Annotated in this window: 103 protein-coding genes and 2 pseudogenes (1 of these 105 running past the window's edge); 82 read left to right on the top strand and 23 right to left on the bottom strand. The window is 67.3% G+C overall.

Annotated elements, in window-relative coordinates; translation table 11 throughout:
- The 3 genes from HGB39_RS14525 to HGB39_RS14515 form a co-directional block, all read left to right on the top strand.
- Positions 1 to 21,771: the 3' portion of a non-ribosomal peptide synthetase gene (locus tag HGB39_RS14525; RefSeq protein WP_064079817.1), read on the top strand. Its footprint begins 11,982 nt before the window's first position; only the last 21,771 of its 33,753 coding nucleotides appear in the window; its start codon lies off the left edge, out of view; it ends in the stop codon at positions 21,769 to 21,771.
- Between the two features lie 244 nt (positions 21,772 to 22,015).
- A complete protein-coding gene (locus HGB39_RS14520) occupies positions 22,016 to 22,843 on the top strand; it encodes a glycosyltransferase (RefSeq protein WP_155755945.1) in 828 nt (275 codons plus the stop codon).
- 283 nt (positions 22,844 to 23,126) lie between these two features.
- Positions 23,127 to 23,909: a glycosyltransferase family 2 protein gene (locus HGB39_RS14515; protein ID WP_081276424.1), complete on the top strand. Its 783-nt coding sequence runs from the start codon at positions 23,127 to 23,129 to the stop codon at positions 23,907 to 23,909.
- Between the two features lie 114 nt (positions 23,910 to 24,023).
- Here the strand turns inward: HGB39_RS14515 and HGB39_RS14510 are convergent, their stop codons facing one another.
- The 4 genes from HGB39_RS14510 to HGB39_RS14495 are packed head-to-tail and all read right to left on the bottom strand — an operon-like array spanning position 24,024 to position 28,418.
- Positions 24,024 to 24,983: an AurF N-oxygenase family protein gene (locus HGB39_RS14510; RefSeq protein WP_005564976.1), complete on the bottom strand. Its 960-nt coding sequence runs from the start codon at positions 24,981 to 24,983 to the stop codon at positions 24,024 to 24,026.
- A complete protein-coding gene (locus tag HGB39_RS14505) occupies positions 24,980 to 25,912 on the bottom strand; it encodes a prephenate dehydrogenase/arogenate dehydrogenase family protein (protein WP_005564975.1) in 933 nt (310 codons plus the stop codon). The genes HGB39_RS14510 and HGB39_RS14505 overlap by 4 nt, the downstream gene beginning before the upstream one ends.
- Entirely contained in the window at positions 25,909 to 27,981 is a 2,073-nt protein-coding gene (gene pabB, locus HGB39_RS14500) for an aminodeoxychorismate synthase component I (RefSeq protein ID WP_005564974.1), read from the bottom strand. The genes HGB39_RS14505 and pabB overlap by 4 nt, the downstream gene beginning before the upstream one ends.
- Positions 27,981 to 28,418 carry a chorismate mutase family protein gene (locus tag HGB39_RS14495; RefSeq protein WP_005564972.1) on the bottom strand — a complete coding sequence of 146 codons (438 nt, stop codon included), beginning with the start codon at positions 28,416 to 28,418 and terminating at the stop codon, positions 27,981 to 27,983. The genes pabB and HGB39_RS14495 overlap by 1 nt, the downstream gene beginning before the upstream one ends.
- 230 nt (positions 28,419 to 28,648) lie before the next feature.
- Between HGB39_RS14495 and HGB39_RS14490 the strand changes: the two genes are divergently transcribed.
- Positions 28,649 to 29,584: an esterase/lipase family protein gene (locus HGB39_RS14490; protein WP_005564970.1), complete on the top strand. Its 936-nt coding sequence runs from the start codon at positions 28,649 to 28,651 to the stop codon at positions 29,582 to 29,584.
- Positions 29,585 to 29,612: 28 nt separating this feature from the next.
- Here HGB39_RS14490 and HGB39_RS14485 read toward each other — a convergent pair whose 3' ends face one another.
- Together HGB39_RS14485 and HGB39_RS14480 are read right to left on the bottom strand one after the other, a co-directional pair.
- Positions 29,613 to 30,308: a GntR family transcriptional regulator gene (locus tag HGB39_RS14485; RefSeq protein ID WP_005253834.1), complete on the bottom strand. Its 696-nt coding sequence runs from the start codon at positions 30,306 to 30,308 to the stop codon at positions 29,613 to 29,615.
- Positions 30,309 to 30,355: 47 nt separating this feature from the next.
- Entirely contained in the window at positions 30,356 to 31,498 is a 1,143-nt protein-coding gene (locus tag HGB39_RS14480) for an acyl-CoA dehydrogenase family protein (RefSeq protein ID WP_005564968.1), read from the bottom strand.
- Between the two features lie 154 nt (positions 31,499 to 31,652).
- Here HGB39_RS14480 and HGB39_RS14475 point away from each other — a divergent pair, with 154 nt between their 5' ends.
- Together HGB39_RS14475 and HGB39_RS14470 are read left to right on the top strand one after the other, a co-directional pair.
- Positions 31,653 to 33,185 carry an aldehyde dehydrogenase family protein gene (locus tag HGB39_RS14475; protein ID WP_005564966.1) on the top strand — a complete coding sequence of 511 codons (1,533 nt, stop codon included), beginning with the start codon at positions 31,653 to 31,655 and terminating at the stop codon, positions 33,183 to 33,185.
- Positions 33,186 to 33,208: 23 nt separating this feature from the next.
- Entirely contained in the window at positions 33,209 to 34,141 is a 933-nt protein-coding gene (locus tag HGB39_RS14470) for an oxygenase MpaB family protein (RefSeq protein WP_005564964.1), read from the top strand.
- 38 nt (positions 34,142 to 34,179) lie between these two features.
- On the opposite strand, the gene HGB39_RS14465 is transcribed toward HGB39_RS14470, so the two are convergent.
- Positions 34,180 to 35,424, bottom strand: coding sequence for a TetR/AcrR family transcriptional regulator (locus tag HGB39_RS14465; RefSeq protein ID WP_005253838.1), 1,245 nt, complete (start codon positions 35,422 to 35,424; stop codon positions 34,180 to 34,182).
- 265 nt (positions 35,425 to 35,689) lie between these two features.
- Here HGB39_RS14465 and HGB39_RS14460 point away from each other — a divergent pair, with 265 nt between their 5' ends.
- The 14 genes and pseudogenes from HGB39_RS14460 (at position 35,690) to HGB39_RS14395 (ending at position 51,179) form a co-directional block, all read left to right on the top strand.
- The gene (locus tag HGB39_RS14460) at positions 35,690 to 36,925 is read left to right on the top strand and encodes an acetyl-CoA C-acetyltransferase (protein ID WP_005564960.1); all 1,236 of its coding nucleotides are present in this window, start codon (positions 35,690 to 35,692) and stop codon (positions 36,923 to 36,925) included.
- Between the two features lie 20 nt (positions 36,926 to 36,945).
- Positions 36,946 to 39,121: pseudogene (locus HGB39_RS14455) on the top strand (3-hydroxyacyl-CoA dehydrogenase NAD-binding domain-containing protein).
- On the top strand, positions 39,122 to 40,111 hold the full coding sequence (locus HGB39_RS14450) for an NAD(P)H-dependent flavin oxidoreductase (RefSeq protein ID WP_005564959.1): 990 nt from the start codon (positions 39,122 to 39,124) through the stop codon (positions 40,109 to 40,111).
- On the top strand, positions 40,108 to 40,899 hold the full coding sequence (locus HGB39_RS14445; RefSeq protein WP_005564958.1) for an enoyl-CoA hydratase: 792 nt from the start codon (positions 40,108 to 40,110) through the stop codon (positions 40,897 to 40,899). Before HGB39_RS14450 ends, HGB39_RS14445 begins: the two co-directional genes overlap by 4 nt.
- 126 nt (positions 40,900 to 41,025) lie before the next feature.
- Positions 41,026 to 42,618 carry a fatty-acid--CoA ligase FadD5 gene (gene fadD5 / locus HGB39_RS14440; RefSeq protein ID WP_005564957.1) on the top strand — a complete coding sequence of 531 codons (1,593 nt, stop codon included), beginning with the start codon at positions 41,026 to 41,028 and terminating at the stop codon, positions 42,616 to 42,618.
- A gap of 63 nt (positions 42,619 to 42,681) precedes the next feature.
- Entirely contained in the window at positions 42,682 to 43,491 is an 810-nt protein-coding gene (locus tag HGB39_RS14435) for an MlaE family ABC transporter permease (protein ID WP_005239607.1), read from the top strand.
- Positions 43,491 to 44,351 (top strand): MlaE family ABC transporter permease, encoded by an 861-nt coding sequence (locus HGB39_RS14430; RefSeq protein ID WP_005564955.1) that lies wholly within the window; start codon positions 43,491 to 43,493, stop codon positions 44,349 to 44,351. Before HGB39_RS14435 ends, HGB39_RS14430 begins: the two co-directional genes overlap by 1 nt.
- The gene (locus tag HGB39_RS14425; protein ID WP_005564954.1) at positions 44,351 to 45,403 is read left to right on the top strand and encodes an MCE family protein; all 1,053 of its coding nucleotides are present in this window, start codon (positions 44,351 to 44,353) and stop codon (positions 45,401 to 45,403) included. Before HGB39_RS14430 ends, HGB39_RS14425 begins: the two co-directional genes overlap by 1 nt.
- Positions 45,400 to 46,416 carry an MCE family protein gene (locus HGB39_RS14420; protein ID WP_005564953.1) on the top strand — a complete coding sequence of 339 codons (1,017 nt, stop codon included), beginning with the start codon at positions 45,400 to 45,402 and terminating at the stop codon, positions 46,414 to 46,416. The genes HGB39_RS14425 and HGB39_RS14420 overlap by 4 nt, the downstream gene beginning before the upstream one ends.
- A complete protein-coding gene (locus tag HGB39_RS14415) occupies positions 46,413 to 47,453 on the top strand; it encodes an MCE family protein (protein WP_005564952.1) in 1,041 nt (346 codons plus the stop codon). The genes HGB39_RS14420 and HGB39_RS14415 overlap by 4 nt, the downstream gene beginning before the upstream one ends.
- A complete protein-coding gene (locus HGB39_RS14410; RefSeq protein WP_043788885.1) occupies positions 47,450 to 48,541 on the top strand; it encodes an MCE family protein in 1,092 nt (363 codons plus the stop codon). Before HGB39_RS14415 ends, HGB39_RS14410 begins: the two co-directional genes overlap by 4 nt.
- Positions 48,538 to 49,587 carry an MCE family protein gene (locus HGB39_RS14405; RefSeq protein WP_005564950.1) on the top strand — a complete coding sequence of 350 codons (1,050 nt, stop codon included), beginning with the start codon at positions 48,538 to 48,540 and terminating at the stop codon, positions 49,585 to 49,587. Before HGB39_RS14410 ends, HGB39_RS14405 begins: the two co-directional genes overlap by 4 nt.
- Positions 49,584 to 50,771 (top strand): MlaD family protein, encoded by a 1,188-nt coding sequence (locus HGB39_RS14400; RefSeq protein ID WP_005564949.1) that lies wholly within the window; start codon positions 49,584 to 49,586, stop codon positions 50,769 to 50,771. The genes HGB39_RS14405 and HGB39_RS14400 overlap by 4 nt, the downstream gene beginning before the upstream one ends.
- Positions 50,772 to 50,801: 30 nt before the next feature.
- Positions 50,802 to 51,179 (top strand): hypothetical protein, encoded by a 378-nt coding sequence (locus tag HGB39_RS14395; RefSeq protein WP_005564948.1) that lies wholly within the window; start codon positions 50,802 to 50,804, stop codon positions 51,177 to 51,179.
- A 19-nt stretch (positions 51,180 to 51,198) separates the two neighbouring features.
- Here the strand turns inward: HGB39_RS14395 and HGB39_RS14390 are convergent, their stop codons facing one another.
- The 4 genes from HGB39_RS14390 to HGB39_RS14375 form a co-directional block, all read right to left on the bottom strand.
- Positions 51,199 to 52,047 carry an ABC transporter permease gene (locus tag HGB39_RS14390; RefSeq protein ID WP_005253852.1) on the bottom strand — a complete coding sequence of 283 codons (849 nt, stop codon included), beginning with the start codon at positions 52,045 to 52,047 and terminating at the stop codon, positions 51,199 to 51,201.
- Complete coding sequence (locus tag HGB39_RS14385) at positions 52,044 to 52,859, bottom strand: ABC transporter permease (protein ID WP_005564947.1); 816 nt, start codon at positions 52,857 to 52,859, stop codon at positions 52,044 to 52,046. The genes HGB39_RS14390 and HGB39_RS14385 overlap by 4 nt, the downstream gene beginning before the upstream one ends.
- The gene (locus HGB39_RS14380; protein ID WP_005253854.1) at positions 52,856 to 53,824 is read right to left on the bottom strand and encodes an efflux ABC transporter ATPase subunit, DrrA-related; all 969 of its coding nucleotides are present in this window, start codon (positions 53,822 to 53,824) and stop codon (positions 52,856 to 52,858) included. Before HGB39_RS14380 ends, HGB39_RS14385 begins: the two co-directional genes overlap by 4 nt.
- 287 nt (positions 53,825 to 54,111) lie before the next feature.
- Positions 54,112 to 54,588, bottom strand: coding sequence for a hotdog fold domain-containing protein (locus HGB39_RS14375; protein WP_054245373.1), 477 nt, complete (start codon positions 54,586 to 54,588; stop codon positions 54,112 to 54,114).
- Positions 54,589 to 55,054: 466 nt separating this feature from the next.
- On the opposite strand from HGB39_RS14375, the gene rpsJ reads away from it, so the two are divergent.
- The 24 genes from rpsJ to map all read left to right on the top strand — a co-directional run bounded on the left by rpsJ (position 55,055) and on the right by map (position 67,628).
- Positions 55,055 to 55,360, top strand: coding sequence for a 30S ribosomal protein S10 (gene rpsJ, locus HGB39_RS14370; protein ID WP_003938093.1), 306 nt, complete (start codon positions 55,055 to 55,057; stop codon positions 55,358 to 55,360).
- Positions 55,361 to 55,380: 20 nt separating this feature from the next.
- The gene (gene rplC, locus HGB39_RS14365; RefSeq protein WP_005239628.1) at positions 55,381 to 56,037 is read left to right on the top strand and encodes a 50S ribosomal protein L3; all 657 of its coding nucleotides are present in this window, start codon (positions 55,381 to 55,383) and stop codon (positions 56,035 to 56,037) included.
- Entirely contained in the window at positions 56,034 to 56,723 is a 690-nt protein-coding gene (gene rplD, locus HGB39_RS14360) for a 50S ribosomal protein L4 (protein WP_005239630.1), read from the top strand. Before rplC ends, rplD begins: the two co-directional genes overlap by 4 nt.
- The gene (gene rplW, locus HGB39_RS14355; RefSeq protein ID WP_005239632.1) at positions 56,720 to 57,025 is read left to right on the top strand and encodes a 50S ribosomal protein L23; all 306 of its coding nucleotides are present in this window, start codon (positions 56,720 to 56,722) and stop codon (positions 57,023 to 57,025) included. Before rplD ends, rplW begins: the two co-directional genes overlap by 4 nt.
- 40 nt (positions 57,026 to 57,065) lie before the next feature.
- Positions 57,066 to 57,902: a 50S ribosomal protein L2 gene (gene rplB, locus HGB39_RS14350; protein WP_005239633.1), complete on the top strand. Its 837-nt coding sequence runs from the start codon at positions 57,066 to 57,068 to the stop codon at positions 57,900 to 57,902.
- A 13-nt stretch (positions 57,903 to 57,915) separates the two neighbouring features.
- Positions 57,916 to 58,197 carry a 30S ribosomal protein S19 gene (rpsS, locus tag HGB39_RS14345; protein WP_003940820.1) on the top strand — a complete coding sequence of 94 codons (282 nt, stop codon included), beginning with the start codon at positions 57,916 to 57,918 and terminating at the stop codon, positions 58,195 to 58,197.
- Positions 58,194 to 58,598 carry a 50S ribosomal protein L22 gene (gene rplV / locus HGB39_RS14340; protein ID WP_005239634.1) on the top strand — a complete coding sequence of 135 codons (405 nt, stop codon included), beginning with the start codon at positions 58,194 to 58,196 and terminating at the stop codon, positions 58,596 to 58,598. Before rpsS ends, rplV begins: the two co-directional genes overlap by 4 nt.
- The gene (gene rpsC, locus HGB39_RS14335; protein ID WP_005239635.1) at positions 58,598 to 59,404 is read left to right on the top strand and encodes a 30S ribosomal protein S3; all 807 of its coding nucleotides are present in this window, start codon (positions 58,598 to 58,600) and stop codon (positions 59,402 to 59,404) included. Before rplV ends, rpsC begins: the two co-directional genes overlap by 1 nt.
- Positions 59,405 to 59,407: 3 nt before the next feature.
- Positions 59,408 to 59,824, top strand: a complete 417-nt coding sequence (gene rplP / locus HGB39_RS14330; protein ID WP_005239636.1) for a 50S ribosomal protein L16 — start codon at positions 59,408 to 59,410, stop codon at positions 59,822 to 59,824.
- On the top strand, positions 59,824 to 60,060 hold the full coding sequence (rpmC, locus tag HGB39_RS14325; protein WP_005239637.1) for a 50S ribosomal protein L29: 237 nt from the start codon (positions 59,824 to 59,826) through the stop codon (positions 60,058 to 60,060). Before rplP ends, rpmC begins: the two co-directional genes overlap by 1 nt.
- Positions 60,057 to 60,338, top strand: a complete 282-nt coding sequence (rpsQ, locus tag HGB39_RS14320) for a 30S ribosomal protein S17 (protein ID WP_005239638.1) — start codon at positions 60,057 to 60,059, stop codon at positions 60,336 to 60,338. The genes rpmC and rpsQ overlap by 4 nt, the downstream gene beginning before the upstream one ends.
- Before the next feature lie 169 nt (positions 60,339 to 60,507).
- Complete coding sequence (gene rplN / locus HGB39_RS14315; RefSeq protein WP_005239639.1) at positions 60,508 to 60,876, top strand: 50S ribosomal protein L14; 369 nt, start codon at positions 60,508 to 60,510, stop codon at positions 60,874 to 60,876.
- Positions 60,876 to 61,193 carry a 50S ribosomal protein L24 gene (gene rplX, locus HGB39_RS14310; RefSeq protein ID WP_005239640.1) on the top strand — a complete coding sequence of 106 codons (318 nt, stop codon included), beginning with the start codon at positions 60,876 to 60,878 and terminating at the stop codon, positions 61,191 to 61,193. The genes rplN and rplX overlap by 1 nt, the downstream gene beginning before the upstream one ends.
- Position 61,194: 1 nt before the next feature.
- On the top strand, positions 61,195 to 61,761 hold the full coding sequence (rplE, locus tag HGB39_RS14305; protein ID WP_005239642.1) for a 50S ribosomal protein L5: 567 nt from the start codon (positions 61,195 to 61,197) through the stop codon (positions 61,759 to 61,761).
- A gap of 4 nt (positions 61,762 to 61,765) precedes the next feature.
- On the top strand, positions 61,766 to 61,951 hold the full coding sequence (locus tag HGB39_RS14300) for a type Z 30S ribosomal protein S14 (protein WP_005239644.1): 186 nt from the start codon (positions 61,766 to 61,768) through the stop codon (positions 61,949 to 61,951).
- 153 nt (positions 61,952 to 62,104) lie between these two features.
- Positions 62,105 to 62,503, top strand: a complete 399-nt coding sequence (rpsH, locus tag HGB39_RS14295; protein ID WP_005239657.1) for a 30S ribosomal protein S8 — start codon at positions 62,105 to 62,107, stop codon at positions 62,501 to 62,503.
- A gap of 14 nt (positions 62,504 to 62,517) precedes the next feature.
- Complete coding sequence (rplF, locus tag HGB39_RS14290) at positions 62,518 to 63,057, top strand: 50S ribosomal protein L6 (protein ID WP_005239658.1); 540 nt, start codon at positions 62,518 to 62,520, stop codon at positions 63,055 to 63,057.
- A 1-nt stretch (position 63,058) separates the two neighbouring features.
- Positions 63,059 to 63,466: a 50S ribosomal protein L18 gene (gene rplR, locus HGB39_RS14285; protein WP_005239660.1), complete on the top strand. Its 408-nt coding sequence runs from the start codon at positions 63,059 to 63,061 to the stop codon at positions 63,464 to 63,466.
- 37 nt (positions 63,467 to 63,503) lie between these two features.
- On the top strand, positions 63,504 to 64,160 hold the full coding sequence (gene rpsE, locus HGB39_RS14280; RefSeq protein ID WP_005239662.1) for a 30S ribosomal protein S5: 657 nt from the start codon (positions 63,504 to 63,506) through the stop codon (positions 64,158 to 64,160).
- Entirely contained in the window at positions 64,160 to 64,339 is a 180-nt protein-coding gene (rpmD, locus tag HGB39_RS14275) for a 50S ribosomal protein L30 (RefSeq protein ID WP_005239665.1), read from the top strand. The genes rpsE and rpmD overlap by 1 nt, the downstream gene beginning before the upstream one ends.
- 2 nt (positions 64,340 to 64,341) lie before the next feature.
- Positions 64,342 to 64,785 carry a 50S ribosomal protein L15 gene (gene rplO / locus HGB39_RS14270; protein ID WP_005239667.1) on the top strand — a complete coding sequence of 148 codons (444 nt, stop codon included), beginning with the start codon at positions 64,342 to 64,344 and terminating at the stop codon, positions 64,783 to 64,785.
- A gap of 190 nt (positions 64,786 to 64,975) precedes the next feature.
- Positions 64,976 to 66,289: a preprotein translocase subunit SecY gene (secY, locus tag HGB39_RS14265; protein WP_005239668.1), complete on the top strand. Its 1,314-nt coding sequence runs from the start codon at positions 64,976 to 64,978 to the stop codon at positions 66,287 to 66,289.
- Entirely contained in the window at positions 66,286 to 66,831 is a 546-nt protein-coding gene (locus tag HGB39_RS14260; RefSeq protein WP_005253860.1) for an adenylate kinase, read from the top strand. Before secY ends, HGB39_RS14260 begins: the two co-directional genes overlap by 4 nt.
- On the top strand, positions 66,831 to 67,628 hold the full coding sequence (gene map / locus HGB39_RS14255; protein ID WP_005564943.1) for a type I methionyl aminopeptidase: 798 nt from the start codon (positions 66,831 to 66,833) through the stop codon (positions 67,626 to 67,628). Before HGB39_RS14260 ends, map begins: the two co-directional genes overlap by 1 nt.
- Before the next feature lie 21 nt (positions 67,629 to 67,649).
- Here the strand turns inward: map and dtd are convergent, their stop codons facing one another.
- The gene (gene dtd / locus HGB39_RS14250; protein ID WP_054245432.1) at positions 67,650 to 68,087 is read right to left on the bottom strand and encodes a D-aminoacyl-tRNA deacylase; all 438 of its coding nucleotides are present in this window, start codon (positions 68,085 to 68,087) and stop codon (positions 67,650 to 67,652) included.
- A 265-nt stretch (positions 68,088 to 68,352) separates the two neighbouring features.
- On the opposite strand from dtd, the gene infA reads away from it, so the two are divergent.
- From infA to HGB39_RS14205, 9 genes are all read left to right on the top strand, one after another.
- Positions 68,353 to 68,574 (top strand): translation initiation factor IF-1, encoded by a 222-nt coding sequence (gene infA, locus HGB39_RS14245; RefSeq protein WP_003418601.1) that lies wholly within the window; start codon positions 68,353 to 68,355, stop codon positions 68,572 to 68,574.
- A gap of 86 nt (positions 68,575 to 68,660) precedes the next feature.
- The gene (gene rpmJ, locus HGB39_RS14240) at positions 68,661 to 68,774 is read left to right on the top strand and encodes a 50S ribosomal protein L36 (protein WP_003938068.1); all 114 of its coding nucleotides are present in this window, start codon (positions 68,661 to 68,663) and stop codon (positions 68,772 to 68,774) included.
- Positions 68,775 to 68,994: 220 nt separating this feature from the next.
- Positions 68,995 to 69,369: a 30S ribosomal protein S13 gene (gene rpsM / locus HGB39_RS14235; RefSeq protein WP_005239677.1), complete on the top strand. Its 375-nt coding sequence runs from the start codon at positions 68,995 to 68,997 to the stop codon at positions 69,367 to 69,369.
- Positions 69,369 to 69,782 carry a 30S ribosomal protein S11 gene (gene rpsK / locus HGB39_RS14230; RefSeq protein WP_005239680.1) on the top strand — a complete coding sequence of 138 codons (414 nt, stop codon included), beginning with the start codon at positions 69,369 to 69,371 and terminating at the stop codon, positions 69,780 to 69,782. Before rpsM ends, rpsK begins: the two co-directional genes overlap by 1 nt.
- 22 nt (positions 69,783 to 69,804) lie before the next feature.
- Entirely contained in the window at positions 69,805 to 70,410 is a 606-nt protein-coding gene (rpsD, locus tag HGB39_RS14225; protein WP_005239683.1) for a 30S ribosomal protein S4, read from the top strand.
- A gap of 116 nt (positions 70,411 to 70,526) precedes the next feature.
- The gene (locus HGB39_RS14220; RefSeq protein WP_005239684.1) at positions 70,527 to 71,588 is read left to right on the top strand and encodes a DNA-directed RNA polymerase subunit alpha; all 1,062 of its coding nucleotides are present in this window, start codon (positions 70,527 to 70,529) and stop codon (positions 71,586 to 71,588) included.
- Between the two features lie 27 nt (positions 71,589 to 71,615).
- Entirely contained in the window at positions 71,616 to 72,185 is a 570-nt protein-coding gene (gene rplQ, locus HGB39_RS14215; protein ID WP_005239685.1) for a 50S ribosomal protein L17, read from the top strand.
- A gap of 5 nt (positions 72,186 to 72,190) precedes the next feature.
- A complete protein-coding gene (gene truA, locus HGB39_RS14210) occupies positions 72,191 to 73,084 on the top strand; it encodes a tRNA pseudouridine(38-40) synthase TruA (protein WP_205627323.1) in 894 nt (297 codons plus the stop codon).
- 82 nt (positions 73,085 to 73,166) lie between these two features.
- On the top strand, positions 73,167 to 73,733 hold the full coding sequence (locus tag HGB39_RS14205) for an NADPH-dependent FMN reductase (protein ID WP_005560715.1): 567 nt from the start codon (positions 73,167 to 73,169) through the stop codon (positions 73,731 to 73,733).
- Here HGB39_RS14205 and eccE read toward each other — a convergent pair.
- Positions 73,730 to 75,379 (bottom strand): type VII secretion protein EccE, encoded by a 1,650-nt coding sequence (gene eccE, locus HGB39_RS14200; RefSeq protein WP_043786917.1) that lies wholly within the window; start codon positions 75,377 to 75,379, stop codon positions 73,730 to 73,732. The two genes, HGB39_RS14205 and eccE, sit on opposite strands and share 4 nt — an antisense overlap.
- Before the next feature lie 112 nt (positions 75,380 to 75,491).
- Here eccE and eccB point away from each other — a divergent pair, with 112 nt between their 5' ends.
- Complete coding sequence (gene eccB / locus HGB39_RS14195; RefSeq protein ID WP_043786916.1) at positions 75,492 to 76,970, top strand: type VII secretion protein EccB; 1,479 nt, start codon at positions 75,492 to 75,494, stop codon at positions 76,968 to 76,970.
- Between the two features lie 10 nt (positions 76,971 to 76,980).
- Here eccB and mycP read toward each other — a convergent pair whose 3' ends face one another.
- Together mycP and eccD are read right to left on the bottom strand one after the other, a co-directional pair.
- Positions 76,981 to 78,372, bottom strand: coding sequence for a type VII secretion-associated serine protease mycosin (mycP, locus tag HGB39_RS14190; protein ID WP_005560709.1), 1,392 nt, complete (start codon positions 78,370 to 78,372; stop codon positions 76,981 to 76,983).
- Positions 78,369 to 79,841 carry a type VII secretion integral membrane protein EccD gene (eccD, locus tag HGB39_RS14185; protein WP_043786919.1) on the bottom strand — a complete coding sequence of 491 codons (1,473 nt, stop codon included), beginning with the start codon at positions 79,839 to 79,841 and terminating at the stop codon, positions 78,369 to 78,371. Before eccD ends, mycP begins: the two co-directional genes overlap by 4 nt.
- A 284-nt stretch (positions 79,842 to 80,125) precedes the next feature.
- Between eccD and HGB39_RS14180 the strand changes: the two genes are divergently transcribed.
- The 4 genes from HGB39_RS14180 (at position 80,126) to HGB39_RS14165 (ending at position 86,301) form a co-directional block, all read left to right on the top strand.
- The gene (locus tag HGB39_RS14180; protein ID WP_043786914.1) at positions 80,126 to 84,127 is read left to right on the top strand and encodes a type VII secretion protein EccC; all 4,002 of its coding nucleotides are present in this window, start codon (positions 80,126 to 80,128) and stop codon (positions 84,125 to 84,127) included.
- Between the two features lie 56 nt (positions 84,128 to 84,183).
- On the top strand, positions 84,184 to 85,521 hold the full coding sequence (locus HGB39_RS14175; protein ID WP_248949545.1) for a type VII secretion-associated protein: 1,338 nt from the start codon (positions 84,184 to 84,186) through the stop codon (positions 85,519 to 85,521).
- A 131-nt stretch (positions 85,522 to 85,652) separates the two neighbouring features.
- Complete coding sequence (locus HGB39_RS14170) at positions 85,653 to 85,970, top strand: WXG100 family type VII secretion target (protein WP_005253872.1); 318 nt, start codon at positions 85,653 to 85,655, stop codon at positions 85,968 to 85,970.
- 43 nt (positions 85,971 to 86,013) lie between these two features.
- Positions 86,014 to 86,301, top strand: coding sequence for a WXG100 family type VII secretion target (locus HGB39_RS14165; protein ID WP_005253873.1), 288 nt, complete (start codon positions 86,014 to 86,016; stop codon positions 86,299 to 86,301).
- 78 nt (positions 86,302 to 86,379) lie between these two features.
- On the opposite strand, the gene HGB39_RS14160 is transcribed toward HGB39_RS14165, so the two are convergent.
- The gene (locus HGB39_RS14160) at positions 86,380 to 86,832 is read right to left on the bottom strand and encodes an Lrp/AsnC family transcriptional regulator (RefSeq protein WP_005560697.1); all 453 of its coding nucleotides are present in this window, start codon (positions 86,830 to 86,832) and stop codon (positions 86,380 to 86,382) included.
- A gap of 81 nt (positions 86,833 to 86,913) precedes the next feature.
- On the opposite strand from HGB39_RS14160, the gene ddaH reads away from it, so the two are divergent.
- The 8 genes from ddaH to HGB39_RS14120 all read left to right on the top strand — a co-directional run bounded on the left by ddaH (position 86,914) and on the right by HGB39_RS14120 (position 94,396).
- Entirely contained in the window at positions 86,914 to 87,831 is a 918-nt protein-coding gene (gene ddaH, locus HGB39_RS38645) for a dimethylargininase (RefSeq protein ID WP_081276425.1), read from the top strand.
- A gap of 6 nt (positions 87,832 to 87,837) precedes the next feature.
- On the top strand, positions 87,838 to 89,064 hold the full coding sequence (rocD, locus tag HGB39_RS38640; RefSeq protein ID WP_005560695.1) for an ornithine--oxo-acid transaminase: 1,227 nt from the start codon (positions 87,838 to 87,840) through the stop codon (positions 89,062 to 89,064).
- A 168-nt stretch (positions 89,065 to 89,232) separates the two neighbouring features.
- Positions 89,233 to 89,676: a 50S ribosomal protein L13 gene (gene rplM / locus HGB39_RS14145; RefSeq protein ID WP_005239728.1), complete on the top strand. Its 444-nt coding sequence runs from the start codon at positions 89,233 to 89,235 to the stop codon at positions 89,674 to 89,676.
- On the top strand, positions 89,673 to 90,209 hold the full coding sequence (gene rpsI, locus HGB39_RS38635) for a 30S ribosomal protein S9 (protein ID WP_005239729.1): 537 nt from the start codon (positions 89,673 to 89,675) through the stop codon (positions 90,207 to 90,209). Before rplM ends, rpsI begins: the two co-directional genes overlap by 4 nt.
- A gap of 137 nt (positions 90,210 to 90,346) precedes the next feature.
- Positions 90,347 to 91,684, top strand: coding sequence for a phosphoglucosamine mutase (gene glmM, locus HGB39_RS14135; RefSeq protein ID WP_005253877.1), 1,338 nt, complete (start codon positions 90,347 to 90,349; stop codon positions 91,682 to 91,684).
- A gap of 86 nt (positions 91,685 to 91,770) precedes the next feature.
- Complete coding sequence (locus HGB39_RS14130) at positions 91,771 to 92,079, top strand: hypothetical protein (RefSeq protein WP_005560693.1); 309 nt, start codon at positions 91,771 to 91,773, stop codon at positions 92,077 to 92,079.
- Positions 92,076 to 94,175 carry a hypothetical protein gene (locus HGB39_RS14125; RefSeq protein WP_248949542.1) on the top strand — a complete coding sequence of 700 codons (2,100 nt, stop codon included), beginning with the start codon at positions 92,076 to 92,078 and terminating at the stop codon, positions 94,173 to 94,175. Before HGB39_RS14130 ends, HGB39_RS14125 begins: the two co-directional genes overlap by 4 nt.
- A gap of 38 nt (positions 94,176 to 94,213) precedes the next feature.
- The gene (locus HGB39_RS14120) at positions 94,214 to 94,396 is read left to right on the top strand and encodes a hypothetical protein (RefSeq protein WP_005562362.1); all 183 of its coding nucleotides are present in this window, start codon (positions 94,214 to 94,216) and stop codon (positions 94,394 to 94,396) included.
- Positions 94,397 to 94,407: 11 nt separating this feature from the next.
- Here HGB39_RS14120 and HGB39_RS14115 read toward each other — a convergent pair whose 3' ends face one another.
- Positions 94,408 to 95,244 (bottom strand): dienelactone hydrolase family protein, encoded by an 837-nt coding sequence (locus HGB39_RS14115; RefSeq protein WP_005562364.1) that lies wholly within the window; start codon positions 95,242 to 95,244, stop codon positions 94,408 to 94,410.
- A gap of 97 nt (positions 95,245 to 95,341) precedes the next feature.
- On the opposite strand from HGB39_RS14115, the gene glmS reads away from it, so the two are divergent.
- Positions 95,342 to 97,204, top strand: coding sequence for a glutamine--fructose-6-phosphate transaminase (isomerizing) (glmS, locus tag HGB39_RS14110; protein ID WP_005562366.1), 1,863 nt, complete (start codon positions 95,342 to 95,344; stop codon positions 97,202 to 97,204).
- Between the two features lie 33 nt (positions 97,205 to 97,237).
- Here glmS and HGB39_RS14105 read toward each other — a convergent pair whose 3' ends face one another.
- A complete protein-coding gene (locus HGB39_RS14105; RefSeq protein WP_064079814.1) occupies positions 97,238 to 97,612 on the bottom strand; it encodes a cupredoxin domain-containing protein in 375 nt (124 codons plus the stop codon).
- Positions 97,613 to 97,664: 52 nt separating this feature from the next.
- On the opposite strand from HGB39_RS14105, the gene HGB39_RS14100 reads away from it, so the two are divergent.
- Genes HGB39_RS14100 through tsaD form a run of 7 tightly spaced genes read left to right on the top strand, consistent with a single transcriptional unit; the run spans position 97,665 to position 104,137 of the window.
- Positions 97,665 to 99,149 (top strand): bifunctional ADP-dependent NAD(P)H-hydrate dehydratase/NAD(P)H-hydrate epimerase, encoded by a 1,485-nt coding sequence (locus HGB39_RS14100; protein WP_064079813.1) that lies wholly within the window; start codon positions 97,665 to 97,667, stop codon positions 99,147 to 99,149.
- A 17-nt stretch (positions 99,150 to 99,166) separates the two neighbouring features.
- Positions 99,167 to 100,372: an alanine racemase gene (alr, locus tag HGB39_RS14095; protein ID WP_005569289.1), complete on the top strand. Its 1,206-nt coding sequence runs from the start codon at positions 99,167 to 99,169 to the stop codon at positions 100,370 to 100,372.
- A gap of 3 nt (positions 100,373 to 100,375) precedes the next feature.
- On the top strand, positions 100,376 to 101,440 hold the full coding sequence (locus HGB39_RS14090) for an alpha/beta fold hydrolase (RefSeq protein WP_005569290.1): 1,065 nt from the start codon (positions 100,376 to 100,378) through the stop codon (positions 101,438 to 101,440).
- Positions 101,430 to 101,918, top strand: a complete 489-nt coding sequence (tsaE, locus tag HGB39_RS14085; RefSeq protein WP_005569292.1) for a tRNA (adenosine(37)-N6)-threonylcarbamoyltransferase complex ATPase subunit type 1 TsaE — start codon at positions 101,430 to 101,432, stop codon at positions 101,916 to 101,918. The genes HGB39_RS14090 and tsaE overlap by 11 nt, the downstream gene beginning before the upstream one ends.
- A 49-nt stretch (positions 101,919 to 101,967) precedes the next feature.
- Complete coding sequence (gene tsaB, locus HGB39_RS14080) at positions 101,968 to 102,627, top strand: tRNA (adenosine(37)-N6)-threonylcarbamoyltransferase complex dimerization subunit type 1 TsaB (RefSeq protein ID WP_007301252.1); 660 nt, start codon at positions 101,968 to 101,970, stop codon at positions 102,625 to 102,627.
- The gene (gene rimI / locus HGB39_RS14075; protein ID WP_005566598.1) at positions 102,624 to 103,103 is read left to right on the top strand and encodes a ribosomal protein S18-alanine N-acetyltransferase; all 480 of its coding nucleotides are present in this window, start codon (positions 102,624 to 102,626) and stop codon (positions 103,101 to 103,103) included. The genes tsaB and rimI overlap by 4 nt, the downstream gene beginning before the upstream one ends.
- Positions 103,100 to 104,137 (top strand): tRNA (adenosine(37)-N6)-threonylcarbamoyltransferase complex transferase subunit TsaD, encoded by a 1,038-nt coding sequence (gene tsaD, locus HGB39_RS14070; RefSeq protein ID WP_005566597.1) that lies wholly within the window; start codon positions 103,100 to 103,102, stop codon positions 104,135 to 104,137. Before rimI ends, tsaD begins: the two co-directional genes overlap by 4 nt.
- Here the strand turns inward: tsaD and HGB39_RS14065 are convergent.
- The gene (locus tag HGB39_RS14065) at positions 104,130 to 105,734 is read right to left on the bottom strand and encodes a DUF7159 family protein (protein ID WP_005566596.1); all 1,605 of its coding nucleotides are present in this window, start codon (positions 105,732 to 105,734) and stop codon (positions 104,130 to 104,132) included. The two genes, tsaD and HGB39_RS14065, sit on opposite strands and share 8 nt — an antisense overlap.
- Positions 105,735 to 105,941: 207 nt before the next feature.
- Here HGB39_RS14065 and HGB39_RS14060 point away from each other — a divergent pair, with 207 nt between their 5' ends.
- Complete coding sequence (locus HGB39_RS14060; RefSeq protein WP_005566595.1) at positions 105,942 to 106,478, top strand: potassium channel family protein; 537 nt, start codon at positions 105,942 to 105,944, stop codon at positions 106,476 to 106,478.
- Here HGB39_RS14060 and HGB39_RS14055 read toward each other — a convergent pair.
- Positions 106,475 to 108,193, bottom strand: a complete 1,719-nt coding sequence (locus HGB39_RS14055; RefSeq protein WP_043789831.1) for a TIGR03767 family metallophosphoesterase — start codon at positions 108,191 to 108,193, stop codon at positions 106,475 to 106,477. The two genes, HGB39_RS14060 and HGB39_RS14055, sit on opposite strands and share 4 nt — an antisense overlap.
- Positions 108,194 to 108,423: 230 nt before the next feature.
- Between HGB39_RS14055 and groES the strand changes: the two genes are divergently transcribed.
- Positions 108,424 to 108,723 (top strand): co-chaperone GroES, encoded by a 300-nt coding sequence (groES, locus tag HGB39_RS14050; RefSeq protein WP_003940763.1) that lies wholly within the window; start codon positions 108,424 to 108,426, stop codon positions 108,721 to 108,723.
- 92 nt (positions 108,724 to 108,815) lie between these two features.
- Positions 108,816 to 110,429 carry a chaperonin GroEL gene (groL, locus tag HGB39_RS14045; protein WP_005253893.1) on the top strand — a complete coding sequence of 538 codons (1,614 nt, stop codon included), beginning with the start codon at positions 108,816 to 108,818 and terminating at the stop codon, positions 110,427 to 110,429.
- A 97-nt stretch (positions 110,430 to 110,526) separates the two neighbouring features.
- On the opposite strand, the gene HGB39_RS14040 is transcribed toward groL, so the two are convergent.
- From HGB39_RS14040 to HGB39_RS14030, 3 genes are all read right to left on the bottom strand, one after another.
- A complete protein-coding gene (locus tag HGB39_RS14040) occupies positions 110,527 to 111,246 on the bottom strand; it encodes an anti-sigma factor (RefSeq protein WP_054248328.1) in 720 nt (239 codons plus the stop codon).
- Between the two features lies 1 nt (position 111,247).
- Positions 111,248 to 111,880 (bottom strand): sigma-70 family RNA polymerase sigma factor, encoded by a 633-nt coding sequence (locus HGB39_RS14035; RefSeq protein ID WP_081276679.1) that lies wholly within the window; start codon positions 111,878 to 111,880, stop codon positions 111,248 to 111,250.
- 165 nt (positions 111,881 to 112,045) lie between these two features.
- On the bottom strand, positions 112,046 to 112,339 hold the full coding sequence (locus HGB39_RS14030) for a WhiB family transcriptional regulator (RefSeq protein WP_005239766.1): 294 nt from the start codon (positions 112,337 to 112,339) through the stop codon (positions 112,046 to 112,048).
- A gap of 197 nt (positions 112,340 to 112,536) precedes the next feature.
- Between HGB39_RS14030 and HGB39_RS39850 the strand changes: the two are divergent.
- From HGB39_RS39850 to HGB39_RS14010, 5 genes and pseudogenes are all read left to right on the top strand, one after another.
- A pseudogene (locus HGB39_RS39850) lies at positions 112,537 to 112,836 on the top strand (MerR family transcriptional regulator); the annotation flags it as partial.
- 96 nt (positions 112,837 to 112,932) lie between these two features.
- Complete coding sequence (locus HGB39_RS14025; protein ID WP_054248329.1) at positions 112,933 to 113,604, top strand: hypothetical protein; 672 nt, start codon at positions 112,933 to 112,935, stop codon at positions 113,602 to 113,604.
- Between the two features lie 34 nt (positions 113,605 to 113,638).
- A complete protein-coding gene (locus HGB39_RS14020; protein WP_005571001.1) occupies positions 113,639 to 114,472 on the top strand; it encodes a hypothetical protein in 834 nt (277 codons plus the stop codon).
- Between the two features lie 159 nt (positions 114,473 to 114,631).
- On the top strand, positions 114,632 to 115,210 hold the full coding sequence (locus HGB39_RS14015; RefSeq protein ID WP_005239770.1) for a sigma-70 family RNA polymerase sigma factor: 579 nt from the start codon (positions 114,632 to 114,634) through the stop codon (positions 115,208 to 115,210).
- Positions 115,194 to 115,343: anti-sigma-D factor RsdA (locus HGB39_RS14010; protein WP_312029803.1), on the top strand; the 150-nt coding region annotated here is incomplete at its 3' end. The genes HGB39_RS14015 and HGB39_RS14010, both read left to right, overlap by 17 nt.

Here is a 115,343-nt window from a genome sequence, read left to right as displayed (position 1 = left end):
TGGTCGAAGACCCTCGCGGGTGTGCCCGACGTCCTGGCCCTCCCCACCGACCGGCCCCGCCCGACGGTGCGGTCGATGGCAGGTGCTTCCGTCGGCTTCTCCGTCGACGAGGACATCCACCGTCGTCTCGGTGAGGTCGCGCGCGCACACAACGTGTCGCTGTTCATGGTGCTGCACGCGTCGCTGTCCGTGCTTCTGGCACGGCTCAGTTCGAGCACCGACATCGCCATCGGAACCGCTGTGGCGGGGCGCGGTGACCAGGCGCTCGAGAACCTCGTCGGCATGTTCGTCAACACGCTGGTGCTGCGGACCGAGGTCGAGCCCGGCACGTCCTTCGCCGAACTGCTCGAGCAGGTCCGCACCCAGGACCTCGCCGCGTTCAGTAATCAGGACGTCCCCTTCGAGCAGTTGGTGGACGCCCTGAAGCCGACCCGGTCGACGGCGTACTCGCCGCTGTTCCAGGTCGTGCTGACCCATCAGGTCAACGGCATCCCGTCGCTCGAGTTCGCCGGACTCGAAGCGACACCCGGTGCCGTGGACGTCGAGTTCAGCAAGTTCGACCTCACCGTCGACCTGCGCGAACTGTGGTCGGACGAGGGTGCGCCCACCGGGATCACCGGCGTCCTCGGGTTCGCCACCGAGATCTTCGACGCGGAGACCGTGCAGGGCTTCGCGGACCGTTTCGTGCGGATCCTCGCCGCCGTCGCAGGCGGCGGAACCGACGTCGCGGTCGGGGACATCCCCATCCTCGACGCCGAGGAGACCCAGGAACTGACACCGGTCCGCGGTATCGAGGGCACGTCGCCCACGACTCTCGTCGAACTGCTGTCCGCGGCCGTCGCCGCGAATCCCGACGGTGACGCGGTCGTCTCGGGCGGCGAGAGCATCACCTACCGCGAGCTGGACGAGCGCTCGAACCGTCTGGCGCGCATCCTGATCGAGCGCGGAGTCGGCGCGGAGACGTTCGTCGGGCTCGGTACCACCCGCTCGATCGCGTCGATCGTCGGCATCTGGGCCGTCGCCAAGAGCGGCGGCGCATACGTGCCGATCGACCCCCGGTACCCGGACGAGCGCATCGCGCACATGGTCACCGATTCCGGTGTGTCGCTCGGGCTTTCCGTGAGCTCCGAGGTCGGCCGGCTTCCGGCGGACGTCGACTGGCTGGTCCTCGACAGCGAAGACTTCGAGAACGCCGCCGCGCGGTACTCCACGGCTCCCGTCGCGGAGGCAGAGCGTCGCACGGCGGTGACACCGGCCAACAGCGCCTACGTGATCTACACGTCCGGCACCACCGGGCAGCCCAAGGGCGTCGTCGTGACCCACCGGGGTCTCGCCAACTTCGCGGCCGAACAGCGTGAGCGTTACCAGGTGACGACGGACTCTCGGACGCTGCACTTCGCGTCGCCGAGTTTCGACGCGTCCGTCCTCGAGCTGCTGCTCGCGGTCGGCGCCGGCGCCACCATGGTGATCGCTCCCACCGACGTGTACGGCGGACCCGAGTTCGCGCAGTTCCTGCGCGAGCACCGCGTCACGCACGGCTTCGTCACGCCTTCGGCGTTGGCGTCCGTGGATCCGTCCGGGCTCGACGACTTCCAGTTCGTCGTCGCCGGCGGCGAGGCCGTCCCGGCGGAACTCGCGGCGCGCTGGGCACCCGGACGCTCGCTGTTCAACGGATACGGTCCCACCGAGACCACGATCATGACCAACATCAGCGACCCGATGGCCGCCGACGGTCCGGTCACGATCGGTGGTCCCATCCGCGGCACCAGCGCACTGGTCCTCGACGATCGGCTCCGCCCCGTTCCGGTCGGTATCGCAGGTGACCTCTATCTGTCGGGTCTCGGACTCGCCCGTGGTTACCATCGGCGCACGCCGCTGACCGCGGGACGCTTCGTCGCGAACCCGTACGGTGAGCCGGGCGACCGGATGTACCGCACCGGGGACGTCGTGCGCTGGACGAAGGACGCGGACGGCGCGCTGACCGTCGACTACGTCGGCCGCTCGGACCAGCAGGTGAAGGTCCGCGGATTCCGCATCGAACTCGGCGAGATCGACGCGGTGCTCGCCAAGCACCCCGCCGTCGACTTCGCCACGACGTCCGTCCTGCCCGGACCGTCCGGGGATTCGGTCCTCGTGTCGTACGTGCTCCCGGTGCCGGGCGCCGAGGTGGACGTCACCCGGATGCTGGATTTCGTGGGCGAGTTCGTGCCCACATATATGGTGCCGTCGACGATCGTGACCCTCGACGCCATCCCGCTCACCCCGGTGGGCAAGCTCGACCGCCGCGCCCTGCCCGAGCCCGAGTTCCTGACGGCGGGAAGGGAATACCTGGCTCCCGAGACAGACGTCGAGCGCACCGTGGCGGATATCTTCGTCGACGTGCTCGGTGTGGAGCGGGTCGGACTGGACGACTCGTTCTTCGATCTGGGCGGCAACTCGCTCGTCGCGACTCGCGTTGTGTCGCGGCTGAACACGGCGCTCAGCACCGACCTCGGCGTTCGTGAACTTTTCGAGGCACCGACCGTCGCCGGTCTCGCCCGGCGCGTGGCCGAACACGGCGCCGGTACTGCCGCCCGCCCCGCGCTCGTTCCGCGTCCGCGCCCCGACCGCATCCCGCTGTCTCTCGCACAGCAGCGGATGTGGTTCGCCAACCGGTACGACCCGGCTTCAGCGGCGTACAACATCCCACTCGCGCTACGGCTCACGGGATCGCTCGACGTCGCGGCGTTGCAGACCGCGTTGCGGGACGTCGTGGTACGGCACGAATCGCTGCGGACGCTGTTCCCTTCCTCGCCGGAGGGACCGTACCAGGTCGTGCGCACCCCGGACGAGGTAGGAATCGACCTCGCGGTCGCGCCTGTCGCCGACGACACCGATCTGCACCGGCAGGTGTTCGCCCTCGCAACGACCGGTTTCGACGTCGCGAAGGCCGTCCCGGTTCGCGCCGCGCTCTACCGGGTAGGCGGCGAGAGCAGTACCGAACACGTGCTCGTCGTAGTGATCCACCACATTTCCGCGGACGGCGGCTCCATGGCGCCGCTCGCGCGCGACCTGCTCGTCGCGTACAGCGCCCGGGCACAGGGCGACGCCCCCGCATGGGTGCCGCTGCCGGTACAGTTCGCCGACTTCGCGCTGTGGCAGCGGGACGTGCTCGGGTCCGAAGACGACCCGGAGTCCGAGTCCGCGCGTCAGCTGGCGTACTGGAAGGACACTCTCGCCGGTGTCCCCGACCTGCTCGATCTGCCTCTCGACCGGCCCCGCACACCGAACCGGTCGGCTGCGGGAGCCCGGGTCGAGTTCGAGATCGACGCCGACCTGAGGGCGGCACTCGCCGAACTCGCCGGACGTCACTCGGCCACCCCGTTCATGGTGGTCCACGCCGCGTTCGCAGTGCTGTTGTCCCGCATGAGCGGATCGGACGAAGTCGTCGTGGGCACGCCGGTCGCCGGTCGCGGTGATGCCGCACTCGACGACCTGGTCGGTATGTTCGTCAACACCCTCGCGCTGCGTACCGGTGTCTCCCAGTCGGCGACGTTCGCCGAGGTGCTCGGGGGTGCCCGGGAAACCGATCTGGGTGCGTTCGGGAACACCGACACACCGTTCGAACGCCTCGTGGAGGTGCTTGCCCCGGGCCGGGCCGCCGGCTACGCCCCACTGGTGCAGGTGATGCTGACCTTCCAGAACAACGAGACCGCGCGGCTCGAACTACCCGGCCTCACCGTGACCGCGCTCGACACCGAGTCGACGCTCGCGAAGTTCGACCTCACCCTCGGTATCGACGAGCAGGGCTCGGACGCGAACGGTGCCACACGTGCAGTGTTCGACTACGCCACCGACATCTTCGACGAGGCGACGATCGCGGGGTACCGGGACCGGTTCCTGCGGATTCTCCGTGCCGTGACGGCCGACAGCGAGGTGATCGTGGGCGACATCGACATCCTGTCGGCCGACGAGCACGCCGATTTGGCAGACGGCGCCGACGACGGCGCCGTCGAGTCGCTCGGATCGCACACTGTGGCGGAGGAACTCGCCAACCGTCCGCTGCCGGAACTCCTCGACGCCGCGGCGTCGATCAATCCCGACGGAATCGCACTGTCGCACAACGGCACCGACGTTACCTACGGTCAGTGGCACGAGAAGTCCGGTGAACTCGCTCGCACCCTGGCGAGTGTGGGCGTCGGGCCGGAGGCCGCGGTGACCGTCGCACTGTCCACCCTGTTGCCGGGGATCCTTGACGGTGCATCCGGCGAAGGGTTCGCGGATCGATTCGCGGGCATGCTCGCCGGGGTCATCGCCGAGACGACCACCGCCTCCGACCCCTCGGCTCCGCTCGCGGGCGTCCTCATGTCCTGGGTGGGGCACGTTCAGGCCGACCCCGACGCGTTCGCGCTGGACGCCGACGGTGTCCGTCTTTCCCGCCGCGAGCTGAACTGCCGGGCGAACCAGCTCGCGCGGGAACTCGAGTCCCGCGGCGTCGGTGCGGACGACGTGGTCGCCCTCGTCGTACCGCGGTCCGTCGAGTGGGTCGTCGGCATGCTCGCCGCATGGAAGGTCGGGGCCGCGTACGCCCCGGTCGACCCGGCCTACCCGGTCGAACGCATCGCGGCGATGATCGAAGACAGCCGGGCGCGTGCCGTGGTCGCTACGACCGCATGGCCCGATACCGACGCCGTCGCCGCCGAGGTCCTCGTCCTCGACGACCCCGGCGTGGCACGGGCACTCGCAGCGCACGACGACTCCGATCCGGCAGACCGCTGGACGGAGCCCGGCGCCGACGGCCGGCTGGCGTACGTGATCTCGACGTCCGGGTCCACCGGGCGGCCGAAACCGACACTCGTCCCGATGGCTGGCTTCGTGAACATGCTGGACTGGTACCGGCGGGAGACGGGCCTGTCATCAGGTGACGGCGTGCTCGTCACCTCCGCGCCCGGCTTCGACCTCACCCAGAAGAACGTGTGGGGCGCACTGTCGTCCGGCGCCGGTGTGTACCTCGCAGTGGACGGCTTCGAGCCGCAGTCGATCTTGCGCACGATCGCCGACAACGACGTCCATGTCGTGAACATGGCTCCGAGCGCGTTCGAGGTGCTCGTCGACCTCGACGACGACAACGCGCTGTCGTCGCTGCGGATGATCTTCCTCGGCGGTGAATCCGTCAATATCGTGCCGCTGAAGCCGCTGCTCGCGGAAGGCGTCCGTATCGTCAACAGCTACGGTCCGACCGAGGCCTCGGACGTGGTGGCCCGCTACGAGATCACGGCGAACGACGCCGCGGCCGGACAACTCCGCGTGCCCACGGGCACTGCGCTCGCGAACGTCTCCCTGCACGTGCTCGACGCGCGGTTGCGGCGAGTCCCGGACGGTGTCACGGGTGAGCTGTACGTCGGTGGGATCGCGGTCGGCCGCGGATACGGTGGGCTGCGGGGCCTGACCGCCTCGCGGTTCGTCGCCGATCCGTTCGGCGCACCCGGGACGCGTCTGTACCGCACCGGCGACCTCGTCCGCCGACGCCCGGACAAGAACCTGGAGTTCCTGGGCCGCACCGACTTCCAGGTGAAGATCCGCGGGCTCCGCATCGAGCTGGGCGAGATCGAGTCGGCGCTGCTCGCGCAGCCGTCGATCTACCAGGCGGTCGTCGTCGTCCACGACAGCGACCAGGGCCAGCGGCTGGTCGGCTACGTCGTCCTGTCGGCACAGTCGGGAGACGCACCGGACGCGGCGGCCGTGCTCGCGGCCGTCGGCGAGAACCTGGCGCCGCACATGGTGCCCGACGCACTCGTCGTTCTCGACGAGATGCCGCTGAACAACAACGGCAAGGTCGACCGAAAGCAGCTGCCGGAGCCGGACTTCGAGGTGCACGCAGGGGAGTTCGTCGCCCCGCGCACGCCGATGGAAGAGATCGTCGCCGGGGCGTTCACCGAGGTCCTCGGCGTGGAGCACGTCGGCGCGACCGATTCGTTCTTCGACCTCGGTGGCAACTCACTGAGTGCCGCCCGGGTCGTTGCGCGCCTCGACGTGGCGCTCGGCGCCGAACTCACGGTCCGCGAGGTGTTCGAGAACCCGACGGTCGAGGGTGTCAGCGCGTTGCTCGAACGCATCGGAACGTCCGGTCGGGAGCGCATCCCGCTCGTCCCCGCAGACCGGCCCGCCCGCGTGCCGCTGTCCCTCGCGCAATCGCGGATGTGGTTCGTCAACCAGTTCGACACCACGTCGCCGGCGTACCACCTGCCCCTCGCGGTTCGCATGAGCGGGGCCGTGGACCTGGACGCGCTGTCACGCGGCTGGGCGGACGTCCTCGAGCGGCACGAGTCGCTGCGCACCGTCTTCCCCGTGCACGGCGACACCCCGCACCAGATGGTCCTCCCGACCGCCGACGTCGTGTCAGACCTGAGGGTGACGCTCGTCGCCGACGAGCAGGACCTCTACGCCCGGATGGCCGCCCTCGCTGCCACCGGGTTCGACGTGACCGACACGGTGCCCGTCCGCGTCGCGTGCTTTGAGATCGGCGAGAACGACCACGTCCTGATGGTCGTCATCCACCACATCTCCGCAGACGGAGCGTCGCTCGCTCCGCTTTTCGCGGACGTGATGACCGCCTACGCCGCCCGCACGGCCGGCACCGCGCCCGCGTGGGAGCCGCTTCCCGTGCAGTACGCCGACTTCGCTCTCTGGCAGCGCGACGTTCTCGGCGACGAGTCCGACCCTGAGTCGGTCATGACCCGTCAGCTCGCGTACTGGCAGGAGTCGCTCGCCGGGCTCCCCGAGGTACTCGAACTTCCGGCCGACCGCCCCCGTCCGGCGGTGCAGTCGATGCGGGGGGCGACGGCGCACTTCTCGATCGACGCGCAGACGCACCGGGCGCTGCTGTCCGTGGCGCGCGCATCGAACTCGACCCTCTTCATGGTCGTGCACGCGGCACTCGCGGTGCTGCTCGAACGCCTGTCGAACCAGACGGACGTCGCGATCGGCACGCCGGTCGCGGGTCGCGGCGACCCTGCACTCGACCGCCTCGTGGGCATGTTCGTCAACACACTCGTACTGCGGGCGTCGGTCCGTCCCGACGACACCTTCGCCGACCTGCTCGCGCAGGTGCGGTCGACCGATCTGAACGCGCTGGGCCACAGCGACGTTCCGTTCGAGCGTCTCGTCGAGGTACTCGACGTCCCGCGGTCGACGGCGCATCAGCCGCTGTTCCAGGTGGCGCTGTCGTTCGACAACAACGAATCGGTCCGGATGGAGTTCCCGGGTCTCGAGATCTCCGCGCTCGACGCCCCGCTGGAGGTCGCCAAGTTCGACCTCCAGCTCAGCGTCGGCGAGCGCTACGCCGACGGGGCCGCCGCGGGCATCGCCGCGACGTTCAACTACTCGACCGACATCTTCGACGAGCAGACCGTTCTGGCCTTCGCGGACCGGTTCGGCCGGATCCTCCGTGCCGTGTCGGCCGACCGCGACGTGGTCCTCGGCGACATCGAGATCCTCGACGCCGCGGAGAAGGCCGCGATCGCCCCGGTCCGCGGGCCACAGTCGATCGAACCGCGCACACTGCCCGAACTGCTGCGTTCGGGTGTCGAGATCTCGCCGGAGTCGGTCGCGGTGTCCTTCGAGGGACGCGAGGTCACGTACCGGGAACTCGACGAGCGGTCGAATCAGCTGGCGCGTGTCCTGATCGATCGGGGCGTGGGGCCGGAGAACTATGTCGCACTGGCGATCACGCGTTCCGTCGAATCCATCCTCGGGATCTGGTCGATTGCCAAGGCCGGCGGCGCCTACCTGCCCCTCGACCCGAAGCTTCCGTTCGAGCGGGTCGGCGAGATGCTGTCCGATTCGGCGGCGGTCCTCGGACTGACGGTCGCACGCCATCACGACGACCTTCCCGGCACGGTGCCGTGGATCGTCCTCGACGAGGCGGCGGCGGCCGAGGAGATCGGTGCGCGCAGTGCGGGCGCGGTGGAGGACGCCGATCTGCGCCGCGCGCTGACGGTCGACCACCCGGCGTATCTCATCTACACCTCGGGTTCGACGGGTAAGCCGAAGGGTGTGGTGGTCACCCACCGCGGTCTGGCGAACCTCACCCGCGAGGTGCGCGAGCACTACGTCGTGTCGCCGAACTCCCGATTCCTGCACGTGGCGTCCCCGAGCTTCGACACGTCGGTCGGGGAGATGCTCGCCGCATTCAGCGCGGGCGCCACCCTGGTGATCTCGCCCGCGGACGTCTACGGCGGCGACGAACTCGCCGACCTGATCCGCCGCGAACGGGTCAACAACGTGGTGATGACACCGACCGCGCTGATGACCGTCGACCCCGACGGGCTCGACTCCGTCACGTCCGTCGTGGTCGGTGGCGACACCTGCACACCGGAACTCGTGGCACGGTGGGCTCCCGGCCGCGAGATGCGCAACGCCTACGGTCCCACCGAGACCACGGTCATCGTCACCATCACCGAACCGATGGTGGCGGGTGAGCGCGTGACGATCGGTTCGCCGCTGCGTGGCGTCGAATCCCTCATCCTCGATTCGCGGTTGCGTCCGGTGCCGGAGGGAGTGCCCGGGGAGCTCTACATCTGCGGCCCGTCGGTGACCCGCGGCTACCACAACCGTCCGTCGGTCACGGCGGAGCGGTTCGTGGCCAACCCGTTCGGTGAACCCGGCGCGCGCATGTACCGCACCGGCGACGTCGTGCGCTGGGCGGACGGACATCGGGTGGAGTACGTCGGCCGGTCCGACTTCCAGGTGAAGGTCCGCGGGTTCCGCGTCGAACTCGGTGAGATCGACGCCGCACTCGCCGCGCAGTCGAACGTCGAGTTCGCGGTGACCGTGGGTCGCGAGAACCCGGCCGGGCTGACGACCCTCATGTCGTACGTCCTGCCCGCCGACGGCGCGACGGTCGATCCGGAATCGCTGAAGTCGGTTGTCGGCGAGACGCTTCCGCCGTACATGGTGCCGTCCGTCGTGATCCTCCTCGACGAGATCCCGCTGACAGGCATCGGCAAGCTGGATCGCGCGCGGCTGCCCGAGCCCGAGTTCGTTACCGCGGGGGCGGAGTTCCGTGCCCCGACGACGCCGGCGGAAGAGACGATCGCAGGCATCTTCGCCGACGTGCTCGGACTCGAGCAGGTCAGCGTGGACGACAGCTTCTTCGACCTCGGCGGAAACTCGCTGAGCGCCACCCGTGTCGTCTCGCGGGCCGGACAGGTCTTCGGTCGTCGCATCGGAGTGCGGGAACTGTTCGAGGCGCCGACGGTCGCGGGCCTCGCCGCCCGCATCGGCACCCCCGACGAGAACATCCGACAGCGACCCGTCCTCGCACCGCGGGAGAGGTCTGCCTTCGTCCCGTTGTCGCTGGCACAGTCACGGATGTGGTTCATCAACCGCTTCGACCCGGACTCGCCCGCCTACAACATCCCGCTCGCGGTCCGGTTGACCGGTGCACTCGACGTGGACGCGCTGCAATCCGCCGTGTTCGACGTGCTCGACCGGCACGAGTCGTTGCGCACGATCTACCCGGACTCGCCGGAGGGCCCGCACCAGGTGATCCTCCCCGCCGACCAGGTCCGGCTGGACCTGACGCCCGCCGCGGTGTCGGACGACGAACTGCGCGAGCAGTTGGTGGAGATGGTCACCGCCGGATTCGACGTCACCGCCGACGTCCCGCCGATCCGGACGCGACTGTTCGAGGTCGGCCCGCAGGACTACGTGCTGGCACTCGTCGTGCACCACGTGTCCACCGACGGCGAGTCCACGGCGCCGTTCGTGCGCGACGTCATGGTGGCGTACGCGTCGCGGGCGGCCGGCGGGGAACCCGGTTTCGCGCCGCTGCCGGTGCAGTACGCGGACTACGCGATCTGGCAGCGTGAACTCCTCGGCAGCGAGGACGACCCCGACAGCCTGATCGCCGCCCAGCTGGCCTTCTGGAAGAAGACGCTGGCCGGCGTGCCCGACCTCCTCGAGCTGCCGGTGGACCGGCCGCGACCGCCCGTGCAGTCCCTGCGCGGGTCGCGGATCGACTTCACCATCGACGCCGAGGTGCACCGCGGTCTGGCAGCACTGGCCCGCAGGCACAACGCCAGCGTGTTCATGGCCGTGCACGCCGCGTTCGCGGTGCTGCTCAGCCGTCTGTCCGGCACCGAGGACATCTCGGTGGGCACCCCGATCGCAGGCCGCGGTGAGCGCGAACTCGACGACGTCGTCGGCATGTTCGTCAACACCCTCGCACTGCGTGTACAGGTCGACGGGCAGCAGACGTTCGACGAGATCCTCGACCGTGCCCGGGAGGCAGACCTCGAGGCGTTCTCGCACGCCGACGTCCCGTTCGAGCGCCTCGTCGAGGTCCTGAACCCGGCACGATCGATGGCCCACCACCCGATCTTCCAGGTGGGCTACTCGTTCCAGAACACGACGAAGGCCGAGCTGGAACTGCCCGACCTCACCGTCACACCGCTCGAGGTCGAGGGCGACACCGCGCAGTTCGACCTGCATCTGATCCTGGGGGACAGCCCCGAGGGGGAGCAGATGTCGGGCGTGTTCACGTTCGCCACCGACCTGTTCGACGCCGCCACCGTCAAGCGTTTCGCGGACATGTTCCGCCGCGTCCTGGCCGCCGCGGTGGATTCGCCGCGGACCGCGGTCGGCGACCTGCCCCTCGCAGGCAGCGACGAGCGCGCGCTCGTGGTGTCCGGATGGAACGACACCGAGCGGGCGCTGCCGGAGACGACGCTCGCGGACATGTTCGCGTCCGCCGCCGCGGAGAACCCGGACGTCACCGCTCTCGTGTTCGAGGGCGAGTCGCTGACGTACGCCGATTTCTCGGCGAGGGTCAACCGGTTGGCCCGGCACCTCGTCGGCCGCGGGGTCGGCCCGGAAACCGTGGTCGGCCTGGCGATTCCGCGCTCGGTGGAACTGCTGGTCGGCATGTACGCGATCGCCGCGGCCGGCGGCGCTTACCTGCCGATCGACCCGGACCATCCGGCCGAGCGCACCGCGTACGTGCTGGAGAGCGCGCAACCCGTCTGCGTCCTGGCGACCCGCGCCGTCGTCGGGGGACTGCCGGGCGGGGTCGACTACCTCCTCCTCGACGAACTGGATCTGGGTGGAATGGACCCGGCCCCGCTGACCGATTCGGAGCGGATCGCACCGCTGCGGCCGGAGAACGCCGCGTACGTGATCTACACGTCCGGCTCGACCGGTCGCCCGAAGGGTGTGGCGATCGCGCACCGTGCGATCGCGAACCAGTTGCGGTGGAAGCAGTCGGAATACCCGCTCACCGCGGAGGATTCGGTGCTGCTCAAGACGGCGGCGACATTCGACCTGTCGGTGTGGGAGTTCTGGTGGGCGCTGACCGCGGGTGCACGTCTGGTCGTCGCCACACCGGACGGCCACCGCGACCCGTCGTACCTGGCCGCACTCGTTGCGGAGCAGCAGGTCTCGACCGTGCACTTCGTGCCTTCGCTGCTGTCGGCGTTCGTCGCGGTGGCGGAGCCTGCCCAGCTGGTGTTGTTGACACGGGTGCTCTGCATCGGTGAGGCACTGCCCGCCGACACGATGCTCCGCTTCCGCGACGTCTCGAACGCGGAGATCTTCAACCTGTACGGCCCCACCGAGGCCGCCGTCAGCGTCACCCACTACCGGTGCGGCGACGAGCGCGACGGTTCGGTCCCGATCGGCAGGCCCGAATGGAACACGCAGACCTACGTTCTCGATTCGCGTCTGCACCCCGTTCCCGCCGGAGTCACAGGTGAGCTCTATCTCGCGGGCGAGCAGTTGGCGCGCGGCTACTTCGGCCGCCACGACCTCACCGCGGAACGGTTCGTCGCCAACCCGTTCGGCGACGCCGGACACCGGATGTACCGCACCGGTGACCTGGTGCGATGGAACCGCGACGGCAACCTCGACTACGTCGGCCGGAGCGACTTCCAGGTCAAGGTCCGCGGTTTCCGGATCGAACTCGGCGAGATCGAGCGGGCGCTCGTGGCGCATCCGTCGGTGGCGCAGGCCGTCGTCGTGGTCCACCACGACCGTCACACCGGGGACCGGCTCGTCGGCTACGTGGTGCCGGAGCAAGGCAACTCCGTCGACGACACCGACGTTCTCACGTTCGCCGGCCGGTCGGTGCCGGGGTACATGGTGCCGTCCGCGCTGATCGCCCTCGATGCGCTGCCGCTGAACATCAACGGCAAGCTCGATCGCAAGGCGCTCCCCGAACCCGAGTTCGGTGGCGCCGCGGACCATTACAAGGGTCCGCGCACCCCCGTCGAGGAGATCGTCGCCGGAGTCTTCGCGGACGTGCTCGGTCACGAGCGGGTCAGCGTGGACACGAGCTTCTTCGACCTCGGCGGCAACTCGCTGGTCGCGACGCGCGTGGTCGCCCGCGTCAATGCCGCGCTCGACACGTCGATCGGTGTGCGCGAACTGTTCGAGGCTCCGACGGTGATCGCGCTGTCGGCACGCGCCGAGCAGTCCGATTCGGCGGGCGCGAACCGCCCGGCGCTGGTGCCCCAGCCGCGTCCGGCCCGGATTCCGCTGTCCCCGGCGCAGTCCCGCATGTGGTTCATCAACCAGTTCGACACGGCGTCGGCGGCGTACAACATTCCGCTGGCGATCAAGCTGACGGGCCACCTCGACGTCGCGGCGCTCGAACAGGCACTCGGCGACGTCGTCGAACGGCACGAGACGCTGCGCACGACGTACCCCGACACCGGCGCCGGTCCGGGCCAGGTCGTGTTGTCGCGGGCCCGGAGTTTCACCTCACTGGACGTGGAGAACGTCGCCGACGAGAACACCCTGCGTGAGCGCGTGATCTCCCTCGTCACCGCCGGTTTCGACGTCGCGAAGGCCGTCCCGGTCCGCGCGCGTCTCCTGCGGATCGACGCCGAGCAGCACGTACTGGTCATCGTCGTCCACCACATCTCGTCCGACGGCGCCTCGACGGCACCGCTGGCACGCGACGTGGTGATCGCCTACAGCGCCCGCGCCGCCGGTTCCGAACCCGCCTGGGCTCCGCTCGACGTCCAGTACGCGGACTTCTCGCTCTGGCAGCACGAGTTGCTGGGCGACGAGAACGCGTCGGATTCGCTGGCCACCAAGCAGATCGACTACTGGCGGACCACGCTCAGCGGTCTGCCGGACGTGCTGCCGTTGCCGACGGACCGGCCGCGGCCGCCCGCGCAGTCGATGCGCGGCGCGAACTTCGACTTCGAGATCGACGCGGAACTGCGCGGTCGGCTCGGGGCGCTGGCGCGCGAGCACAACGCGTCGCTGTTCATGGTCGCGCACGCGGCACTGTCGGTGCTGCTCGCTCGGCTGAGCGCCACGGACGACATCGCGGTGGGTACTGCCATCGAGGGCCGCGGCGAGGCCGCGCTCGACGATCTGGTCGGCATGTTCGTCAACACGCTCGTGTTGCGCGCGCAGGTCGACGTCGACGCGACGTTCTCCGACCTCCTCGCGCAGGTGCGTCAGCACGACCTCGGTGCGTTCACGCACACCGAGGTGCCGTTCGAGCGGCTGGTCGAGATCCTCCAGCCGGAACGTTCGACGGCGTTCTCGCCGCTCTTCCAGGTGGCTCTGGCGTTCCAGAACATCGAGCAGGCGCACCTGGAGCTGCCCGGCCTGACGGTCGAGGGACTCGACGGTGGCATCAGCGCCGCGAAGTTCGATCTGCAGCTCACGCTCGCGGACGCAGCCGACGCGGACGGGGACGCGCCGATGCGGGGCGTCTTCACCTACGCGACGGATCTGTTCGACGAACGCACCATCGCGTCGTTCGCGTTCCGTTTCCAGCGCATCCTCGAGGCGATCACCGCCGACGCGTCCGTGCTGATCGGGGACATCGACGTCCTGAGCGAGAACGAGCACGAGGTGCTGGCACCCGTCCGCGGCGCCGACAGTGCCGCACCCGAGCTCCTGTCGAGCATCCTGGCCGCCGCCGCGGCGGTCGACCCCGACGCCGTCGCCGTCGTGTGCAGCGACGAGCAGGTCACCTACCGTGAGCTCGACGAGCGCTCGAACCGTCTCGCCCGCGTCCTGATCGGCAGGGGCATCGGGGCCGACGACTTCGTCGCGCTGGCGCTGACGCGTTCCGTCGAATCCATCCTCTCCATCTGGGCGGTCGCGAAGACCGGCGCGGCGTTCGTGCCCGTCGATCCGAGCTACCCGTTCGACCGGATCCTGCACATGGTCACGGACTCTCGCGTGGAGGTCGGTCTCACCACCGGCGCCCACGTCGGCGAGCTGCCCGACACCGTGCGGTGGCTGGTGCTCGGTGAGGACGAGATGGACGGCGACTGCGCGTCCGTGTCCTCCGAGGCCGTCACCGACGCCGACCGCATCCGTCCGACACGGGTCGACGACGCGGCGTACGTCATCTACACGTCGGGGTCGACTGGTCTGCCCAAGGGCGTCGTCGTCACCCACACCGGGTTGGCGAACGTCACGACCGAACAGGTCGAGCGGCTCCGGCTCACCCCGCAGTCGCGGGTGCTGCACTTCGCCTCGCCGAGCTTCGATGCGTCCGTGTTCGAGTTGCTGCACGCCGTCGCCGCCGCGTCGACGATGGTCATCGCGTCCGGCGTCGTCTACGGCGGCGACGAACTCGCCCGGTTGCTGAAGAAGCAGAAGGTCACGCACGCGTTCATCACGCCCGCGGCCCTCACCACGGTCGACCCGGCCGGGCTGGAAGGCATCGAGGTGCTGTCGGTGGCCGGCGAGGCCTGCCCGCCGGAACTCATGCAGAAGTGGGCACCGGGCCGGCGCATGTTCAACCTGTACGGCCCGTCCGAGGCGACGATCTGGAGCACGTCGAGCAACCCGATGAAGGCGGATCGGCCCGTCACCATCGGTGGTCCCACCCGGGGCGTCGACGTGGTCGTGCTCGACTCCCGGCTCACGCCCGTCCCGGTGGGGGTCGCGGGTGAGCTGTACGTGGCGGGTCCGAGCGTGGCACGCGGCTATCACAACCGGTTCGCCCTGACGGCGGAGCGTTTCGTCGCCAACCCGTTCGGCGGTCCCGGTGAACGGCTCTACCGCACCGGCGACGTCGTCCGCTGGGTGCACGACGGGGAGACCGGCGACCTCGTCCTCGACTACGTCGGCCGGTCCGACTTCCAGGTGAAGGTCCGCGGGTTCCGCATCGAACTCGGCGAGATCGACGCCGAACTCGGCAGCCACCCGAGCGTGGACTTCGCGGTCACGCTGGGCCATCACCGCGAGCAGACCGGTCAGACCGTCCTGGTGTCGTACGTGATGCCGGCTCCGGGCGCGTCGATCGACGTCGCGGAGCTGTCGGCGTTCGTGTCGGAGACCCTGCCCGGGTACATGGTGCCGTCGTCGATCATGGCGATCGACTCGGTGCCGCTGACGCCCGCCGGAAAGCTCGACCGCAAGGCGCTTCCCGAGCCGCAGTTCGTGTCGGCAGCCAGTGAGTACTGCGCGCCGTCGACGCCGATGGAGAAGGCCATCGCCGACGTCTTCGCGCAGGTGCTCGGTGTGGACCACGTCAGCGTCGACGACTCGTTCTTCGCCCTCGGCGGCGACAGCATCGTGTCCATCCAGCTCACGACCCGCGCGAAGAACGCCGGGGTGCTGTTCACGGCGCGGGACGTCTTCGAGCGCAAGACCGTCTCGGCGCTGGCCGACGTGGCCGACTGGGCCACCGACGTCGAGTCGGTGAAGCTCGAGGAGCTGCCGGGCGGCGGCGTCGGTTCGATTCCGCTCACGCCTATCGCGCACTGGCTGGTGGAGACGGCAGGGACCTTCGAGAAGTTCTCGCAGGCGGTTCTGCTGACCACCCCGCCCGCGGTCACGCGGGATCAACTGGTGGCCACGGTGGATGCTGTCCTGGAACGCCACGACATCCTCCGATCCCGGCTCACCCGGACCGGGGACGACTGGGCGTTCGAGACTCTCCCGACCGAAGCCGCATTCGGTGCGGACGACCTGATCGAGCAGATCGAGTTCACCGACAAGCCGGGAACGGACGGATTCGAGAGACTGGCACGCGCGGCTCTCGACCGTGCGGCGGAACGGCTGGATCCGGCGTCGGGCCGGATGACGCAGTTCGTGTGGTTCGCTCCCGCGGCCTCGTTGCCGGGGCAGAGCGGCCGCCTCCTGGTGCTCGCGCATCACCTCGTCGTCGACGGTGTGTCCTGGCGAGTGCTGTTGCCGGACTTCGCGACCGCGGGTTCGCAGATCACGGCGGGACAGCCGGCGCAGCTCGAACCGGTCGGCTCCTCGGTCCGTGCGTGGGCGCACGGTCTGGTCGAGGAGGCGAAGTCGCCGCACCGCGTGGCGGAACTCGACTTCTGGCGCGGGATGCTCGCGGACACGGATCCGCTGATCGGAAAGCGTGCGTTCGATCCCGCACGCGACGTGATCGCCCGGACCGACCGCCTGAGCATGACGTTCTCGACGCAGGTGACGCAGGCGCTGCTCACCACGATCCCGCAGTCCGTGAACGGAGGTGTCAACGACGGCCTGCTCGCGGCTCTCGCTCTCGCGGTCGCGCGCTGGCGTGGACTCCGCAACGGGACCGAGGATCGCTCGGTGCTGATCAACCTCGAGGGACACGGCAGGGAAGAGGCGACCGTGCCCGGTGCCGACCTCTCCCGTACGGTGGGCTGGTTCACGAGCCTGTACCCGGTGCGGCTGGACGTCTCCCGGGCCGATCTCGACGACGCGTTCGACGGCGGGACGTCGACAGGCGCGGCGCTGAAGGCGGTCAAGGAACAGCTGCTTGCCGTGCCCGACAAGGGCATCGGCTACGGGCTGCTTCGCTACCTGAACGAGGAGACCGCTCCGGCCCTGGCATCGTTGCCGACTCCGCAGATCGGGTTCAACTACCTCGGTCGCGCGGGCTCGGTGGATCTGCCCGCCGAGATCCGGGATCTCGGCTGGATCCCCGACAGCGATTCGGGTGAGTTCGGCGGTGCCATGGACGACGACATGGTGGCACCGGCGGTGCTCAGCATCAACGCGGTGACGTCGGAGACGGCGTCCGGTCCACAGATCGAGGCCAAGATCGCGTTCGCCACCGAGATTCTCGACGAGGCGGACGTCTGGGAGCTCGCCGAACTGTGGCACGCCGCGGCGACCGCACTGGCCGAGCGCGCCTCCGCGCCGAACGGCGGCGGTCTCACACCGTCCGACGTTCCGCTGGTGTCCGTGACGCAGGACGACCTCGAGGCGCTCGAGCGGCGCTACCCCGACGCCACCGACGTGTGGCCGCTCGCCCCGCTGCAGTCCGGAATGTTCTTCCATTCCGTTCTCGCCGAGGACGCGGTGGACGTCTACACCGCCCAGGTGGTGCTGGACTTCCAGGGCATCGTCGACACCAGCCGGCTCCGCGGCGCGGCGGAGGCGTTGATCGCACGTCACGCGAACCTGCGCACGGCGTTCGTCCCCGACGATTCGGGGACCGCGGTCCAGGTGGTCGTCGACCGTGTCGCACTGCCGTGGGAAGAGCTCGACCTCTCCCGTCTGTCCGAGGCCGAACGCGCGGAGCGGATGAGTTCCGTTCTGAGCGAACATCGTTCGGCGCGGTTCGACATGAGTCGTCCGCCCCTGATGCGGTTCCTGCTGATCCGCACGGGTGAGAACAGCTACCGGTTCTCCATCAGCAACCACCACATCCTGCTCGACGGATGGTCGATGCCGTTGCTGATGAAGGACCTGCTGGTGCTGTACGCCACCCGCGGAGACGGTTCGGTGCTGCCGCGCGTGCGTGGCTACCGCGACTTCCTCGGCTGGCTGTCCGAACGCGACACCGACGCATCGCGCAGCGCGTGGGCGCACGCACTGGCGGGACTGGACGGTCCGACCGTGCTGGCCCCGGCGCCGAGCAGCGAGGACCGTCCCGAACCGGCCGAGTTCGCGCTGCACCTCGGCGAGGTGGTGAGCGAGAACCTGGCGCGCATCGCCCGGGACCGTGGCCTGACGATGAACACGATCGTCCAGGCGGCGTGGGGTCTGCTGCTGGCCCGCATGACGGCCTCGGACGACGTCGTCTTCGGCGCCACCGTGTCGGGTCGCCCGCCGGAGGTCGCAGGCATCGAGTCGATGGTGGGCCTGTTCATCAACACCATCCCGATTCGCGTGCGTATCGATCCCCGTGAGTCGCTCCTCGGACTGCTCGAGCGGCTGCAGGCGGAACAGTCGACGTTGTTCGACCACCATCACATCGGTCTTCCGGAGATCCAGCAGATCGCCGGAATCGGTGGGCTGTTCGACACTTTGACGGTGTTCGAGTCGTACCCGGTGGACCGCGCAGGTCTCACCGAGGACAGCGACATCGACGGGCTCCGGGTCGCCGGGGTGCAGATCAGCGACGCCTCGCACTACCCGCTGAGCCTGCTGGCCCAGTCGGACAGCGAGCTACAGCTGGTCCTGAAGTACCTCCCGGACGTATTCGGCGCCGACACCGTCGAGCGGCTCGGGTCCCGGCTGAACCGGATCCTGCAGACCATCGCGGCCGGCAGTTCCACGCTGGTGGGAGATCTCGATCTGCTGACCGGCGACGAACGCGAACTCGTCCTGTCCGGGTGGAACGACTCGGGGCACGACGTCACCGACGAATCCGTGGTGTCGATGTTCGGCGCCCAGGTCGCTCGCACGCCGGATCGAACGGCCGTGGTGGCGGACCACGTGCGCCTCACCTACGCCGAGTTCGACGCGCGCGTGAATCGTCTGGCGCGGCACCTGATGTCGATGGGTGTGGGGCCGGACTCGGTGGTGGGCATCGCGATGCGACGCTCGCTCGACATGGTGATCAGCCTCTACGCCGTCCACACGGCGGGCGGCGCGTACGTGCCGATCGACCCGGAGCACCCCGCGGACCGCACCTCGTACGTCGTGGACAGTGCCATGCCGACCTGTGTGCTGAGCCTGGCCGACGACATCGCGAATCTCGACGTGGACGTGCCGGTGTACCTGGTCGAGGACTTCGACCTGTCCGAGTACGCGGACGGCCCGGTCGAGGATTCCGAGCGGCTCGCCGAGTTGCGCCCGGACAACCTGGCCTACGCGCTGTACACGTCGGGTTCGACGGGACGTCCGAAGGGCGTGGCGATTCCGCACTCGGCGCTGGCCAACCAGCTGGCGTGGATGCGGGACGTCTACGGCATCGGCGCGCAGGACGTGGTGCTGCAGAAGACACCGTTCACGTTCGACGCCTCGGTGTGGGAGCTGTTCCTGCCGTTGGTGGTCGGTGGCACTCTCGTGATCGCGTCGCCGGACGGTCACCGCGACCCCGAGTACATGGCAGCGACCGTGGGTACGGAAGCGGTGACGGTGATCCAGTTCGTCCCGTCCGTGCTGACCATGTTCCTCGACGCTGCGACGGCCGACCGGTGCGGTTCGCTGCGCCTGGTCTTCGCGGGCGGTGAGCCGCTGCCGCAGTCGGCGGCCGACCGGGTTTCCGGTCTCGGTTCCGCGGAATTGGTGAACCTGTACGGCCCGACCGAGGTGACCATCAACTCGACGGCCCACGTGGTGGAGCCGTCGGGCACGGCGACGATCGCGCCGATCGGTTCGCCGGCCTGGAACACCCGCGTGTACGTGCTCGACGCTCATCTGAACCCGGCGCCGATCGGTGTTCCCGGTGAGCTGTACCTCGACGGCGCGCAACTCGCTCGCGGATACGTCAATAGTTCCGCACTGAGTGCAGAACGGTTCGTCGCGAACCCGTTCGGCGATTCGGGTGCGCGAATGTACCGCACCGGCGACCTCGTCCGGTGGAACGAGAACGGCGTCCTCGAGTTCGTGGGCCGCACCGACTTCCAAGTGAAGGTGCGCGGACTGCGTATCGAGCTCGGCGAGGTCGAGGAGGCGTTCGTCCGGTATCGCGACGTGGCGCAGGCCGCCGTCATCGTCCACAACAGCGAGGTGGGTGCGCGGCTCGTCGCCTACGTCGTGCCGAAGCCGGACGCGGTTCTCGACCCGGCAGCGCTGAATGGGTTCGTCGCGGAATCGTTGCCCGAGTATATGATTCCGGATTCTGTGATGGTTCTCGCCGAACTTCCGCTGGGCACCAGCGGCAAGCTCGACCGGCGCGCGCTGCCGGTGCCGGACTTCGCGTCGGCGGCCGACTTCCGGGCGCCGCGCACCGACACCGAGCGTGCACTCGCGACCGTGTTCGGTGAACTGCTCGGCCGGGAGAGCGTCGGAATCGACGATTCCTTCTTCGAGCTCGGCGGCGACAGCATCGTGTCCATCCAGCTGGTGGCGCGGGCGCGTTCGGCCGGTATCCACTTCACCGCGCGAGATGTGTTCGAGCGGCGCACGGTTGCCGAGCTGGCCGCGGTGGCGGATTCGGGCGAGTCCGCGGCGGCCGTACTGCAGGAGTACGAGGGTGGTGGCGTCGGAACTGTGCCGCTCACCCCGGTCGCCCGCAAGATGGTCGAGCGCGGCGGCGACTTCGACCGGTTCGTCATGCCGTTGATGCTGACGTTGCCCGCCGGGATCGAACGCGAGCAGGTGACCGCGACGATCGCCGCCGTGGTCGACAAGCACGACGTGCTGCGGTCGACCCTGGTCACGTCCGGTGTAGAGGACGCGCTCGAGATCGCACCCGCGGGTAGCGTCGACATCGACGCCACCGTGCATCGGGTGGAGATCGCGGCCGGCGACGAGCCCGGTTCGCCGGAGTTCGACGCGGTGGCGGGTGCGGCCTTCGACGCGGCGCTGGATCGCCTGGATCCGCGCACCGGGTCGATGCTCCAGTTCGTCTGGTTCGACCCCGCCGAGTCGGATCGGCGCGGACGGCTCCTCGTGGTGCCGCACCACCTCGTCATCGACTCCGTGTCGTGGCGGATCCTGGTGCCGGACTTCGCGACCGCGGGCGCGCAGATCGCCGCCGGCACGTCGCCGTCACTCGAGCCGGTCGGAACGTCGCTGCGGCGCTGGACCGACGGTCTGCTCGAGGCGGCGGTCGAGCCGGAGCGGGTGGCCGAACTCGAGGTGTGGGAACACATGCTGACCGGCCCGGATCCGCTGCTCGGATCCCGTGAGCTGGACCTGGAAACCGACCTGGTCAGCACGCTGGAGCGGACCCGGGTGGATGTTCCCGCACCGGTCACCGAGGCATTGCTGGGTGGCACGCCGGGTGCGCTCGACGGTGAGATCGGCGACGTTCTCGCGGCAGCCGTCGCGTTGGCGGTGGCCGCATGGCGACGCGACCGCGGAGTCGAGGCTTCGTCGACGGTCGTCACCCTCGAGGGCCACGGACGTGAAGAGTCCACGGTGCCGGGTGCTGATCTGTCGCGGACGGTCGGCTGGTTCACCACGATGTACCCGGCACGTCTCGACCTCGCCGGGGTCGACATCGCCGATGCACTGCGGGGTGGCGCGGGCGCGGCGGACGCCGTACAAGCGGTCCGGGATCAGCTGAGCGCGATCCCGGACCGGGGAATCGGATACGGGCTGCTCCGGTATCTGAACCCCGACACGTCGGCGGTCATGAGGAACTGGCCGGAACCGCAGATCGTGTTCAACTACATCGGACGCGTCAGCGCGGCCGAGGTTCCCGAGGCGGTACGTGGACTCGACTGGCTGCCCGATTTCGAATCGCCCGTCACGGGTGGATTCGAGAAGAGCGCGATGCCCGCCCAGGCCGTCCTCGACATCCAGTCGGTGATCTCGGAAACCGCGGAGGGCCTGCAGTTGTCGGCCTTCATGTCCTTCCCGCCCGGCATCCTCTCGACGCCGGAAGTGGACCGGTTCGGAGAGTTCTGGGTGGCCGCGCTCACTGCGCTCGTGGCTCAGGCCGAGGAGCGATCCGGGCGCTGATCTCCGCGGCCCGTGGGGGGAAGGTTCCGAGCCTCCTTCCCAGCACGGGCCCTGTCGGTTCCGCTGTTCAATACGCATCAAAACTCTTGCAGGAGAGGAGATTGGAAGTTGGTGGCGGCGAAAGAACGGTCGGACTCGTGCCGATGACGCTCGATGGTGATATACCTTTTCATACAGATCACGGATTTCGTGGTGTGCGCGAGTCCGTCCGTTGCAATACCCGATTCCGAAGGAATTCTGCACGATGACGCAATCCCAGCAGCCAATCGCCGACCAAACCGTCTCACAGCAACAACCTGCTCGGAGCCGGGTTGCTGGCAAGCTGCTGGTGGCGGTACCTGTATATGGTCAAGTTGCCTACACGCATGCCCTGGTGGCAGATCTGTCTGCCCAGGGGCGCGATGCTGACTTCGTCATCATTGATAACAAAGGCGACTACGTTCGGATCGCAGATGAGAGAGTCGTGACGCCTGGACGAAATTTGGGTTGGGCTGAAGGTTCGAATCTGGGGTTCCGCCTTGCCTTCAGCGAAGGCTACGAGTATGCAATGACTCTCAACAACGATACGCGTCTTTCCCCGCAATTCTTCGACGGACTTTTAGACTCGAGACTTCCGGAGGATGCGGGAGTAATCGTGCCCGCGTACGACGATGTGAATCCGCACCAGAAATCGGCGTATACAGGGCCAGCAGCGTCGTATGAACCGATCGACATTTACCGAAAGGCTCCGTTCGTCGATGGCACGGCCCTAGTGATAACTCGCGACGCGTGGGTTCGAGCAGGCGGACTTGATGCGAGAACGTTCGGGAAGTTCGCATGGGGGGCAGACATGGATCTCTGCTTTCGAGTCGGGCGCGCGGGATTCGGTGTTTACGTGACGGAGCGCTCATACATCAACCACCTAGGGCAAAAAACAGCGCGGGCGAACCGGAGTCGATTGTCCTATGAAGGACAATCGTGGCTCGCGTGGGCTCGCGGCATAAGGAGGACGTACGGTCAGCGCGAGTGGTCAACGCTGGCGAAAGTGCCCGTTACGAAACATAGCTTGGTTGACCATTCTGCTGTGGAGTAGCGGTCGAGCGGGAATCCTTACCACGCTTGCGTGGTACTGCAAGGTGAGCTCCGTTTGACGTATCTACCTCGGCTACCTTCATCTCCATCGGTGTGCCGGCCTTGATCGGAGGTGTCCCTCGGTGCGCAAGTGTGAGATTCCGGTCGTCGATAGGATCTTCGATCTGCTATAAAAGAGGTATGCCGGGACCGACTCTCTCCGTAGTAATTCCAGCGTTCAGTGAGGCTGACTCAATTTTGGGGTGTCTGGAATCCCTTCTATCTCAGGCTGATGATATCGTTGAATAATCGTTGTTGACAACAATTCGAGCGATGACACGGCTGCGATTGTCGCACAGTTGGCCAACGCCGAGCCAAAGATCCGGCTAGTGCGTGAACTTAAGCAGGGGTGTGCCCCCGCGCGCACCGCGGGCATGGACGTTGCGTCCGGGGATGTGATCGCGAGAATCGATGTGGATACGGCGGTCGATCGCGGTTGGGCCGCGTCGATAAGAAGATTTTTTGAGGAGCACGGAGACGCTTACGGCGCGGCGACCGGAACGTGCTCGATATATGATCTACCCTTTCAGAAGTCGTTCAGGAAAGCGCATCAGAAATTGAATGCCCGAAAGCGCAACAAGCTTGAACGCGGAGAGGGGATTGATTCGCCGGGGGTTTTCGGCTCAAATATGGCAATAGCCCGGGGAGTGTGGGCCGATTTAAAGCCGCTATTGCATGATGGCGCTGATATTCACGAAGACACCGATATTACGTTGTCATTAAAAGAGAAGGGGTATCGTATTGCACTGTTGCCGGGAATGAGTGCGCAAATATCCGGACGTCGATACCTCACGTCGCCCGCCGCCTATTGGAGCTATGCGAAACGTGGCCCGATGGCTTTCGCAGTGCACGGACACCGCGTCCAGGCGGCAGTGAATCTCGTGCTGGTTGCGGTCTTCGCAATGCCGTTCTACTTCTTGACCTGGATGCCGTTCCGCGCGTGGAATCCAGAAACTGCGACGTTCTCCTTCCGCAGGATTTTTCTGCCAGTCGAGAAACGTTCGCAGCCTCGCGCGCATCTTGAGTGAGACCGCGAACCTTGAGCGCTATCAACTTCCTCCGCTCCACAGTTGATCGTGGTTCTGGCTTTCAACCGGCGAAGCAGACGAGGCGACGAGAGCCACGGGTTCGCGATGGCGGGGTTAGGCCCACTCGAAGGACATCTCGCCCGCGACGCCGAGGTGCTTGCACAGCTTGTGGATGCCACCGAAATCCTGGACCAGTGCGGATCGGCGGGTGTCGTGTTCGGCGTCGTCGATCATCGCCTGACCGCCGCCCAGGTCCATGAGTCCGACGATGGTGTGCCACGTCGAGTAGTCGTTGCTGCTGAAAGCGGTCATCGCGTCGACGAGCCCGTCCAGGAAGTGGCGGCGGTCGTCGGGGCTCAGCGTGTCGTAGACGACGCCGGCGATGTCGTCGGCGATCGAGGCGTGGCAATACTCGTCGCGATTGTGCAGCCTCACCGTCGCCCGGTTGACCGGCTGGATGACGTCGTTCTCGGAGATCAGGTCGAGGTAGGAGCTGATCGAGATCTCCGCCACCGTCATGAAGGCGAACGTCGTGATCGCCCGCTTCCTCGGGTCGGCGGCCTCGGCCGTCGCCGCGCGTTGTCGGCGCAACGTCAGGACGTCGGGAAGGGCGTTGTTCGGCATCGCCCAACCGCGTTGCCTGCGCGTGACCGCGCTCGCGTTCAGGTGCATGAGGGTGTGGTACTGCTCGTCGACCATCGCCTGGTGGACGGCCACGGCGAACGTGTCTCCGAGCCCGGTGTCCAGGGCATCGTGCGCGACGAGGTCGAACCCGGGATTGACCACGTACTGCTCGATGTCCATGACGTTCTTGTTGAATGCGATCCAGGCCCACGCCCGGAGCTGGTTCCGGTGCTCCTCGGTCATTCCGAGGAACCGATCGTGATCGGCGAAGGGCAGCAACTCGTTCGGGTAGTCCTGCTTGTCGACGTCGAACAGCGCGTCGAGGTCCGGTTCCGGCTTCTTCACGGTCGCCCGCTGTCCCCAGTTCCGGGCGAGCCGGGACACGACGGCGCTCTCCACCGGATCCGCCGGGTCATACTCCGGGAGCGAGGGAGTCTTCTGGGGCGTCATGACGAATCTCCGTTCTTGTCACACAACTGCGGCTGCCTGCGAACGAGATCGGCGAAGAGGTCGGCGCACAGCCGGGCGAGGGGTTCGCTCCGGTCGCCGAGCGCCGACGTCGAGCGGGACATGAGCGAAGCGAAATCGTCCTCCGAGCCCCGCTCGACGGTTTCGGTGAGAGTGGTCAGCGCCGCGGCGAGCGCGCGGCGGGCCTCGCCCGCGAAGGGATTGCCCGCCTGGATGTCCCGGTAGACCTCCGGGACGCCTCCGCCGACCCGCGCGAGGAGCGCGAGCGACACGAGGTGGGGAGGGGTCGCCACCGCGGTGAGTTCGGCGCCGTCGACACCGAGGTCCGCCAGCGCGAGGCCGAACGCGAGGACGCCGGCGTGTGTCAGCGCCTGGGTCGCTGCGGTGAGCCGGTCGTGGTGTTCGGCGTCCAGGCGGACCACCGACGACCCCCAGCCGGACAGCACCGACAGGAACCACTCGACCTCACCACTTTCCCGGTAGGTCACCGCCGCGACGGGGCGGCCCTCCGGTCCGAGGGAAGGCGCGAACATCGGGTTGATGCCCACCGCACCGGTGTGCAGCGCACTGTCGCGCAGGGCGGCGTCGAATCGGGACTTCACCGACAGCGTGTCGACCAGCAGGGCGTGTTCGGCCAACTCCGCGACGACGAACGGAATCGCCTCCAGCGCGATGCTTTCGGGGATCGCCAGGATCACCGCATCGGCCGCGTTCACCACCGCTCGCAGCTCCGGCGACGGGTCGGTGACGTCGCCCTTCACCTGATCCGGGTCGGATCGATCGGTGAATCGGATGTCGATGGTGCGCACCGTGTTTCCGTCGGCACGCAGCCGAGCCGCCAGCATCCGGCCGACATCGCCGGAACCGCCGATCAGCGCGACGGTCCGGGCGGATGCGGCCGGGACGTTCACGGCCCGATCTCGTTCGGCCGGTCTGCCGTCACGGTTAGTGCCCGCAACATGGTGGCGGCCTTGACCATCGCCTCGTCGAACTCCTCCTCCGGGTCGGAGAGTGCCGTGATCGCCCCACCGATACCGAACGTCACCTCGGTGTCCGTGGCGACTATCGTCCGGATGACGATCGACAGGTCGGCCGTCCCCGTCAGTGAGAAGTAGCCGATCGAACCGGAATACACACCGCGCGGCCCGGACTCGAGCCGGTCGATGATCTCCATGGTCCGGATTTTCGGGGCGCCCGTCATCGATCCGCCCGGGAAGGCGGCGCGAACACACTCGACGACGGAGGCATCCGCGCTGAGGGTCCCGCGCACGGTCGACACGAGTTGATGCACGGCCGCGTACGTCTCGACGTCGAAGAGCTTGGGAACGTGCACAGATCCGGGAACGCACACCCGAGCCAGATCGTTGCGCGTCAGATCGACGATCATCAGGTTCTCGGCGCGGTCCTTCTCGCTGTCGAGCAGGTCCTGCCGAAGCGCCGCGTCCTTGGCGGGGGTCGCGCCGCGCGGCCGCGTCCCCTTGATGGGTTTGGACTCCACCACCCGGTCCGCGCCGATCCTCAGGAACCGTTCGGGGGAGGCGCTGAGAACCGACAGTCCGGCGAACTGGAGGTACGCGCTGTACGGGGTGGGGCTGATGGAGCGCAGCAACTCGAACGTGTGCAGGGGATCGATCGACTGGTCCACTGTCGCCATGTTGGTCAGGCACACCTCGTAGGACTCACCGGTCCGGATCTCACCGAGCGAGGTCGCGATGTGTTCGAGGTACTTGTCGTGCTCGTGGCGCAGGGCGAGTTCGGCGGACTCCGGCTTCCGGATCGGCGACACCGCGGTCGGCGGGTTGTCCGGCTCGGCCAGCCGATGCAGTGCCACCTCCATCTCGTCGAGCCAGCGGCGCAACTCCGGATCGTCCTGATGATCACTCAGGCACAGCGCGTAGGTCCGCTCGCCCGAATGGTCGATGACGACGGCGCGGTCGGCGAACACCAGCGCGGCATCGGGGGTGGGCGACTTGTGGGCCGCCGTGCCGCCGGTCTCGGCCTTCAGTTCGTAGCCGAGGTACCCCACGTAGCCGAGGCCGAACGGCACACCCGGGAGACCGGGCACCGACCGGGCCTGCAGTTGCCGCTCGAGGTAGTCGAAGAACGGTGCGTGCACCTGTTCGACCGGCAACCCCTCGCGGGTGATCCGGACGATCGCTTCGCTGACGTCGTACGTGATGTACTCGGCGCGCGGGCCGGAACAATTGCCCATGATGGTGAATCGCGAAGTCGGTTCCGAGGCCGACGTCCCGTCCAGCCAGAACGCGTTGGGCCCGGACGCGAAGAGATCCTCGAACGTGGTGCGGGGATCGACTTCGTGATCGACGCGCACCTGCTGGACCACGTACGGCGCGTGGGGAATCGGGATTCTCAGCATGGACCCGTGCGTGGGTGTCCCGGAATGCGTCTGCGTGAGATCGCGGAAGTTCGCGAGCAGTTCGTGACCGAAGGCGGTGCTGATCGATTCGGGGTGGAACTGGACGCCCCACAGCGGACGAGTCCGGTGGCGGACACCCATCAGCAGGCCGTCGGCGGTCCAGGCGGTGGCCTCGAGGTCGTCGGGGAGATCCTCGACGATCAGCGAGTGGTAGCGGACCGTCGGGAACGGTGACGGAATGCCGGCGAAGAGTTCGGAACCGTCATGTTCGACGAGCGACACGCGGCCGTGCATCGGTTCGGGTGCGAGAACTACGCTGCCCCCGAACAGCTGGCACAGTCCCTGATGACCGAGGCACACGCCGAGGACGGGTAGTTCGGTCTCCGTGATGATGCGCGCACTGATCCCGAAGTCTCGTCGCCGCTCCGGGCGTCCGGGGCCGGGGGAGATGACGATGTTGTCGAAGTCGGACCAGGGGATCGAATCCCACTCCACGTCGTTGTGCACGACCGTGGGGGGTTCACCGTTCACCTCGGCCAGCAGGGTGAACAGGTTGTAGGTGAACGAATCGTAGTTGTCGACCAACAGCGTCCGGGTACTCATCACGACTCGACATTCGCAGATGGCGCGGAACTGTGACGAACGTGGTGGTTGTCGCAGTGGTCGTGGTGTCCGTTGTGGTGGGGGGCCTCGTCGGCGGGCTCCGCGTTGATCACGAGGTCCTCGAGCCTGCAGGTCTCGGCGATGAGAAGGTCGTAGATCGAGTCGAAGAACGCCGGGGACAGTGCGTGGCTCTCCGCGTACTGTCGCGCCCGCTCGTGGACGATGTGGATCCGGCCTGGCTGCATCATGACGATGTGCTCGCGTCGCTTCAGTTCGCCGATGCGCAGGCACACCTCCAAGCGCTGCCGGACCGCTTCGAGCAGGGTCGCGTCGACTGCGTCGAGTTCCGCGCGCAGACCCTCGAGTGCCTGCTGCGCCGAAGCGTCAGAATGCTCTCCGGAATCGTCGCCGTTCCGCTGTCCTATGGAGAAGTACATAGTCGCCCCACTCACTCGATCGGCAGTAGCTTTCTCATCCCGACTATCGTGTGTCGTTGGTGGTTCGTTTCCATGAGCCTTCCGGATGGCCGGGAGGGCTGTCCGTGATCAGCCGAATACGAACCGTGTGGGTTATCACCCCCAGAGTCTCGATCTCAAGTTGAGACTTTGATGGACAGTTGGGTAACGTAACCTGAAGTCTATTTCCGTCAACTCAGGATACGAGGAATATGCGTATATCGTCGGCCGGTAGGGCCCTGTTGTTCGCGCTGGCAGGCATCGTGATGCTCTGTAGCGTGGCACCAGCGGCAGCGGATCCCGCGATCGCGGAACCCGCGCCCGCGGCCGACCCGTCGGTGCTGTCGGGGGCGAACGACTGGAGCTGTAAGCCATCCTCGGCGCATCCGCGGCCCGTCGTGCTGGTGCACGGTACTTGGGTCGGCATGTCGGCCACCTGGAAGGACCTGGCTCCGGCACTGGCTTCCGAGGGCTACTGCGTCTTCGCCCTCAACTACGGCCAGGTGGCCGGTATGTCCGAGGGCAACTTGATGCGCATGTTCGGTGGCGCCGACATCGCGGAGTCCGCTCGGCAGCTCGCCGGTTTCGTCGACCAGGTCCGCGCCGCTACCGGTGCGCCCCAGGTCGACATCGTCGGGCACTCGCTCGGTGGCACGGTGTCCCGCCAGTACCTGCGGTTCGACGGCGGCGCCGACCGGACGAACCCCGCGCTGAACAAAGTGCACTCGCTCGTCACGCTCGGCGCCACCAACCACGGCACCAGCTTCGGGGACGTCCAGGCGCTCGGTGCGATCGCGCAGGCACTGGGTGTGCCGGTCACGACGCTCGCCGGTGTCGCGGTCGGACCGTCCTACATCCAGCAGATGGTGGGCTCACCCTTCCTGCAAGTCCTCAACGCCGGCGGTGACACCGACCCGGGCATCGAGTACACGGTGGTCGCCAGCCGCCGGGACACCGTGTCGACACCGCCGGAGAACACGTTCCTGACGGCCGGCCCGGGGGCCACCGTGAACAATGTCTGGCTGCAGGACGGATGCGATGAGAACGCCGCAGACCACAACGCGCTGACCACCGATCCGCGGGCCGTGTACATCATCCAGCGGGCGCTGGACCCGACCTATGGAGAGCGCAACCCCGCACCGTGCTGACCCCGGCGCCGGGCACCGGTGGTGCCGGTCAGTCCCAGATGCCGACCTCGTCGAGATGTGCGACCAGTCGCTGGGCGCCGTCGATGAAGTGGGCCTTGTTCTCCGCACCCACCACGTCGGCCTTCCCGTCGGCGAGCCCGGCGATGAGACGGCGATGGCTCTCGACCGCCGACTCACCCCAGGCCGGATCGGACGAATAGAACTGGACCGGGGTGTACCGGGTGGCGCTGAGCAGGAACCACGACAGCTTGCTCGCGTCCGCGAGACGGTTGATGACCCGGTGGAACGAGAACTCGAGATCCTCGATGCGGTCGGCGTCGCCGTCCTGGACGGCGCGTCGCAGCTTCTCGTTGATCGCGGTCAGCTCCTCGACGGCCTCCGGGGTGGCCGACCGACTCGCGCGGACCGCGAGTTCCTCGGCGATCTGCCCCTGCAGCCAGAAGAGGTCGTGGATGTCGTCCCGGCTGAGCGGTGCGACCACGTACCCGCGGTGGGGGACCAGTTCGACGAGTCCCTCGCCGCGCAGGGTCAGGAGCGCCTCACGGACAGGTGTGACGCTGACCCCCAGGTCTGCCGCGGTCTCGTCGAGGCGGATGAAGTCACCCGGGCGAACGCCCCCGGACATGATCAGGTTGCGGACGTGCACGGCGACGTCGTCCGACAGCTGGGGTCGGCGGCGCAGGGTGCGGCCCGCTGGGGATCGTGACACGGAGGGCGATGCCATGGAGAACTCCTTCGATGCGGCAAACCAGCATAAACCGCGGGTGGTGATTACAAGCCGTAGGTCTTGCCGATGATGTCGCGCTGAATCTCGTTGGTACCGCCGTAGATGCTCGACACGATGGTGGAGCGGACGTGCTTCTCCATGTCGAACTCGGTGGCGTAGCCGTACCCTCCCATCATCTGCATGCCCTCGAGTGCGACCTTCTTCGCCGTCTCCGTGACCTTCAGTTTGGCCATCGACGCCTCGCGGGCCAGCATCTTGTCCGGGTTCGCGTCGACGTCCTTGGCGACGCTGTAGACGAGCAGTTTGCAGCACTCGATCTCGGTCGCGAGATCGGCGATGCGGTGGCGCAGCGCCTGGAACGATCCGACGGGCCGCCCGAACTGCTTGCGCTGGGTGACGAAGTCGAGGGTGTCGGCGAACGCGCGCTGCGCGGTGCCGAGCATCATGGCGGCGAGGATCAGGCGTTCGAAGTTCAGGCCGGTCATCAGCTGGCGCCAGCCGTTGCCGACCTCGCCCACCACCGCGTCCTCGGGTAGGACGCAATCGGTGAAGTAGAGATCGTTGACCTCCTTGCCGCCCATCGTGTCGATGCCGCTGATCTTCAGCCCGGTGGTATCGGCGGGGACGTGGAACATCGTGAGGCCTTCGTGCTTGCCGTCGCCGCGCCCGGTGCGGGCCACGAGCAGGATGTTGTCGGCGAAGTGCGCGTTGGAGCACCACGTCTTCTGACCGTTGATCACCCAGCCGTCGGCGGTCTTCTCCGCGCGGGTGCTGAGGTTGCCGACGTCGGAACCGGCTTCCGGCTCGGACATCGAGATGGACTGTGATCGGCCGGCCACGATGCCGCGCAGCACGATGTCCTTCTGTGCGTCGGTTCCGAACTTCGCGTAGGCGCCGCCCGTGATCAGGGTGGGACCGATGCCGCCGATGGGGGCCATCCCCTTGGCGGCCTCCTCGAGCAGGATGCACATGTCGACGTGGCTGGCGGCCGAGCCGTCGTACTCCTCGGGAATGGTGATGCCCAGCCAGCCCAGCTTGGCCATCTTCTCGTAGACGTCCTGATTGTGGTTGTGCTCGCCGTGATTCGTCAGCCTGTCGCGCTGCTCGCGGGTGCCGCTCTCGCGCTTGCAGAAATCGGCGATCGCCGCCGCGAAGTCCTTCTGTTCACTGGTGAATTCGACGCTCATGTCCGGGGGACTCCTCATGGTTGATCGGGCCGGCGAATCGGTTGGCCGGAGGTGACTGTGGGGCTTGCCGCGATGGGGTCTGCCGCATACTGTGATGTCCACTACATTACATCACATCACATATATTTGATGTGATCTCGAGGGAGGACAGACCATGCCACAGCAGGCGGAGACGACCGAGACGACGGCCGGCGAGCAGCCCGCAGCCCGGACGGAGCCGGCGCCGGAGACGTTCGCGTCCCTGGACCCGCGCAACGGCAACGTCCTGGCCGAGTACCCGATCCAAGGGGAGCGGGAGGTGCGCGACGCCGTCGACGCGGCCCGCGCCGCCGCGCAATGGTGGAACGCTCTCGGGTTCGACGGCCGCAAACAATGGCTCCTCGACTGGAAGAAGTCGATGGCCCGGGACGGCGAGCAGCTGGCCGCGCTCGTCGCCGCGGAAACCGGCAAGCCGTACGACGACGCGCTCCTCGAAGTGATGCTCGCCATCGAACACCTCGACTGGGCCGCGAAGAACGCGGGCAAGGTTCTGAAGCGGCGGAAGGTGCCATCGGGACTGGTCAGCGCGAACCAGGCCAGCAGCGTCGGATACGAGCCGATGGGTGTGGTCGGTGTCATCGGGCCGTGGAACTACCCCGTGTACACGCCGATGGGGTCGATCTCCTATGCGCTGGCGGCGGGCAACACCGTCGTCTTCAAGCCCAGCGAGCTGACCCCCGGGGTCGCGGTGTGGCTCGCCGACAAGTGGAAGGCGCTCGTCCCCAACCAACCTGTACTGCAGGTGGTCACCGGAGACGGGTCGACCGGCGCTGCTCTCGTCTCGGCCGGGGTCGACAAGATTGCCTTCACCGGATCTGCCGCCACCGGCAAGCGCGTCATGGCCGCGTGTGCCGAAACGCTGACCCCCCTCGTCGTCGAGGCGGGCGGCAAGGACGCCATGCTCGTCGACGCCGACGCGAACCTGGACGAGGCCGCCGGCTTCGCGGTGTTCGGGGCGATGGGCAACGCTGGACAGACGTGCGCCGGCGTCGAGCGCATCTACGTCGTCGACTCGGTCTACGACGAGTTCGTCCGGCTGGTCGCCGAGAAGTCGAAGGTCCTGCGCCCCGGCCCCCGGGACGCCGCATACGGTCCGATGACGATGGCCAGCCAGTCCGACGTCGTCCGCGGCCACGTCCAGGATGCACTCGACAAGGGCGGATCCGCTGTGGTCGGCGGACTGGAATCCATCAAGGACGGCTACGTCGGACCGATCGTGCTGACCGGCGTTCCCGAGGACAGCACCGCGATCCGCGAGGAGACGTTCGGCCCCACGGTCGTCATCAACAGGGTCGCCAGCCTCGACGAGGCGGTCACGAAGGCCAACGGCACCACGTTCGGGCTCGGCGCGTCCATCTTCACCAGGGATGCGACGAAGGCGATGCAGGCTGCCGAAAAACTCAGGGCCGGAGTGGTGACGATCGGTTCGGTGCTCGGGTTCGCCGGCGTGGCGGCGCTGCCGTTCGGCGGTGTCGGAGACTCGGGCTTCGGCCGGATCCACGGAGCGGACGGTCTGCGTGAATTCAGCCGGGTCAAATCCATCGCCCGGCAGAGATTCGCGGCTCCGCTGAACCTGCTCACCATGCAGCGCAAGTCGCGGGACATGAAGATCTCGGCCTGGATGTTGAAGAACCGGCACGGACGCTGATCACGCGGCAGGAGGGTATTCACATGCTGATGAAGAGCAAGCGCGCCGACTCCGGCGCGCCGGGCGGGGTTCCGCGGGGCAGGCACGGCTGGCAGCGGCGGATCGAGGAACTCGACCCGGTCCGGGATCACCAGGAGATCCATCGCATCACGGCCGGCTACGAGTTTCCGTGGGACTACCAGCGGTCGCTCGAGTTCGCGCTGTTCCGGACATACTGTGTCCCCACCATTTCGGAACTGCTGCAGCGCACCGGTGAGTTCGAGAAACGGCCGCAGAAGAGGTACGACGACACCGCACTGCTGATGGCCGAACTCGTCGAACACGGCTACGACTCCGAGCGCGGCATCGAATCACTGCGCGTCGTGAACCGAATGCACGGCAAGTACGACATCGACAACGGCGACATGCTGTACGTGCTGACCACCTTCATCTACGAGCCGATCGACTGGATCGACCGCTTCGGATGGCGGCGGCTGACTCCGAACGAGCGTCTCGCGTGTTTCCACTTCTACCGTCAGGTGGGAATCCGAATGGGAATCAAGAACATTCCCGAGAGTTTCGAGGACTTCTACCGGTTCAAAGTCGACTACGAGCGGAAGTATTTCCGGTACACCGACGACAACCATCGCGTCGGCACCTACACGCTGAAGCTGTTCTGTTCCTGGTTTCCGGCGCCACTCCGGCCCCTCGTCGCGCAGGGGGTCTACGCGCTCCTCGACCCGATGATGCTGGCAGCGTTCGGGTTTCCCGCCGCCCCGATCTGGCTGCAGAACGCGTCCCGCCGTGCGCTGGGGGTCCGTGCGAGGTTCGTGCGCTTCCTACCGCCACGTCGGGAGTCCAAGGCCGCACGGGATCGGCACAACCGGAGCTACCCCGGATACCCGGTGGGCTACCGTCCCCGTGATCTGGGCGCGGACAGCGACAATCACCGCGGATTCCGTCGACGCGCCGCGTGACGGCTGTGTCCCTGGGCGACTCGTCCAGGGACACGGCCTCAGTGGCCCAGTAGGACCGCCGTCATCAGGGTGTGGAGACGCGCACGCGACTCCTCGCGGGTGTCGAAGTGGACCAGTCGGCCGATGTCGAGCACCAGCCCCAGCGCTGCGTGTACCAGGAACCGTGCCTCCGGAGCCGAGAGTTCGGTGCGCACGGTGGTCACCAGGTGGACCCACTCCTCGACGTGCAGGCGCTGCACGTTGCGGAGATTGGTCCGCTCGTTCTTCGGGAGGTTCCCGATTTCCGCGAAGTACACCGACAGCACTTCCGGGTTCCCGAACGAGAGTTCCAGGTAGGACTCGGCGAGTTTGCGGAGCGCATCCTCGGGGCCGGTGGCGGTGGACAGCGCCGCCGAGGTGGCCACGGCCAGCCGGTCGGACGCGCGGTAGAACACCGCTGCGAGAAGGTCGGCCTTACTGGGGAAGTGGCGGTACACGCTCGACGCGTTGATGCCGGCCGCGGCGCCGATTTCTTCGATGCTCGAGTCGTGGTAGCCGTGCCGGTCGAAGATCTTGACGGCCTCGTTGATCAGCAACTCACGCTTGGACGTCACCGCCAGGCCGCGTACCGCACCTGTGCCCGTGTTCCTTCCTTCGGTCGGGACGGCGGGAGGCAGTGTCGCGCGCAGGATCGATTCGCACGCCGACTTCAGAAGCGCGTCGAGCCGGCGCGTCGCGAGAGTGGTGCGGTGTGCGCTGATGCTCCCCATCACGCTCAGCGTCGACGCCCCCAGCGTCGTGGCGTCGACGGACGTGAGTTCGGGTCGCAGTTCCCGCAGGGGGTCTGCCACGCATCGGGTGACGTGAACGAAGACGTCGCGGATGCGCGTGCGATCCTCGGCCTCGAGGTACCGGCCCTCCCAGCGGTAGAGCCCGGCGACCTTGCGGTTCTCGATGGTGTTCGCGACGAGCGCGGAGATCAGATGGTCGAGTCGGTCGCCGGGCTCGCGCTCGGCCATGCCGTCGAGGGCGCCGTCCGCTGCCGCCTGCAGTGCGTCGGCTGTCGTGGTGGCGGCGTGTACGAGCAGGGCGTACTTGTTGGGGTAGTGCCGGTAGAGGGCGGGGCCGGAGATCCCGATGGTGGCCGCGATCTCGTCGACGCCGACCGCGTGGTAGCCGCGCTCGCTGAAGGCCTCGGCCGCGACGTTCGCGATCTGGGCCTTGCGATTCTTCGGGCGACGGCGGATCGGCCGCTCGGTGGCGGCACCGGCCGCCGTGCTGGTCCGGGCCACGGTCACCTCCATCGATCGGCAGTCTTCTGCCAGTTTAACTGTCGATGATCTTAACCGAGACTTTCGCATCGTCGGGTCGGCTGAGGGTCGCGTGCGGAGAAATTGTGACCCCACATTCTCGGAACATGCCGGTGAATCTGGCTGCGGAGTTGCCGTAGAGCTATTGACACGTGAGGAACGCGCAGAATAAGTTAACGACAATTCGCATGTGTCCGCGGTCTCCTGACGGTCGTGCGCTCCTGGATGTCACATTTCGAACTATCGGAGGTACTGGATCATGGGTGCAACCCGGCAGAGCGGGCAGGCATTGATCTTCGACGCGATCAGAACCCCTCGCGGACGGGGTAAGAGCAACGGTGCCCTCCACGGCACCAAGCCCATCGACCTGGCGGTCGGGTTGATCGAGGAGATCCAGGTCCGGAATCCGAGTCTGGACCCGGCACTGATCGACGACATCGTGCTCGGAATCGTGTCGCCGCTGGGTGAACAGGGCGGCGTGCTTCCGCGTGTCGCGGCGCTGGCTGCCGGACTGCCCGAGACCGTCGCGGGTGTCCAGATCAACCGCTTCTGTGCCTCCGGTCTCGAGGCCGTCAACCTCGCCGCGCAGAAAGTGGCCTCCGGCTGGGAAGACTTCGTTCTCGCGGGCGGCGTCGAGTCCATGTCGAAGGTGCCCATGGGATCGGACGGCGGTGCATGGGGACTCGATCCGGCGACGAACTACGACACCTACATGGTCCCGCAGGGGATCGGCGCCGATCTCATCGCGACCATCGAGGGATTCGGTCGCAGCCAGGTCGACGAGTTCGCAGTTCGCTCACAGGAACTGGCGGCCGACGCCTGGGCCGACGGACGGTTCGATCGCTCGGTCGTCCCGGTGCGGGACCGCAACGGTGTCGTCGTCCTCGACCGGGACGAGCACATGCGGCCCGGCGCCACCGTCGAGGGCCTGTCGGCGTTGACGCCGTCGTTCGCCGCTCTCGGGGAGCAGGGCGGATTCTCCGCGGTGGCACTGCAGAAATACCACTGGGTGGAGCGCATCGACCATGTCCACCACGCCGGCAACTCGTCCGGAATCGTGGACGGTGCCTCCCTGGTGCTCATCGGCAGCGCAGAAGCAGGTGAACGCGCCGGCCTCGCGCCGCGCGGCGGAATCGTGTCCACGGCAGTCATCGGCTCCGAGTCGACGATCATGCTCACCGGTCCCGCGCCCTCGGCGCGCAAAGCACTGGCGAAGGCCGGGCTCGACGTCTCCGACATCGATCTGTTCGAGATCAACGAGGCCTTCGCCTCCGTGGCGCTGAAGTTCGCCAAGGACCTCGAGATCCCGCTCGACAAGGTGAACGTGAACGGTGGCGCCATCGCGATGGGCCACCCCCTGGGCGCCACCGGCGCAATGATCCTCGGCACGCTGCTCGACGAACTCGAACGCCGGGGCAAGCGTTACGGCCTGGCCACCCTGTGCGTCGGCGCGGGCATGGGCATCGCGACGGTCGTCGAACGCATCCAGCACTGACCACAGGAGAAGCGAACAGCATGACTGACAGCACAATTCGGTACGAGAAGGACGCCGATGGAATCGTCACCCTCGTTCTCGACGACCCCGCCCAGTCCGCGAACACGATGAACGAGGGGTTCATCGTGTCCCTGGGCGAGGTCGTCGACCGCTTGACCGCCGAGCGCGACACCATCGCCGGGGTGGTGGTCACCTCCGCGAAGAAGACCTTCTTCGCCGGCGGCGACCTCAACGACATCCTGAAGTCCCGCGCGGGACAGGCCGAGGCGGTGATGGCGAACGTCGACCGCATCAAGGAACCACTCCGCAGGTTGGAGACGCTGGGCAGGCCCGTCGTCGCGGCCATCGGCGGCGCCGCCCTGGGCGGCGGACTCGAGATCGCACTCGCCACCCACCATCGGATCGCGCTGAATGCCGCAGGCGTGCAGATCGGACTCCCCGAGGTGACGCTCGGTCTCCTTCCCGGCGGGGGCGGCGTGGTCCGGACGGTGCGCCTGCTCGGAATCGTCCCCGCTCTCACCCAGGTTCTCCTGCAGGGGCAGCGTCACACCGCGGAGAAGGCGCACGGTCTCGGCCTGATCGACGAACTCGTGGACGACGTCGATCACCTGGTGCCCGCGGCGAAGAAGTGGATCGCCGACAACCCCGACGCAGTGCAGCCGTGGGATGTGAAGGGGTACCGGCTTCCCGGTGGAACTCCCGCGTCCCCGGCGCTGGCCGCGAACCTTCCCGCATTCCCTGCCAACCTGCGGAAACAGCTCAAAGGCGCGCCCTATCCGGCTCCGATTGCGATCATGAGCGCTGCCGTCGAAGGCGCGCTCGTCGACTTCGACACGGCTCAGAAGATCGAGAACCGCTACTTCGCCGGGCTGGCCACGGGACAGATCTCGAAGAACATGATCCGCGCGTTCTTCTTCGACCTCCAGAAGGCCAACAGTCTGGTCGAGCAGTACGACGGAGCAGGCCGCGTACCCGTCGGCACGGTCGCGGTGCTCGGCGCCGGGATGATGGGCGCCGAGCACAGCGTACGTGTGTGCCAAGTCGGGCATGAACGTGGTGCTGAAGGACGTGAGCCTGGCCGCGGCCGAGAAGGGCAAGGGCTACTCGAAGACTCTTCTGGACAAGGCGGTCGCCAAGGGCCGGACGTCCCCCGAGAAGGCCGAATCGATCCTCGCGCGGATCCTCCCCACCGACAGGCCCGACGACACTGCGGGCGCCCAGCTGGTCATCGAGGCCGTGTTCGAGGACCCGGCCGTGAAGAACACGGTGTTCGCCGAGATCGACGGCTTCATCGCGCCCGACGCACTGCTCTGCTCCAACACGTCGACATTGCCGATCACCCTCCTCGGCGAAAACGTCTCGCGCACCGAGGACTTCATCGGCCTGCACTTCTTCTCGCCGGTCGACAAGATGCCCCTTGTCGAGATCATCAAGGGGGAGAAGACGAGCGACGACGCGCTCGGACGCGCGCTCGCCGTGGTCCGGCAGATCGGCAAGACTCCGATCGTCGTCAACGACAGCCGCGGGTTCTTCACGAGCCGCGTCATCGGTACGTTCACCAACGAAGGTATCGCGATGCTCGGCGAGGGCGTCTCCCCGGTGTCGATCGAGCAGGCGGCGTCGCAGGCCGGATACCCCGCTCCTGTCCTCGCGCTGATGGACGAACTGACGCTCACGCTGCCCCGCAAGATCCGCGAGGAGACGAAGGCCGCGATACTCGCCGAGGGGAAATCCTGGGAGCCACATCCGGCGGATGCCGTCGTCGATCGCATGATCGACGAGTTCGGCCGCAGGGGTCGCTCCACGGGCGCCGGCTTCTACGAATACGCGGACGGTAAGCGCGTCGGATTGTGGTCCGGGCTCGAGACGTTCCGGCGCGACGGTGCGCGCACCGAGATTCCGTTCGAGGACATCAAGGAGCGGATGCTCTTCATCGAAGCCGTCGAGACGGTCCGCTGCCTGGAAGAGGGGGTGCTCGAATCGACCACCGACGCCAACGTCGGTTCCATTCTGGGCATCGGCTACCCCGGCTGGACGGGCGGCGTGGCCCGCTACATCGACCAGTACCCGGGCGGGATCCAGGGATTCGTCTCCCGGGCGCAGCTTCTCGCCGCGCGGTACGGGGACCGATTCCTCCCACCCCAACTACTGCTGGACAAGGCCGCCACCGGCGGCACGTTCGAAGAGGTGAACTGAATGAGGACGAAATTCACCGAGGCCTTCGGTGTCGAGCACCCGATCGTCCAGGGTGGCATGATGTGGGTCGGCCGTGCCGAACTCGTAGCGGCCGTGGCCGATTCGGGAGCGCTCGGATTTCTCACCGCGCTCACCCAGCCGACCCCCGAACATCTCGTCGCGGAGATCGCCCGCACACGGGAGCTCACCGACAAACCGTTCGGCGTGAATCTCACCATCCTCCCGTCGATCAACCCGCCGCCGTACGCCGAGTACCGCCAGGCGATCATCGATTCCGGAATCGGCATCGTCGAGACCGCCGGCTCCAATCCGGTGGACCACCTCCCGCACCTCAAGGACGCGGGGATCAAGGTGATCCACAAGTGCACGAGCGTGCGGCACGCGGTGAAGGCGGAACAGGTCGGTGTCGACGCGGTCAGCATCGACGGCTTCGAATGTGCAGGCCACCCCGGTGAGGACGACGTCGCGGGCCTGATCCTGATCCCGGCCGCCACCCGAAAGCTCACGATCCCCGTGATCGCGTCCGGCGGTATCGCGGACGCGCGCGGTCTCGTCGCCGCGCTCGCACTCGGCGCCGACGGCGTGAACATGGGCACCCGATTCATGTGCACGGTCGAATCCCCGGTGGCACACGCCGTCAAGGAACAGATCGTCGCCAACACCGAATGCGACACCGAACTCATCTTCCGATCCCTTCGCAACACCGCCCGCGTCGCGAGCAACGCGATCAGTGCCGAGGTGGTCGACATCGAGTCCCGTGGCTGCGAATTCGCCGACATCCAGCATCTCGTCGCCGGAGCCCGGGGACGCACGGTGTTCGAAGTGGGCGATCTCGACGCCGGAATCTGGACCGCGGGACAGAGTCAGGGCCTGATCGACGACATCCCGACCGTGCGCGAACTCGTGACCCGGATGGTCGCGGAGGCGGAATCGATCATCACCGGGCGGCTCGCGCGCACGGTCGACTCGCGCATCGGAGCGGTGTCGTGACCGCGCCGGCGGTCGACGGGCTGCGCGTCGTCAACGAGGCCGGGGTCCTCCGGATCACGATCGACCGCCCCGACCGGATGAATGCCCTCGACCTGGCACACATGACGGCGCTGGGCGACGTGCTCACCGCAGCCGCCACGGACTCCTCGGTTCGCGTCGTGATCATCGCGGGGGCGGGCAAGGCGTTCAGCACGGGCGCGGACCTCGCGGCGGCCGCCGCGGCCGGAGGCCGGGAAGCCACCGCGGAGGTGGTGATGGACTCCGCCAACAGGGTGGTTCGTGCCATCGTCGAGTTGCCGGTCCCGGTCATCGCTCAGGTGAACGGGGCGGCCGCGGGCGTCGGGGCGTCCATCGCTCTGACGGCCGACCTGACATATGCCTCCGAGAATGCCTATCTACTCCTCGCGTTCGTCAACATCGGGTTGATGCCCGACGGCGGTTCCAGCGCGCTGATCGCGGCGTCCATCGGCCGGGCACGGGCTACCCGGATGGCTCTCCTCGGAGAGCGCTTACCCGCCGCACAGGCGGAGCGGGACGGACTGATCGCCGGCGTCCTTCCTCCGGACGAACTCGCCGCGCATGTCGATGCCGTGGCGGCCCGGCTCGCTCGTGGTCCGAGGCGGGCCATCGAACTCACCAAGCGGGCACTCACCGCAGCGACGCTCACAGCTCTGGATGCATCACTCGACCGCGAGAAGGCGGGCCAGGCGGAACTGCTGCAGGCCCCCGACTTCGTCGAAGGCGTCACCGCGATGCTCGCGAAACGCGCTCCGAACTTCCGGAGCTGATGCGAATTGCGGTTAACAAGACTGTTCCGATAGACGTCGAGATCTGTAATACTCGTCACAGCTCGGTGCGGGTCCGAACGGACGGACGGGCGCCGGGCGCGAGTACAGCGAAGGGACCACCACCACATGTCGTCACGTAGCGAGCTGCTGGAGCAGCCACTGCAATCCCGCCGCAACCACTGGAACAACTGGGTTGCGTCGCACGCGGAGATGAAGCCCGATCAGGCCGCGTTCCGCTTTCTCGGCCACAGTACGACCTGGCGCGAATTGCACGACCGATCGGAGGCGCTCGCCGGCGCGCTGTCCCGCCGCGGTGTGAACTTCGGCGACCGTGTTCTGCTGCTCACCCTCAACCGCACCGAATTCTTCGAAGCGGTTCTCGCGATCAATGCCCTCGGTGCCATCGCGGTCCCCGTCAACTTCCGGCTCACCCCGCCCGAGGTCGCGTTCATCGCCCGTGACTGCGGGGCTCGTGCGGTGTTCACCGAGCCCGCGCTCGCACCGCTGGTCGCGGCGGTGCGTCAGGACGTTCCCGAACTGAGCCTGGTCGTGAACATCGGCGCCGACTCGGAAGCCGGCGTGCTCGGTTACGAAGAACTCGTGTCGGAGGCCGGCCCGGCGTATGCACCCGTCGATCTGCCCGAGGACACACCGTCCCTGATTCTCTACACGTCCGGAACGACGGGTACACCCAAGGGTGCGGTGCTCTCGCACTCGAACATGGTCGGACAGTCCATCACCTGTATCCGCGCGATGCGCTACGACCGCGGCGACGACATCGGGTTCCTCGCGTCCCCCGTCTTCCACGTGGCAGCTCTCGGTTCCGTCGCCCCGATGCTGATGCTGGGCGGTACCACGGTGATTCACCCGCTCAAGGCGTTCAACCCCACCGAGATGCTCGACGTGTGGGAGCAGGAGCGGATCACGACGGTGTTCCTCGTGCCGGTGCAGTGGCAGGCCGTCTGCGCCGACCCGACCGTCCGGGGTCGCGACCTCGCCCTTCGCGTCATCAGCTGGGGTGCGGCGCCCGCATCGGATACGGTGCTGCGCGCCATGGCGGACACGTTCCCGCGGGCGCTCATCGTCGCCGTGTTCGGGCAGACCGAGATGTCGCCCATCACCTGCGTCCTCGACGGGGACGACGCGATCCGCAAGCTGGGCTCGGTGGGCAAACCGATCCCGACGATCCAGACGCGCGTCGTGGACGACGACATGAACGACGTCGCACCCGGGACCGTCGGCGAAATCGTCTACCGCGGACCGACGATGATGCTCGAGTACTGGCAGAACCCGGCCGCCACGGCGGATGCGTTCGCCGGTGGGTGGTTCCACTCCGGAGATCTGGTGCGGCAGGACGACGAAGGATTCGTCTACGTCGTCGACAGAAAGAAGGACATGATCATCTCCGGCGGCGAGAACATCTACTGCGCCGAGGTGGAGAACGTCCTGTTCGGACACCCGCGGATCCGGGAGGCCGCCGTCGTGGGCAGGCCCGATCCCAAGTGGACCGAGGTGCCCGTCGCCGTCGTCGCACTCGACGACGAGGGATCCGACCTGACCGTGGAAGAACTCGCGGCGTGGCTCGACGACAAGCTTGCCCGGTACAAGCACCCGAAAGACGTCGTGATCGTCGACGCACTGCCCCGCAACGCCAGCGGCAAGGTCGTCAAAGGCGAGCTCCGAAAGGCCCACGGCGCAACCGGCGTCGCGGTCGTCTGACCCCGTATCGAACATCTCGAGCCGGTCGCCACTCTGCGGTGACCGGCAACGGGGGAGGACCGCGTGACATTCGAGTTGCCACCCGCCAAAGGGCCCGTGAGTCATTTCGCCAACGAAGTCGGCGCACTCATCGGATTCTCGATCGCGACTACGGTGGCCGCGGTGCGAGTTCTGGTGCGGCGCAAGCTGGCCTGGCGGGAACTGCTGGACCAGGCCTGGCGGATCGCGTCGGTCACGTCGGCGCCCGCCCTGCTGTTGATGATCCCCATCGGAGTCCTCATCGCGGTCACGATCGGTAGCCTCGCCGGTCAGCTCGGCGCCGAGGGGTACACCGGGGCGGTCGTAGGGTTCGTGATCGTCGGGCAGGCGTCCGCACTGGTCTGCGCGCTGATGCTGGCCGGGGTCGGAGGGTCCGCGATCTGCGCCGACCTCGGCTCGCGGACGATCCGCGAAGAGGTCGAGGCCATGGAGGTCCTCGGGCTCAACGTGATCGAGCGGCTCGTCGTCCCGCGAGTGCTCGCGGCGGTGATCGTCGGCGTCGCACTGTGCGCGATGGTCACCGCCGTCGGAGTGTCGGCCTGCTTCCTCTTCCAGGTGGTCGTCCAGAACAGTTCGGCGGGAAGCTTTCTCACCGCACTGTCCCAGTACACGCGGTTGTCGGATTTCGTGGTCGCCCTCGTCAAATCGATGGCGTTCGCGGTGACATCGGCGCTCGTCGCCAGTTTCAAGGGGCTGCACGCCAAGGGCGGACCCAGCGGTGTCGCCGACGCCGTCAACGAGGCCGTCGTCCTGGCCTTCATCCTGGTCTTCATCGTCAACACGGTGCTCAGTCAGCTCTATTCCGTTCTCGTCGTCCCGGTAGGTGGTTACTGATGGTCGTGAGTGCCAGATGGCCCGCCGGGCACTGGGTGCGGACCCGGGCCCGCCAGCCCCTCGACCTGATGACGGGGCTGGGCCGGGAATTCACGTTCTACGGCAATGTGATCGCTGGAATTCCCCTCGCGATCGTCAAGTACTGGCGGCACATCATGCGGCAGATCGGCGACATCAGTTTCGGCGGTGCCACGCTGCTCGCCGGCGGCGGCGCGATCGGCGTCGTCTTCGCGATGTCCGCCGTCGCCGCGACGCAGGTGGGCATCGAGGGGCTGCGCGGACTGGACCTGCTCGGTATGGGATCCCTGTCCGGACTCCTGTCGGCGATCCTCAACACCCGCGAACTGGCGCCCGTGATCGCCAGCATCGCGCTCGCGGCGAAGGTCGGAACCGGATTCACCGCCCAGCTCGGCGCCATGCGAATCTCGGAGGAGATCAGTGCGCTGGATGCGATGGCGATCCGGTCGCTGCCGTTCCTCGCGAGCACACGACTCGTCTCGTGCCTGATCTGTGTGATCCCGTTGTACATCGTCGGCCTGCTGTCGTCGTACCTCGCTTCGCGGCTGGTGATCGTCACATTCGGCGGGCAGTCGGCCGGAACCTACGACTACTACTTCCATCTCATGCTCACCCCCACCGACGTCGTGTACTCCTTCGTCAAGGCTGTCGTGTTCGCGACGATCATCGCGCTCGTCCATTGCTCGTACGGGTACCACGCGTACGGCGGCCCCGAGGGCGTCGGCCGTGCGGCCGGACGCGCCTTGCGTACCAGCATCCTCGCCATCGGCATCGTCGACCTGCTCCTGACGCTCTCGCTGTGGGGCCTCGTCCCGTCCGCCCCCGCACTGGGGTTGCCGTGATGCGCGGCCGTCCGGGGGGACCGGGCAACGGCGCACTCGCCGTGCGGGGGGTGATCGGAGTGGCCGTCCTGATCCTGGGATCGGCATTGCTGGTCGGTTTCGGCACCGGTGCGATCGTCACCGATCCGGTGGTGACAGCGACGCTTCCGGCCGACGCCGGTGCCGTGAAGTCGCACACCACGGTGTCCTACAAGGGGGCGACCGTGGGGACCGTGTCGAGTGTCGACCCCGGAATGAACGAGACCGGCATGGACATCAGTCTCCGCCCGGAACAGATGCGTCACATCCCGGCGTCCGTGCAGGTGCGGGTCGTGCCCCGCACGCTGTTCGGTGACCAGACCGTGGAGCTGGTGTCGACCGCCGGAACCGGCGGCGCCCGACTCGAGGCCGGCGCGCGGCTGCAACCCGACACCTCGGCCGAGACCGTCCAGATGTACGACCTGTACTCGAAGGTCTACGACATGCTGTCGCGGGTGAAGCCGGAGCAGATGCAGGCCGCACTCAGTGCCGTCGCGGACGCGTTGCGTGGCCGCGGCGAGCAGCTGGGGCACACCATCGACAGCCTCCACACGGTGGCGACGTCGACCGCGCCCCTCGTCGAGTCGGTCGCGGAGCGGGCGCCGCAGATCGCCCGGATCAGTGAGCAGCTGGCCGCGGCCGCACCGGACGTCCTCGCCACCATGGACGCGGCGGTGTCCCTGTCGAGCACTCTCGTCGAGAACACCGACAGCTTCACGGGCTTCCTCGCCGCCTCACTCGTCGTGTCGAGGAACTCCGGCGACGTCCTGGAACAGAACGCGGACAACATGATCGCGGTGGCCCTGAACGTCTCGCCGACCCTGGGCACCATGGCCAGCAAGTCCGATCTGCTGCGGGCCACCCTCGACGAGGCAGGCCCGTTCGGCGAGGCCGGCGCCGCCGTCTTCTCCACCGGCAAGTTCGCGGTCCGCGTTGCCGCGGACCTGTCCAACCCGCGGCCCTACACGTCGGTCGACTGCCCGCGGTATCCCGGCGTGGACGGACCGAACTGCGGGGGAGGTGGCGGAGGATGAGCGTCCGGAACTCGGCAATCAAACTGGCGATATTCGCCGTCCTCGGCATCCTCTCGGCAGTGCTCGTGGTGAACACTCTGCGGGTGCCGGTCGAGGGGCAGACCGTGACGTACACGGCGTTGTTCACCGACGCCCAGGGGGTCACTCCCGGCAGCGACGTCACCATCGCCGGCGTGCGGGTGGGACGCGTCGATTCGATCGACATCGTCGACGGCGACGCCGGAAGTGCCACCGCCCTGGTGGACTTCGAGGTGCAGCGCGATCAGGTACTTCCCGCCGACACCACCGTCGCCATCCGATACGGCGACCTGCTGGGGGTCCGGTATCTCGATCTCGCGGCCGGGCCGTCGGGCCAGGGCACGCTCGAGGAGGGCGACACGATCCCGCTCGACCGAACGTCGCCCGCACTCGATCTCACCAGTCTCTTCAACGGATTCAAGCCACTGTTCGACGCCATCGACCCGAAACAGGTCAACGCACTCGCCACCGAAGTCGTCGCCGTGTTCGACGGCAGGAAGACGAGCATGGAAACTCTGCTGCGCCGGGTGGCGGACGTCACCGGCAACCTGGCAAATCACGATCAGCTGATCGGTGATCTCATCCGAAACCTCGAGGTGGTGGTGGGCACGGCGGCGGCGCGGGGTCCCGAGCTGTCCCACCTCGTCGACAGCCTCACCCAGTTCACCGGAATGCTCGCCGAGAACAACGAGGTGCTCATGGACACCCTCGATCAGAGTGCGGCGGTGAGCCGCTCGGCGCTGCAGATCGTGGACGGCCGCGTCCCGGAGCTCAGCCGCACCGTGGAACGGCTCGATTCGCTGACGGGGGCGATGCTGGGCGCCAACCCGGAATTCGATCACCTGATGGTCGCCATGCCGGAGTTCTTCTCGTCCGTCGACCGCTCGGGCTCGTACGGCTCGTGGCTCAACATCTACCTGTGCACCTTCATCGTCAACGTCGACGGTCGCGAAGGTGTCCTCGGTCCCGACCTGCATTCGAGGTACTGCCAATGAGTGTCACCGAGAAGGTGCGCGACGTCTGGGACTCGCTGGCCGGGAATCAGCGAGTGCGCCCCGTCAACCCGCTGATCGTCGGGATTGCCGGAATCCTCGCGGCAACGCTGGCGCTGGCGCTGGTTCTGGTGATCCCGCGGGTGAGCTTCGCGGTGCGGACCGACGGTTACACGGCCGAACTCGCGAACGCTGCGGGCCTGACCGATTCGGACTACGTGTACGTGGCGGGTGTCCCCGCCGGCCGGGTGACCGCAGTGGACCTGGCGGGCGATCACGTGGTCGTGCACTTCCGGCTCGACGGTGAGCGTCACCTCGGATCGACGACGTCCGCGGGAGTGAAGCTGTCGACCATCCTCGGCAAGCGATATCTGGACGTGGCGCCGTCGGGGCCGGGAGACCTGGGGGACGACGGGGTGATTCCACTCCGCCGCACCAGCGTCCCGTACTCGCTCGACGACATCGGGTCGTCCGCGATCGAGACGGCGGACGAACTCGACCTCGGGGGACTGCAGAAGATGCTCGCTGTCGTGACGGAGACGTTGCCGCAGGACGCGAACCTGAACCGGGAGGCACTGGCGGGTGTGAGTGCGGCGTCCGCGATCCTGGCGAAGAACGCCGACCAGGTGACGCAGCTGCTCGACAGCTCGCGGACCCTCACGGACGTGCTGGTCGGTCAGCAGGATCAGCTCACCACCCTGCTCGGTAATGCGGACGTCGTGATGAACACGCTCGCCACCCGGCGTGCGGCCATCCGCCAGATGGTCGACGATCTCCAGGCGCTCGTCGCACAGGCATCTCAGTTCCTGGGTGAGAACACCGCCGAGCTGGATTCACTGCTCGCGAACGCGAGGCAGGTGACGGACCGGTTGCAGGCGAACCTCGCGAACCTCGACGCGCTCCTGACCACGGGTGCACCGGCCGCGAGGGCACTCGTGAACGCGACCGGAACCGGCGACTGGGCCGACGTCTCGGCGCCGTCGGCCGTGATCGCCGACAACCTGCTCTGCGTCGTCGGGCTGATCACGGGGTGCTCGTGAACGCGGGCATCGCGCGCCGGGCCGCCGGGATCGGCGGCGTGCTCGCCCTCGTGGTGGCGGTCGTCGTGGCCGGCTGGCTGCTGATCTTCCGCACGTCGTCCACTGTCGTGCATTCCGAATTCGGCTACGTCAACGGCGTGTTCCCCGGCACCACGGTCTCGGTGCTCGGGGTTCCGGTCGGCACCGTCGAGGTGGTCGAGCCGAGAGGCGCGACCGTGATGGTCACGATGTCCGTCGCGTCGGACGTCGTGCTCCCCGCGGACGCGAACGCGTACGTGCTGGTGACGTCCGCGATCGGTGAGCGCTTCGTCGAACTCGGTCCCGCGTACACCGGCGGCCCGGTGTTCGAGAGTGGGCAGACCATTCCACCCGAACGCAGTCATTCGCCCATCACCTGGGACCAGCTGATGGACAGCGTCGACACCGTCGTCAAGGCGCTCGGCCCGGACGGAGGCGACGCCGGCGCCGCGATCTCCGCTGCCGCCGCGTCGACGGACGGCCTCGGTCCCGCGATGAACGACGCCATCCGCACACTGTCGCAGGCGAGTTCGGTGGTCGCGGGCAACAGTGCGGATGTCGGAGCGCTCGTCGACAACCTCGAGGTGCTCGTGAACACGATCTCGTCGCGTCAGGCGCAGGTCGATTCACTGGCCGGTTCGCTCACCGCGATCGGGGACGAGTTCGCCGGCCAGAAGTTCGCGATCGGCGACACGGTGAACCAGTTGTCCGCGCTCCTGAACCAGATCGACCAACTCGTGTCCGCCAGGGGCGGCGACGTCGCCGCCGGCATCGACAACCTCGCGGGCGTGAGCGAGGTGCTGCAGAGGCACGACACCGACCTCGCCGAGATCATGGACCTGGTGCCCTTGCTGATCGACAACATCCAGCGTGCGGTCACTCCGGACCAGCGTGCCCGCATCAGACTGAACATCTCCACGAACCTGGCGCAAGCCGAGCCGACGTCCCCGCTCTGCGCGGTGGTCGATCCGATCCTCTGCCGAGGAGCGGGAATCACCAACCCGATTCAGTTTCCGCCCAGCATGTCCGACCCGTTCGGGCTGCGCGAACTCATGGTCGGAGGACGATGACGATCCGGACGAGAACGAAGTCGCTGACGGCGGCACTGATCGTCGGTGTGATGCTGCCCGCCGCAGGGTGTTCGCTGAGCCTGCAGGATCTGTCGGTGGGCCGTTCGCCGGAAGGTCCGTCGTATCAGATCTCCGCGCAGTTCGACGGAGTCGATCGCGTCGTCCCGGGCGCCGAGGTCCGGGTGGGCCAGGAGGTGGTGGGCCGCGTCTCGGACGTGTCGACCCGGGACTTCACCGCTCACATCGAGATGCGGATCCGCGACGACGTCCCGATACCGCAGGATGCGACGGCCCGGATCGAATTGCCCACGGCCCTCGGCAATCCCTTCGTCCGGCTCGACGTCGGGGACGCGGCGGGCGCGCCGATGAGCGAGGGCGACACCATCCCACTGGATCGGACGTCGCGCGGTCCCGACATCGAGAGCGGCCTGGCCGCGCTGGCCACCGTGCTGAACGGCAGCGGCATCGACCAGATGCACGCCATCATGAACGAATTGACCGTCGCCTTCACGGGCCGCTCGGACAAGGTCCGGGAACTGGTGGACATGCTGAACGACACGCTGGGGGTCGTCGACGACCACCGGGACGAACTCGACCGGGCGATGGTGGCGTCCAATGCCTTCGCAGCGGAACTCGCTGCCGGGCAACCGATCCTCGACCGGGCGATGACCGGTCTGGTGCCGGCGGTGGATCTCCTGGTGTCGCAACGAGATCAGATCGTCGCGCTGATGGGGGAGGCGTCCCGTCTCAGCCGCGAGGCGCAGCACGTCCTCGGCAGCGCCGGATCCGAATTGTCGGCCGAGATCAGCGACGCGGGGGCCGTACTCACGGCGCTCGACGGGTTCGAGTCGCAACTCGCGCCGACACTGAATTCGGTGGCGACGTTCCTGGGTGGATTCGCCGCGGCCACACCGGGCGATTACACGACGTTCGACGGAACGTTCGACGTCACCGCCGTCATCGCCAAGCTGCTCACCGGATCGGCTCCGCTCGAGGTGCCGGAAGCCCGCACGCTGCCTGAGGTACTCGGCGGAGGCGTCCGATGATGACACGTCACGTGGTGGCGCAGCTGGTCCTGTTCCTCGTGATCTCGATCGCCGCGATTCTGTTCGGGCTGCGGTACGTCGCGGGCCCGGACACGTTCGGAACTCCCATTCACCTGAGTGCCCGGCTCGACCACGCCGCGGGCCTCGCCCAGGGAGCGTCCGTCAACTATCGCGGCGTCGGAGTGGGCACAATCAGCTCCGTCGACGTGAACCCCGGAGGGACGGGCGTCGTCCTCGGCATCGAACTGCATCCCGGTATGCAGGTGCCGGCCGGTTCGACCGCGAAGATCACCACCGAGAACGCGATCGGCATCCAGGCGCTCGACATCATGCCCGACGGCGCGGACCCGCCGTACCTCGCGGACGGAGACGTCGTCGAGGTTCCGGAGGAGGGAATCCCGCGCTCGCTCGACGCGACCCTCGTCGAGACCACGGACCTCGTGAACTCGATGGACGTCACCGCTCTGTCCTCGCTGGCCGACACGTTCGGCACCGCCTTCGGGGGCACGGGACCGGACCTGCAGAACCTGCTCGACGGTTCCGCCGACATCGCCCGGACACTCGAAACCCGCACCGACGCACTGTCGACCATCGTGAACAAGGGCATGCCGCTCCTGGACACGGCGGACGGTCTCACCGCGGCTCTGCCGGAATCGGCGAGTACGGCGCGGAACGTCCTCGAGCAATTGCGGGCCCACGATTCCGCCCTCGTCGACCTGCTCGGACGCTCGCCGCAGACGATGGCGAGCCTGGACGCGTTGCTGTCCGGAAATCGGGACTCACTGGGCGCGCTGATGGCGAATCTGGTTCTCCCCACCCAGATCGTCGGTGACCGCACACCCTCCCTCGACTACGGCCTGACGATCATGCCCGGCGCGCTGCCGAAGATCGCGTCGATCGAGAAGGGCGGACTCGCCGACCTACTCCTGGTCGGAACGCAGGGACCGATGTGCGTCTACGACGCCCCGCGCCGTCTGGTGACCGACGCGGAACCGAGTCAGCCCGCTCTGGACTGGACGTGCCAGTCGCAGCAGTACCTGGAGCAGCGGGGTGCCGTGAACGTGCCACGACCGGACGACCTGGGTCAGGAGAACGCGACGAGGAACGGCGGCGTCTACGGACCACCGGCTGCGGACGATCCGCTGGTGATCGAGCCGCCACTCACCGGGCACACCCCGCGCTAGGTCCGTGCACGAGCCGAGGAGAGAACATCGATGAGTAAACCGACGGGTGAGGCGGCGGGCGGCGTCGACACCGCCGGCCGTATCAGGAGGCTCACTCAGGCCGCACTCAATGCCGACGTCACGATCAGCCGCGTCGACGGCGTGGCACACGAGATCGGGACGTCCCTCGACGAATTCACCCGTGTGCTGGGCAGGTTCGACGCGTTGCTGGACAAGTTCGCCGATGGGCTCGACACCTTCGCCGGCACGGTCCGGTCGGTGGACGGCGTCGTCGGGTCGCTGGCGGCCACCGAACAGGACCTCGACGAGCTACTGCTGCGCGTCGGCCGGATCGTCGAGACGGTCGACTGGCTACTGACCCCCGCGACCGCGGCGCGTCGCCGGTTGGCCGGCATCAGATTCTTCTGACGTCCGGGAATACGAGTGGCTATGCCGGGTTGCCCGCGGCCCGGCGATAGCCGCGCACCGCGGGGTAGGTGAAGATCAGCAGCCCCGCGAGCGACCACGCGATGGTCTTGAGCAGTGGTTCCGCGACGGGTCCGCCCATCGACAGTCCCTTCATCGCGTCGATCGCGCACGACATCGGCTGGTTCTCCACGAACGGCTGAAGCCACGTGGGGTAGGCGCCTGTGGGTACGAATCCCGAGTTGAAGAACAGCAGGAGGGTGCACAGCAGGGAGAGGATTTCGACGAGCGGCGCCTTCGCCGCGTTGACGGCGAGGGCGGTCACCATCGTCGCGAAACTCACCCCGAACAGCAGCGGCAGGAGCATCAATGCGATACCGGCGAGAATGCCCTGATCGAACCGGAACCCGATAGCGAAACCGACGGCGATGATCAGCACCGTGGTGAGCATGATCCGCACGGATTCGGCCATGAGTCGGCTGAGCAGGCCCGACGCGCGGTGCACGGGCAGCACCCAGAACCGGCTCAGGAGCCCGTCCGCCCATTCCTTCTTCAGCGACAGACCGCCCGCGATGGACCCGAACATCGCGCCGACGAGCGTGATCATCGGAACGGTCCCGAAGACGCTGTTGACCCCGGTGGCCTTGGTGATCGAGATCCCGAGGACCGCCCAGAACATCAGCAACATCAACGACGGGTACACGATCGCCTGAAGCATGGTGTACGGGTCACGAGCCCAGCGGAGCAGAAGTCGTCTGGTCTGCAGCAGGCTGTGCGAGAACAGCGCGGCGAGGGAATTCTCCGGGTGGGGTTCGAGCACCTCGGGGAAGGTCACCGTCGCCGGTGTGTCGGATCGGTACTCGGTGGTCATCCGCGCCTCACATTCGACCAGACCGACAACGGGAGGAAAACCAAGGCAAATCCTGCGCACCACAGCAAGGTAGGTGTCAGTAACTGGAACGTGATCGTCCCATCGGTCATCGCGCGCATGGACGTGGAGAACTGTGAGATCGGCTGGTTGCGCACGAAGCCCTGAGCCCATTCGGGGAACTGCGTCACCGGAACGAACCCGGACGAGAACATGCCGAGGATCAGCTGAGGGAGCGTCAGCGCTTGACTTGTAATCTCGGGGCTCCGGGTCAGGGTGCCGAGCGCATCGGCACCCGTTGTGAGGGTGAATCCAATGGCCATGGCCAGTCCGCAGAACGCGGCAGTTTGTGCCACACCTCCGTCGAATCGGAATCCGATGAGCAATCCGTATGCGATCGATGCTACGAGCGAAATCGCCGAATGTACGAAGCTGGCGGTCATCCGTGCCGCCAACGGAATTGCTGGGCCGATCGGCATCGTCTGGAACCGGGAGTTCATCCCGTTCGATGCCTCGGTAGCAGCGCGATGGGCGGCCGAGATCGCGGTGAACGCCATGGCCTGCAGGACGATGATCGGCATGACGAACTGTGCGTAATCGATGCCCTGGAATTTCATCACCAGGCGTAGCGGCAGGTAGAAGCCGATGGTGAAGATTAACGGCGCCAACACTGCTATGAAGAACTGACCGGACACTGCCATCGTGTGCAGGTTGCGCTTGGACAGCGCAATCCACTGCTGGATGCTCGACGGTTGCGGCCGCCGGTGCCTGCCTTCGAGGGCACTCTCGAATCCGAGCTGGGCGGGCGCCGTCACGACGGCAGGCTCTCGTCGACGCGGACGTGACCGGTGAGGGAGAGGAAGACGTCGTCGAGGGACGGGCGCCGCAGGGCGATGTCGGCGAGCGTGACCCCGGCGAGGTCGAGGCGGCGCAGAACCTCGGCGAGGGTCTGGGCGCCGTGTTCGGCGGGTATCGACAACCGGTCGGTGCCTTCTTCGATGACCCGGCCGGGTGGGCACAGGCTCGAGAGGATCTCCCGCACGCGCGGCAGGTCGTCGAGACTCACCGGGACGACCTCGCAGTAGCTTCCGCCGGTCCGGGCCTTCAATTCGTCGGCCGTGCCCTCGGCGATCACGGTGCCCTTGTCGATGACGACGATGTTGTCGCTCAGCAGGTCGGCCTCTTCGAGGTACTGCGTGGTCAGCAGGATCGTGATGCCCTGCTCCTTCAGCGCGGACACGAGGGACCACACGCCCTGGCGGCTGCGGGGGTCGAGACCGGTGGTGGGCTCGTCGAGGAACACCACCTCGGGGCGGATCACCAGGCCACAGGCGATGTCGACGCGCCGGCGCATGCCGCCGGAGTACCCGGACACCTTCCGGTCGCCCGCTTCGAGCAGATCGAACTGGGTCAGTAGGTCCTGCGCGCGCGATTTCGCGGACGCCTTGGGCAGGCCCATCAGGCGGCCGAAGAGCACCAGATTCTCGCGACCGGTCAGCGACTCGTCGAGGGCGGCGTACTGGCCCGTCATCATGATGCTGCGACGGACGTTCGCCGACTCCTCGACGACGTCGTGTCCGGCGACGAATGCGCGGCCCGCATCGGGTCGCAGCAGAGTGGACAGCACGTTGACGGTGGTGGTCTTCCCTGCGCCGTTGGGGCCCAGGATGCCCAGGACCGTGCCGCGGGGCACCTCGAAGCTCACACCCCGCAACGCTGCTACGTCACCGAAGGATTTCTCGATTCCCTCGACAAGAACGGCGGTGTCAGCTGCTGGCATGTCCCGAGTATGTCACGCGAAGAGGGTGATCAAGGCAGACCGGGGAACACCTTCGCGCCCGAGGAACGGGAGGGGAAATCTTCTGTAACGCGGAAAGACAGGTACGCGATAAATGCCGGACGTCTGTACCACTTCGGCCCCGGCGACCGCGGCGGAAACCGGTCCCGTCGGCCGGAAGGTGGTGCTGTGCCGCGACGTTCCGGCTGCGGGGAAGTGCCACACGGCAATTCGGGTCACCCCCGATGACGCCGCAACGAATGTGAGCTTCGACATGCGCCTTTCGCGTTCTACCGCGGTGTGACCCACGTCGTGATGTCGGCGTGAACCACCTCTACCCCGTGTCCGTCGAAAATGCCCACCGGCACGACGACGTCGGCGCCCGCAGTGATCGCGGTGAAGTCCGGCAGCTCCGGCAGTTCCGCGACGGCGCGCAGCGTTCCGTTCGCCTTGGCGAGGTAGTGGACCGTCATCGACTTCGGGATCCACCGGTGGGTCGAGGGCACGGTCGCCTCGGACAGCATGCCCATGGCGGCCTCGGCGAGGTTGCACGCCGCGATCGCGTGGAACGTGCCCAGGTGGTTGCGGACGCCCCACCATTTCGGGGCGCGGACCTCGCAGCGGCCGGGCCGCATCTCGACGACGCGGGGGAGGACCGAGCCGAAGTAGGGGACGCGGAGACACATGCCGACAGAGAAGAGGGCGTGGCCCAGCGCGTTGTCGGGGAGTTTCTGCCACGCGGCGTACGTGGGACTCGAGTTCGTCATCCACGCATCTTACTTCAGAGTAAGTTCGGGCGATGGCGGGAGGGATCGAGCCCGGTTTGAAGTCTCCCGCCCGGTACGGCATACTGGTCGGGTTGCCTTGTCTGGGACGCGATCGTTTGCGGCCCGAAACAGGTGGGGTGAAACGTCGCGGTGTAGATCACATGACCTGCTCGCGGCCACATGCAAGACGGAAGCAGTACCTACTGGCACTCGAATTCGAGTGCATCCGGTGCGCGTTCCCGGCCCGAAAAGCTGAAAAGTTCCGGGTCGGAGAATGAGTGGGAGGGCGACACGCCCGACCGCGTGTACCGGAGAACCATGACAGATGAACAGCGGCAGCGGATCGGGTGTGTCCCGGTCGCCTAGCGTTCGGACAGTTGCGGCCCAGGTAAGGGACTGTGCAGACGAGGTAGTTCGGCCCGACTCGGGTGGGACTACGAAACGCGGCAAGAAAAGGACACTAAGCGTGGCGGGACAGAAGATCCGCATCAGGCTCAAGGCCTACGACCATGAGGCGATCGACGCGTCAGCGCGCAAGATCGTCGAGACGGTGACCCGTACCGGGGCCCGCGTCGTTGGACCCGTGCCGTTGCCGACCGAAAAGAACGTGTACTGCGTCATCCGCTCGCCGCACAAGTACAAGGACTCGCGCGAGCACTTCGAGATGCGTACTCACAAGCGGCTTATCGACATCCTCGACCCGACGCCCAAGACGGTTGACGCGCTCATGCGCATCGACCTTCCGGCCAGCGTCGACGTCAACATTCAGTGAGCGCGGCGGAGACAAAAACAATGACTGATACCAAGATCAAGGGAATCCTGGGCACCAAGCTCGGCATGACCCAGGTCTTCGACGAGAACAACCGGGTCGTTCCGGTCACCGTCGTGAAGGCCGGACCGAACGTCGTGACCCAGATTCGTACCGAAGAGCGTGACGGCTACAGCGCCGTGCAGCTCGCGTTCGGCGCCATCGACCCGCGCAAGGTGAACAAGCCGACTTCCGGCCAGTTCACCAAGGCCGGCGTCACCCCGCGCCGCCACGTTGTGGAGCTCCGCGTTGCCGACACCTCGGAGTACGAGGTCGGCCAGGAACTTACCGCCGAGGTCTTCGAGGACGGCGCCTACGTCGACGTCACCGGAACCAGCAAGGGTAAGGGCTTCGCCGGAACCATGAAGCGCCACGGCTTCGCCGGTCAGGGTGCATCGCACGGTGCGCAGGCCGTTCACCGTCGCCCCGGTTCCATCGGTGGTTGCGCCACTCCGGGCCGCGTGTTCAAGGGCATGCGCATGTCCGGCCGTATGGGTAGCGACCGCATCACGACGCAGAACCTCTCCGTTCACAAGGTGGACGCCGAGAACGGCCTGCTGCTGATCAAGGGTGCGATCCCCGGCCGCAAGGGCGGCCTCGTGATCGTCAAGAGTGCAGTGAAGGGTGGTGCACGAGCATGACCAGCACCGAGACATCGACGACCAAGCTGACGCTGGACGTCAAGGTCGCCGGCGGCAAGACCAACGGCACCGTCGACCTCCCCGCGGAGATCTTCGACGCGCCTGCCAACATCGCGCTTCTCCACCAGGTTGTCGTCGCGCAGCTCGCTGCTGCACGTCAGGGCACCCACGCCACCAAGACCCGCGGCGAGGTTCGCGGCGGTGGCAAGAAGCCGTACCGCCAGAAGGGCACCGGCCGCGCTCGTCAGGGCTCGACCCGTGCACCGCAGTTCGCCGGTGGTGGCACCGTCCACGGCCCGCAGCCGCGCGACTACAGCCAGCGGACCCCCAAGAAGATGAAGGCCGCCGCCCTGCGCGGAGCCCTCTCCGACCGGGCCCGCAACGAGCGCATCCACGTGATCACCGAACTGGTTGCCGGTCAGACTCCGTCCACGAAGTCCGCCCGCACCTTCCTCGGCGAGATCTCGGACCGCAAGAAGGTCCTGCTCGTCGTCGGACGCGAGGACATCGCGGCCTGGAAGAGCGTGCAGAACCTGGACGGCGTGCACCCCATTGCACCCGACCAGCTCAACACCTACGACGTGCTCAACAGCGATGACGTCGTGTTCAGCGTCGAGGCGCTCAACGCGTTCATCCACGGGCCCGCCGAGACCGCCCAGGAAGAGAACAAGGAGGAGGGCAAGTGAGCACCATCGCCGATCCCCGCGACATCCTGCTCGCCCCGGTCATCTCCGAGAAGTCCTACGGACTGATCGAGGAAGGCACCTACACCTTCCTGGTGCACCCGGACTCGAACAAGACGCAGATCAAGATTGCCGTCGAGAAGATCTTCGGCGTCACCGTGACCAGCGTCAACACCGCCAACCGTCAGGGCAAGCGCAAGCGGACCCGGTTCGGTTACGGCAAGCGCAAGGACACCAAGCGCGCGCTCGTGACCCTCTCGGCCGACAGCAAGCCCATCGAGATCTTCGGAGGACCGGTCGCGTAAGCGCCCGGGACTTGACGAGACATAGAGGACGAGAAGACTCATGGCAATCCGTAAGTACAAGCCGACTACCCCGGGCCGTCGTGGCTCGAGCGTCTCGGACTTCGCCGAGATCACTCGGTCGACCCCCGAGAAGTCGCTGGTTCGCCCGCTCCACGGACGCGGTGGACGTAACGCACACGGTCGTATCACCACCCGGCACAAGGGCGGCGGACACAAGCGTGCCTACCGGCTGATCGATTTCCGTCGCAACGACAAGGACGGCGTGCCGGCCAAGGTCGCTCACATCGAGTACGACCCCAACCGCACCGCGCGTATCGCCCTGCTGCACTACGCGGACGGCGAGAAGCGCTACATCATCGCCCCCAAGGGCCTGGTCCAGGGTGCTCCGGTCGAATCCGGCGCAGGCGCCGACATCAAGCCCGGCAACAACCTGCCCCTGCGCAACATCCCGACGGGTACCACCATCCACGCGGTGGAACTCCGCCCGGGTGGCGGCGCCAAGATGGCCCGCTCGGCCGGATCCAGCATCCAGCTGCTCGGTAAGGAAGGCACCTACGCCACGCTGCGTATGCCGTCCGGCGAAATCCGTCGTGTCGACGTTCGCTGCCGCGCCTCGATCGGTGAGGTCGGCAACGCCGAACAGTCGAACATCAACTGGGGCAAGGCCGGCCGTATGCGCTGGAAGGGCAAGCGCCCGACCGTCCGTGGTGTCGTGATGAACCCGGTCGACCACCCGCACGGTGGTGGTGAGGGTAAGACCTCCGGTGGTCGCCACCCGGTCAGCCCGTGGGGCAAGCCCGAGGGCCGCACCCGCAAGAACAAGGCGAGCGACAAGCTCATTGTCCGTCGTCGCCGTACCGGCAAGAACAAGCGCTAGGAGGGAGTGAAGGATGCCACGCAGCCTCAAGAAGGGCCCGTTCGTCGATGACCACCTCCTCGCGAAGGTGGACGTGCAGAACGAAAAGGGAACCAAGCAGGTCATCAAGACCTGGTCCCGTCGTTCCACGATCATCCCGGACTTCATCGGCCACACGTTTGCGGTTCACGACGGCCGCAAGCACGTCCCCGTGTTCGTTTCCGACTCGATGGTCGGACACAAGCTCGGAGAGTTTGCACCGACCCGCACGTTCAAGGGTCACATCAAGGATGATCGGAAGGCGAAGAGGCGATGAGCAACACCGAAACCGCCAACCCGACCGCCAAGGCAGTAGCGCGCCACGTGCGCGTCACGCCGATGAAGGCGCGTCGTGTTGTGGACCTGGTCCGCGGGCGTTCGGTTGAAGACGCCCTGAACATCCTGAAGTTCGCGCCGCAGGCAGCGAGCGAGCCGGTCGCCAAGGTGATCGCCTCCGCAGCAGCCAACGCCGAGAACAACCTCGACCTCGACCCGAGCACGCTTGTCGTCGCCACGGCGTTCGTGGACGAGGGCGCGACCCTCAAGCGGTTCCAGCCGCGTGCACAGGGACGTGCGTTCCGTATCCGCAAGCGCACCAGTCACATCACCGTGATCGTGGAGAGCCTGCCGAAGACCGGAACATCGACCCGTAATCGCCGGAAGGGAAGTGCTCAGTAGTGGGCCAGAAAATCAACCCGCACGGCTTCCGCCTCGGCATCACCACCGACTGGAAGTCTCGCTGGTACGCAGACAAGCAGTACGCGGAATACGTCAAGGAAGACGTCGCGATCCGTAAGCTCCTCGCCACCGGCATGGAGCGCGCGGGCATCGCGAAGGTCGAGATCGAGCGCACCCGTGACCGTGTGCGTGTGGACATCCACACCGCGCGCCCGGGCATCGTCATCGGCCGCCGCGGCGCCGAAGCCGATCGCATCCGTTCCGAGCTCGAGAAGCTGACCGGCAAGCAGGTCCAGCTGAACATCCTCGAGGTCAAGAACGCCGAGGCCGAGGCTCAGCTCGTCGCACAGGGTGTGGCCGAGCAGCTCTCGAACCGTGTCGCCTTCCGTCGCGCCATGCGCAAGGCCATCCAGTCGGCCATGCGTCAGCCCAACGTCAAGGGAATCCGGGTTCAGTGCTCCGGTCGTCTCGGCGGCGCCGAGATGTCCCGGTCGGAGTTCTACCGCGAAGGCCGTGTGCCGCTGCACACGCTTCGTGCGGACATCGACTACGGCCTCTACGAGGCCAAGACCACCTTCGGCCGCATCGGCGTGAAGGTCTGGATCTACAAGGGCGACATCGTCGGTGGCAAGCGTGAGCTCGCCGCCAACGTGGCTGCTCCCGCAGGCGACCGCCCGCGCCGTGAGCGTCCGAGCCGTCCCCGTCGTTCCGGTGCCACCGGCACCACCGCGACCAGCACCGAAGCCGGCCGCGCAGCGACCGCCACTGCCGATGCACCCGCTACGACTGAACAGAAGGAGGGCTGACGCATGTTGATCCCACGGCGGGTCAAGCACCGCAAGCAGCACCATCCGAGCCGTTCGGGTGCCGCCAAGGGTGGAACCCAGGTGACCTTCGGTGACTACGGCATCCAGGCTCTCGAGCCGGCCTACATCACCAACCGGCAGATCGAGTCCGCTCGTATCGCCATGACCCGGCACATCAAGCGTGGCGGCAAGATCTGGATCAACATCTTCCCGGATCGCCCCCTCACCAAGAAGCCGGCCGAAACCCGCATGGGTTCCGGTAAGGGTTCGCCCGAGTGGTGGATCGCGAACGTCAAGCCCGGTCGCGTGATGTTCGAGATGAGCTACCCCAATGAGGAGATCGCTCGTGAGGCCCTGCGCCGCGCGATGCACAAGCTCCCGTGCAAGTGCCGGATCGTGACAAGGGAGGAGCAGTTCTGATGGCTACTGGAACCCCAGCCGCAGAGCTCCGCGAGCTCACTGAAGAAGAGCTGGTCACCCGGCTTCGTGAGTCGAAGGAAGAGCTGTTCAACCTTCGTTTCCAGATGGCCACGGGCCAGATGGACAACAACCGTCGACTTCGTACCGTTCGTCACGAGATCGCGCGTATCTACACCGTTCTGCGTGAGCGTGAGCTCGGGCTGGCCGTTGGTCCGGACGCAGGTGACGCGGCATGAGTGAGGAAAAAGCAGTGAGCACTGAAGAGCGCGGCAGCCGCAAGGTCCGCACCGGATACGTCGTCTCCGACAAGATGGAGAAGACGATCGTGGTCGAGCTCGAAGACCGGGTCAAGCACCCGCTCTACGGCAAGATCATCCGGCGCACCAGCAAGGTGAAGGCGCACGACGAGAACGGCGTCGCAGGCATCGGTGACCGCGTGCAGCTGATGGAGACCCGTCCGCTGTCCGCGACCAAGCACTGGCGTCTCGTCGAGGTCCTCGAGAAGGCCAAGTAAGAACCGAATAATGTATCCAGTACGATGGTGGGGTTGCCTTGCGGCAGACGCACGGCAACCCCACCGTTGTGCCGCCCACCCGGGCGGCCCCTCTCGCAGGGCACGGGTACAGACCGCGCACGTCGGGTCGGAAATCTGCCGTGCAACAGTCCAGGTCAAGGAGAAGTAAGTGATTCAGCAGGAGTCGCGGCTGCGCGTCGCCGACAACACGGGTGCCAAGGAGATTCTCTGCATCCGCGTTCTCGGTGGTTCGTCTCGCCGCTACGCCGGGATCGGTGACATCATCGTCGCCACCGTCAAGGACGCCATCCCGGGTGGAAACATCAAGAAGGGCGAGGTCGTCAAGGCCGTCATCGTCCGTACCACCAAGGAACGTCGCCGTCCGGACGGGTCGTACATCAAGTTCGACGAGAACGCCGCCGTCCTCATCAAGCCGGACAACGATCCCCGTGGCACCCGCATCTTCGGCCCCGTCGGCCGCGAGCTGCGTGAGAAGAAGTTCATGAAGATCGTCTCGCTCGCCCCGGAGGTGCTGTGATGAAGGTGCACAAGGGTGACACCGTGCTGGTCATCGCCGGCAAGGACAAGGGCGCGAAGGGCAAGGTCATCCAGGCCTACCCCGCGACCAACAAGGTCCTCGTCGAAGGCGTGAACCGCATCAAGAAGCACACCGCGGTTTCCGCGAACGAGCGCGGAGCTTCCTCCGGCGGCATCGTCACGCAGGAAGCCCCGATCCACGTTTCCAACGTCGCGGTCGTCGACTCGGACGGCAACCCCACTCGCGTGGGCTACCGGACCGACGAAGAGTCCGGCAAGCGCGTTCGGATTTCCCGGAAGAACGGGAAGGACATCTGACATGACCTCCACTGAGAACAAGATCCAGCCGCGCCTGAAGACTCGCTACCGCGAGGAGATCAAGGCTGCGCTGAACACCGAGTTCGACTACGCCAACGTGATGCAGATCCCCGGCGTCGTCAAGGTCGTCGTCAACATGGGTGTCGGTGACGCCGCGCGCGACGCCAAGCTGATCAACGGTGCCGTCAACGATCTCGCTCTGATCACCGGTCAGAAGCCCGAGATCCGCAAGGCACGCAAGTCCATCGCGCAGTTCAAGCTTCGCGAGGGAATGCCGATCGGCGCCCGCGTCACGCTGCGTGGCGACCGCATGTGGGAGTTCCTGGACCGTCTCGTGTCCGTCGCGCTTCCCCGCATCAGGGACTTCCGCGGCCTGTCGGGCAACCAGTTCGACGGCAACGGCAACTACACGTTCGGCCTGAACGAGCAGTCGATGTTCCACGAGATCGACGTGGACAAGATCGACCGCCCGCGCGGCATGGACATCACCGTGGTGACCACCGCGACCAACAACGAAGAAGGCCGTGCCCTGCTGAAGCACCTCGGCTTCCCGTTCAAGGAGAACTGAGCTAATGGCTAAGAAGGCATTGGTCAACAAGGCCAACAAGAAGCCCAAGTTCGCGGTGCGCGCCTACACCCGCTGCCAGCGCTGCGGCCGTCCGCACTCGGTGTTCCGCAAGTTCGGCCTGTGCCGAATCTGCGTCCGTGAGATGGCGCACGCCGGCGAGCTGCCCGGCGTTCACAAGAGCTCCTGGTGAGCCGGTGACGCCGTCGCCCTCTACGGCGGCGGCGTCACCCCCACAGACTTCCGGTTCGTAACCTCGGACCGGGAAACGTAAGACCTACTTCGCGATAGGCCTGCGTCGGAAACGGCAGAGGGAACCGTTGTGAGAAAGGTAGAGGTCAACCTCATGACCATGACCGACCCCATCGCAGACTTCTTGACGCGTCTGCGCAACGCCAACACGGCGTACCACGATGAGGTGAAGTTGCCCCACTCGAAGATCAAGGCGAACATCGCCGAGATCCTCAAGCGCGAGGGTTACATCGCCGACTACCGCACCGAAGACGCCGAGGTGGGCAAGACCCTCATCGTCGACCTGAAGTACGGCCCGAGCCGTGAGCGCAGCCTTGCCGGCGTGCGTCGCGTCTCCAAGCCCGGTCTGCGTGTGTACGCGAAGTCCACCAACCTGCCCAAGGTTCTGGGCGGCCTCGGCGTGGCGATCATTTCCACGTCCACCGGCCTGCTCACCGATCGCCAGGCGGCCAATCAAGGAGTGGGCGGGGAAGTCCTCGCCTACGTCTGGTAAGGGAGGCCACCACAATGTCGCGTATTGGAAAGATTCCCGTCACCGTCCCCGGCGGCGTCGATGTCTCGATCGACGGCCAGGACGTCACGGTCAAGGGTCCCAAGGGCACGTTGGCCCTGACGATCTCCGAGCCGATTGCCATTGCGAAGAACGACGACGGCACGCTCAGCGTGACGCGTCCGGACGACGAGCGTCGCAGCCGCGCGCTGCACGGTCTGTCTCGCACCCTGGTGCAGAACCTCATCACCGGTGTCACCGACGGTTACACCACCAAGATGGAGATTCACGGCGTCGGTTACCGCGTCGCTCTCAAGGGCAAGGACCTCGAGTTCGCACTCGGCTACAGCCACCCGGTCCCGATCGAGGCTCCGGAAGGCATCACCTTCGCGGTCGAGTCGCCCACCAAGTTCTCGGTGTCGGGCATCGACAAGCAGAAGGTCGGGCAGATCTCGGCCAACATCCGTCGTCTCCGTCGTCCGGACCCGTACAAGGGCAAGGGCGTGCGTTACGAGGGTGAGCAGATCCGCCGCAAGGTCGGAAAGACGGGTAAGTGATATGAGCCAGACTGCAAACCAGAAAGCCAAGCGGATTCCGCTCGGCAAGGATGCGTCCACGAAGCGTCGCCTGTCGAAGGTGCGTCGTCACTTCCGTCTCCGCAAGAAGGTCTCCGGCACGCCCGAGCGTCCCCGCCTGGTCGTCAACCGGTCCTCGCGCCACATCCACGTCCAGCTCGTGGACGACCTCGCAGGCCACACCCTGGCCGCGGCGTCGACCACCGAGGCCGACGTGCGTGCAGCGGACGGCGACAAGAAGGCCCTCAGTGCGAAGGTCGGTCAGCTGATCGCCGAGCGCGCGAAGGCAGCCGGTGTCGAGGCCGTCGTGTTCGACCACGGTGGACACGGCTACCACGGTCGCATCGCGGCCCTTGCGGACGCAGCTCGCGAAGGCGGGTTGAAGTTCTGATGACCAAGACCGAGTACATGAACGGAAGGACAGCCTGATGCCGGGACGTCAGAGGCGTGACGGCGGAAGCGGACCCGCCGGACAGAATGGCCCCAACACCGGGGACAACCGCGGCGGCGGCGACCGTCGTGGTGGCGGTCGCGACGATCGTCGCGGCGGACAGTCGGCCGAGAAGTCGAACCACATCGAGCGCGTCGTCACGATCAACCGCGTGTCGAAGGTCGTCAAGGGTGGTCGTCGCTTCAGCTTCACCGCTCTGGTGATCGTGGGCGACGGCAACGGACTGGTCGGCGTCGGCTACGGCAAGGCCAAGGAAGTTCCTGCGGCCATCCAGAAGGGCGTCGAGGAGGCTCGCAAGAGCTTCTTCCGCGTTCCGATGATCGGCAGCACTATCACGCACCCGGTTCAGGGTGAGGCCGCAGCGGGCGTCGTCATGCTGCGTCCGGCAAGCCCCGGTACCGGTGTCATCGCCGGTGGCGCGGTGCGTGCCGTGCTGGAGTGCGCCGGTATCCACGACATCCTGTCGAAGTCGCTCGGTAGCGACAACGCCATCAATGTCGTGCATGCGACCGTTGCTGCGCTCAAGGGCCTGCAGCGTCCCGAGGAAGTTGCGGCTCGCCGCGGTCTCCCCCTCGAAGACGTGGCTCCCGCCGGCATGCTGCGTGCACGCGCACAGGCTGGGAGCGTGAAGTAATGGCCGAACTCAAGGTCACTCAGATCAAGAGCACCATCGGTACCAAGCAAAACCAGAAGAACTCTCTGCGCACGCTGGGCCTGAAGGGCATCCGTCAGACTGTTGTTCGCGAGGACAATGCGCAGAACCGCGGTCTGATCAACGTGGTGCGCCACCTCGTCACAGTTGAGGAGGTCTAACCATGACCATCAAACTGCATCACCTGCGCCCCGCACCCGGAGCCAAGTCCGACAAGATTCGTGTCGGTCGTGGTGAAGGCGGCAAGCGCGGCAAGACCGCCGGTCGCGGCACGAAGGGCACCAAGGCCCGCAAGAACGTGCCCGCAGCCTTCGAGGGTGGACAGATGCCGCTGCACATGCGTCTGCCCAAGCTCAAGGGTTTCACCAACCCGTTCCGCACCGAGTACCAGGTCGTCAACGTCGGCGACATCGCCCGTCTGTTCCCCGAGGGTGGACAGGTCACGGTCGAGGACCTCGTTGCCAAGGGTGCCGTTCGCAAGAACCAGCTCGTCAAGGTTCTCGGCGACGGCGACCTGACTGTCGCCGTCCAGGTGACGGTCGACAAGTTCACCGGCTCCGCCAAGGAGAAGATCGCTGCTGCCGGTGGTACCGCCACCGAGCTGTGAGCTATCACCGCTAGCCAGTAGATGGCCGCAGTACAGCCTCGCGCTGTACTGCGGCCATTTGCGGCTGTACGGGCAGCACTGCCGCAGGTCTCCCAACTGTGCGTTCAGTTGCCACTGTTAGAGTTCTAGAGTTCATTCACGGACAAGTCTGCTTTCGACTCGTCTCCCCACCGTCGTGCCAGGAGGATCTTTGCTTTCCGCCTTCGTCTCGGCCCTCAGGACCCCGGACCTGAGGCGGAAGATCCTCATCGCGCTCGGTCTCGTTGCGCTCTATCGCATCGGCGCCGTGATTCCGTCGCCGGGCGTCGACTACGGGAACGTCCGAGCCTGTGTCGATCAGCTGTCGGGCGGTGATTCCGCTGGTATCTACTCTCTGATCAACCTGTTCTCCGGCGGCGCACTACTCCAGCTGTCGATTTTCGCGATCGGCATCATGCCGTACATCACGGCCAGCATCATCGTCCAGCTGTTGACGGTCGTCATCCCGAAGTTCGAGGAACTCCGGAAGGAAGGCCAGTCCGGCCAGGCGAAGATGACGCAGTACACGCGTTATCTGTCGATCGCCCTGGCGATCCTGCAGGCCACCGGCATCGTGGCGCTCGCGTCGCGCGGCCAGCTGCTGCAGGGATGCCAGGAAGAGATCATCGCCGACAAGAGCATCTTCGGCCTCGTGATCATCGTGCTGGTCATGACCGCGGGCGCTGCGCTCGTTATGTGGTTCGGCGAGGTCATCACCGAGCGCGGTGTCGGTAACGGCATGTCGCTGCTGATCTTCTCGGGTATCGCGTCCCGCCTGCCCTCCGAGGGCAAGGCCATCCTGGACAGTCGCGGGGGACTGATCTTCGCGATCATCTGCGTCGCAGCCCTCGCCATCATCGCCGGCGTCGTATTCGTCGAGCAGGGCCAGCGGCGGATCCCGGTCCAGTACGCCAAGCGCATGGTCGGCCGCAAGATGTACGGCGGCTCGTCGACGTATCTGCCGCTCAAGGTCAACCAGGCCGGCATCATCCCGGTCATCTTCGCGTCGTCGCTGCTGTACCTGCCGAACCTCATCGCGCAGCTCACCGGCGCCACGTCGTCCGCCGATCCCAGCTGGTGGCAGCGGATCATCAACGAGTACCTGGTGAATCCGAACAACCCGGTGTACATCGTCATCTACTTCGCGCTGATCGTGTTCTTCGTGTTCTTCTACGTCGCGATCACGTTCAATCCGGAAGAGCGCGCGGACGAGATGAAGAAGTTCGGCGGCTTCATTCCCGGTATCCGTCCGGGTCGCCCCACCGCGGACTACCTGAATTACGTGCTCAACCGCATCACCGTTCCCGGCTCGATCTACCTCGGCCTGATCGCGGTGCTGCCCCACTTCTTCCTGTCCGGAAGCCAGACCTCCAGCAGCATCTTCGGTGGTGCGGCCGTGCTGATCCTCGTCAGCGTCGCCCTGGACACGGTCAAGCAGATCGAAAGTCAATTGATGCAACGTAACTACGAAGGGTTCCTCAAGTGAGACTTGTCCTCCTTGGTCCTCCCGGTGCAGGCAAGGGCACCCAGGCCGCGATTCTGTCCGAGAAGCTCGGCGTCCCCCACATCTCCACGGGCGACCTGTTCCGCGCGAACATCGGCCAGGCCACGCCCCTCGGCCTCGAGGCGAAGAAGTACCTGGACGCCGGAGACCTGGTTCCCAGCGAGATCACCAACAACATGGTGAAGGCCCGCGTCGCCGAGCCGGACGCGGCCAACGGATTCCTCCTGGACGGCTTCCCCCGGACCGTCGACCAGGCTCAGGCGCTCGAGGCGATCCTCGCCGAGCTGAACACGAAGCTCGACGCAGTGCTGTCCTTCATCGTCGACGAGGACGTCGTGGTCGAGCGGATGCTGGCCCGTGGCCGCGCGGACGACAAGGAAGACGTCATCCGCAACCGGCTCCGGGTGTACCGCGAGGAGACCGCGCCGCTGCTGGACTACTACAAGGACCAGCTGGTGACCGTCGACGCCCTGGGCGAGGTCGATGAGGTCAACGCTCGCGCACTGGCAGCGTTGGGTAAGTAATGGGCTTCGGGCGTAAGCGCAAGGTCGTTCCGTTCCGGACCGCAGGCGAGCTCGACGCAATGGCGGCCGCCGGTGCCATCGTCGGTGCGGCTCTGGTGGCGGTCCGCGAAGCGGCGAAGCCGGGTGTGAGCACGCTCGAACTCGACGAGGTGGCCGAATCGGTCATCCGCGACGCCGGCGCCGTGCCGTCGTTCAAGGGCTACCACGGGTTCAGCGGATCGATCTGTTCGTCCGTGAACGATCGTGTGGTGCACGGGATTCCCTCGGCGGAAGACATTCTCGCCGAGGGAGACCTCGTCTCCATCGACTGCGGCGCCATTCTCGACGGCTGGCACGGCGACTCTGCGTGGACCTTCGGTGTCGGAGACATCATCGAAGCGGACCAGCAGCTCAGCGAGGCCACCCGGCTGTCCATGGAGGCGGGGATCGCGGCGATGCTGCCCGGCAACCGCCTCACCGACATTTCCCACGCCATCGAACTCGGCACCCGCGCCGCCGAGGTCGCGCACGACCGCAAGTACGGCATCGTCGACGGCTACGGCGGTCACGGCATCGGCCGGGAAATGCACATGGAGCCGTTCCTCGCCAATGAAGGAGCTCCGGGCAAGGGGCCGCAACTGGTGGTCGGTTCCGTTCTGGCGATCGAGCCGATGCTGACCCTCGGCACCACCGACACCGTTGTCCTCGACGACGATTGGACGGTTGTCACCTCCGACGGAACCCGTGCAGCGCACTGGGAGCACACGGTCGCCGTCACCGAGGACGGGCCGCGCATCCTGACCCTGCGTCCGGAGTAGTGGCCTCCTGCGGGTGCGGGCCTACACGTCGATCAGCAGAGTCACCGGGCCGTCGTTGACGAGGCTGATCTCCATGTGTTCGCCGAACACGCCGGTCTCGACGGTCGCTCCCAGCTCGCGGAGGGCGCCGGTGAACTCGTCCACCAGTGGTTCCGCCACCGGCCTCGGCGCCGCGGCGGACCAGGACGGGCGCCGGCCCCGGCGGGTGTCCGCCATGAGCGTGAACTGACTGGCGACGAGTACGGGGGCGTCGAGGTCGGACGCGGACTGTTCGTTCTCCAGGATGCGCATGGTCCACACCTTCTTCGCGAGCAGAGCCGCCTTCGCCTCGTCGTCCGTATGGGTGATGCCGACCAGGACGAGCAGCCCGTGGCCGCCGGCCGGGGGAGTGATCCGCCCGACCTCGTCGCCGTCGACGCGGACCGACGCGGATGTCACTCGCTGTACCAGGGCGCGCACGCACACCATCCTTCGCATCGTTGCCGGTGGGTCTCGGAAGTCGAATTCTCGCCGGGCGGGCGGGTCCGTCAGGGACCGCATTTGGCCTGGTGAGCAATTTCCCGTAACATGGATCAACGGTGCGCTATGCGTGCCGGTTGTCTGCGTGCCCAGTGCCGGATTCGATCCGGATTGTTCATGTTTCGGCCGGTGAAGATCCCATTGGGCGCCACGGTAACGGAAACAGATGCAATAAGCACGCCAAACCACATGGATCGCGGAGGATATGGCTAAGAAAGACGGGGCCATCGAGGTCGAGGGACGAGTAGTCGAGCCGCTGCCCAATGCGATGTTCCGCATTGAGCTCGAGAACGGCCACAAGGTTCTCGCCCACATCAGCGGAAAGATGCGTCAGCACTACATTCGCATCCTCCCGGAAGATCGCGTCGTCGTAGAGCTCTCGCCCTACGACTTGTCGCGCGGACGCATCGTTTACCGGTACAAATAAAAGCTTCCCCGCCGACCAGGTCGGGGAGAAGTACGTCCGCTGCGGATCTGCGTAGTGGGCTGCCACAAAACAGGAGATCAGAAGACGTGAAGGTTCAGCCGAGCGTCAAGAAGATCTGCGAAAAGTGCAAGGTGATCCGTCGTAACGGCCGGGTCATGGTGATCTGCGAGAACCTGCGCCACAAGCAGCGTCAGGGCTAGATCTCCGCTTTTCGAGGATCTGCTTGGCAACAAGCAAAGATGACCTCCCAGCACCAGCCAGTACTCACGGCTCTCGAGCAGGTACTGGTTCACCCCCGGCACGGAGGCCGGGGCCCCACTGAGTTAGTTGAAGCATTGTCGGTCGCGAGACCGCCGACGTTTGAAGAGGCACAGGGGATGGACTGGGAGCAGACCTCCGCACACCGATAGGAATGCCGACATGGCACGTCTCGCAGGTGTCGATCTTCCCCGTGAAAAGCGGATGGAGATCGCACTTACTTACATCTACGGCATCGGCCGTACCCGCTCCAAGGAGATCCTGGACGCCACCGGCGTCAGCCCGGATCTGCGGAGCAAGGATCTCTCGGACGAGGATCTGGCCAAGCTCCGCGAGTACATCGAGGAGTCGCTGAAGGTCGAGGGTGACCTTCGCCGCGAGGTCCAGGCCGACATCCGACGCAAGATCGAGATCGGCTGCTACCAGGGCCTGCGCCACCGTCGTGGTCTGCCCGTGCGTGGTCAGCGCACCAAGACCAACGCCCGCACCCGTAAGGGTCCGAAGCGCACCATTGCAGGCAAGAAGAAGGCGAAGTAATGCCCCCCAAGTCACGTAGCACCGGTCCGAAGAAGACCCAGAAGGCGCGTCGCAGGGACAAGAAGAACGTCCCGCACGGCGCCGCTCACATCAAGAGCACGTTCAACAACACCATCGTGTCCATCACGGACCCCGCCGGAAACGTGATTTCCTGGGCGTCCTCGGGACACGTCGGCTTCAAGGGTTCGCGTAAGTCGACCCCGTTCGCCGCTCAGCTGGCCGCCGAGAACGCAGCCCGCAAGGCGCAGGAGCACGGTGTCAAGAAGGTCGACGTCTTCGTCAAGGGCCCCGGCTCCGGCCGTGAGACCGCGATCCGCTCGCTTCAGGCCGCAGGCCTCGAGGTCGGCACCATCTCCGATGTCACCCCCCAGCCGCACAACGGCTGCCGTCCGCCCAAGCGGCGTCGGGTCTAGCGGGAAGGATAGGTAGAAGAAAATGGCACGTTATACCGGACCCATCACCCGCAAGTCGCGTCGTCTGCGCGTCGACCTCGTTGGAGGCGACCAGGCGTTCGAGCGTCGTCCCTACCCGCCGGGCCAGCACGGCCGCGCGCGGATCAAGGAGAGCGAGTACCTGCTCCAGCTGCAGGAGAAGCAGAAGGCTCGCTTCACCTACGGCGTCATGGAGAAGCAGTTCCGCCTGTACTACAAGGAGGCGAACAACCGCCCCGGTAAGACCGGTGAGAACCTGCTCCGCATCCTGGAGTCGCGTCTCGACAACGTCGTGTACCGCGCCGGACTGGCTCGCACCCGCCGCCAGGCCCGTCAGCTGGTCACCCACGGCCACCTCCTTGTGAACAACAAGAAGGTCGACATCCCCAGCTACCGCGTCTCGCAGTACGACATCATCGATGTCAAGGACAAGTCGCTGTCCACGCTTCCCTTCCAGGTCGCGCGCGAGACCCAGGGTGATCGCCCGATCCCGGGTTGGCTGCAGGTTGTCGGTGGACGTCTCCGGGTTCTGGTTCACCAGCTTCCCGAGCGTGCGCAGATCGACGTTCCTCTGCAGGAACAGCTCATCGTCGAGTACTACTCGAAGTAGGCCTGACGGCTCGTGCGCCTTTCCGGTAGTTCCGACTACCGGAAAGGCGCACGGGCACGAAGTGCCTTTCCCATCGTGGGCGTCAAATAGTGGACGCCCGTACAGGAGGAACTCCAATGCTCATTTCTCAGCGACCCACGCTGACCGAAGAGGTCATCGCTGACAACCGCTCGAAGTTCGTCATCGAGCCCCTCGAGCCAGGCTTCGGGTACACCCTCGGCAACTCGCTCCGTCGCACGCTGCTCTCGTCGATTCCCGGCGCTGCTGTCACCAGCATCCGCATCGACGGCGTTCTGCACGAGTTCACCACAGTTCCCGGTGTGAAGGAAGATGTCACCGACATCATCCTGAACCTCAAGGGCCTCGTCGTGAGCTCCGAAGAGGACGAGCCGGTCACCATGTACGTCCGCAAGCAGGGCCCCGGCGCTGTGACTGCAGGCGACATCGTGCCCCCGGCCGGCGTCACCGTGAACAACCCGGATCTGCACATCGCCACCCTGAACGACAAGGGAAAGCTGGAGATCGAGCTCGTCGTCGAGCGCGGTCGCGGCTACGTCCCCGCCGTCCAGAACAAGGCGTCCGGCGCCGAGATCGGCCGTATCCCGGTCGACTCGATCTACTCGCCGGTGCTCAAGGTCACCTACAAGGTGGAGGCCACCCGCGTCGAGCAGCGCACCGACTTCGATCGGCTCGTGCTCGATGTGGAAACCAAGAACTCCATCACCGCTCGGGACGCGCTCGCTTCGGCGGGCAAGACCCTGGTTGAGCTCTTCGGCCTGGCCCGTGAGCTGAACGTCGAAGCAGAAGGCATCGAGATCGGACCCTCGCCCGCCGAGGCCGATCACATTGCTTCGTTCGGACTGCCCATCGAGGACCTGGACCTGACGGTCCGTTCCTACAACTGCCTCAAGCGCGAAGGTGTTCACACCGTCGGTGAGCTTGTCGGCCGTACCGAGTCCGATCTGCTCGACATCCGCAACTTCGGACAGAAGTCCATCGACGAGGTGAAGGTCAAGCTGCATTCGCTCGGCCTGGCCCTCAAGGACAGCCCCGCGTCCTTCGATCCCACCACCGTTGCCGGCTACGACGCCGCCACCGGGACGTGGAGCGACACGGACGCCGGTTCCTTCGGTGATGCCGAGGGCACCGAGGACTACGCCGAGACCGAACAGCTGTAGCTCACGGTCCTTTACTAGGAGATCATCATGCCCAAGCCCAAGAAGGGTGCCCGCTTCGGCGGGTCGGCTTCGCACCAGAAGGCGATCTTCGCCAATCTGGCTACCGCGCTCTTCGAGCACGGCCGCATCACCACCACGGAGTCCAAGGCCAAGGCCCTGCGCCCGTACGCCGAGAAGCTCGTCACGCACGCCAAGGCCGGAACCCTGGCTCACCGTCGTGAGGTTCTGAAGGTCATCCGCAACAAGGATGTCGTGCACACCCTGTTCGCGGAGATCGGCCCGTTCTACGCCGATCGTGACGGCGGCTACACCCGCATCATCAAGACGGTCCCCCGCAAGGGCGACAACGCGCCGATGGCGATCATCGAGCTCGTCAAGGAGAAGACCGTCACCTCCGAGGCCGACCGCGCTCGTCGCGTGAAGGCATCGAAGGATGCGCCGGCTGCTGCTCCCGCCGAGGAGAACGTCGTCGAGGCCGTCGAGGCCGAGGCAACCGACGCCGAGGTCGAGAACGCTGACGCCGTCGTCGAGGCCATCGAGGACGAGACCGCCACCGCGGCCGACGCCCCCGAGGCCGAAGAGGCCAAGAAGGACTAGTCCACTTGGTTTCGGCACACGCTGAATCGAACGAGCCCGTCGTCCCCTCGAGGGACGGCGGGCCCGTTTCGTATGAGACCCGTCGCTTGCGCCTGGACATCGCGTACGACGGAACGGATTTCTCCGGGTGGGCCCGCCAGAACGGGCTGCGCACGGTGTGCGGGGAGATCGAGGAGAAGCTCGGCGCCGTCCTGCGCGCACCGTTGCAACTCACGGTGGCGGGGCGCACCGACGCCGGGGTCCACGCCACCGGGCAAGTGGCGCACGTCGACGTTCCGCTCGACGCCGTGCCGGACGACCCGTCCCGGCTCGTCCGCAGGCTCGCACGGTTCCTGCCGAAGGACGTGCGGATCAAACAGATCGCCTTCGCGCCCGAACACTTCGATGCGCGGTTCTCCGCGATGCGCAGGCACTACGAGTACCGCCTCACGGCGGCGGCCTACGGCGCCGATCCGCTCCGAGCCCGGGACACCGTGTCGTATCCGAAGGTCCTCGATCTCGAACTCATGCGCGCGGCGTCCGCGACGCTGCTGGGTTTGCACGACTTCGCGGCGTTCTGCAAACGCCGGGAAGGCGCCACGACTGTTCGCGATCTCCAACGTTTCGACTGGGAGCGCGACGGCGACGTATTCACGGCCTTCGTCAGCGCCGACGCCTTCTGCTGGTCGATGGTGCGCAGTCTCGTCGGTGCGGTTCTCGCCGTGGGGGAGGGACGTCGCGACCTCGACTGGATCGAAGGACTCCTCCGCGAGAAGTCGCGGTCGAGTTCGATCCTGGTGGCCCCGGCGCACGGACTGTCCCTGGTGCGCGTCGACTACCCGGACGACGCGGATCTGGCGGCACGCAACGAGATCACCCGGGACGTCAGGACCGTGCCGGGCGGCTGCTGCGGCGACTGACCGGAACCCGCGGCGTCGATCGCCACCGCGGTTGCGGAGGCGTCAGCACCTACGATGGCTCCGGAAGAGAAGGAGCCTGTTCATGACCGCAGTCGCACCCGTCCGGATCGAGATCATCATCGGATCCGTCAGAGTGGGTCGGATCGCTCCCGTCGTCGCCGGCTGGTTCGCCGAACGTGCCCGCGCCTACCCGGGACTGGACGTGGGCATCATCGATCTCGCCGACACGCCGTTGCCGCAGGATCTCGGCGCATCCCCGGTGACGGACGAATTCCGGGAGCGAGTGGGCAGAGCCGACGGGTTCGTGGCCGTCACCTCCGAGTACAACCACGGCTACCCTGCGGCGCTGAAGACCGCGTTCGACAGCGTCAAACACGAATGGCGCTCGAAGCCCATCGGTTTCGTGTCGTACGGCGGGTTGGCAGGCGGACTCCGGGCAACCGAACAGCTGCGCCAGGTGGTGGCCGAATTGCACATGGTGTCGGTGCGGCAGAGCGTGAGTTTCCACCGGGTGCGCAAGAGATTCGACGACCAGGGGCAGACGACCGACGGCGCCGCCATCGACTCGGCTGACCGCATGCTCGCGCAGCTCGTATGGTGGGCCGACGCGGTCCGTGTTCAGCGCGGGACCACCCCGTACCCCGGCTAGAACTGGTGCACCGGCACGTACTCGTCCACCGCGCGAGGCCGGCCGATGAACGCCGTCTCGGACGAGATCGTGACCAGCATCAGTTCGATGCTCGTCCCTCCGGTCGATAGAAGAATGCGGTCGCCCAGCGCATTCGGTTGGACGATCGACAGGTCCGGTTCGGCACCGGGCCACTGGCTCGGTTCTCCGTAGAGGTAGATCGCGGTGACCCCGGCGCGGGGCGGCAGCGCGTTGACGCCGTCGAACACGACGGTGTTGAACCTGTTGTCGGACTGCGGATTGTGGCCGGCGAGGCGCAACCGGTCGGGCGTGGCGATGGAGTCGATCAACGACGACCACGCGTCGGGCCGATCGGTGTGAATGAGCACGCGGGCGCCGGTCGCGACGGCGCGGAACACCAGTTGCTGGGCGAGATACAGCTCGCCCGCCACATAGACCATGCCGACGCCGGGACCTGCGATGCGAGCGGTGATTCCGTGACCGTAGTCGTCGGAGCCGATGAGCTGGCCGCACCCCGCTGGGGGCAACTGCAGCGCACGAAGGTCCTCGACGGACATGTCGGTCAACGGCATCACGTCGTCGAGGTCCGACATCGCGACGGGAAGGTTGGCCAGCAGCCCGTCCCGGTGCCTGCCCTGCATCGAGACGAGCCCGGGGATCGTGAGCGGTTCGGGCATCGTCCGGGTGGTCACCCGGCAGGCCGCACCGACCTTCACCTGCCCGTCGTGTCCGCTGGGGCGCAGCCGGATCGTCACGGTCGTGCCGAGGCTCGACGGAACCCAGAGCTTCGCGAGCAGGTCTCGCGTCAGGTAGCGCGGGTCGACGCCGTAGCCGGTGTTGCACACGCCGGGCAGCGGTGCATGCTTCCATGTCTCCGTGAAGGTCTTCGGATCGACGCCCCGACTGATCTGCAGCGCGGCCGATTCGATCTCTGGGGCGGTGAGAATGCGCGCGCGACATCCTGAATCGGCCAGTGCACGCACGACGCGACTTGCCGCGATCGTGATGGCGCGCGACGCGCCTTCCTCGCCGCCGCCACGCCGCGCCACGGCAGCGACGTTCTCCGTGGCGTCGAATCGCAGGGCGAGCCAGACCATCCGGGTCGCCGTCGCCGGCAGCGGGCCGACCAGCCTGTCGTACACATCGGTTGCGGGGGAGCCGGCCGCGGCGCGATAACCGTGGCTGACGATGTCGATTCCGCTCAGCGAGATGTCGTGCTGGACGAGACACGCGGCGAGCGCGTCGGTCGGGAGTTCGTGCGTCGTCTGGAAGCCGTCCCGGGTGATCTGCGTGAGGCTCCCCGCGGGAGGAAGTACCTCGACGACGGCGACCACGCTGCCACCGTCCCACCGGAGCCCGACGGACTGACCTGTCGGTGCCTGGAAACCGACGGTGCGGGACTGCGTCCGAACGGGTTTGGTGCAATATCGCCAGCACGTCCGGGCCCAGTCCAGGCTCGACCAGCCGCCCACGCGGACGAGCGCGGCGAGAACGAGGACGAACGCGACGACGACGGCGCCCCACCACACCAACCCGCACAGCGAGGCCACGACGCCGCCGGTCACCCCCAGTAGTTGCGCAACGATCATCTCGGTCGCCGAAAACCGAAGAGACGACGGCCGACGTGTGACGCGCGAACGGTCCATGGTTCCTCCCCCGAATACCTGAACCCAGCAGACCCGTACCCGTCCGCCGTGAAGATTGTCGATGGAACTGTACTGTGTCACCCCGAGCGCTGTGCAGCACGGGGGAGGAACAATGGCTGTAACACCCACCACCCGGTGGCAGGTCAACGGGTATCGATTTCTGGTCAGACGGATGGAGCACGCCCTGGTGCGTCGCGACGTCCGAATGTTGCACGACCCCATGCGGTCGCAGTCGCGCGCACTCGCGGTGGGGGTCGTGATCGCGTCGCTCGGACTCGCCGGCTGCGCCGCGCTGGCGCTGTTCCGTCCGCAGGACAAGATCGGCGACGCGTCGATCGTCGTCGGCAAGGATTCGGGCGCGATGTTCGTGGTCATGGGCGACACACTTCGTCCCGTCCTGAATCTCGCGTCCGCGCGGCTCATAGTCGGAAAGTCCGAGAATCCGGTGATCGTCAAGGAATCCGAACTCGACACCCGACCCCGCGGTGCCCTCGTCGGGATTCCCGGCGCGCCGTCCGCGCTGCCGGCCGGGGACCCCTCGGCGAAGACAGCGTGGACGGTGTGCGATTCGATCGGGGCCGACGGAAATCGTCCCGTCACAACATCGGTCATCGTCGGCGAGACGGAGAGCTCCGAGGGCGGCGGGACTCTTACGGGAGATCAGGCGTTGCTCGCGTCGACCCCCGATGCGTCGTACCTGATCTATGGCGGGAAGCGCGCCAAGATCGATCTGGACGATCCGGCGGTCACCCGCGCGCTGGACCTCGAAGGCGCTCGATCACGCCCGGTGAGCAAGGGTTTCGTCAATGCCATCCCCGAAGTACCGCCGCTCGCCGCGCCCGTCATCCCGGGGGCCGGGAGCAGCCCACGCTATCCGTTGCAGGACAAGGTCGTGGGATCGGTCTTCCAAGTACTGATCGGCTCCGAGACCACGCACTACGTGGTACTCCGCGACGGAATCCAGAAGATCAGCTCGGCCGTCGCGAACCTGATTTTCCTGTCGGACTCGCACGGCGACACCGAGATGTCGAGCATCATGCCCGACGCCACCAAGCGAATCCCTTCCGTGGAACAGATTGCGGTGAACAGCTTCCCGGAGTCGGCACCGAAAATCGTCGACGCCGCCGAAAGTCCCGTGAGCTGCCTGTCCTGGCAGCCAATCCGTGCAGCGGACGACACGAGCGCGAGCGGTCCGGCGGCCGAGCTGTCCTTGGTAGCGGGTCGCACCCTTCCGATTCCGGGCGATGCTCGCGCGGTCGAGTTGGCCCAGGCGGACGACGCGGGCGACAACGCGGATTCGGTGTACGTGCAGCCGGGTACGAGCGGTTTCGTGCAGTCGACCGGCATCGAGGCTACGAGCACGCGACGCGACAGCACCTTCTTCGTCGCGGACACGGGAGTCCGGTTCGGTCTACCAGATAAGGAGTCTGCCGAGGCACTGGGCGTCGACGGCGCCCGTCCCCTCGCACCCTGGCAGATTCTCGGCCTCCTGGCGCAGGGCCCGGCGCTCGGGAAGTCGTCGGCACTCGTCGCGCACGACGGGGTCGCACCGGACGCCGCCCCGGCCGCTGTCGCGTCAGGGTCCAACTGAGCGGGTTCGGTCAGCGCCGATCGGTCGCCGACTGGAACCGCCGGCGGAGTGGGAAGGACGCCAGGACGCCGAGCACGAGTAGGGCGCCCAGCGTTCCTGTTGCCGCGACAGCGATGTTGCGCGGTCGACGATCCGGGGGAGCAGCGGCCGGGAGCGCCTCGACCGCGACGGAAGTCGACTGATCGACGGTGGCACCGTCGAGGGGAACGTCGGCGGTGACTGCGGCCAGCGGATCGATGATCCCGTGCCCGACAGACGTATTCCACCCCTCCGCCGGCGCATGCGCTGTGGCCTCGATCCGGGCCATGACCTGCTGTGCGGACAGTTGCGGGAACCGTGAGCGGACCAGTGCGACGGTCGCCGAGACGTACGGCGCGGCGAAACTCGTGCCCTTCACCGGCTCCGCGTTGCCTTGCACGCCGTACGTCGTATTCGTCAGGTCGCCCGTGCTCGGATGCAGTGATGTCAGACCGGATCCCGGAGCTGCCACGTCGACCCACGGGCCGGCCAGGCTGAACTCGCTCGGTGATCCGTTCGCCTCGACGGAGCCGACGGTCAGCACGTAGTCGTCGTACCAGGCGGGACTGGCGATGGTGCTGACGGAGTCCCACAGATCGGCGCCGGGACGGAGGGGATCGTGTGCCGGATTCTGAAGCTTGCATTCTCCCGAACCGAAGTTCCCTGCCGCCGCGACCACCACGGCGTTGTGCACCGTGACGGCGTATTTCACGGCCGACCCCAGGTACCGGTCGCCATCGCCGATTCCCTCGGCGGCGGTCTTGCACGCGACCTCGGAGATGTTGATGACCGTGGCGCCCGAGTCGGCTGCACGCCGGATCGCCGTCGCCATTGTCGCAACGTTCCCGTATCCGCCGACCGAGTTGCCCGCGTTGTCGACCTGATCGGCCTGGCCTGCGGCGTTGTACGCGCTACTCGTCTGCCGGATGGACAGGATCCGGGAATCCGGTGCACCACCGGAGAAGCCGGAACCGGGAACCTGAGCGGCGCCGATCAGCCCGGCGACGAGCGTGCCGTGCGCGTCGCAGTCGACCGTGCCGGTCTCCGTCCCCACGAGGTCGCCGCCGTCCATGAGGCCGGGAAGTCGCGGATGTGGGGAGACGCCGGTGTCGATCACCGCGACGATCTGACCGGCGCCCCGGGTGATCGGCCAGACCGATTGAAAGTCGAGATCGCGCTGGGCAACCGGAACGTCGGGACCGTCCGGCACGCGCACAGCGTCTTTGCACGGCCGGCGTTTCTCGACCTTCGTGCTGTCCTTCGGTGGAATGAGCCCGGCGTCCACGGGAGCGGGCACGACAGCAGAGGCGCCGCCCTGACCCACGGCGGCGGTGACTGCCACGACCGCGGTGGCCAGGACTACGCGGATGAGCCGGCGCCTCACAGTCCACGCATCAGCGAGTAGAGACCGGTCACCCAGCACACCAGCGGAACGATCGACGCGATCACCGCCAGATCGATGAGCTCGGCTACCCGTCGCATCACGGGTGAGAACGTCTGGCGGGGGGCGAGGATTCCCAGTACCAGCCCACCGACGGCGAACAGGATCGCGACGGCGAACGAGGCGATGGCGAAGTCGGGCACGGCAACGGCCGCGGCGGTGAGCAGCAGAACCAGTATCGTCACCCCGCCCGCGATCAGCGGTACCGCCTGCTCGGCGCTGCTGTACGTGCGTCCTCGGAACATCAGGACGGCGGCGGTGGCGACGGCGAGAGAGAGCCCGGGCCAGAAGATTCCGTCGGACACACCAGGTTGCGCCGCGATGAGGGCGCCGGAAACGGCGAGTACCGTCATCGCGCCGACCAGACCGGTGAGGTACTTGCGGGCGCGTGCCGCACGCTGTGCCAGAGAGTCGAACGATGGCATCGTCACCTCGTCATCCGGGTCGTCCTCGGACGGATCGACCGAGGTGCCCGGCGCCGGGACGGGAGGCAGTGGAAGCTTCGCCAGCACGATCGATACCCGTGCCGAGAAGGCGAGTCCGATCAGCGCCGCCGCCACGACACCTGCGCCGACAGCGGAAACCGGATTGCCGAACAGGGTCGCCACGAGGGCGGCGAGCGAACCGAACAGGGACGTCACCGACAGGGCCGTGAACAATCGCAGTCCGACACCGCCCAGTCGCAGCGCAAGAACGGCGGTGGTTCCCGCCAGCACGAGTCCGAGGAGCAGGTGCGGAGCGCCGAGACCGCCGGGCACGAACAGCATCCCCGCGGCGAACGAGAGGGGAACGGCGCATCCGCTGAGGACGACGGAGCTTGCCGCGTCGCCGTAGATTCGACCGGTGACCGCGCCGGCGATCAGGAACAGTAGGGCCGCCGCGAGTGCACATCCCGCCCCCAGGAATCCTTCGGTCCCCGCTCCGGACCACAGCAGCGCGAACGATCCGACGACGGTGCCGAGTACCGCGGCGACGGAGCCTACGACCCGTGCGGAACCCCGGGTCCACTCACGGTCGCCCTCGGCGTCGGCGATCGCCACGTTGTACATGATGTCGTCGAACAGCGGCGGTGGCGCGCTGGCGTGCACGCTCTGCAGTACGAGGAGGTCACCGTCGCGGATTCCGTGTTCGTGCAACGTCAGCGTGGTCGAGAGCGGCGAGTGCCCGATCTTCGCGAGAACCCACTCGCTGGGTTCGTACTGTTCGAGCGAGTCGTCGAAGTCGTTGGTACTGCGATGGGTGCGGATGGTGTCGACGATGCCCGGAACGAGGATGGCCAGCGGCACACCGAACGGCACGGCCATGTCGACCTGCGAATGCGTCGACAGGACGGTGATCCGGCAGAGATCTGCTGCGGCACCGGGACGGGTGGACGAGGCGGATCCCCGCGATTCGTCATGGGTGATGGACACTGCGATTTCCCCCAACTCTGCGACGCACAACCCCATCTGCGCCGTTACGACACCGATCGACGACCGGTCACAGATCGTCATCCGATTTGATCACCGGTGACCTTACGACACCGCGAGCGCCGCCTCCAGTGTCCGGCAGGGGCGCGGACCTTCTATATGCCCGATCGCCATTCATGGGTTAGTGTCTGACTTCGCGGATCGAGCCCAGGGGGGCGACCCGGAGTTCCGGGATCGGATCGGCTGCACGGTTTTTTCGGGGCGGTTGTAGTCATGGGGGGCGAGTAGTGAGCACTATTCGGTTCGTGCGCAAGGCGCGACGGGAAGTACCGCGTATCCCGGGCGGCGAAGTGAGTCTGCAGGCTCCGCCCGAGATTCCACGCCTGGTACCGGGAAACCTTCTGACCAAGCTCCTTCCCGTGGTCATGGTCGTCGCCATGGTCGGGATGATGGCCCTGATGTTCTCGTCGGGCATGGCCCGCAATCCGATGTCGATGCTCTTTCCCGTCATGATGATGGTGTCGATGCTCGGCATGCTCGCCGGTGGCGGCCGTGGCGGCCCGAAAGCGGCGGAGGCCAACGAAGACCGCAAAGATTACCTGCGCTACCTCGATCAGTTGCGCCGCGACGTCGACGAGACCGCCGAGCAGCAGCGAAAGGCGCTCGACTGGAGTCACCCCGAACCCGGTCTGCTGTGGACCATCGCAGGCACGGCGCGCATGTGGGAGCGCCGCATCACCGACCCCGACTACTGCCACGTGCGCGTCGGCCGGGGAAGCCAGCGCCTCGCAACCCGCCTGATCGCACCGGAGACCGGACCGGTGGAGGATCTGGAACCGGTTGCCGCGGTGTCGCTTCGTCGCTTCGTCCGCGCGCACTCCGTCGTTCAGGATCTGCCCACTGCAGTGTCGCTGCGCGGCTTCGCGGCCATCTCCGTGGATGGGGAACGCGGTACGGCACGGTCCCTGGTGCGGTCGATGCTCATGCAGTTGTGCGCATTCCACGGCCCGGACAACCTCCTCGTCGCCGTCGTGTGCGGCCCCGACACCGAGCACGAGTGGGACTGGGCCAAGTGGCTGCCGCACGCGCAGCATCCGGATTCGTCCGACGGTGTCGGTTCGTCCCGCATGATCTACGGCTCGATCCTCGAACTCGAATCTTCGCTCGGCCCCCAGCTGTCGATGCGAAACCGATTCTCGCGCAATGCTCCCGCCGCCCCCGGTGTCCCGCAGTTCGTCATCGTCGTCGACGGTGGGATTCTGGAGGGCGAATCGGGGATGATCACCGACGGCGGGGTCGACTCGGTCTCCGTTCTCGACATCAGTGGCTTCTGCCCGCGACTGACGGCCACACGAGGACTCCAGCTGGTGGCGCAGGACGGATCCCTCGGCGCCCGCAGCGGAGCGGGCGTGGAGATGTTCGCGACAGCAGACCTCGTCAGCGCTCATCAGGCCGAAACGCTGGCCCGGCGACTCGCGCCGTACCGGACGGCGTCGCAGACGGCAGTGGACGCGGGCGACGACGATCAGCCGGTGCAGACGTGGAGCCAGATGCTGGGGATCGGCGACGTCGGCCGTCTCAACCCGGATCACGCGTGGCTGCCCCGCCAGGGCCGCGACCGGCTGCGGGTCCCGATCGGTGTCGGAGTGGACGGCCACCCGGTCGAGATCGACCTCAAGGAGTCGGCCGAGAACGGCATGGGGCCACACGGCCTGTGCATCGGGGCCACCGGTTCGGGTAAGTCGGAGTTCCTGCGGACGTTGGTGCTCGGCCTGATCGCGACGCATTCGCCCGACGCGCTCAACCTCGTCCTCGTCGATTTCAAGGGCGGCGCCACGTTCCTCGGACTCGAGGAGGCTCCGCACGTCGCCGCGGTGATCACCAACCTGGCCGAGGAACTCGCGATGGTCGACCGGATGCGGGACGCACTCGCCGGGGAGATGAATCGGCGTCAGGAACTCCTGCGCTCCTCCGGGAACTTCGCGAACGTCACCGAATACGAGAAGGCCCGCCAGGCGGGCGCCGACCTCGACCCGCTGCCCGCATTGTTCATCGTCGTCGACGAATTCTCCGAACTGCTCAGTCAGCAGCCCGAGTTCGCGGACCTCTTCGTCGCGATCGGCAGGCTCGGCCGGTCGCTGCACATCCACCTACTGTTGGCGAGTCAGAGGCTCGAGGAGGGCAAACTGCGGGGGCTCGACAGCCACCTGTCGTACCGCATCGGTCTCAAGACGTTCTCGGCCAACGAATCGCGCACGGTGCTCGGCGTTCCGGACGCCTACCACCTGCCCGCGACCCCGGGTGCCGGATACCTCAAATGCGATTCCGCGGAGATCGTCCGCTTCCAGGCCTCGTACGTGTCCGGTACCTACGAGGGCAGCCGGGAAGACAGTGTCCGACGGCCGGGTGAGGCGGCTGTCGAGCTGCGGCCCAAGATCTTCACGGCTGCACCGGTCGCGCTCGACGTCGTCGAGATCCACGACGAACCACAGTCGCTCCACCTGGCCGAGGAGCCGACGGAGATCCGCACCACCATGGACGTCGTGGTCGAACGGATCACGGGTCGCGGACCGCGAGCCCATGAGGTGTGGCTCCGGCCGCTCGACGCCGCGCCGAGCCTCGACCAGATGCTGCCGAGGTCGGTTCTCGCCGAACCGGTTCCCGCGCTGAGCTCGCTGCGCACACCGATCGGAATCATCGACAGGCCCTACGACCAGAGGCGCGACCCCCTGGTCGTGGATCTGTCCGGGTCCACCGGCAACATGGCGGTGGTGGGCGGGCCGCAGTCGGGCAAGTCGACTGCGATCCGCACGCTCATCACGTCGTTGGCTGCCACCCATTCCGCGGAGCAGGTGCAGTTCTACTGCCTCGACTTCGGTGGTGGCACGCTCGCCGGACTGTCGGGACTGCCGCACGTCGGCTCGGTCGCCAACCGCCTCGACGTCGATCGGGTGCGTCGCACCATCGCGGAGATGAACACCATCGTGCGTCAGCGCGAGGAGCGTTTCCGCGAACTCGGGGTCGAGTCGATGGCCGAGTTCCGGCGACTGCGCGCCACCGATCCCGGCAGCGGCGGCGCGGCGGCCGGGGTCGCGCAGGATCCGTTCGGGGACGTCTTCCTGGTGATCGACGGTTTCGGCAGCGTTCGTCAGGACTTCGAGGCTCTCGAACAGCAAATCACCAACCTTGCGTCCCAGGGGTTGTCGTACGGTGTGCACGTCGTGCTCACCGCCTCACGGTGGGGCGAGGTCCGGCCGGCGCTCAAAGATCAGCTCGGCACTCGGATCGAGCTGCGCCTCGGTGATCCCTCGGATTCCGACCTCGGTCGGAAGACCGCGGCACTCGTTCCCGAAGGCCGACCCGGACGCGGCATGACCCGCGACAGCCTGCATCTGCTCGTCGGGTTGCCGAGGATCGACGGGAGCTCGGATCCGACCGACCTGGCATCCGGTGTGGCGTACGCGGTGTCGTTCATCGCCGCCGCGACACACGGCCGGCCCGCGCCGGCAGTGCGAATGCTGCCTGCACAGATCGCCCGCGACGACGTGCTCCATGCGGCCGGGGGGTGGCCGTCCTACCTCGATCCGGCGCAGGCCTGTCTGCAGATTCCGATCGGTCTCGACGAGGCGGAGTTGGCTCCGACGTTCCTGAACTTCGCCGAGCAGCCCCACTTCCTGGTGTTCGGCGACACCGAATGCGGAAAGACGACCCTCCTGCGGAACATCTGCGAGGGCATCATGGCATCGAACACGAGCAAACAGGCGAAGATCATTCTCGGCGACTATCGGCGCACGATGCTCGGCGTCGTCGAGACGGAGCACCTGGCCTCGTACGCGCCGTCCGAGGACGTGCTGACGACGAACATGAGGGACCTCGCGATCCTGCTGAAGGGACGCATGCCAGGCCCCGGCTTCAATCGCCAGCAGCAGCGCGACCGGTCCTGGTGGTCGGGACCCGAAGTCTTCGTCGTCATCGACGACTACGACCTCGTCGTGACCTCGAGCGGCAACCCGGTCGCCGCGATCGTCGAATTCCTGCCGCACGCCCGCGACATCGGATTCCACCTGATCATCGCGCGCCGCTCCGGCGGTGCGGCACGGGCAATGTACGAACCGGTCATCGCACGCTTGCGCGATCTGCAGTCGACGGGCCTCGTGATGAGTGGCAACAGGGAGGAGGGCAATCTCATCGGCACCGTTCGTCCGAGTGCGATGCCTCCCGGGCGCGGAACGCTGGTCAACCGTGCGGGTACCGGCCTGATCCAGCTCGCGTGGATGCCGCCGCTGTGATGTCGTCGGTCGCGATTCATCTCACTGAATCCGGCATGTGGTCCTGCGCTCAGGGCGTGACGACGGCAGCTCACGAGATGACGCCGCTGTGCTTCGTCGACGACGAGTACGTCGACGTCGATGGCGGAGTTCTCGCGGTGTCCGACGCCCTGGCAACGATGTTCCGGTCTGTGATCGACGGTGCGGGGGAGGCGGCGCCGATCGCGACGGCAGTGATGTCACACCCGACGGAATGGGGTTCCGCGAGGCGGAACGCGCTGTCCGACGCGGGGTCGCGCGTTGCCGCCGACACGGTGCTGGTTCCCGTTGCCGTGGCGGCGGCCGAGGGTGCTGCGGTGTCGGGTGGCCGATGGGTGGTGCTCGAAAGCCGGACCGTGGGTGCAACGGCCAGCTACGTGGTCGGCGAGGTCGGCGGATACCGGGTCGTCGAATGCGAGCACGATCCGTCGCTCTGCCCCGACGAGGGGATCGAGGAGTGGGCGACAGCGATAGTGGAACTCGGTGCGCGAGCCCGCGGTGATCGGCCGGTCGACGGAATACTCCTGACCGGCGGCGGAGAGTCGCAGGAGCGCACAACGATGCGTGACGCCGTGATCGCCCACGCGTCCCCGAACGCCGACGTCCGGATCGTCACCGGTGAAGAGATCGCGCGCGCACTCGCGTCCAGCCTGGTCGACTCTTCGGACGAGCTGACCACGATGGCTGTGCCGCAGGCGAACTGGCTCGAACCGGCGCTGCAGGGATCGGAGCGCGGTGACCGACGGAGCACGCGGCCGACGTTCTTCGCGGTGGTTGCGGTGCTGGCTGTCGTCGTCGGAGCTGTTCTCGTGTTCACTCTTCGGGAGCCCGGTACCGGCACCGAATCCGTCCGTGCTCTGGACGCGAGTGCGGCACCGGCGGCTCCGGTCACGACGACCACCCGATCCGCGGTGCCGGCCACCACGACCGCCACCGCGGCGGCGGACCTCGAGGTGGGCGGAATTCGCGTGACACTGCCGAGTGGGTGGAAGGAGCGGGCGCCCGCCGCGTCGGCTTCTGCCGGATCGCGAGTGGAGTTGGTGCCTGCGGTGGGAGCCGACAGGCGAATCATCATCACGCAGAACGCGGTTCGAGAGGATTCCGGATACGACGAAGTGGCGGTGACGCTCGCGGCGAAGATTGCGCAGCGTGGCCGTCCCGAGCTGTTCGGCGAACTGGAGCGCGATGTCGTCTTCGGAGGTCGACCCGGCATCGCGTACAGCGAGTTTCCCGACGCGAGCTCCGTGGTGCGGTGGCACGTACTCGTCGAACGCGACCTCCAGGTGAGCGTCGGCTGTCAGTTCCTGGCGGAGGAGTGGGAGTCGATCGAGAGCGTGTGCGAAGAGGTCGTGCGGTCACTGGTGATAGTTCGGTGACCCCTTTCTCGTCGCCGAGAAAACTTCCACCGTGGTGGAACCGATTGGGCGGTTGATGCGTCCAATCTTGTGTAGGGGTGAATGCGGGCAGTCCAGAGGGGGCCGCCGCACCGAGAACAGAAGGAGTCACAATGGCGGGAGTTGTTACCGATGTCGGCCAGATGGAGGTCGCGGCCAATCACGTGCAGACGGTGAACAGCCAGCTGCAGGGCACGATCAACAGCCTCAAGGGCCGTTGCGAGGAGTCGTCTTCGGCCTGGCAGGGTGGAGCCCAGGTGGCGTTCATGGAGCTGATGGCGCGGTACGGAGACGCTGCGCGCCGCATGCAGGACTCGCTGGACGAGATTGCGGTGAAGATCCGCGAGAACGGCAAGGGATACGACGCCGCCGAGCAGGCCAACCAGGACGCGATTCATGCGGCCGGAGCTTCGGGATCGCTCGACATCTGACGCCGGCGCCGACAACAATTACCACGCTCGAGGGGAGCACCGAATGTCTTCATTGAAGTACGGATTTGCCGAGTTGCAGGCGCTGGCGAGCGACATCAAGTCGAACGAGGCGAAGCTGCGCGAGACGCATGACGAGCTCCGGGGCTACGTCAACGGGCTCGTCGCGCAGTGGGAGAGCGGTGCGCGGGAGAACTACCAAGCTGTGCAGGCGAAGTGGGACAGCTCCCACGAGGATCTGCTCCAGGTTCTGCAGACGATCTCGAAGGTCGTCCAGGACGGCGCCGTCGACATGCAGACTGCGGAAGACCGGAACGCCACGGCGTGGCTCTGATCTTCGCGTGACACGTCGAGTGCCCCAGCAATCCACGGTTGCTGGGGCACTGTCGTCTCCGACGGTGGAGCGAGTGGATCAATCGGCGGGCGGTATCAGCCGGCTGAGGACGACGCTGCTCTTGGTCTGAAGGACGGCCGGCTCCGACCGCAGATTCTCCAGCGTGCGTTCGAGGTGTGCCGTGTCGGTGGTGCGGACGCGGAGGAGGGCGTTGGCATCGCCGGTGACGGTGTACGCCTCCTGAACCTCGGCGTGGCGGGACACGATCCGTGCGATCTCGACGGCCGAGGTGCGACCGCTGCAGTACAACTCGACGAACACCTCGACGCCGTGGCCGAGAGCACGCGGATCGAGCGCCGCATGGAATCCGGTGATCACCCCGGACTCGACCAGTCGATCGACCCGACGCTTCACGGCGGGTGCGGACAGGCCGACCTCGGCGCCGATGGTGGCGAAGCTGGACCGTGCGTTGCGCTCCAGCCGCGCAACGATCTGCCGATCGAGCCCGTCCAGACGCAACGAATCATCCATGTGATGGAACGCTAGCGCATTGATCAGGCCTTTTGGTGGGTGGATACTGATTTCACCGACACCGATCGAGGGGGAGTGGAGATGGCGCCCACTGCTGGTATCGAGTCCGAGAACCCGTACGAGGAGACGACGGAGGTGCCGGGCGCCGCCGCCCGCGTCCCGCGGCATGCTCACTCGCGGAGCTACCTGATGTGCCCGCCCACGTATTTCGACGTCGTCTATGCCATCAACGACTGGATGCGGCCCGAGGAACCCGTGGACCGGGATCGTGCGATGTCGCAGTGGTCGGCGCTCGCGGACACCTACCGGCGACTCGGGCACGAGGTCCTCACGATCGACCCGGTTGAGGGACTTCCGGACATGGTGTTCGTCACCGACAGCGGACTCGTCGTCGACGGTGTCGCGCTCGGCGCCCGCTACCGCTCCGCCGAGCGGCGGGCCGAGGCCGAACACGTGTTCCGGTGGTTCTCGGACAACGGGCTGATCAGGCCCACCCTGCCGCGGTACGTCAACGAGGGGGAGGGCGACTTCCTCGTCGTCGGCGACGTGATCCTCGCCGGAACCGGATTTCGGTCCGACCCGCGGTCGCACGCCGAGGCCTCGGCGCACCTCGGCCGCCCGGTGATCACGTTGAACCTGGTGAATCCCCGCTACTACCACCTCAACACCGCCCTGGGTGTGCTCGACGACTCGACCATCGCCTACCTGCCCGCGGCGTTCTCGCCGGACAGTCGCGCTCTGCTCGAGCAGATGTATCCCGACGCGGTGATCGCGGCCGAGACGGACACCGACTGGCTCGGACTGAACCTGGTCAGCGACGGCGCCAATGTGGTGCTACCCGTCCAGGCTTCACACCTTGCCGACCAGTTGTCCGCCCGCGGGTACGAGCCCGTGCCGGTCGACTACTCGGAATTCCTCAAATCCGGTGGTGGAATCAAATGCAGCACTTTGGAGCTCCGCGGCTTCCGCAGGCTCCGGATCGCGGAAGATCAGGGGTGACCAGCAATGTCGGACGGTGTCGTTTCCGTGTCGGATGCCACGCGTGAGCAGCTGAGCAGGGCCGACGAACACAGCGCACACAACTACTCGCCGCTGCCGGTCGTGATCGAGTCGGGCGCGGGCTCGTGGGTGAAGGGAATCGACGGCGTCGACTACCTCGACGTCCTCGCCGGATACTCGGCGCTCAACTTCGGCCACGCACACCCCACCCTCGTCCGGGTGGCGAGCGAACAACTCGGCCGGCTCACCCTGACCAGCCGCGCCTTCCAGCACGATCGGTTCGCGTCCTTCTGCGAGGACCTGAGCCGGCTGTGCCGGAAAGAAGCCGTGCTGCCGATGAACACGGGCGCCGAAGCCGTGGAGACCGCGCTGAAACTGGCCCGCAAATGGGGTTACGACGTCAAGGGAGTGCCACCGGGACGTGCCGAGGTGATCACGTGTGCCGGGAACTTCCACGGCCGCACCATCTCGATCGTCGGGTTCTCGTCCGATCCGGACGCGTACACCGGATTCGGTCCGTTCCCGCCGGGCTTCGCGTCCGTCGAATACGGGAACGCGGACGCGTTCGAGGCCGCGATCACCGAGAACACCGTGGCGGTGCTCCTCGAACCGATCCAGGGGGAGGCCGGAGTGCTGGTGCCACCGCCCGGCTACCTCACGGCGGTCCGGGACATCTGCACCCGTCGCGGGATCCTGATGATCGCCGACGAGATCCAGAGCGGGCTCGGGCGGACCGGCGACACGTTCGCGTGCGACCACGAGAACGTGACCCCCGACGTGTACGTCCTGGGCAAGGCGCTCGGGGGTGGCTTGATGCCGGTCTCCGCCGTCGTCGCCGACTGGCCGGTGATGGCGGTGATCGGCCCCGGACAGCACGGGAGCACGTTCGGGGGCAACCCCCTCGCCTGCGCGGTCGGGAGCGCGGTCGTCGACCTGCTCGAGACCGGCGAATATCAGCAGCGAAGCCGTGAGCTGGGCGCCTACCTGCACAGCATGTTGTCGCAACTGCCCCCCGACCACGTGTCGGAGGTGCGTGGGCGCGGACTGTGGGCCGGTGTGCAGCTGGCCGACGGTATGCCGTCCGCGCGAACGATCTGTGAAAGACTCCTGGCGCGCAGGGTCCTCGCGAAGGACGCGCACGAAGGAACGATCCGCATCGCCCCGCCGCTGGTGATCGAACGGGACGAGCTGACCTGGGCGGTCGAACAGTTCGCCGATGCGCTCGCCGAGTGAGTTTTGACCCTGGGCCTCACCGACCGGTATTGTTCTCCGTTGGCGTGCCGTGCGCCGCTGCGTCCTCGTGTCGCAGTGGCTGGCGGTTCTCGGGTCTCAACTGGCCGCCGAGAATCGCTCGACGATACGCAATGGCCAGCAGCGGATTGAACAAGACGAGGAAGTTCTGTGTCTACGTACACCCCGAAGGCCGGAGATGTGACCCGCACGTGGCACGTCATCGACGCCACTGACGTGGTGCTCGGCCGCCTTGCCGTCCAGGCAGCCAACTTGCTGCGCGGCAAGCACAAGCCCACCTTTGCACCGCACGTTGACGGCGGCGACTTCGTCGTCATCATCAACGCCGAGAAGGTTGCCATCAGCGGCAACAAGCGTGAGGGCAAGTTCCTCTACCACCACTCCGGACACCCCGGTGGTCTGAAGTCCCGCTCCGTCGGTGAGGTTCTCGACAAGAACCCCGACCGCCTCGTGGAGAAGGCCATCGTCGGCATGCTCCCCAAGAACAAGCTGGGTCGCGCCATCAGCAGCAAGCTGAAGGTCTACGCGGGCCCGAACCACCCCCACGCCGCGCAGCAGCCGGTGCCATTCGAGATCAAGCAGGTGGCCCAGTGACGGCGCCGGAGGAGCAGAACGTGTCCAACCCCGAAGAGATCACCGAGGCTGTCGAGGTCGCGGCGGACGAGTACGTGTCCGTCGAGGAGCCCGAGGTCGCCGAGGACATCGAGGCCGCTGCTGCGCCGCAGGCCCCGATCGTGATCGATCGCCCCATCCAGACCGTCGGTCGTCGTAAGGAAGCGGTTGTCCGCGTCCGACTGACCCCCGGTTCGGGCGACTTCAAGCTCAACGGCCGCACCATCGAGGACTACTTCCCGAACAAGGTGCACCAGCAGCTGATCAAGGCTCCGCTGGTCACGGTCGAGCGTGCCGAGTCCTTCGACATCGTGGCACTGCTGCACGGTGGCGGACCGTCCGGACAGGCCGGCGCACTGCGCCTCGCCATCGCCCGCGCGCTCATCGAGGTCACCCCCGAGGACCGTCCGGCTCTCAAGAGCGCCGGCTTCCTCACGCGTGACGCCCGCGCCGTCGAGCGCAAGAAGTACGGCCTGAAGAAGGCCCGCAAGGCATCTCAGTACTCGAAGCGCTGATGTGTCGCCGAAGCCGCCCTCCGGGGTCGGCTTCGGCACCTGTTCTTCCCGAGAGCAGGCGTCCATCGTTACCGGACGCCTGCTCTCGTGCTTTATCCGAGATGTAGTGGGTTTCCTAGGTGCGAGGGGTCTGGTCTATGGGTCGATTGTTCGGGACGGATGGGGTTCGTGGTCTCGCGAATACCGAGCTGACCGCCGAGTTGGCGTTGCAGGTGGCGTCCGCCGCCGCGACGGTGCTGGCGTCGCCGGGTTCGGGGGGACGCAAGACGGCCGTGGTCGGCCGTGACCCGAGAGCCAGCGGTGAAATGCTCGAGGCGGCGGTCGTCGCGGGCCTGACGTCTGCCGGCGTCGACGTTCTGAACGTCGGGGTGCTGCCGACACCCGCGGTGGCCTACCTGACCGCGGAGCTGGACGCAGCTCTCGGTGTCATGATCTCCGCCTCGCACAATCCCATGCCCGACAACGGCATCAAGATCTTCGCGGCCGGCGGGCACAAACTCGACGACGAGGTGGAAGACCGCATCGAGGCCGTCGCCGCCGGAACCACGACACGGCGGGCGCCGACCGGCGCGGGGATCGGACGTGTTCGCACGGTGCCCGACGCCGCGGAACGGTATCTGCAGCACCTGGCCACCGCGCTCCCGAACAGCCTCGACGGGCTGACCGTGGTGGTGGACTGTGCGCACGGCGCGGCATCGGGCGTCGCTCCCGCCGCCTACCGGGCCGCCGGCGCCACCGTCGTCGCGATCAACGCCGAACCCGACGGACTCAACATCAACGAGAACTGCGGGTCGACGCACCTCGAGAGCCTGCAGAAGGCAGTCGTGCAGCACGGTGCCGATCTGGGGCTCGCGCACGACGGCGATGCGGATCGATGCCTCGCCGTCGACGCCGCCGGTTCCCTCATCGACGGTGACGCCATCATGACCGTCCTCGCTCTGGGCATGCGCGATGCCGGTGAACTGGTGGACAACACCCTCGTCGCGACAGTCATGAGCAATCTCGGTTTGCACATCGCGATGCGCGAGGCCGGGATCTCACTGGTCACCACTGCTGTCGGTGATCGCTACGTCCTCGAAGGGCTCCGGTCCGGCGGCTTCAGCCTGGGCGGCGAACAGTCCGGACACGTCGTGTTCCCCGCTTTCGGCACCACCGGCGACGGAGTGCTGACGGGACTGCGGCTGATGGGCCGGATGGCGGAGACCGGACAGCCGATCGCGGACCTGGCGGCGGCGATGACGACACTCCCGCAGGTTCTGGTCAACGTGAGGGTCGCCGACAAGCGCGCCGTCGCCGCGTCTCCGGTCGTGCTGGACGCGGTCCTGGCAGCCGAGCGCAGCCTGGGCGACAACGGCAGGGTACTGCTGCGACCGTCGGGCACCGAACAACTCGTACGCGTGATGGTCGAGGCTTCGGACATCGAAGTGGCCAGGAAGCTCGCCGACGAACTGGCGGGCACTGTCGCCTCCGTGTGAGCGGACACAGCGCACCGATCGGCCGGGGGAACCGATCGGTGCGCTGTCGCGTCTAATGCAGTAGGTCGCGAAGAGAGGGTGGGGCAATGAGCGATGGGCTCGAGGTGGACGTCGCGGTGGTGACGGGCGCGGGCGCGAGACTGCTGCGGTCGGCGGAGGTCCTGAGACGGCAGGCCGCCGAGACCGCCCGGCTGGAATTCGGTGGGGCGCACGCGGGCCGCGACTACGCCGCGAAAGGTGACGCGGTGCATGACGCCCTCGGCATCGTCGGGGTCGCGCTCGGCCAGTGGGCCGCGGACGCGGAATCGTTCGGCCACGCGTTCCGGGCCGCCGCGGCGCGCTACTCGGGAACGGACGCGAACGTCACCGCCGACGTGAACGGGGTGCAGTGGTGACCACGGATCCGAGAACGCTGATCGACGACCCGAACCTGAGCCGCGAATACAAGGAGCAACTCCTCCAGGCCTGGGCCGCCTCCCGCGAGGAGGACGAGGCGTCGTGGCAGCCGTACTTCGACGAGTACGGGCTCGACAAGCGTGACCGGACTCCGTCCGCCGACCAGCGCTACGCCGCATTGTTGGAGCACGGCAGCGACGCCCAGACCGCGAACGCATCCCGGAACGCGCTGGGGGAGCACCTGCGCCCGAATTGTCTCAACGTTCCCGACGACATGCTCGATCTCGGCGCGCAGGGCCTCGAATTCTTCGAGTTGTTCCTCCCCGCGGCGAAAAAACTGGGATACGAGTCTCGCGAACTCACCGACTACTACGCGATGTTCGACGCCGAGCGGGGGATGCGATTGAACGTGCTCGCCCGCGACGTCGACACCCTCGGACGCAGTCTCGACACGGCCCGCACCGAACTCGACGAGAACGAGAGATGCGTCGCCGCAGTGCGAACCGGGTGGAGCGGAGTCGCCGCCGCGGCGGCGATCGACGCCGTCGACCGACAGAACATCCAGGCGGACGCCACCATTGGTCGGCTCCACGGACTCGCCGAAGTGCTGTTCGAGGCGAACCTCACGCTGAGCGCCGCGGTGACGAACAAGGCGTACAAGGTGGTGTCTCTGCACCAGCCGACGGTCGCGGGGTACAGCGCGGAACAGATCGACGTTCTCGCCCAGATCTACGCCGACGGCAAGGACGGCGACAACTCCGCCGCGAAGGACTGCATGGAAGACGCGTCCTACTGGTTCCCCGAACTCGCCGACGACGACTACCGGCACGTCAACGGCCTGTACAAGGACGGGGGCGCAGGTGCGCTCCGCCGACTCGACCGGGACGACGTGGTGCGGCGGGCCGCCGGAATCACCAAGGACTGGCTCGACGCGAACTTCCGCCACGTGTACGAGGAGAAGCAGCAAGAGTTCACCGCTGCGTGTGCGGACTGCGCCGAAGCGGTGCACGCCGCCTACGACGCCGTCATCGCCGAGGCGCGGTCGATCGAGGCGCAGCCCGGTTTTCGTCCCGAGGACACTCCCGATCCGGCACCCGCGCCGAGGGGGCCCGAGGTGCCACACGCCGACACCGTTCCCGCCGCTGCGCCGGCGCCCGCGCCTGCACCTGCAGCGCCGACGGCGCCCGCCGCGGCCCCTGCAACGGGCGGACCGGCGTACGTCCCGCCTCGATCCGGTGGTGGGGACGCGGCCACCAGTCCGATGGCGGCGGCGCCACCGACAACCGGACCTCCGATGGCCGCGGCCCCACCGACAACCGGACCGCCGGTGGTCGCGGCGCCACCGACGACTACTGCCCCGGGCCTCGGGAGCATTCCCGGCCCGGGTGACCTGGTGCGTCCGGGTCTCGCAGGAGGTCTGGCGGATCTCGGTTCGATCCTTCGCCCGTTGATCGAGGACACCGTCTCGGCCCTCACCCACAGGGACGACGAGGAACGGAACACCGAGGACCTCGGCGACGACCACGCCGATACGCGGGAGGACGATGGCGAGCCGGCCGACGGCATCCCACACGACACGAGCCTCGAACTGAACCTCGACGGACAGTCGTGGACGCTCGCCGTCGATGCCGACGGTCAGGGGATTCATCTCGAGATGAGCGACGGACAGGGCGGGACGGCCAGGTTCGGAGTCGAGATCGGCCCCAACGGTCTGCCGCAGATCACAGCGGAAACCGCTGCCGGGGACGGAGACTCCGGCGACGCCGGCTGCGCACCCGCCGCGCCGACCCCGGAATCGCAGGTCAGCGCTGGTGCCGAGGACGCCCCGGACGCGACAGCCGAGGAAGAGCCGACGCCCGGTGGGGCTGCCTCGGACAACGTCCCGGCCCACGAGAACACACCGGCCCTTGCGCCGGCCGGAGACGCCGCAGCCGTCCCGCAACCACAGGTGGTGTCAGTGCAGCAGGAGCCGGCTCCCGAGACACCCGTCGAGGTCCCGCCGCTACAGGAGCCGCGGTCCGCACCCGAACTGGCGACAGGTCCCGTGGCCGGATTCGACAGCGGCGCCGAGTTGGCCGAGGCCGGGCCGCTGTGAGCCACCGAGCCGCACGGTTGCGTGCACAACGGGCACAGATGCGAGCCGACCTGGAAATGTTCCGGGAGCGGATCGACGAACGCAAAGCCAGAGACGAGGAAGCCGCGGCGAACCGGTCCGGCCGCGGCCGGACCGAATCTGCAGCGGCACCGCCTGCGGCTGCGCAACCGAGAACACTCGACGACGACGAGTTCTATCGGCCGCGCAGCTGGCTGGTGTGACCGGAGAGACGTCAGATGTGCGGGAGCACGCCCTCGAAGCCGGCGTCGGTGTGCTCCTCGTGCGGATCGACGAGCGTGGTGTGGGGAAGTTCGGCATCCTCCTTCGCGAACACCTCGTACTTCTTGTCCTCGGTGAGGTGATACAGCAGGAAGCCGGTGAGCAGCGCGCGCGTGATCTGCTGGGTCTTCCGCTCGGAACCGCCGATGCCGAGTGCACCCAGGAGGCGGCGTCCTTCGGTGAGCCCCGACTCCTTCGCCCCGTTGACGGCGCGCAGGACGTGTTCCCCGCCCCATGCCTCGGCCAGCGCCTTGGCGTTGCTGTTCATGGTGTCGATGTCGGCACCGGCCACGATCAGACCCGGCGCTGTGATCTTGGACGCATACTTCTCGGCCTTCGGTGCGGTCGGCGCCGGGAACAGGGCGGCGACCGCCGACACGTCCCGCTGCGCGGCGGCCAGCACTGCCACACCCGCACCCATCCCGTGTCCTGCGAACGCGACGCGGTCGGGCTGCACGCTGATCTGGCCGGGACCGAGTCGCACGCCCACACAGATGTCGAGGGTGGCCCGGAGGTCGGTGGCGAGGCCCAGGTGAGAGGGCACGGGACCCCGCTCGCTGTTGGGGGCTGCCACGACGATTCCCCACGAAGCCAGATGCTCGAGCGTCTTCCGGTAGTGGTCGGCACCTGCCATCCAGCTGTGCGCGAACGCGACGGCGGGCAGGTTGAAGCCTGATTCGGGCGTGTATACGACGCCCGGCTGTCCGGCGAGTGCGAGGTCACCCCGCAGCACGCGGTGCGGTCCTCGCTTGGATAGTTCACGGGCCAGGGTCTTCGGTTTCGGCGCCACGGGGAGAACGTTATCCGATTCGCGGGCCGGCGAGAGAGCCGATGCGGCACACACTCCGACTTCGCCGCGTCGCCCGGTCCAAGTACCCTGATGAACCATGTGCGGAATCGTGGGATACGTCGGCCACCGGCAGGCTCTGACTGTTGTGGTGGAGGCCTTGCGGCGAATGGAATACCGCGGATACGACTCTGCCGGCATCGCCGTGCTCGACGGAGACGGCGGCATGGCGGTCGAGCGGAAGGCGGGTCGTCTCGCGAATCTCGAGGCCGAACTCGACGAGGTCGGGGCCGAGCACTTCACCGGGAGCACCGGGATCGGTCACACACGGTGGGCCACGCACGGCAGGCCGACCGACCGCAACGCGCACCCGCATCGTGACGCGGGCAACACGGTTGCCGTCGTGCACAACGGCATCATCGAGAACTTCGCCCCGCTGCGGGCCGAACTCGAGCACGACGGAGTCGACTTCGCCAGCGACACCGACACCGAGGTCGCGGTGCACCTCGTCGCCCGCGCCTACGCCTCGGGCGAGACGGCCGGTGACTTCGTCGCGAGCGCGCTGAGCGTGCTGCGCAGGCTCGAGGGCGCGTTCACGCTCGTCTTCACGCACTCGGACCACCCGGACACCATCGTCGCGGCGCGCCGCTCGACGCCCCTCGTCATCGGTGTCGGCGAGGGAGAGACGTTCCTCGGGTCCGATGTCGCGGCGTTCATCGAGCACACCCGTGACGCGGTCGAGCTGGGGCAGGACCAGGTCGTGGTGATCACCGCGGACGGGTACTCGATTCTGAACTTCGACGGATCCGAGGCGCAGGGCCGCCCGTTCCGCATCGACTGGGATCTCGCCGCCGCCGAGAAGGGCGGCCACGACTACTTCATGCTCAAGGAGATCGAGGAGCAGCCGGCCGCCGTCGCGGACACCCTGCTCGGTCACTTCCAGGACGGGAAGATCGTTCTCGACGAGCAGCGACTGTCGGATCAGGAGCTGCGCGACGTCGACAAGGTCTTCGTCGTCGCCTGCGGCAGCGCCTACCACTCGGGGCTGCTCGCGAAGTACGCCATCGAGCACTGGACCCGCCTGCCCGTGGAGGTCGAGCTCGCCAGCGAATTCCGCTACCGCGACCCGGTTCTCGACCGGTCGACGCTGGTCGTGGCCATCTCGCAGTCCGGTGAGACGGCCGACACCCTCGAGGCCGTGCGCCACGCCAAGGACCAGAAGGCGCGGGTCCTGGCGGTGTGCAACACGAACGGCGCCCAGATTCCGCGCGAGGCCGACGCCGTCCTCTACACCCGGGCAGGTCCGGAGATCGGTGTCGCGTCGACCAAGGCGTTCCTCGCGCAGGTCACGGCGAACTATCTGGTCGGCCTGGCCCTCGCCCAGGCCCGCGGCACCAAGTACCCGGACGAGGTCGCACGCGAGTATGCCGACCTCGAGGCGATGCCCAACCTGGTGAGCCGGGTGCTCGAGACGGTCGAGCCGGTGCGGGCGCTGGCGCGGGAGCTGGCGTCGTCGTCGACGGTGCTGTTCCTGGGCCGCCACGTGGGCTACCCCGTGGCGCTCGAGGGTGCGCTCAAGCTCAAGGAGCTGGCGTACATGCACGCCGAGGGCTTCGCGGCCGGCGAGCTCAAGCACGGGCCGATCGCGCTGATCGAGGACGGGCTGCCGGTGATCATCGTGATGCCGTCCCCGAAGGGGCGCGCGGTGCTGCACTCGAAGCTGCTGAGCAACATCCGGGAGATCCAGGCCCGCGGGGCGCGGACCGTCGTGATCGCGGAGGAGGGCGACGAGGCCGTGCGCCCGTTCGCCGACCACCTGATCGAGATCCCGGCGGCACCGACGCTGCTGCAGCCGCTGCTGTCGACGGTGCCGTTGCAGGTGTTCGCGGCGGAGGTCGCGCAGACACGGGGCTACGACGTCGACAAGCCGCGTAACCTCGCCAAGTCCGTCACCGTCGAATAGCGGCGACCGTAGGGGCGTGGCAGGGCCGCGCCCCTACGGGGTGACCACGACGGTGCCCGTCATCTCGGGGTGCAGCGAACACGTGTATTCGTAGGTCCCCGGTTCGGTGAACGTGTACGTAAGGGTGCCGGTCTGCATCAACCGGCTCCGCAGCACACTCTTCGCGGCGCCGACACCCACCACGTCGTGGGTGACACCCCGGTCGTCGAAATTCCAGGTGACGGTGTCTCCTGCCGTGACGGTGAGTGTCGCCGGCGCATACGCCATGTTCGCGACCTGCACGACGGGTCCGGTCGGCGCCTCGGGCGCCGCGCTGTCCGGCGAACCGCATCCGGACACGACGCCCGCCATCGAAATGCTTGCGGCGAGAGCCACTCCGGCGATCCACGAGCTTCCACGTCCACGCATGACGTCGAGCGTAGTCTGACCCGGTACCGACCCTTCTCGACGAGGAGTTCCCATGCGGGGCTACTACACCGCTGACGAGGTTCGAGCCGCGGAGGCGCCGTTGCTGGCGTCTCTTCCCGACGGCGCGCTGATGCGACGCGCAGCGCATGGGCTCGCCACGGTGGTGGCGGCGGAGCTGCGGGCGCGGACCGGGGGCGTCGCCGGTCGAACGATCACGGTGCTGGTGGGGTCCGGGGACAACGGCGGGGACGCGCTGTGGGCGGCGTCGATGCTGCGCAAGCGCGGTGCCGCGGCCACCGCGGTGCTGCTGAAACCGGAGAAGGCGCACGCGGCCGGGCTGGCGGCGTTCACCGCGGCCGGCGGCCGGGTGGCCGCCCCGTCGGACGAGCTGGGCCTGCCCGATCTGGTGATCGACGGAATCGTCGGAATCTCCGGCAGGGGGCCGCTGCGACCCGATGCTGCGGCGCTGGTCGACCGGATCGAGGCTGCTCCGATCGTGTCGGCGGACCTGCCGAGCGGTGTGGACCCGGATACGGGAGCGGTCGACGGCCCCGCCGTGAGCGCCGCCGTCACCGTCGCATTCGGCGCCCTCAAACCGGTCCACGCGCTCGGTGCGGCGCACTGCGGCCGGGTCGAGCTCGTGGACATCGGACTGTCGCTCGGCGCTGCCGGGATCACTGCCCTCGACGCCGCCGACGTGGGTGCCGCGTGGCCGGTGCCGGGGGCCGGCGACGACAAGTACTCGCAGGGCGTGGTGGGGGTGGTCGCGGGCAGCGACGGCTACCCGGGCGCCGGTGTGCTGTGCACGGGCGCCGCGGTCACGGCCACGTCGGGGCTCGTCCGCTACGCCGGGCCGTGCACGAACGAAGTGCTCGCGCACTCGCCGGAGGTGATCGCGACCGCCGATCTCGCGAAGGCGGGACGCGTCCAGTCGTGGGTGGTCGGGCCGGGCATGGGAACCGACGACGCCGCCCGTCGCACGCTGCGGACGGTGCTCGAGTCCGACGTGCCCGTGCTCGTCGACGCGGACGGTCTGACCCTGCTCGCCGAGGACCCGGACCTGGTGCGTTCGCGGACCGCAGCGACACTGCTGACCCCGCACGCCGGGGAGTTCGCCCGGCTGACGGGGACGGATCCGGGTCCGGACCGGGTGGCGTCGGCACGCGCTCTCGCGGCCGACTGGAATGTTCACCTGCTGCTCAAGGGGCGTGCCACCGTGATCGCGGAACCCGGGGGCCGGATCTTCGTCAACGAGGCGGGCGGATCGTGGTCCGCCACCGCGGGTGCGGGGGACGTGCTCGCCGGGATCATCGGCTCGCTCATGGCGGCGGGCATCACCCCGGAGCGGGCCGCCGCGGTGGGTGCGCGAGCTCACTCGCTGGCCGCGAACCTGGCTGCCCGTGGCGGTGGCGCGGACCTCTCCGCAGGGCGCGGAACAGCACCGATCTCCGCCGGGACGCTGCTCGCACACCTCAGGGAGTCGATCAGAGTCCTCCGTGCGGGGGTGTCACCCGGAGAAATGCCGGCCTCCTCGTGAATGGCAGGATCGAACATATGACGCTTGCTGAAGCAGTACCGGCCGACGACCACGGACACAGCGAACCCGCAGCGCCCGCACAGGCCGCGCCGGCACCGCAGGCCGAGGCCGTGGTCGATCTGGACGCGATTGCCCACAACGTCCGCGTCCTGCGCGACAACGCCCGGGACGCGGCGATGATGGCCGTCGTGAAGGCGGACGGCTACAACCACGGCGCGGTGCCCGTGGCACGCGCAGCGCTGGCCGCCGGAGCGTCGGAACTGGGCGTGACGACGGTGGCGGAGGCGCTGACTCTGCGCCGCGCGGGCATCGACGCACCCGTCCTCGCGTGGCTGCACACCGTCGACGCCGATTTCGCCCCCGCGATCGCGGCCGGTGTCGAACTCGGCGTGTCCTCGCCCCGCCACCTCGCCGCGGTGGTCGCTGCCGCCCGGAGCGTCGGCACCCCGGCGATCGTCACGATCAAGGTCGACACCGGACTGAACCGCAACGGGGTGGCACCCGACGAGCTGGCGCAGGTCCTCGTCGATCTGGCGCGCGCACAGGCCGAGGGCTCGGTGCGGCTGCGCGGCATCTTCTCGCATCTCGCCCACGCCGACGAGCCGCACCACGCCTGGATCGATTCCCAGCGCGACCGACTGGTCAGCGCGATCGCGGATGCCAAGCGTCAGGGACTGGTCCCCGAAGTGGTGCACCTGTCCAATTCCGCGGCCACCCTGACCCGTCCCGACCTGCGGTTTGACATGGTTCGCCCGGGAATCGCGATATATGGGTTGTCGCCTGTACCCGAACTCGGTCAGTTCGGGTTGCGCCCGGCGATGACACTGCGATCGAGGGTGGCTCTGGTGAAGAAGGTGGCGGCAGGTGAAGGCGTGTCCTACGGGCACCAGTGGGTGGCCCCACGGGATACGACGGTGGCGCTGCTGCCGTTCGGGTACGCCGACGGGCTCCCGCGCTCGCTCAGTGGCCGTTTCGAGGTCCAGCTGGGCGCGGAACGACGGCCGGGGATCGGGCGGGTGTGCATGGACCAGGTGGTCGTGGATCTCGGGCCGGACGGCGGGGGAGTCCGGGAGGGGGACACCGCGGTGTTCTTCGGCAACGGAGACCTCGGCGAGCCCATCGCGCAGGCGTGGGCCGACGAACTCGACACCATCCACTACGAGGTGGTGACGGGGGTACGCGGACGCACGGTGCGCAGTTACGTCGGCGGAACGGGTACGTAGGACATGGGTGTGTCGAAGCGTCTGGGGCTCGTCGGCGGCGTGCTGAGCGCGCTGGCGCTCGGTTCGGTCGCCGGGGCCAACGCGCTGCGCAGCGCGACCCGGCCGGGCCGCGAGATCTATCGTGACGAGGACTTCACGCTGATGTCGCGGGACCGGCGCAGCGTCGTGGTCACCGAGGACGGCGTCGCGCTCGCGGTCCGCGAGGTCGGTCCCGAGGACGCGCCCGTGACGGCGGTGTTCGTGCACGGCTACTGCCTGGACATGACGTCGTGGCATTTCCAGCGCCGCCAGCTCGCCGAGCGGTGGGGCGACGACGTGCGGATGGTGTTCTACGACCAACGCGGGCACGGCGATTCGGGTGTGCCGTCCACGGCGAGCTGCACCATCGCTCAGCTGGGCGCCGATCTCGCGACCGTGATCGCAGCGAAGGCCCCCACCGGACCGGTTGTGCTCGTGGGGCATTCGATGGGCGGGATGACGGTGCTCGCCTTCGCCGGGCAGCGACCCGAACTGGTGGCGTCGCGGGTGGTCGGTGTGGGCCTGGTTGCCACGGCCGCTGCGGGTCTCAGCGAGACCGGATTGACGCGGAACCTGCAGAACCCGGTCATCGACGGCTTCCGGCTGGCCGTCCGGACGTCGCCCGAACTCGTCCAGCACGCGCGCGGCGCGGCCCGCGTGCTGATCACCCCGATCCTGCGGGCAGCGTCGTACGGCACGGATGTGAGCCCGCGGCTGCACAGGTTCTCCGACTCCATGCTGGACCGGACGTCGGTGGTCACCGTCGTGAACTTTCTGCGCACACTCGAATTGCACGACGAGTCCGCCTCACTCGAGGCGATCGAGCACATCCCGTCCGTCGTGGTGTGCGGCGACAGCGACATGATCATCCCGTTCGGCAGTTCCCGGAAACTGGCGGCGGACCTTCCGGAGTCCGAACTGGTGCGGGTGCGCGGTGCCGGCCATCTGGTGCAGCTCGAGTTCCCGTCCGTGGTATCGGACGCCGTCGACCGGGTGCTGCATCGTGGCCTGGCGACGTACGAATCGCGTGAGCAGTCCGATGTCGGCTGAAGAGGGAGTGTTGCCCGTGAGCGGGACCGTGGTGTTGCCGACGGCGGAGGACACCGAGCAGTTCGGGCGGGACCTCGCCCGGGGACTCGTCGCCGGTGATCTCGTGGTCCTCGACGGACCCCTCGGTGCGGGGAAGACCGCACTGACGAAGGGAATCGGAGCCGGGCTCGGCGTGCAGGGGCGAGTGACTTCGCCCACATTCGTGATCGCGCGGGAGCACCGGGCGGGCACGCGACCCGACGGGGGCGCGCCGGTCGGAATGGTGCACGTGGACGCGTACCGACTGGGCGGTAGCGGCCCGCACGCGCTGGACGAACTCGACGCGCTCGACCTCGACACCGACCTGGCTGCAGCGGTTGTCGTCGTCGAATGGGGCGCGGGCATTGCCGAGCAGCTGGCCGATCGTCACCTGCGGGTACGCCTGCGCCGCGAACCGGAGACGGACGTCCGCACCGCCCACTGGGAGTGGATTTCCTGACGGGTCGGGTGTCGGGAGCGGTTCTGACGTGCGAGTACCCTCAGTTACCGTGCTTGTTCTCGCCATCGACACGTCCACGCCTGCCGTGACCGCCGGAGTCGTCCGGGTTTCGGCCGATTCCGCATCGGTGGAGGCGGTGGACACCCTCGCGGTGCGCGTGACGGTCAACCCGCGCGCCCACGCGGAAGTGCTCACCCCGCACATCCTCGAGTGCCTCACCGAGTCGGGTCACGTCGCCGCGGACCTCGACGCGGTGGTGGTCGGCGCCGGACCGGGGCCGTTCACGGGACTGCGCGTGGGGATGGCCACCGCCGCCGCGTTCGCCGACGCCCTCGGTATTCCGGCCCACGGCGTGTGCAGCCTCGACGCCATCGCCGCACAGGTGGACGGTGACCGGAATCTGCTGGTCGTCACGGACGCACGCCGACGTGAGGTGTACTGGGCGCGCTACTCGGCAGGGGTGCGGGTGGAAGGCCCCGCCGTGGTGAAGCCGCGCGAGCTCGAGCCGATGCCGTCCGAGGTGGTGGCGGGATCGCCGTCACACGTCGACTTCTTCGATCTGCCGGTCGAACCCGTGGAAACACCGTCGCCCGCAGGGCTGGTCACGGTGGCCGCGGATGCCCTGTTCAGCGGTGCGGCACCGGCGGCGCTCGTACCGCTCTACCTGCGGCGCCCGGACGCGGTCGAACTGGCGGACCGGAAGAAATGACATTCCGCATCGAACCGATGGCGGCCACGGATGCCGACCGGTGCGCGGAGCTCGAAACACTCCTCTTCGCCGGTGACGGGCCCTGGAGCGCCGGCGCATTCAGGGCGGAACTCGCCGCACCGCACGTGCACTACACCGTGGCGCGGGACGACACCGGCCACGTCGTCGGGTACGCCGGAATCGCTCTGCTGGGCAACGGTTCGCATCCCGAATCCGAGATACACACGATCGGAACGGACCCGGCGTGTCAGCGCCGGGGGATCGGCGGGGCCCTCCTCGACGAACTCCTGCGCGTCGCCGACGCGCGGGGTGGCCCGGTGTTTCTCGAAGTGCGCACCGACAACGACGCGGCGATCGCCCTGTACAGACGTGAAGGATTCGAGATCGTGGGAACCCGTAAGAAGTACTACCAACCGAGCGGTGCGGACGCCTTCACGATGCGTCGCCCCGGATCGGGTGAGGAGCCGGTGCAATGATCGTCATGGGGATCGAAAGCTCTTGTGACGAGACCGGAGTCGGCATCGTCCGGTGGAACGGTGACGGGACGTGCGAACTTCTCGCGGACGAGGTCGCATCCAGCGTCGAAGAGCATGCCCGGTACGGCGGGGTGGTGCCGGAGGTCGCGTCCCGCGCGCACCTCGAGGCGATCGTCCCGACGATGCGGCGGGCCCTCGCCGCGGCCGGCATCGCCAAGCCGGACGCTCTCGCCGTCACCATCGGACCCGGTCTGGCCGGCGCCCTGCTCGTCGGTGTCGCGGCCGCGAAAGCCTATGCGGCGGCGTGGGACATCCCGTTCTTCGCGGTGAACCACCTCGGCGGCCACGTCTCGGTCGACACCCTCGAACACGGACCGATGCCACCGTGCGTGGCGCTGCTCGTGTCCGGTGGGCACACCCACCTCCTGCACGTCGAGGATCTCGCGAAGCCCATCGTCGAACTCGGCACCACCGTGGACGACGCGGCCGGCGAAGCCTTCGACAAGGTGGCCCGCCTCCTCGGCCTCGGATTCCCCGGTGGCCCGGCCCTCGACGCCGCGGCGCAGGTCGGCGACCGAGACGCCATTCCCTTCCCGCGCGGGATGACCGGGCCACGGGACGCCCGGCACGACTTCTCGTTCTCCGGGCTGAAGACGGCTGTCGCACGGTACGTGGAGTCCAAGGAGCGGGCAGGGGAGGCTTGTTCGGTGCCGGATATCGCCGCGAGTTTCCAGGAAGCCGTGGCGGACGTGCTGACGATGAAAGCGGTGCGCGCGGCCCGCGACGTCGGCGTGGACACACTCGTTCTCGGGGGCGGCGCCACGGCCAACTCGCGCATCCGCGCACTCGCCGAGGAACGCTGCGCCGAAGCCGGACTTACCCTGCGGGTGCCGAAACCGCGCCTGTGCACCGACAACGGGGTGATGATCGCCTCGCTCGGCGCGCATCTGATCGCCGGCGGCGCCGCGCCGTCCCTGCTGACCGTGGCCAGCGACCCCGGACTGTCGGTGGCGACCAGTCAGGTGTTCAGCTGACCGGAATCGTGACGGTCTGCGTGGCCGGGGGAGTGAGCGTCTCGCCGGGCTGAGCACCACTCGGTTGCGCCGCATCGGGACTCGGAGCAACCGTGCCCGGGGCCGGGATCATCGGGAAGAGCCCTTCGGGCGCCGCGGGGGCAGTGGATTCCGCGGGCGCGGCGGGCGTCTCGGTGGGCGGCGGTGCTGCTTCCGGTACGTCGGGTGCGGGCGTACCCGGGCGCGGTTCGTTCGGCGTGGATTCTCCCGGAACCTGCGGCCACAGCGGCGGAATCGCGGGCCATTCGATGTGCGGCCACGACGGCTGCGACGGGTTCGTTCCGGGCAGCGTCGGATGCGGGGGAGCCGTGGGTGTCGGCACCGGGGTGGTGGTGCGCGGCGTCGTGGTCTCGCTCGTCGAATCGGGCGTCTGCTCGGGGGACCGGTCCGTCTGCGGTTCGGAGGTGGGCGGGGCAACCTGATTCGGGTAGTACGCCGACGTCGGCGTCGGATCGTACGACGGAATCCGCGTCGCGGGCGGTTCGTCCGACGTCGTGGTCGTGACCTGCTCGGTGGTCTGGAACATGTCCGTCCCCGCGGGGGAGACGTTGGGGTCGGGTGCGGGCGCGAGTTCCTTCACGCCGTAGCCGAGAACGAGCCCTCCGACCACGAGGGCGCCGACGAGTGCCCCCGACACCTTGGCGGCCGAACCGGGACGGGTCGACTCGGTGGCCGGGTAGTCGCGGATGGCGGAGGAGACGGCGAGCAACGCCGCACCTTTCGCGGTCGCCGTGTCGGGTTCGCGCACAGCGATGACCCGTGCGGTGAACGCGTCGGCGACGGCGGCGATGATCGCGGGTATGTTCGCGCCGCCACCGACCAGGGCCAGGGCGTCCGGTCGACGCGGGGAGTCGGCGACGGTGGCACGGATGAACTCCACCGCGACCCGGACGGTCGGTGCGGCGATCTCGTCGAACCTGGTGCGGCTGATCTCGATCGGGCGGATGCCGTGCAGGTCGATGTCGACGTGCGCATTCGGCTCCGAGGACAACTGCTCCTTGGCGACGCGGCACCGCGCCGAGAGCAGGTCGCGGTCCAGGTGCCGCAGGGGATGCGGGGTGGCGAGGCTGCCGACGACGTGGTGGAAGACGAGGTCGTCGATTCCGGTGCCGCTCACGTGGGTCGTGCGGTCGGCGTGCAGGACGGTGCCGTCGACCTGGTCGACGACGGCGACGGACAGTCCGGACTCGCCGAAGTCGACGATCGCGACCGTGGCATGCTGGGCGACCTCACCGGTGTGCCGAAGATAGGTAAGGGTGGCGGCGGTCTCGGGCACGAGATGCACGCGGTGCCGCTGCCTGCTGACGGCGCTGCGGATCGAATGCGCCTGCTCCGCCGTCCGGTACGCGACAGCGAACGCGTCGGGTGTGGTGGGGTCGGCAGGAACCTGGGTGGTCATCAGCGAGATGGAGGAACGGACCAGGTCGCCGAGGTCGGTGTGCGCCTGATCGGCGGACAGGTAACGGAACTCGACGTTCTGCGTACCGTTGGAGGCGGTGGTGACGAGGGCGGAACCCACACCGGCCGCACCGGTCGACATCCCCAAGGACATACCCATCTCACACACCCCCTCACGTTTTCGACGCGTGACCTGCTGTCTCTGTCGGAACGCCCTGTTCAGCGGGGAATCCCTGCCCGTTGAATCGGCGACTGTTATCTGAACGTTACAGAAAACAAACGGATTTCGCTCCCGACTTCCGGCCCCGGGAGACGAGGATGGCGCTCGATATCCGGTCTCACCTGCACAGTTGTCCAAAGGAATCTGATGCGACGCGCCAGCGATTTTCGCAACCTCACGAGACGTGAGCGCCGACGGCTTCTGCTGCGTGCAGTTCTGCGCCCGCTGGTCACCGTCTTCCTGTGCACGGTGGTCTACTTCGCCCTGCCGTGGACGTCGCTCGGGGAAGTGTCCGCCCTGTTCTTCCTGGCGGGCGGCTTGCTCGTGGTCGCGCTCGTCGCGGCCTGGCAGATCTGGCGGATCGTCAAGTCCGACGTACCGGCGCTCCAGGCGATCGAGGCGCTGGCCCTGATCCTGCCGCTCTACCTGCTCGGGTTCTCGGCAGGATATTGCCTGATGTCCGAAAGTGATCCGGGTTACTTCACCGAGCCCCTCACGCGGATGGGTGCGTTGTACTTCTCGCTCACCGTCTTCTCGACCGTCGGGTTCGGCGACATCGCCGCGACGACCGATCCGTCGCGAGCCGTCGTGAGTGTGCAGATCATCGGAAATCTGATCCTTCTCGGCGTCGGCATCCGCGCGGTCGTCGCGGCCGTCGACTGGGCCCGCAGGCGCCGGGTCTAGCGACCCGACGCCAGTACCAGTTCGACGTTCCGGTCGGGTGTCCCGCCGAGCAGGTCGGGGTCCGCGTGAATGTCGTTGAACGACAACTCCCGGTACAGCGACGCCAACCCGAGCGGTGAGAGATCGGTGTGGTCGACGGAGTAGGGGCTGTCGGCCTCGAACAGCGTCGTGAGCAGCGACACGGTTCCGTCGACGTTGTCGACCACCTCGATGATCCGCCCGTGCTGGGGGAAGTCGATGTGCGAGGCCGTGTTGATCTCCCAGAACGACTGCTCCGGAGTCGATCCGGGCCACGGTGTGATCTGGTTCTCGTGGGTGTGCCCGTTGACCCAGGCGAGGACGTTCGGGAATCGGTGCAGCAGATCCACCAGTCGCGAACCCCGGATCCGGGGTTCGGCCGGGGCGGAGGGGTCGGGGACGACGTTGTCCATGCTGCCGCTGGTGTGGTGACTGAACAGGACGAACCAGGTGTCGTTGCGTACCTGGGACACCGGGTTGCCCGCCGTGTCGAAGTACCGGCTGCTGCCGGCCACCAGGGTGTCCTCGATCCACCGGAACTGCGCAGCACCGAGCGAGCCGTCGACGAACCCCGCGCGGTTGGTGGAATCCATGCTGATGCCGACCACGCCGGGTGCGATCTCGAACGAGTAGTAGCCGATCCCGGTCTCGCCGGCATCAGGTGCGAAGCCGTGACCGACCGGTCCGGGGCCGGTGTTGGCCGGGTCCAGGTGTGCGGCGATGAACTGGCGGGGAGTGAACGGCGCGCGTGCGGGGTCGGGTGTGACGACCCGCGCGGGGGTCGTGATCGCGGACAGGGCGGCGGGAATGGCGCCGGGATCGAACCTGGTGGCGATGTCGACCGTCTTCGCCTCTTCCGGCGATCCCGGGACCTCGAACTTCAGCGAACCGGTGTACATGGCTTCGAGCGGTGGGATGCCGCTCGGGACGGTGCCCTGCACCGAGTCGTCGTGATTGCCGAAGACGCAATACCAGGGGGTGCGGAGGCCGGGGCTCGTGACGGGAGAGATCGCCGCGCCGAGCAGGCCGGGTATCTCGGGGAACCCGGCCTTCTTGTACATGTCCTGGATGGACGACTCCGGGTTCCAGTACAGATCGGCGCCCGAGTTCTGCACGCCTTCGTAGCGGTCGGGTGCGCCCGTGTTGGGGACGATGGTGCCGCCGTTGAGCGCGGTGAGGAACCAGCCGAGTTCGGCGAATTCCTTGTTGTCGGTGTTGTCGCCGGTGCTCACGACCGCGTCGAACGGGCGCTGGGTATGCGGGCCGGATGCGAGCGCGTTGACCCGTGCGACGAGGGCGACGAGACCCTGGGCGGTGAGTGTCTCGTGCGGGCGGAACGCGGACCCCGTGAAGGGGTGCACGTATTCGAAACGCATCGGGGACTGGGCGTCGACCAGGTGGACGTCCGTGAGCTGGACGAGGGAGGCGAGGGCGGTGCGCCGGTCCTCGCGCCCGCTGCGGGCCTCGGCGAGTTCCGTGCGAACGATGGTCGGCCACCCCGGTCCCGCGCCGAGCCTGCGGTAGCCGGAGTCGCCGAGGGGGACGGCCACCGCTTCGAGGGTGGTGCCGGCCCCGGACGTGGGAAGCGGCGCCGCGCCCGCGTACTGCAACCCCCACGGGCGTGCTTCGAATCCCACTGCCCCGATCGCCCCGAGTCCGGCAAATGTCAGGAATTTACGCCGAGTGATGTCAGACACCAGAGGAACCTTAGGTGACGACCCGTGAGACAGGCCGATATTCGGCTCGGCGCGGTCTACCACCCCCTTCTCCTTGAGCGTTGGCACTCTCACGTATAGAGTGCCAAGTGGCGCCGATCGAGCTCCGGCACCCGCGACGACGGGGCTGTGTGAAGTGCCGTAAACGGAACACTCAAACAGGAGTCCGGAGAAGTCTCCGGATCCGCATACCCCAAAGTGGAGGGCTCATCGTGGCGAGCGTCAACATCAAGCCGCTCGAGGACAAGATCCTCGTCCAGGCCAACGAGGCTGAGACGACGACTGCCTCCGGCCTGGTCATTCCCGACACGGCCAAGGAGAAGCCCCAGGAGGGCACCGTCGTCGCAGTCGGCGAAGGCCGCGTCAACGAGCAGGGCAACCGCATCCCGGTCGACGTCAAGGAGGGTGACACGGTCATCTACTCCAAGTACGGCGGAACCGAGATCAAGTACGCCGGCCAGGAGTACCTGATCCTGTCGGCACGCGACGTGCTGGCTGTCGTCTCCAAGTAAGCCATACGTGATCCGCCCCGGAGTCCCCACAGGATCCCGGGGCGGAGTGCGTTCACGCGCGTAACCCTGAGATCCAGGAGAAGACAGAACACATGTCCAAGCAGATTGAGTTCAACGAGGTCGCACGCCGGTCTCTCGAGCGTGGAGTCGACAAGCTTGCCGACGCGGTCAAGGTGACCTTGGGTCCGCGTGGCCGCCACGTAGTGCTGGCGAAGGCCTTCGGCGGCCCGACCGTCACCAACGACGGTGTCAGCATCGCCCGGGAAATCGAGCTCGAGGACCCGTTCGAGAACCTCGGCGCGCAGCTCGTCAAGAGCGTCGCCACCAAGACCAACGACGTCGCCGGCGACGGCACCACCACCGCCACCGTGCTGGCTCAGGCCATCGTGCGGGGCGGTTTGAAGAACATCGCCGCGGGTGCGAACCCGATGGCACTCGGCATCGGCATCAACGCCGCGGCCGACAAGGTCGTCGAGGCACTGCTCGCCGCCGCGAAGCCGGTCGAGGGCAAGACGTCCATCGCCCAGGTCGCGACCGTGTCCTCGCGTGACGAGGAGATCGGCGAAATGGTCGGCGAGGCGCTCACCCGCGTCGGCACCGACGGCGTCGTGACGGTCGAGGAATCCTCGACCCTGGCGACCGAGCTCGTGATCACCGAGGGCGTCCAGTTCGACAAGGGCTACCTGTCGCCGTACTTCGTCACGGACCTCGATGCACAGAAGGCCGTGTACGAGGACGCGCTCGTGTTGCTGTACCGCGAGAAGATCACGTCCCTGCCCGACTTCCTGCCGCTGCTGGAGAAGGTTGCCGAGAGCGGCAAGCCCCTCCTCATCATCGCGGAGGACGTCGAGGGCGAGGTTCTCTCGACGCTCGTGGTCAACTCCATCCGGAAGACCATCAAGGCCGTCGCCGTCAAGGCGCCGTTCTTCGGTGACCGCCGGAAGGCGTTCCTCGACGACCTCGCCGTCGTCACCGGTGGCACGGTCATCAACTCCGACGTCGGCCTCACGCTGAAGGACGCCGGGCTGGACCTGCTCGGCAGCGCACGCCGCGTCGTGGTCAGCAAGGACGAGACCACGATCGTCGACGGCGCCGGAACCGACGACGACATCAAGGGTCGCGTCGCGCAGCTGCGCCGCGAAATCGAGAACACCGACTCCGACTGGGATCGCGAGAAGCTCGAAGAGCGTCTGGCGAAGCTGGCCGGTGGCGTCGCCGTCATCAAGGTCGGCGCGGCCACGGAGACGGACCTCAAGGAGCGCAAGTTCCGCGTCGAGGACGCCGTCAACGCCGCGAAGGCTGCTGTCGCCGAGGGCATCGTCCCCGGTGGCGGTTCCGCTCTCGTCCAGGCGAGCACCGAGCTGGCCGACAACCTCGGTCTGACCGGTGACGAGGCCACGGGCGTCAAGGTCGTGCGCGAAGCACTGCAGGCGCCGCTGTTCTGGATCGCCAGCAATGCCGGTCTCGACGGTTCCGTCGTCACCAGCAAGGTTGCCGAGCAGCCCAAGGGCCACGGTTTCAACGCCGCGACCCTGACCTACGGCGACCTGCTCGCCGACGGTGTCGTCGACCCCGTGAAGGTCACCCGCTCCGCGGTCGTCAACGCGGCCTCGGTCGCGCGGATGATCCTCACCACGGAGAGCGCCGTGGTCGAGAAGCCTGCGGAAGAGGACGAGCAGCAGACCGGTCACGGGCACAGCCACTAGGCTCTGGCGTCGCGACCGATCGGGCTCCGATCGTTCGAGCGAAGACACCCCCGTGCGGATCACCGCGCGGGGGTTTCTTCTGCCTGCAGGCGCCGGATCAGCTCAGTTGCAGCACCGCGAACGGTTCCGACGTCGGCTGGGGAGATCCTCCGGGCGGTTCGACGGTGACGGCCAGCTTCGACATCGACCCCACGTCGTCGAGGACGACCGTCGTGGTCGGCTGCATCTCTCCGGGAGAGATGGTTCCCGCGGGCACGGGCGCGTCCCCGGATGCGGGCATCAACCACAGCTGGTACACGGTGTCGGCGCTGGGCGGGGCGACACCGTCCAGCACGAACACCACGGCGTCCTGCGACTTCGAGTAGTTGGCGGTCGCGGACCCGCCGGCGGCAATCGCACTCGTCGACGAGTGCACGTCGGAGGCGTCGAGAACCTGCTCCGCCACAGTCGGCGACGGACCTTCCGTGAGCTGCCGGACGATCACCGTCCCGCCGGCGAGCACCCCGACTGCCGCGGCAGCGGCGACGGCGATCTGCCAGCGACGCCGGCGGGAGCGGCGTTCGGTCAGCGACGTCGGCCCGGCGGCGGAGTGCCGGACTTCGTCGAGGACTCGAGTCCGCACCCGGGGCGGGGGTTCTACGGCTCCCACCGCGCTCACCACCGCGAAAGCTTCCCGGATCCGCCGGACCTCGTCGGTGAAGGTGGAGCGGGTGTCCTCGTCGGCGGTGGCGAGATCGGTGTCGAGTTCGCGGCGCTCCCTGTCGTCGAGCGCATCGAGTGCGTACGGGTACGCCATGCCCACGAGTTCGTCGTTCATGTCACAGACCTCCCAGGCACCCGCGAAGACGCGTCAATCCGTCACGGATGCGCGTCTTCACCGTGGACAGGGCGACCCCCAGCTGGGAGGCGACCTCTCGGTAGGTGCGGCCGTCGTAGTACGCCATCGCGACGGACTCACGTTGGGTGTCCGTGAGCGAGTCGAGGCAGACGAGCACCGATTGATGCTCGAGCCGGCGGGTCACCTCCTCGGTGACGTGGTCGAACGGCCCTGCGATGTTGGTGGTCTCGTAGAGCGCCTCGCGGTCGGTGCCGGCCTGCTCGGACCGCACGCGGTCGACCGCACGGCGGTGCGCGAGCGTCATCAGCCAGGACAGGACGGAACCGCGGGCCGGATCGAAGTTGGACGCGGTGCGCCACGCCTGGAGGAAGACTTCCTGCGTCGTCTCCTCCGCGTACCCGGGATCCCGCAGGACCCGCAGGACCATGCCGTGGACCCGGGCGCTCGTCCGGTCGTAGAGTTCGGCGAAAGCGTCGGCGTCCCCGTTCGCGACGCGGGCCATGGTCTCGTACAGTTCCGCGGATTCGGTGGTCCGGGCCCCGTGTGCCCCGGCTGCGTCCGCCGAACACACGTCTTCTGCTGGAGTGTTGCCCTCGGGGTTCGTCACCGGCACTCGTCTCGGTTCATCGAGAACCACGGTAGCGTGCACATCCACTCATCTCCTCCAGCCGGTAGGCATTCGGAGACCGCGTCGCGGTGGATGGGTGGGAGGGTGCCGATGTGACGAGAGGAACCCCCGTGCGGCGACGAGGGTTCCCCGGTGAGTGTGGTCGAGCGGTCAGACTGCTATCCGGCCGCGTCTGTGCCGGGCGTGCATCTCGCGTTCCGTCTCGGACATTCCGCCCCAGATCCCGTACGGTTCGGACACGCTCAGGGCGTGATTGCGGCACTGGGCGAGGACCGGGCAGCGTCTGCACATTTCCTTGGCCCGGGTCTCTCGCTGCGCACGAGCTCGGCCACGCTCTCCGTCGGGATGGAAGAACATCGAGGAGTCGACCCCGCGGCACAGTCCGTGCATCTGCCAATCCCAGATATCGGCGTTCGGGCCGGGCAGGTGGTTGGGTGCAGGCATGTGGACTCCTTAGCTGCAAGCTCGCCTCGGGCGACGAGCGGACCGTGGGCTCGTAGGTACGTTCAAGCCACTGAATCATTCACGTCGCTAACCGTAGAGTCGGTTGTGAAATCGCGTCAATAGTTGTTCACAGTGGCGATTTACATATCCCACGAACTGAAAGTTAACCTGGAAAATATTTACTTTCCCGCGGTTCCGTGATTCCGTTTCGGGTTGAAAGACCCCGGGGCGCGGGTAACGATGTCCGGGTGCCCCAGCCCGCGGAGCCAGAAACCCAGCCCTCTTCCGGATCCCCGGACGAGGGACCCACGATCTCGGTATCGGCCCTGGCCAGAAAGCTCGGGGTGGCTCCGTCGACGCTCCGCACCTGGGACCGCAGATACGGCATCGGGCCCTCCGTTCACGTGCAGGGAAGTCACCGGCGGTACACGCCGCGCGACGTCGCCCGGCTCGAATGCATGCAACATGCGCTGGACGGTGGTGCAAACTCCGCGGAGGCCGCGAGATATGCGATTAACGCAATGGCTACGTATTCGTCAGAAAGCGACCGCCGACCGGTTGTGAAAAATCTGGGTGACAACTCGGTGAACGGGATGAAAACAGACCCGTCGAACCTTTTGTCACCTTTTTCCGGCCTCGGTGGCGCCGAGGCATCCGTCCGGAATTTATCGGGTGCGCTGCTGGCGCGAGACGTCGTGACCATCCGGCGGATCATCGTGCGGGCCGTCGCGGAGCGGGGATTCAGCTCCATGTGGACGACCCTGGTCGTTCCGGTGCTCGAATGGGCGGACGAGGGCAGGAATTCGGACGCCGCCGCTGCGAGTGTCCGCGTCTTCGCCGAATGCGTCGCAGGGATTCTGTCCACGATGACGCTGGACGCGCCGATCGGTGGCGGTGGCCGTGTCCTGCTCGTGCACGTGCCTGCGGACTCGCAGGACACGGTTCCCGCCGATCCGTACGGCCTCGAATTCCGGGCACTGGGCGCCGCCCTGGCCACTGCCTCGGTGGACACGCGGATGGCGCTGCCACTGTGCCGGTCGGCGCTCCTCGCCTCCGTGACCAACGCCGAGCCGGACGTGATCGTCCTGTGGTTGCCCGCCGCCGGATGCGCCCTCCCGTCTCTCCTGCGGGCGATCCGCCGGCGGCGTACCGGGCTGACGATGCTCGCGGGCGGCCCCGGATGCCGGACGCAGTCACTTCCACGGTCGATAGCGGTGCTGGGCACGCTGGACGAGGCGGTGGACGCCGTCACCGCGGTCACCTGACCGCAGAGCGGCCGGACGATGCGATGATCTCGGCGTGCCCGACTCCACTCTCCGGTCCGACCCCACGAATTCGTTGATCCGCGCGGCGTTCGGCGCCGATCCGGGCGCGTGCCCGCTATCGGCGTCCGACGTTCCCGTCGAGCGCTGGATGCGAGCGGTGGCGTGGGGCGCCCGGGGGCACTACGCCCGATCCCGCGCAGAGCTGGACGCACTGACGCGCGGAGAGGTGGCCGAACCCGCGGTCGTCTCACTCGCCTGGAGCACGCAGGCGTCGTTGCTGAGGCAGCTCGGCTGGCACGGTGTGGCGTCCGGGTTCGACGGCCGGGCTCTCGCCGTCGTCGGGACGGGTCCCGGCGACGGCGACGACGTCCTCGTTCACGAAGCGCGGTGTGACGCGATGACGGGGCTGGCGGCCGACGCGTTGGGGTGCGGCCGGCTGGCACTGGGCCGGCGGCTGCTCGACAGGTGCTCCGAATACCTCGACGAGCGTGCTCCCGGCGAACTGTGGCGACAGCGCGTCCGCAGGCACTGGGTGAGCGCCGAGTTGTTTCTCGCGGGCGGAGACTTCGCCTCGGCGCGCCGCCACGCCGAGACCGCAGCGGAAATTTCGGAGGCTGCCGGATCTGTGCGGCACCACGTCAAATCGGATCTGCTGCGGAGCGCGTCGATGACAGGGGAGCCCGATTACGGTCCGGCGGCACGGCTTGCCGCGGATGTGCTCGACCGGTGCGATCGGTACGGCTTGATACCTCTGAAGTGGGCAGCTGCGATGTTGCTGAGTGGTGTGACATCCGACTCACGTGCGGAGGCCGTGCGTGTGGAGTGCGAAGCCGTCATCAGGGCGCGAGGTGGGCGCTTCCGAATCTGACTCCGCTGGTCGGCCCCGTACGGGCGGGTTGCGCGCGAATCGCTGCGAATCCGGGCGAATACCGTTCGGTCCGCACCGTTACTCTTGGAGTGTTCCGCTGAGAGCGGGAGCACACCCATCGGGGGAGGTGCCACTGTAACGCCAGGATATTCAGCAACGATGACTAATACGAGCGAGGAGTTGGACTCCGCCGTCGCCGCTGCAACGCAGGGTGACCGGGCCGCTTTAGCTCTGGTCCTGGAAAACATTCGGCCCTTGGTTGTGCGTTACTGCAGAGCCAGGGTCGGTGCTGCGGAGAGGGGACAACTCTCCGCGGATGACGTGGCACAGGAAGTGTGCCTCGCCGTGATGACGGCCTTACCTCGCTACGAGGATCAAGGCCGCCCGTTCATGGCATTCGTCTACGGGATCGCCGCGCACAAGGTCGCCGACGCGCATCGGAACTCCGCCCGTAACAAGTCGGAGCCCGTCGCCGAAGTACCGGATGTCGTAGCCAACGATGACGGACCCGAACAGAGGGCGCTGGACTCGGAAGCGAGCAGGCAGATGAACGAACTGCTGAGCACGCTGCCGGAAAAGCACCGGGAGATCTTGATCCTCCGCCTCGTGGTCGGTATGTCAGCCGAGGAGACGGCCGCGGCCGTGGGTAGTACCGCGGGAGCTGTCCGCGTGGCTCAACACCGAGCCATCGCGAAACTGAAAAAAGAAGTGACGAGGGCAGGTGAGAGGTTTGGCTAGGGGCATCAAGCGCAACGGCAATCCCGATGCCGATCTCCCAGGAGACGACGCACCGGTGGACGTCGCGGCAGTGCGCCGCGACGACGCTTTGATCGACGCGATCGCCGGTGGCGGTCCTGTCGCGACGGATTCG

The sequence above is a fragment of the Rhodococcus opacus genome (assembly GCF_012396235.1).
Taxonomy (GTDB): Bacteria; Actinomycetota; Actinomycetes; order Mycobacteriales; family Mycobacteriaceae; genus Rhodococcus_F; species Rhodococcus_F opacus.
The sequence above is the reverse complement of the archived record's forward strand: the minus strand, read 5'-3'. Positions and strand labels throughout refer to the sequence as shown.

Excerpts from the sequence above, each read along its gene's own strand:
- HGB39_RS14520 (WP_155755945.1), top strand. The coding sequence starts at position 22,016 with ATGACGCAATCCCAGCAGCCAATCGCCGACCAAACCGTCTCACAGCAA.
- HGB39_RS14510 (WP_005564976.1), bottom strand. The coding sequence starts at position 24,983 with ATGACGCCCCAGAAGACTCCCTCGCTCCCGGAGTATGACCCGGCGGAT.
- pabB (WP_005564974.1), bottom strand. The coding sequence starts at position 27,981 with ATGAGTACCCGGACGCTGTTGGTCGACAACTACGATTCGTTCACCTAC.
- HGB39_RS14495 (WP_005564972.1), bottom strand. The coding sequence starts at position 28,418 with ATGTACTTCTCCATAGGACAGCGGAACGGCGACGATTCCGGAGAGCAT.
- HGB39_RS14490 (WP_005564970.1), top strand. The coding sequence starts at position 28,649 with ATGCGTATATCGTCGGCCGGTAGGGCCCTGTTGTTCGCGCTGGCAGGC.
- HGB39_RS14485 (WP_005253834.1), bottom strand. The coding sequence starts at position 30,308 with ATGGCATCGCCCTCCGTGTCACGATCCCCAGCGGGCCGCACCCTGCGC.
- HGB39_RS14480 (WP_005564968.1), bottom strand. The coding sequence starts at position 31,498 with ATGAGCGTCGAATTCACCAGTGAACAGAAGGACTTCGCGGCGGCGATC.
- HGB39_RS14475 (WP_005564966.1), top strand. The coding sequence starts at position 31,653 with ATGCCACAGCAGGCGGAGACGACCGAGACGACGGCCGGCGAGCAGCCC.
- HGB39_RS14470 (WP_005564964.1), top strand. The coding sequence starts at position 33,209 with ATGCTGATGAAGAGCAAGCGCGCCGACTCCGGCGCGCCGGGCGGGGTT.
- HGB39_RS14465 (WP_005253838.1), bottom strand. The coding sequence starts at position 35,424 with ATGGAGGTGACCGTGGCCCGGACCAGCACGGCGGCCGGTGCCGCCACC.
- HGB39_RS14460 (WP_005564960.1), top strand. The coding sequence starts at position 35,690 with ATGGGTGCAACCCGGCAGAGCGGGCAGGCATTGATCTTCGACGCGATC.
- HGB39_RS14450 (WP_005564959.1), top strand. The coding sequence starts at position 39,122 with ATGAGGACGAAATTCACCGAGGCCTTCGGTGTCGAGCACCCGATCGTC.
- fadD5 (WP_005564957.1), top strand. The coding sequence starts at position 41,026 with ATGTCGTCACGTAGCGAGCTGCTGGAGCAGCCACTGCAATCCCGCCGC.
- HGB39_RS14430 (WP_005564955.1), top strand. The coding sequence starts at position 43,491 with ATGGTCGTGAGTGCCAGATGGCCCGCCGGGCACTGGGTGCGGACCCGG.
- HGB39_RS14425 (WP_005564954.1), top strand. The coding sequence starts at position 44,351 with ATGCGCGGCCGTCCGGGGGGACCGGGCAACGGCGCACTCGCCGTGCGG.
- HGB39_RS14420 (WP_005564953.1), top strand. The coding sequence starts at position 45,400 with ATGAGCGTCCGGAACTCGGCAATCAAACTGGCGATATTCGCCGTCCTC.
- HGB39_RS14415 (WP_005564952.1), top strand. The coding sequence starts at position 46,413 with ATGAGTGTCACCGAGAAGGTGCGCGACGTCTGGGACTCGCTGGCCGGG.
- HGB39_RS14405 (WP_005564950.1), top strand. The coding sequence starts at position 48,538 with ATGACGATCCGGACGAGAACGAAGTCGCTGACGGCGGCACTGATCGTC.
- HGB39_RS14400 (WP_005564949.1), top strand. The coding sequence starts at position 49,584 with ATGATGACACGTCACGTGGTGGCGCAGCTGGTCCTGTTCCTCGTGATC.
- HGB39_RS14395 (WP_005564948.1), top strand. The coding sequence starts at position 50,802 with ATGAGTAAACCGACGGGTGAGGCGGCGGGCGGCGTCGACACCGCCGGC.
- HGB39_RS14390 (WP_005253852.1), bottom strand. The coding sequence starts at position 52,047 with ATGACCACCGAGTACCGATCCGACACACCGGCGACGGTGACCTTCCCC.
- HGB39_RS14380 (WP_005253854.1), bottom strand. The coding sequence starts at position 53,824 with ATGCCAGCAGCTGACACCGCCGTTCTTGTCGAGGGAATCGAGAAATCC.
- HGB39_RS14375 (WP_054245373.1), bottom strand. The coding sequence starts at position 54,588 with ATGACGAACTCGAGTCCCACGTACGCCGCGTGGCAGAAACTCCCCGAC.
- rplC (WP_005239628.1), top strand. The coding sequence starts at position 55,381 with ATGACTGATACCAAGATCAAGGGAATCCTGGGCACCAAGCTCGGCATG.
- rplD (WP_005239630.1), top strand. The coding sequence starts at position 56,034 with ATGACCAGCACCGAGACATCGACGACCAAGCTGACGCTGGACGTCAAG.
- rplB (WP_005239633.1), top strand. The coding sequence starts at position 57,066 with ATGGCAATCCGTAAGTACAAGCCGACTACCCCGGGCCGTCGTGGCTCG.
- rpsS (WP_003940820.1), top strand. The coding sequence starts at position 57,916 with ATGCCACGCAGCCTCAAGAAGGGCCCGTTCGTCGATGACCACCTCCTC.
- rplV (WP_005239634.1), top strand. The coding sequence starts at position 58,194 with ATGAGCAACACCGAAACCGCCAACCCGACCGCCAAGGCAGTAGCGCGC.
- rplP (WP_005239636.1), top strand. The coding sequence starts at position 59,408 with ATGTTGATCCCACGGCGGGTCAAGCACCGCAAGCAGCACCATCCGAGC.
- rpmC (WP_005239637.1), top strand. The coding sequence starts at position 59,824 with ATGGCTACTGGAACCCCAGCCGCAGAGCTCCGCGAGCTCACTGAAGAA.
- rpsQ (WP_005239638.1), top strand. The coding sequence starts at position 60,057 with ATGAGTGAGGAAAAAGCAGTGAGCACTGAAGAGCGCGGCAGCCGCAAG.
- rplX (WP_005239640.1), top strand. The coding sequence starts at position 60,876 with ATGAAGGTGCACAAGGGTGACACCGTGCTGGTCATCGCCGGCAAGGAC.
- rplE (WP_005239642.1), top strand. The coding sequence starts at position 61,195 with ATGACCTCCACTGAGAACAAGATCCAGCCGCGCCTGAAGACTCGCTAC.
- HGB39_RS14300 (WP_005239644.1), top strand. The coding sequence starts at position 61,766 with ATGGCTAAGAAGGCATTGGTCAACAAGGCCAACAAGAAGCCCAAGTTC.
- rpsH (WP_005239657.1), top strand. The coding sequence starts at position 62,105 with ATGACCATGACCGACCCCATCGCAGACTTCTTGACGCGTCTGCGCAAC.
- rplF (WP_005239658.1), top strand. The coding sequence starts at position 62,518 with ATGTCGCGTATTGGAAAGATTCCCGTCACCGTCCCCGGCGGCGTCGAT.
- rplR (WP_005239660.1), top strand. The coding sequence starts at position 63,059 with ATGAGCCAGACTGCAAACCAGAAAGCCAAGCGGATTCCGCTCGGCAAG.
- rpsE (WP_005239662.1), top strand. The coding sequence starts at position 63,504 with ATGCCGGGACGTCAGAGGCGTGACGGCGGAAGCGGACCCGCCGGACAG.
- rpmD (WP_005239665.1), top strand. The coding sequence starts at position 64,160 with ATGGCCGAACTCAAGGTCACTCAGATCAAGAGCACCATCGGTACCAAG.
- rplO (WP_005239667.1), top strand. The coding sequence starts at position 64,342 with ATGACCATCAAACTGCATCACCTGCGCCCCGCACCCGGAGCCAAGTCC.
- map (WP_005564943.1), top strand. The coding sequence starts at position 66,831 with ATGGGCTTCGGGCGTAAGCGCAAGGTCGTTCCGTTCCGGACCGCAGGC.
- infA (WP_003418601.1), top strand. The coding sequence starts at position 68,353 with ATGGCTAAGAAAGACGGGGCCATCGAGGTCGAGGGACGAGTAGTCGAG.
- rpsM (WP_005239677.1), top strand. The coding sequence starts at position 68,995 with ATGGCACGTCTCGCAGGTGTCGATCTTCCCCGTGAAAAGCGGATGGAG.
- rpsK (WP_005239680.1), top strand. The coding sequence starts at position 69,369 with ATGCCCCCCAAGTCACGTAGCACCGGTCCGAAGAAGACCCAGAAGGCG.
- rpsD (WP_005239683.1), top strand. The coding sequence starts at position 69,805 with ATGGCACGTTATACCGGACCCATCACCCGCAAGTCGCGTCGTCTGCGC.
- HGB39_RS14220 (WP_005239684.1), top strand. The coding sequence starts at position 70,527 with ATGCTCATTTCTCAGCGACCCACGCTGACCGAAGAGGTCATCGCTGAC.
- rplQ (WP_005239685.1), top strand. The coding sequence starts at position 71,616 with ATGCCCAAGCCCAAGAAGGGTGCCCGCTTCGGCGGGTCGGCTTCGCAC.
- HGB39_RS14205 (WP_005560715.1), top strand. The coding sequence starts at position 73,167 with ATGACCGCAGTCGCACCCGTCCGGATCGAGATCATCATCGGATCCGTC.
- eccE (WP_043786917.1), bottom strand. The coding sequence starts at position 75,379 with ATGGACCGTTCGCGCGTCACACGTCGGCCGTCGTCTCTTCGGTTTTCG.
- eccB (WP_043786916.1), top strand. The coding sequence starts at position 75,492 with ATGGCTGTAACACCCACCACCCGGTGGCAGGTCAACGGGTATCGATTT.
- HGB39_RS14170 (WP_005253872.1), top strand. The coding sequence starts at position 85,653 with ATGGCGGGAGTTGTTACCGATGTCGGCCAGATGGAGGTCGCGGCCAAT.
- HGB39_RS14165 (WP_005253873.1), top strand. The coding sequence starts at position 86,014 with ATGTCTTCATTGAAGTACGGATTTGCCGAGTTGCAGGCGCTGGCGAGC.
- HGB39_RS14160 (WP_005560697.1), bottom strand. The coding sequence starts at position 86,832 with ATGGATGATTCGTTGCGTCTGGACGGGCTCGATCGGCAGATCGTTGCG.
- ddaH (WP_081276425.1), top strand. The coding sequence starts at position 86,914 with ATGGCGCCCACTGCTGGTATCGAGTCCGAGAACCCGTACGAGGAGACG.
- rocD (WP_005560695.1), top strand. The coding sequence starts at position 87,838 with ATGTCGGACGGTGTCGTTTCCGTGTCGGATGCCACGCGTGAGCAGCTG.
- glmM (WP_005253877.1), top strand. The coding sequence starts at position 90,347 with ATGGGTCGATTGTTCGGGACGGATGGGGTTCGTGGTCTCGCGAATACC.
- HGB39_RS14130 (WP_005560693.1), top strand. The coding sequence starts at position 91,771 with ATGAGCGATGGGCTCGAGGTGGACGTCGCGGTGGTGACGGGCGCGGGC.
- HGB39_RS14120 (WP_005562362.1), top strand. The coding sequence starts at position 94,214 with ATGCGAGCCGACCTGGAAATGTTCCGGGAGCGGATCGACGAACGCAAA.
- glmS (WP_005562366.1), top strand. The coding sequence starts at position 95,342 with ATGTGCGGAATCGTGGGATACGTCGGCCACCGGCAGGCTCTGACTGTT.
- HGB39_RS14105 (WP_064079814.1), bottom strand. The coding sequence starts at position 97,612 with ATGCGTGGACGTGGAAGCTCGTGGATCGCCGGAGTGGCTCTCGCCGCA.
- HGB39_RS14100 (WP_064079813.1), top strand. The coding sequence starts at position 97,665 with ATGCGGGGCTACTACACCGCTGACGAGGTTCGAGCCGCGGAGGCGCCG.
- alr (WP_005569289.1), top strand. The coding sequence starts at position 99,167 with ATGACGCTTGCTGAAGCAGTACCGGCCGACGACCACGGACACAGCGAA.
- HGB39_RS14090 (WP_005569290.1), top strand. The coding sequence starts at position 100,376 with ATGGGTGTGTCGAAGCGTCTGGGGCTCGTCGGCGGCGTGCTGAGCGCG.
- tsaE (WP_005569292.1), top strand. The coding sequence starts at position 101,430 with ATGTCGGCTGAAGAGGGAGTGTTGCCCGTGAGCGGGACCGTGGTGTTG.
- rimI (WP_005566598.1), top strand. The coding sequence starts at position 102,624 with ATGACATTCCGCATCGAACCGATGGCGGCCACGGATGCCGACCGGTGC.
- tsaD (WP_005566597.1), top strand. The coding sequence starts at position 103,100 with ATGATCGTCATGGGGATCGAAAGCTCTTGTGACGAGACCGGAGTCGGC.
- HGB39_RS14065 (WP_005566596.1), bottom strand. The coding sequence starts at position 105,734 with ATGGGTATGTCCTTGGGGATGTCGACCGGTGCGGCCGGTGTGGGTTCC.
- HGB39_RS14060 (WP_005566595.1), top strand. The coding sequence starts at position 105,942 with ATGCGACGCGCCAGCGATTTTCGCAACCTCACGAGACGTGAGCGCCGA.
- groL (WP_005253893.1), top strand. The coding sequence starts at position 108,816 with ATGTCCAAGCAGATTGAGTTCAACGAGGTCGCACGCCGGTCTCTCGAG.
- HGB39_RS14040 (WP_054248328.1), bottom strand. The coding sequence starts at position 111,246 with ATGAACGACGAACTCGTGGGCATGGCGTACCCGTACGCACTCGATGCG.
- HGB39_RS14030 (WP_005239766.1), bottom strand. The coding sequence starts at position 112,339 with ATGCCTGCACCCAACCACCTGCCCGGCCCGAACGCCGATATCTGGGAT.
- HGB39_RS14025 (WP_054248329.1), top strand. The coding sequence starts at position 112,933 with ATGAAAACAGACCCGTCGAACCTTTTGTCACCTTTTTCCGGCCTCGGT.
- HGB39_RS14015 (WP_005239770.1), top strand. The coding sequence starts at position 114,632 with ATGACTAATACGAGCGAGGAGTTGGACTCCGCCGTCGCCGCTGCAACG.